Source organism: Notoacmeibacter marinus (assembly GCF_002238045.1).
Lineage (GTDB): Bacteria > Pseudomonadota > Alphaproteobacteria > Rhizobiales > Rhizobiaceae > Notoacmeibacter > Notoacmeibacter marinus.
Genome location: NZ_NBYO01000002.1, coordinates 1 through 114,684, shown reverse-complemented (window position 1 = coordinate 114,684; position 114,684 = coordinate 1). Strand labels below are relative to the sequence as shown.

At 61.2% G+C, this 114,684-nt stretch carries 102 protein-coding genes, 5 tRNA genes and 2 pseudogenes; 69 read left to right on the top strand and 40 right to left on the bottom strand.

From position 1 onward, the window contains the following. Positions 1-101: 101 nt before the first annotated feature. Positions 102-176 (bottom strand) — tRNA-Asn (locus B7H23_RS08685). 127 nt (positions 177-303) lie between these two features. Between B7H23_RS08685 and B7H23_RS08680 the strand changes: the two genes are divergently transcribed. Then, on the top strand, positions 304-591 hold the full coding sequence (locus B7H23_RS08680; protein ID WP_094077060.1) for a PGPGW domain-containing protein: 288 nt from the start codon (positions 304-306) through the stop codon (positions 589-591). 105 nt (positions 592-696) lie between these two features. On the opposite strand, the gene B7H23_RS08675 is transcribed toward B7H23_RS08680, so the two are convergent. Further along, positions 697-770, bottom strand: a tRNA-Cys gene (locus B7H23_RS08675). A gap of 254 nt (positions 771-1,024) precedes the next feature. Here B7H23_RS08675 and B7H23_RS08670 point away from each other — a divergent pair. From B7H23_RS08670 to B7H23_RS08655, 4 genes are all read left to right on the top strand, one after another. Then, positions 1,025-1,681, top strand: coding sequence for a protein-L-isoaspartate O-methyltransferase family protein (locus tag B7H23_RS08670; RefSeq protein WP_094077675.1), 657 nt, complete (start codon positions 1,025-1,027; stop codon positions 1,679-1,681). 117 nt (positions 1,682-1,798) lie between these two features. Further along, positions 1,799-3,208, top strand: a complete 1,410-nt coding sequence (locus tag B7H23_RS08665) for a TolC family outer membrane protein (RefSeq protein ID WP_094077059.1) — start codon at positions 1,799-1,801, stop codon at positions 3,206-3,208. Positions 3,209-3,344: 136 nt separating this feature from the next. Continuing rightward, complete coding sequence (locus B7H23_RS16230) at positions 3,345-4,397, top strand: PopZ family protein (protein WP_240535033.1); 1,053 nt, start codon at positions 3,345-3,347, stop codon at positions 4,395-4,397. A gap of 117 nt (positions 4,398-4,514) precedes the next feature. Then, positions 4,515-7,406 (top strand): valine--tRNA ligase, encoded by a 2,892-nt coding sequence (locus B7H23_RS08655; RefSeq protein WP_094077058.1) that lies wholly within the window; start codon positions 4,515-4,517, stop codon positions 7,404-7,406. 6 nt (positions 7,407-7,412) lie between these two features. Here B7H23_RS08655 and B7H23_RS08650 read toward each other — a convergent pair whose 3' ends face one another. Continuing rightward, on the bottom strand, positions 7,413-9,374 hold the full coding sequence (locus B7H23_RS08650; RefSeq protein ID WP_158215795.1) for a transglycosylase domain-containing protein: 1,962 nt from the start codon (positions 9,372-9,374) through the stop codon (positions 7,413-7,415). A gap of 256 nt (positions 9,375-9,630) precedes the next feature. On the opposite strand from B7H23_RS08650, the gene B7H23_RS08645 reads away from it, so the two are divergent. Then, the gene (locus B7H23_RS08645) at positions 9,631-10,428 is read left to right on the top strand and encodes a tetratricopeptide repeat protein (RefSeq protein WP_094077056.1); all 798 of its coding nucleotides are present in this window, start codon (positions 9,631-9,633) and stop codon (positions 10,426-10,428) included. Between the two features lie 12 nt (positions 10,429-10,440). Here B7H23_RS08645 and xth read toward each other — a convergent pair whose 3' ends face one another. Next, complete coding sequence (gene xth / locus B7H23_RS08640; RefSeq protein WP_094077055.1) at positions 10,441-11,241, bottom strand: exodeoxyribonuclease III; 801 nt, start codon at positions 11,239-11,241, stop codon at positions 10,441-10,443. A gap of 69 nt (positions 11,242-11,310) precedes the next feature. Further along, positions 11,311-11,658 carry an iron-sulfur cluster insertion protein ErpA gene (erpA, locus tag B7H23_RS08635; protein WP_094077054.1) on the bottom strand — a complete coding sequence of 116 codons (348 nt, stop codon included), beginning with the start codon at positions 11,656-11,658 and terminating at the stop codon, positions 11,311-11,313. A gap of 94 nt (positions 11,659-11,752) precedes the next feature. On the opposite strand from erpA, the gene B7H23_RS08630 reads away from it, so the two are divergent. The 12 genes from B7H23_RS08630 to B7H23_RS08575 all read left to right on the top strand — a co-directional run bounded on the left by B7H23_RS08630 (position 11,753) and on the right by B7H23_RS08575 (position 26,169). Next, on the top strand, positions 11,753-12,982 hold the full coding sequence (locus tag B7H23_RS08630) for a deoxyguanosinetriphosphate triphosphohydrolase (protein ID WP_094077673.1): 1,230 nt from the start codon (positions 11,753-11,755) through the stop codon (positions 12,980-12,982). A gap of 66 nt (positions 12,983-13,048) precedes the next feature. Continuing rightward, complete coding sequence (gene argS, locus B7H23_RS08625) at positions 13,049-14,800, top strand: arginine--tRNA ligase (protein WP_094077053.1); 1,752 nt, start codon at positions 13,049-13,051, stop codon at positions 14,798-14,800. Between the two features lie 117 nt (positions 14,801-14,917). After that, entirely contained in the window at positions 14,918-17,782 is a 2,865-nt protein-coding gene (locus tag B7H23_RS08620) for an SPOR domain-containing protein (protein ID WP_094077052.1), read from the top strand. A 160-nt stretch (positions 17,783-17,942) separates the two neighbouring features. Continuing rightward, positions 17,943-18,959, top strand: coding sequence for a beta-N-acetylhexosaminidase (nagZ, locus tag B7H23_RS08615; protein ID WP_094077672.1), 1,017 nt, complete (start codon positions 17,943-17,945; stop codon positions 18,957-18,959). 89 nt (positions 18,960-19,048) lie between these two features. Then, the gene (locus B7H23_RS08610; RefSeq protein WP_094077051.1) at positions 19,049-20,149 is read left to right on the top strand and encodes an ABC transporter ATP-binding protein; all 1,101 of its coding nucleotides are present in this window, start codon (positions 19,049-19,051) and stop codon (positions 20,147-20,149) included. A gap of 42 nt (positions 20,150-20,191) precedes the next feature. Beyond that, positions 20,192-20,419 carry a twin-arginine translocase TatA/TatE family subunit gene (locus tag B7H23_RS08605; protein ID WP_094077050.1) on the top strand — a complete coding sequence of 76 codons (228 nt, stop codon included), beginning with the start codon at positions 20,192-20,194 and terminating at the stop codon, positions 20,417-20,419. A gap of 44 nt (positions 20,420-20,463) precedes the next feature. Beyond that, entirely contained in the window at positions 20,464-20,955 is a 492-nt protein-coding gene (gene tatB / locus B7H23_RS08600; RefSeq protein ID WP_094077049.1) for a Sec-independent protein translocase protein TatB, read from the top strand. Next, positions 20,952-21,758 (top strand): twin-arginine translocase subunit TatC, encoded by an 807-nt coding sequence (gene tatC, locus B7H23_RS08595; RefSeq protein ID WP_240535032.1) that lies wholly within the window; start codon positions 20,952-20,954, stop codon positions 21,756-21,758. Before tatB ends, tatC begins: the two co-directional genes overlap by 4 nt. A 119-nt stretch (positions 21,759-21,877) precedes the next feature. Next, a complete protein-coding gene (gene serS / locus B7H23_RS08590) occupies positions 21,878-23,164 on the top strand; it encodes a serine--tRNA ligase (protein WP_094077048.1) in 1,287 nt (428 codons plus the stop codon). A gap of 72 nt (positions 23,165-23,236) precedes the next feature. After that, positions 23,237-23,998, top strand: a complete 762-nt coding sequence (gene surE / locus B7H23_RS08585; protein WP_094077047.1) for a 5'/3'-nucleotidase SurE — start codon at positions 23,237-23,239, stop codon at positions 23,996-23,998. After that, a complete protein-coding gene (locus B7H23_RS08580; RefSeq protein ID WP_094077046.1) occupies positions 23,998-24,639 on the top strand; it encodes a class I SAM-dependent methyltransferase in 642 nt (213 codons plus the stop codon). Before surE ends, B7H23_RS08580 begins: the two co-directional genes overlap by 1 nt. A gap of 126 nt (positions 24,640-24,765) precedes the next feature. Further along, a complete protein-coding gene (locus B7H23_RS08575; protein WP_158215794.1) occupies positions 24,766-26,169 on the top strand; it encodes a peptidoglycan DD-metalloendopeptidase family protein in 1,404 nt (467 codons plus the stop codon). A gap of 54 nt (positions 26,170-26,223) precedes the next feature. On the opposite strand, the gene B7H23_RS08570 is transcribed toward B7H23_RS08575, so the two are convergent. Further along, the gene (locus B7H23_RS08570; RefSeq protein WP_094077044.1) at positions 26,224-27,099 is read right to left on the bottom strand and encodes an ATP-binding protein; all 876 of its coding nucleotides are present in this window, start codon (positions 27,097-27,099) and stop codon (positions 26,224-26,226) included. Positions 27,100-27,261: 162 nt separating this feature from the next. Between B7H23_RS08570 and yajC the strand changes: the two genes are divergently transcribed. The 5 genes from yajC (at position 27,262) to B7H23_RS08545 (ending at position 33,244) form a co-directional block, all read left to right on the top strand. Then, on the top strand, positions 27,262-27,597 hold the full coding sequence (yajC, locus tag B7H23_RS08565) for a preprotein translocase subunit YajC (protein WP_094077043.1): 336 nt from the start codon (positions 27,262-27,264) through the stop codon (positions 27,595-27,597). A gap of 98 nt (positions 27,598-27,695) precedes the next feature. After that, positions 27,696-30,254, top strand: a complete 2,559-nt coding sequence (secDF, locus tag B7H23_RS08560; protein WP_094077042.1) for a protein translocase subunit SecDF — start codon at positions 27,696-27,698, stop codon at positions 30,252-30,254. 5 nt (positions 30,255-30,259) lie between these two features. Then, positions 30,260-30,664, top strand: a complete 405-nt coding sequence (locus tag B7H23_RS08555) for an Mth938-like domain-containing protein (protein ID WP_094077041.1) — start codon at positions 30,260-30,262, stop codon at positions 30,662-30,664. Positions 30,665-30,669: 5 nt separating this feature from the next. Next, the gene (locus tag B7H23_RS08550; RefSeq protein ID WP_094077040.1) at positions 30,670-31,503 is read left to right on the top strand and encodes a phytoene/squalene synthase family protein; all 834 of its coding nucleotides are present in this window, start codon (positions 30,670-30,672) and stop codon (positions 31,501-31,503) included. A gap of 13 nt (positions 31,504-31,516) precedes the next feature. Further along, on the top strand, positions 31,517-33,244 hold the full coding sequence (locus B7H23_RS08545; protein WP_094077039.1) for a DUF4153 domain-containing protein: 1,728 nt from the start codon (positions 31,517-31,519) through the stop codon (positions 33,242-33,244). A 3-nt stretch (positions 33,245-33,247) separates the two neighbouring features. Here the strand turns inward: B7H23_RS08545 and trmFO are convergent, their stop codons facing one another. After that, positions 33,248-34,669 (bottom strand): methylenetetrahydrofolate--tRNA-(uracil(54)-C(5))-methyltransferase (FADH(2)-oxidizing) TrmFO, encoded by a 1,422-nt coding sequence (gene trmFO / locus B7H23_RS08540; RefSeq protein WP_094077038.1) that lies wholly within the window; start codon positions 34,667-34,669, stop codon positions 33,248-33,250. A 463-nt stretch (positions 34,670-35,132) separates the two neighbouring features. Beyond that, positions 35,133-35,273 (bottom strand): DUF1127 domain-containing protein, encoded by a 141-nt coding sequence (locus tag B7H23_RS08535; protein ID WP_094077037.1) that lies wholly within the window; start codon positions 35,271-35,273, stop codon positions 35,133-35,135. A 297-nt stretch (positions 35,274-35,570) separates the two neighbouring features. Here B7H23_RS08535 and B7H23_RS08530 point away from each other — a divergent pair. Both B7H23_RS08530 and tig read left to right on the top strand, forming a co-directional pair. Then, positions 35,571-35,652: transfer RNA gene (locus B7H23_RS08530), tRNA-Leu, on the top strand. Between the two features lie 96 nt (positions 35,653-35,748). After that, positions 35,749-37,128: a trigger factor gene (tig, locus tag B7H23_RS08525; RefSeq protein ID WP_094077036.1), complete on the top strand. Its 1,380-nt coding sequence runs from the start codon at positions 35,749-35,751 to the stop codon at positions 37,126-37,128. 79 nt (positions 37,129-37,207) lie between these two features. On the opposite strand, the gene B7H23_RS08520 is transcribed toward tig, so the two are convergent. The 6 genes from B7H23_RS08520 to B7H23_RS08495 form a co-directional block, all read right to left on the bottom strand. After that, positions 37,208-38,020: a class I SAM-dependent methyltransferase gene (locus tag B7H23_RS08520; RefSeq protein ID WP_193791513.1), complete on the bottom strand. Its 813-nt coding sequence runs from the start codon at positions 38,018-38,020 to the stop codon at positions 37,208-37,210. A 162-nt stretch (positions 38,021-38,182) separates the two neighbouring features. Beyond that, positions 38,183-38,980 carry a RadC family protein gene (radC, locus tag B7H23_RS08515; protein WP_094077035.1) on the bottom strand — a complete coding sequence of 266 codons (798 nt, stop codon included), beginning with the start codon at positions 38,978-38,980 and terminating at the stop codon, positions 38,183-38,185. Between the two features lie 35 nt (positions 38,981-39,015). Continuing rightward, positions 39,016-39,849, bottom strand: coding sequence for a type I methionyl aminopeptidase (gene map / locus B7H23_RS08510; RefSeq protein ID WP_094077034.1), 834 nt, complete (start codon positions 39,847-39,849; stop codon positions 39,016-39,018). A 107-nt stretch (positions 39,850-39,956) separates the two neighbouring features. Continuing rightward, positions 39,957-40,032 (bottom strand) — tRNA-Glu (locus B7H23_RS08505). Positions 40,033-40,166: 134 nt separating this feature from the next. Beyond that, a complete protein-coding gene (locus B7H23_RS08500) occupies positions 40,167-41,321 on the bottom strand; it encodes a YcbK family protein (RefSeq protein ID WP_240535031.1) in 1,155 nt (384 codons plus the stop codon). Between the two features lie 196 nt (positions 41,322-41,517). Beyond that, positions 41,518-43,368 carry a PHA/PHB synthase family protein gene (locus B7H23_RS08495; RefSeq protein WP_094077032.1) on the bottom strand — a complete coding sequence of 617 codons (1,851 nt, stop codon included), beginning with the start codon at positions 43,366-43,368 and terminating at the stop codon, positions 41,518-41,520. Between the two features lie 148 nt (positions 43,369-43,516). Between B7H23_RS08495 and B7H23_RS08490 the strand changes: the two genes are divergently transcribed. From B7H23_RS08490 to recJ, 5 genes are all read left to right on the top strand, one after another. Beyond that, entirely contained in the window at positions 43,517-43,831 is a 315-nt protein-coding gene (locus B7H23_RS08490) for a hypothetical protein (protein ID WP_094077031.1), read from the top strand. Between the two features lie 134 nt (positions 43,832-43,965). Then, positions 43,966-45,183 (top strand): LL-diaminopimelate aminotransferase, encoded by a 1,218-nt coding sequence (locus B7H23_RS08485; protein WP_094077030.1) that lies wholly within the window; start codon positions 43,966-43,968, stop codon positions 45,181-45,183. A gap of 20 nt (positions 45,184-45,203) precedes the next feature. Further along, positions 45,204-46,523, top strand: coding sequence for a homoserine dehydrogenase (locus B7H23_RS08480; protein ID WP_094077670.1), 1,320 nt, complete (start codon positions 45,204-45,206; stop codon positions 46,521-46,523). Positions 46,524-46,731: 208 nt separating this feature from the next. Further along, on the top strand, positions 46,732-47,712 hold the full coding sequence (gene glpX / locus B7H23_RS08475) for a class II fructose-bisphosphatase (RefSeq protein ID WP_094077029.1): 981 nt from the start codon (positions 46,732-46,734) through the stop codon (positions 47,710-47,712). Positions 47,713-47,765: 53 nt separating this feature from the next. Beyond that, positions 47,766-49,547: a single-stranded-DNA-specific exonuclease RecJ gene (gene recJ / locus B7H23_RS08470; protein ID WP_094077028.1), complete on the top strand. Its 1,782-nt coding sequence runs from the start codon at positions 47,766-47,768 to the stop codon at positions 49,545-49,547. Between the two features lie 60 nt (positions 49,548-49,607). Here recJ and B7H23_RS08465 read toward each other — a convergent pair whose 3' ends face one another. From B7H23_RS08465 to folE, 3 genes are read right to left on the bottom strand one after another with little or no spacing between them, the layout of a single operon-like run. After that, on the bottom strand, positions 49,608-50,498 hold the full coding sequence (locus B7H23_RS08465) for a patatin-like phospholipase family protein (protein ID WP_094077027.1): 891 nt from the start codon (positions 50,496-50,498) through the stop codon (positions 49,608-49,610). A gap of 37 nt (positions 50,499-50,535) precedes the next feature. Beyond that, positions 50,536-51,018, bottom strand: a complete 483-nt coding sequence (hisI, locus tag B7H23_RS08460; RefSeq protein WP_240535030.1) for a phosphoribosyl-AMP cyclohydrolase — start codon at positions 51,016-51,018, stop codon at positions 50,536-50,538. A gap of 2 nt (positions 51,019-51,020) precedes the next feature. Then, positions 51,021-51,644 (bottom strand): GTP cyclohydrolase I FolE, encoded by a 624-nt coding sequence (folE, locus tag B7H23_RS08455; protein WP_094077026.1) that lies wholly within the window; start codon positions 51,642-51,644, stop codon positions 51,021-51,023. Positions 51,645-51,822: 178 nt separating this feature from the next. Between folE and B7H23_RS08450 the strand changes: the two genes are divergently transcribed. The 3 genes from B7H23_RS08450 to thrS all read left to right on the top strand — a co-directional run bounded on the left by B7H23_RS08450 (position 51,823) and on the right by thrS (position 54,645). Then, positions 51,823-52,269, top strand: a complete 447-nt coding sequence (locus tag B7H23_RS08450) for an iron-sulfur cluster assembly scaffold protein (RefSeq protein ID WP_094077668.1) — start codon at positions 51,823-51,825, stop codon at positions 52,267-52,269. A 4-nt stretch (positions 52,270-52,273) separates the two neighbouring features. After that, a complete protein-coding gene (gene yidD / locus B7H23_RS08445; protein ID WP_094077025.1) occupies positions 52,274-52,531 on the top strand; it encodes a membrane protein insertion efficiency factor YidD in 258 nt (85 codons plus the stop codon). A 134-nt stretch (positions 52,532-52,665) separates the two neighbouring features. After that, positions 52,666-54,645, top strand: coding sequence for a threonine--tRNA ligase (gene thrS / locus B7H23_RS08440; RefSeq protein ID WP_094077024.1), 1,980 nt, complete (start codon positions 52,666-52,668; stop codon positions 54,643-54,645). Between the two features lie 97 nt (positions 54,646-54,742). Here the strand turns inward: thrS and B7H23_RS08435 are convergent, their stop codons facing one another. Together B7H23_RS08435 and B7H23_RS08430 are read right to left on the bottom strand one after the other, a co-directional pair. Continuing rightward, positions 54,743-55,540 (bottom strand): ion channel, encoded by a 798-nt coding sequence (locus tag B7H23_RS08435; protein ID WP_094077023.1) that lies wholly within the window; start codon positions 55,538-55,540, stop codon positions 54,743-54,745. A 67-nt stretch (positions 55,541-55,607) separates the two neighbouring features. Beyond that, positions 55,608-56,711 (bottom strand): hypothetical protein, encoded by a 1,104-nt coding sequence (locus B7H23_RS08430; RefSeq protein ID WP_143534744.1) that lies wholly within the window; start codon positions 56,709-56,711, stop codon positions 55,608-55,610. Between the two features lie 97 nt (positions 56,712-56,808). On the opposite strand from B7H23_RS08430, the gene B7H23_RS08425 reads away from it, so the two are divergent. From B7H23_RS08425 to B7H23_RS08410, 4 genes are all read left to right on the top strand, one after another. Then, a complete protein-coding gene (locus B7H23_RS08425) occupies positions 56,809-57,399 on the top strand; it encodes a nitroreductase family protein (protein ID WP_094077021.1) in 591 nt (196 codons plus the stop codon). A gap of 5 nt (positions 57,400-57,404) precedes the next feature. Beyond that, positions 57,405-58,016 (top strand): flavin reductase family protein, encoded by a 612-nt coding sequence (locus B7H23_RS08420; RefSeq protein ID WP_094077020.1) that lies wholly within the window; start codon positions 57,405-57,407, stop codon positions 58,014-58,016. 102 nt (positions 58,017-58,118) lie between these two features. Continuing rightward, positions 58,119-59,261 (top strand): DUF2336 domain-containing protein, encoded by a 1,143-nt coding sequence (locus tag B7H23_RS08415; RefSeq protein ID WP_094077019.1) that lies wholly within the window; start codon positions 58,119-58,121, stop codon positions 59,259-59,261. 128 nt (positions 59,262-59,389) lie between these two features. Then, positions 59,390-60,085, top strand: coding sequence for an Ntn hydrolase family protein (locus B7H23_RS08410; protein WP_094077018.1), 696 nt, complete (start codon positions 59,390-59,392; stop codon positions 60,083-60,085). A gap of 47 nt (positions 60,086-60,132) precedes the next feature. Here B7H23_RS08410 and B7H23_RS08405 read toward each other — a convergent pair whose 3' ends face one another. Beyond that, the gene (locus B7H23_RS08405; RefSeq protein WP_094077017.1) at positions 60,133-60,936 is read right to left on the bottom strand and encodes an alpha/beta fold hydrolase; all 804 of its coding nucleotides are present in this window, start codon (positions 60,934-60,936) and stop codon (positions 60,133-60,135) included. Between the two features lie 215 nt (positions 60,937-61,151). On the opposite strand from B7H23_RS08405, the gene rpsB reads away from it, so the two are divergent. The 13 genes from rpsB to lpxB all read left to right on the top strand — a co-directional run bounded on the left by rpsB (position 61,152) and on the right by lpxB (position 74,392). After that, the gene (rpsB, locus tag B7H23_RS08400) at positions 61,152-62,021 is read left to right on the top strand and encodes a 30S ribosomal protein S2 (RefSeq protein ID WP_094077016.1); all 870 of its coding nucleotides are present in this window, start codon (positions 61,152-61,154) and stop codon (positions 62,019-62,021) included. A 194-nt stretch (positions 62,022-62,215) separates the two neighbouring features. Further along, positions 62,216-63,133, top strand: coding sequence for a translation elongation factor Ts (gene tsf / locus B7H23_RS08395; RefSeq protein ID WP_094077667.1), 918 nt, complete (start codon positions 62,216-62,218; stop codon positions 63,131-63,133). A gap of 105 nt (positions 63,134-63,238) precedes the next feature. Continuing rightward, complete coding sequence (gene pyrH / locus B7H23_RS08390; protein ID WP_094077015.1) at positions 63,239-63,961, top strand: UMP kinase; 723 nt, start codon at positions 63,239-63,241, stop codon at positions 63,959-63,961. 46 nt (positions 63,962-64,007) lie between these two features. After that, positions 64,008-64,568 (top strand): ribosome recycling factor, encoded by a 561-nt coding sequence (frr, locus tag B7H23_RS08385; protein WP_094077014.1) that lies wholly within the window; start codon positions 64,008-64,010, stop codon positions 64,566-64,568. Between the two features lie 43 nt (positions 64,569-64,611). Then, entirely contained in the window at positions 64,612-65,334 is a 723-nt protein-coding gene (locus tag B7H23_RS08380) for an isoprenyl transferase (RefSeq protein ID WP_094077013.1), read from the top strand. A 3-nt stretch (positions 65,335-65,337) separates the two neighbouring features. Then, a complete protein-coding gene (locus B7H23_RS08375) occupies positions 65,338-66,177 on the top strand; it encodes a phosphatidate cytidylyltransferase (protein WP_094077012.1) in 840 nt (279 codons plus the stop codon). Between the two features lie 42 nt (positions 66,178-66,219). Continuing rightward, complete coding sequence (gene rseP / locus B7H23_RS08370; protein WP_094077011.1) at positions 66,220-67,359, top strand: RIP metalloprotease RseP; 1,140 nt, start codon at positions 66,220-66,222, stop codon at positions 67,357-67,359. A gap of 217 nt (positions 67,360-67,576) precedes the next feature. Further along, positions 67,577-69,922 (top strand): outer membrane protein assembly factor BamA, encoded by a 2,346-nt coding sequence (bamA, locus tag B7H23_RS08365; protein ID WP_094077010.1) that lies wholly within the window; start codon positions 67,577-67,579, stop codon positions 69,920-69,922. 77 nt (positions 69,923-69,999) lie between these two features. After that, positions 70,000-71,052, top strand: a complete 1,053-nt coding sequence (gene lpxD, locus B7H23_RS08360) for a UDP-3-O-(3-hydroxymyristoyl)glucosamine N-acyltransferase (protein ID WP_094077009.1) — start codon at positions 70,000-70,002, stop codon at positions 71,050-71,052. After that, on the top strand, positions 71,049-71,519 hold the full coding sequence (fabZ, locus tag B7H23_RS08355) for a 3-hydroxyacyl-ACP dehydratase FabZ (RefSeq protein ID WP_094077008.1): 471 nt from the start codon (positions 71,049-71,051) through the stop codon (positions 71,517-71,519). The genes lpxD and fabZ overlap by 4 nt, the downstream gene beginning before the upstream one ends. Beyond that, a complete protein-coding gene (gene lpxA, locus B7H23_RS08350; RefSeq protein WP_094077007.1) occupies positions 71,519-72,352 on the top strand; it encodes an acyl-ACP--UDP-N-acetylglucosamine O-acyltransferase in 834 nt (277 codons plus the stop codon). Before fabZ ends, lpxA begins: the two co-directional genes overlap by 1 nt. Position 72,353: 1 nt before the next feature. Beyond that, the gene (locus B7H23_RS08345; protein WP_094077006.1) at positions 72,354-73,208 is read left to right on the top strand and encodes an LpxI family protein; all 855 of its coding nucleotides are present in this window, start codon (positions 72,354-72,356) and stop codon (positions 73,206-73,208) included. Then, positions 73,205-74,392, top strand: a complete 1,188-nt coding sequence (gene lpxB, locus B7H23_RS08340; protein ID WP_094077005.1) for a lipid-A-disaccharide synthase — start codon at positions 73,205-73,207, stop codon at positions 74,390-74,392. The genes B7H23_RS08345 and lpxB overlap by 4 nt, the downstream gene beginning before the upstream one ends. Positions 74,393-74,452: 60 nt before the next feature. Here the strand turns inward: lpxB and gltA are convergent, their stop codons facing one another. Beyond that, complete coding sequence (gene gltA, locus B7H23_RS08335) at positions 74,453-75,742, bottom strand: citrate synthase (RefSeq protein ID WP_094077004.1); 1,290 nt, start codon at positions 75,740-75,742, stop codon at positions 74,453-74,455. A gap of 146 nt (positions 75,743-75,888) precedes the next feature. Then, entirely contained in the window at positions 75,889-77,316 is a 1,428-nt protein-coding gene (gene gltX / locus B7H23_RS08330) for a glutamate--tRNA ligase (protein WP_094077003.1), read from the bottom strand. Between the two features lie 127 nt (positions 77,317-77,443). On the opposite strand from gltX, the gene B7H23_RS08325 reads away from it, so the two are divergent. Further along, positions 77,444-79,855 (top strand): ComEC/Rec2 family competence protein, encoded by a 2,412-nt coding sequence (locus B7H23_RS08325; protein ID WP_094077002.1) that lies wholly within the window; start codon positions 77,444-77,446, stop codon positions 79,853-79,855. A 38-nt stretch (positions 79,856-79,893) separates the two neighbouring features. Here the strand turns inward: B7H23_RS08325 and lexA are convergent, their stop codons facing one another. The 6 genes from lexA to B7H23_RS08295 form a co-directional block, all read right to left on the bottom strand. Further along, complete coding sequence (lexA, locus tag B7H23_RS08320) at positions 79,894-80,601, bottom strand: transcriptional repressor LexA (protein WP_094077001.1); 708 nt, start codon at positions 80,599-80,601, stop codon at positions 79,894-79,896. 76 nt (positions 80,602-80,677) lie between these two features. After that, on the bottom strand, positions 80,678-81,898 hold the full coding sequence (locus B7H23_RS08315; RefSeq protein WP_094077000.1) for a molybdopterin molybdotransferase MoeA: 1,221 nt from the start codon (positions 81,896-81,898) through the stop codon (positions 80,678-80,680). Between the two features lie 4 nt (positions 81,899-81,902). Next, the gene (gene moaC / locus B7H23_RS08310) at positions 81,903-82,397 is read right to left on the bottom strand and encodes a cyclic pyranopterin monophosphate synthase MoaC (protein WP_094076999.1); all 495 of its coding nucleotides are present in this window, start codon (positions 82,395-82,397) and stop codon (positions 81,903-81,905) included. Then, positions 82,394-83,209: an indole-3-glycerol phosphate synthase TrpC gene (gene trpC, locus B7H23_RS08305; protein WP_094076998.1), complete on the bottom strand. Its 816-nt coding sequence runs from the start codon at positions 83,207-83,209 to the stop codon at positions 82,394-82,396. Before trpC ends, moaC begins: the two co-directional genes overlap by 4 nt. Continuing rightward, entirely contained in the window at positions 83,206-84,234 is a 1,029-nt protein-coding gene (gene trpD, locus B7H23_RS08300) for an anthranilate phosphoribosyltransferase (RefSeq protein WP_094076997.1), read from the bottom strand. The genes trpC and trpD overlap by 4 nt, the downstream gene beginning before the upstream one ends. An 8-nt stretch (positions 84,235-84,242) precedes the next feature. Continuing rightward, a complete protein-coding gene (locus tag B7H23_RS08295) occupies positions 84,243-86,129 on the bottom strand; it encodes a SurA N-terminal domain-containing protein (RefSeq protein ID WP_094076996.1) in 1,887 nt (628 codons plus the stop codon). A gap of 176 nt (positions 86,130-86,305) precedes the next feature. Between B7H23_RS08295 and tpiA the strand changes: the two genes are divergently transcribed. From tpiA to B7H23_RS08255, 8 genes are all read left to right on the top strand, one after another. Next, positions 86,306-87,067 carry a triose-phosphate isomerase gene (gene tpiA, locus B7H23_RS08290; RefSeq protein WP_094076995.1) on the top strand — a complete coding sequence of 254 codons (762 nt, stop codon included), beginning with the start codon at positions 86,306-86,308 and terminating at the stop codon, positions 87,065-87,067. Between the two features lie 88 nt (positions 87,068-87,155). Continuing rightward, positions 87,156-87,614: a preprotein translocase subunit SecG gene (gene secG / locus B7H23_RS08285; RefSeq protein ID WP_094076994.1), complete on the top strand. Its 459-nt coding sequence runs from the start codon at positions 87,156-87,158 to the stop codon at positions 87,612-87,614. Positions 87,615-87,809: 195 nt separating this feature from the next. Then, complete coding sequence (locus B7H23_RS08280) at positions 87,810-89,438, top strand: CTP synthase (RefSeq protein WP_094076993.1); 1,629 nt, start codon at positions 87,810-87,812, stop codon at positions 89,436-89,438. Between the two features lie 111 nt (positions 89,439-89,549). Then, a complete protein-coding gene (locus B7H23_RS08275; RefSeq protein ID WP_094076992.1) occupies positions 89,550-90,119 on the top strand; it encodes a LemA family protein in 570 nt (189 codons plus the stop codon). A gap of 10 nt (positions 90,120-90,129) precedes the next feature. Next, positions 90,130-92,079, top strand: coding sequence for a DUF2207 domain-containing protein (locus B7H23_RS08270; RefSeq protein ID WP_094076991.1), 1,950 nt, complete (start codon positions 90,130-90,132; stop codon positions 92,077-92,079). Between the two features lie 49 nt (positions 92,080-92,128). Beyond that, complete coding sequence (gene queA, locus B7H23_RS08265; protein WP_094077666.1) at positions 92,129-93,217, top strand: tRNA preQ1(34) S-adenosylmethionine ribosyltransferase-isomerase QueA; 1,089 nt, start codon at positions 92,129-92,131, stop codon at positions 93,215-93,217. After that, positions 93,214-94,371: a tRNA guanosine(34) transglycosylase Tgt gene (gene tgt, locus B7H23_RS08260; RefSeq protein WP_094076990.1), complete on the top strand. Its 1,158-nt coding sequence runs from the start codon at positions 93,214-93,216 to the stop codon at positions 94,369-94,371. Before queA ends, tgt begins: the two co-directional genes overlap by 4 nt. A 65-nt stretch (positions 94,372-94,436) precedes the next feature. Next, positions 94,437-94,850 (top strand): DUF2177 family protein, encoded by a 414-nt coding sequence (locus tag B7H23_RS08255; protein WP_094076989.1) that lies wholly within the window; start codon positions 94,437-94,439, stop codon positions 94,848-94,850. A 36-nt stretch (positions 94,851-94,886) separates the two neighbouring features. On the opposite strand, the gene B7H23_RS08250 is transcribed toward B7H23_RS08255, so the two are convergent. Continuing rightward, the gene (locus B7H23_RS08250; protein ID WP_094076988.1) at positions 94,887-95,306 is read right to left on the bottom strand and encodes a DUF4864 domain-containing protein; all 420 of its coding nucleotides are present in this window, start codon (positions 95,304-95,306) and stop codon (positions 94,887-94,889) included. Positions 95,307-95,452: 146 nt separating this feature from the next. Here B7H23_RS08250 and mgtE point away from each other — a divergent pair, with 146 nt between their 5' ends. Together mgtE and B7H23_RS08240 are read left to right on the top strand one after the other, a co-directional pair. Then, a complete protein-coding gene (gene mgtE / locus B7H23_RS08245) occupies positions 95,453-96,856 on the top strand; it encodes a magnesium transporter (RefSeq protein ID WP_094076987.1) in 1,404 nt (467 codons plus the stop codon). 98 nt (positions 96,857-96,954) lie between these two features. After that, positions 96,955-97,341: a MerR family transcriptional regulator gene (locus B7H23_RS08240; protein ID WP_094076986.1), complete on the top strand. Its 387-nt coding sequence runs from the start codon at positions 96,955-96,957 to the stop codon at positions 97,339-97,341. Between the two features lie 28 nt (positions 97,342-97,369). Here B7H23_RS08240 and B7H23_RS08235 read toward each other — a convergent pair whose 3' ends face one another. Together B7H23_RS08235 and B7H23_RS08230 are read right to left on the bottom strand one after the other, a co-directional pair. After that, on the bottom strand, positions 97,370-97,912 hold the full coding sequence (locus B7H23_RS08235; protein WP_094076985.1) for a methyltransferase family protein: 543 nt from the start codon (positions 97,910-97,912) through the stop codon (positions 97,370-97,372). Next, positions 97,909-98,931: a heparan-alpha-glucosaminide N-acetyltransferase gene (locus B7H23_RS08230; RefSeq protein WP_094076984.1), complete on the bottom strand. Its 1,023-nt coding sequence runs from the start codon at positions 98,929-98,931 to the stop codon at positions 97,909-97,911. The genes B7H23_RS08235 and B7H23_RS08230 overlap by 4 nt, the downstream gene beginning before the upstream one ends. Before the next feature lie 521 nt (positions 98,932-99,452). On the opposite strand from B7H23_RS08230, the gene B7H23_RS08225 reads away from it, so the two are divergent. Both B7H23_RS08225 and B7H23_RS08220 read left to right on the top strand, forming a co-directional pair. Then, positions 99,453-99,878, top strand: a complete 426-nt coding sequence (locus tag B7H23_RS08225; protein ID WP_094076983.1) for a DUF1489 family protein — start codon at positions 99,453-99,455, stop codon at positions 99,876-99,878. 92 nt (positions 99,879-99,970) lie between these two features. After that, positions 99,971-100,906: a division plane positioning ATPase MipZ gene (locus tag B7H23_RS08220; protein WP_094076982.1), complete on the top strand. Its 936-nt coding sequence runs from the start codon at positions 99,971-99,973 to the stop codon at positions 100,904-100,906. Positions 100,907-100,982: 76 nt separating this feature from the next. Here B7H23_RS08220 and B7H23_RS16020 read toward each other — a convergent pair whose 3' ends face one another. Then, a complete protein-coding gene (locus B7H23_RS16020) occupies positions 100,983-101,255 on the bottom strand; it encodes a hypothetical protein (protein ID WP_094076981.1) in 273 nt (90 codons plus the stop codon). Between the two features lie 68 nt (positions 101,256-101,323). After that, positions 101,324-102,733, bottom strand: coding sequence for a D-alanyl-D-alanine carboxypeptidase (locus tag B7H23_RS08210; protein ID WP_094076980.1), 1,410 nt, complete (start codon positions 102,731-102,733; stop codon positions 101,324-101,326). A 250-nt stretch (positions 102,734-102,983) separates the two neighbouring features. Between B7H23_RS08210 and B7H23_RS08205 the strand changes: the two genes are divergently transcribed. From B7H23_RS08205 to clpA, 3 genes and pseudogenes are all read left to right on the top strand, one after another. Beyond that, entirely contained in the window at positions 102,984-103,313 is a 330-nt protein-coding gene (locus tag B7H23_RS08205) for a phasin family protein (RefSeq protein WP_094076979.1), read from the top strand. A gap of 223 nt (positions 103,314-103,536) precedes the next feature. Beyond that, positions 103,537-103,911: an ATP-dependent Clp protease adapter ClpS gene (gene clpS, locus B7H23_RS08200; protein WP_094076978.1), complete on the top strand. Its 375-nt coding sequence runs from the start codon at positions 103,537-103,539 to the stop codon at positions 103,909-103,911. An 8-nt stretch (positions 103,912-103,919) separates the two neighbouring features. Then, positions 103,920-106,259: pseudogene (gene clpA / locus B7H23_RS08195) on the top strand (ATP-dependent Clp protease ATP-binding subunit ClpA); the annotation flags it as partial. A 104-nt stretch (positions 106,260-106,363) separates the two neighbouring features. Here clpA and B7H23_RS08190 read toward each other — a convergent pair. From B7H23_RS08190 to B7H23_RS08175, 4 genes are read right to left on the bottom strand one after another with little or no spacing between them, the layout of a single operon-like run. Further along, the gene (locus B7H23_RS08190; RefSeq protein ID WP_094076976.1) at positions 106,364-106,804 is read right to left on the bottom strand and encodes an HIT family protein; all 441 of its coding nucleotides are present in this window, start codon (positions 106,802-106,804) and stop codon (positions 106,364-106,366) included. 50 nt (positions 106,805-106,854) lie between these two features. Then, a complete protein-coding gene (locus B7H23_RS08185; RefSeq protein ID WP_094076975.1) occupies positions 106,855-108,078 on the bottom strand; it encodes a GNAT family N-acetyltransferase in 1,224 nt (407 codons plus the stop codon). Between the two features lie 31 nt (positions 108,079-108,109). After that, entirely contained in the window at positions 108,110-108,817 is a 708-nt protein-coding gene (locus B7H23_RS08180; protein ID WP_094076974.1) for a glycerophosphodiester phosphodiesterase family protein, read from the bottom strand. A gap of 3 nt (positions 108,818-108,820) precedes the next feature. Further along, on the bottom strand, positions 108,821-109,297 hold the full coding sequence (locus B7H23_RS08175; RefSeq protein WP_094076973.1) for a RidA family protein: 477 nt from the start codon (positions 109,295-109,297) through the stop codon (positions 108,821-108,823). A gap of 65 nt (positions 109,298-109,362) precedes the next feature. Here B7H23_RS08175 and B7H23_RS08170 point away from each other — a divergent pair, with 65 nt between their 5' ends. Beyond that, positions 109,363-110,184: a cell envelope integrity EipB family protein gene (locus B7H23_RS08170; protein ID WP_094076972.1), complete on the top strand. Its 822-nt coding sequence runs from the start codon at positions 109,363-109,365 to the stop codon at positions 110,182-110,184. 42 nt (positions 110,185-110,226) lie between these two features. Here B7H23_RS08170 and parE read toward each other — a convergent pair. The 3 genes and pseudogenes from parE to lipB all read right to left on the bottom strand — a co-directional run. Then, positions 110,227-112,194, bottom strand: a pseudogene (parE, locus tag B7H23_RS08165) (DNA topoisomerase IV subunit B); the annotation flags it as partial. Positions 112,195-112,457: 263 nt separating this feature from the next. Next, positions 112,458-112,916 (bottom strand): YaiI/YqxD family protein, encoded by a 459-nt coding sequence (locus B7H23_RS08160; RefSeq protein WP_094076971.1) that lies wholly within the window; start codon positions 112,914-112,916, stop codon positions 112,458-112,460. Then, positions 112,913-113,677: a lipoyl(octanoyl) transferase LipB gene (gene lipB, locus B7H23_RS08155; RefSeq protein WP_094076970.1), complete on the bottom strand. Its 765-nt coding sequence runs from the start codon at positions 113,675-113,677 to the stop codon at positions 112,913-112,915. The genes B7H23_RS08160 and lipB overlap by 4 nt, the downstream gene beginning before the upstream one ends. A 138-nt stretch (positions 113,678-113,815) precedes the next feature. Here lipB and B7H23_RS08150 point away from each other — a divergent pair. Beyond that, a tRNA-Leu gene (locus B7H23_RS08150) sits at positions 113,816-113,900 on the top strand. 146 nt (positions 113,901-114,046) lie between these two features. Next, positions 114,047-114,538 (top strand): DUF2867 domain-containing protein, encoded by a 492-nt coding sequence (locus B7H23_RS08145; RefSeq protein ID WP_094076969.1) that lies wholly within the window; start codon positions 114,047-114,049, stop codon positions 114,536-114,538. The last annotated feature ends 146 nt before the right edge of the window (positions 114,539-114,684 follow it).

Sequence of the window (114,684 nt, the reverse complement as noted above, 5' to 3'; positions counted from 1 at the left end):
TTCTCGCAAGCTGGAGGTGAGCGCCGTGCGACCTGCGGACGCGGATGGACGCCGCGCGAATGGCGGTATCGGCGGTCCCAGAACGGATAATGAAAGGAAAGTGGCTCCCCGGGCCGGATTCGAACCAGCGACCAACCGGTTAACAGCCGGTTGCTCTACCACTGAGCTACCGGGGAACAGCGGCTCAAGCGAAGCGGCCTATAGCAGAGCCGTTTCCAGCTTGCCAAGCCGCCCTGATAAAAAATCTCCGCGTAACCTATATGGTTTTAAACCTTATCGCCCTCGATCTGCGGCCGCGACGCCATGAAAGACGCATCAAAAACAACGCCTCGGCCATTGTTTTCCCTGTTCGGCCGAAGCTTTTCGACTCCGCGCTCGAAGCCCGGGCGACTGGTTTTAGGCTGGGCGTTAATCGCCGCCGGCACGGTCGGTTTTCTCCCCGTGGTCGGATTCTGGATGATCCCGCTCGGGTTGGGGGTTCTTTCGATCGATATTCCGCTGGCCAGGCGCTGGCGCCGGCGTTTCATATCCTGGGTAGGACGACGCTGGCCGAACGCGATCGGAAGCGGCTCGTCTTCCGGAAAGGATTGAGGGCGAGCGGCTTCGCCTCAAGGCTATGGAAGGCGCGATCGGCCCAAGCTACGCGCACGCGGCTTGATGGCCGTTCGGTTTACGTCGCCATGTCTCGGAAACGAATGGAGGCCTCGCCCGGAATCGAACCGGGGTGCAAGGATTTGCAGTCCTCTGCGTAACCACTCCGCCACGAGGCCGATAACGTGAGAAAGATCGCGCTATCCCAAAGACTTGGCCCCTCAAAATGTTGAGCGATAGCCCTCGTCTTCAGCGCGCTCTCAATATCCGTTGCGGTTCGATCCCGTCAAGCCCTCATTCCATCCGGCATCGGAGGTTCCGGTGCGGTGGCCCCCGTCCATCATTCGACGGGCGCATGCCTTGCAGCCCGGGACCCTAATTGCTATCGACCGGATCGACTATCGGCCGACCTGCCGACGCAATGGGGATGACGATGAGCCAGGTTTTTTCCGACCTTCGCCGCAAGATGGTTGACGGACAGTTGAGAACGACCGACGTGACGGCGCTGCCGGTCCTGGAAGCGTTCCTGTCCGTGCCGCGAGAAGAGTTCGTGCCGACGCGCCTGCGCGATCTGTCCTATATTGACGAGGATCTCGAAGTGGCGCCGTCGCGCTATCTCATCGAGCCGGGGCCGCTGGCAAAGATGGTCCAGCTGGCGGAAGTTCGGCCCGGCGATGTGGCCCTCGACCTCTGCTGCGCGACCGGCTACTCCACCGCCATTCTAGCGTCTATCGCGTCCAGCGTCATTGCCATCGAGTCGGACGAGGAACTGGCCGAATCGGCAACCGAACGGCTTTCCGCCCTCGGCCATGACAATGTCGCCGTACTGCACGGCAATCCGGAAAATGGCTGCGAGGATGAAGCGCCCTTCGACGTGATCCTCATTGGCGGGTCGGTGGATTACGTGCCGGAAACGCTTCTCCAGCAGCTCAAGCCGGGAGGCCGTTTGGTAACGGTGGAAGGTCACGGTAATGCCGCGAACGCGGTGCTCTATGTCGGCGGTCGCGGCGTTGGCGGCGGCCGCACCGCTTTTAATTGCGCCGTCAAACCAGTGCCGGGTTTTCGTCGCCAACCAGGCTTTGTCTTTTAGGACACACCGAAAAAGGGATCGGCATGTCGGCGCTTCCACTCGAACCTTCGTCGCTGGACGCCGACAAGTCATGACCTTTACCAAGACGTAAAAGACCGCCTCGAACGGAATGAGTCCGTGTTGAACAACACTGTCCGAATCTTCAGCCTATCCTGCATTCTGGCCCTGTCCGCAGCTCCCGCTAGCGCGGAGACCATTCTCGGCGCCATGGCGACGGCCTATGGCTACAATGCCGATCTCAACAGCGCACGAGCCGGGGTGCGCGTCGCCGACGAAAACGTTCCCATTGCCAAGGGCGGAATGCGGCCGCGGATTTCAGCGACGAGCACCGCCGCGGGCACGTCGGTTCGACGCGACTTCGATAATGATCTCGGCGTCAGTACACGGACGGATACCGGTTCTCTGTCGATCGATTTCGGCGTGAAGATCGATCAGACGCTTTTCGATGGCTTTCAGACACGCAATAATGTCGCGGCCGCCAAATCGAACGTCTTTGCCAGTCAGGCCAGCCTGACGAACACCGAACAGAATACGCTCTTCAACGCCGGCACCGTTTATATGGACGTGCTGCGCGACCGCCAGCTCGTAACGCTTCGCTCGCGTAATCTTCAGTTCCTGCAGGAGCAGGTGCGCAGTGCGCGGGCTCGCTTCGATGTCGGTGAATCAACGCGGACCGATGTGTCCCAGGCGCAGGCTTCTCTTTCTCAGGCCCAGGCCGCGCTTTATCTCGCGCGATCCAATCTGGCGGTCAGCGAAGCCACTTACCGGCAGATCGTCGGGCGGACCCCTGGCGAGTTGAAGCCGACGGCTCCGCTGACACGAAAGCTGCCGGGCTCGTTGAGCACAGCCATCGCCATCGCGCTCAACAACCATCCGGCAATCAAGGCCAATCGGCATCTCGTCGACTCGGCAAGCTTTACCGTCAAGGCGCGTGAGGGCGCCTTCCTGCCGCAGGTCGGTGCTTCGGCCTCGCTGACGCAGGAGTTTGCCAACATCGATGTGCAGAATGCGCCGGGAAGCTCCGGCGATCGCGATACGCTGACCGGCACGATCGGTGCGACGGTGACGGTACCCATTTATCAAGGTGGCGTGGCGTCCGCGCAAACGCGTCAGGCCAAGGAGCAGTTGGGCCAGGCGCGCATCAATGTCGATGTGACGATCGATCAGGTTCGAGCCAATGCCATCGCGGCTTGGAATCAGTATGTCGCTGCGCGCGAAGCCATATCCGCCGGGCTCGACCTTATCTCTGCACAGACCCTGGCGCTGAACGGCGTCGTCGAGGAGCGCAATGTCGGGCAACGCACAACGCTCGACGTGTTGGACGCGCAATCGGCGCTTATTACCGCGCAGGTCACGCAGGTCAGCGCCGAACGGGATGCGGTTGTCGCGTCGCTCGGCATTCTGTCGGCGACCGGCCAGCTGACCGCCGAAGGGCTCGGCCTTGGGGTCAAGCGGCACGATCCGGACGAGCATCTGAACGCCGTCAAGGACGCCTGGTACGGATTGCGGACGCCGGACGGCCGCTAACGCCGCCACGCCGATAGCTGTGAATCCCGGACCGCAAAGCGGTCGAGGGGATTCTCATCCAACCGACCCTCGGCTAGGCTCCATGCGATTCGTATTGCCGACAGACCGGATGATTATCCGGGGAGAGGGCGGAGTGATGTCGCAGGCGAGCGGTGCCGCACGAGAGACGTCGATGGACGAAATTCTGGCGTCCATCCGAAAAATTATCGAAGAATCGGATGCTGCGGCTTCGGCGGCCGAGGCCGAAGGTGCGCATCCTTCGAGGCCATCCGGATCAATCGATCTTGCCTTCGATCCATCCGATCTGGATGAGGACGACGCGGATGATGCGATCGCCGGCTTTCCGACGGTTCTGGATGCCGACGATCAGATCGACGATGAAATCGTCGCTGCCGGTGAAGCGGAGCTCAATGCGTTTCGCGAGGCGATCAGCGACCGAGGGCCGGCAGGGGCGTCCGGTCGGTCCAATGGCGGTGCCGAGACCGCCGCACCCGCGAGCGCGGCGCCCCGCAAACCTTCGACGGCGAACAGTCGCGGGCCGCTAAGCCTCGCCGACATTCAGGCGAAGCTGTCTTCGCAAGCAGACGATCTCGATGCCGGCACCATTGCCGTACAATCGTCAGAGAACGGTTTCGGCCCTGATGAAGAAGTCGCCGACGATCCTGACGAAGAAGTCGCCGACGATAAGGTGACGGTCGACACAATGGACGAAACCCCGCCCGTAGAGCCTTTGGCCGATGTCGACGCCGTTGGCGAGACCGCTCCGCCGGAAGCCGAAGAGCCTGCCTTACAAGCTCCGCGGAGCGAAGCACCAGCAACCGCCGCTTCTCACTCAATGCCTTCGGAAGACAGGTTTCGCGCTGTTGCGGAGAAACTGGAACGCCGCCCGCTTGGCGCACAACCTCCGGCGGCATCGCTAGTGTCCACCGAAGACGACGCAGCCGATCCCGTTTCGTCGAGCAACGCATCCGGTCTTGCGCCGATCGTTTCACGCGAGGCCGGCAAAGCCGTCGCCGATTCGTTCGGTCAGTTGAAGGACGCGTTTTTCGCCAGCCGCCAGCGCGATTTCGATCAGATGGCCGAGGAGATGCTGCGCCCCATGCTGCAGGACTGGCTTGACAACAATCTTCCCACCCTGGTCGAACGTCTCGTCAAAGAAGAGATCGAACGAATCGCCCAGGGCGGCTGAACGCCGGGCGGCTATATGTCCGCCTCGGTCATGAGCCGGGAGAGCGCTGTGTCGTCCGGTTGACTTCCCCGCGCGCGGTCGCGATATGCATGGGCTCCCTCAACGGACCCCAAGACCATGCTGGACAAGACCTACGACGCTGCCGCCATCGAACCGAAAATCGCCGCCCGCTGGGACGAAGCCGAGGCCTTCGCGGCCGGTGCAGGCGCAAAGGGCGGCGCGGACCCCTATTGCATTGTCATTCCGCCACCGAATGTGACGGGCTCGCTGCATATGGGCCACGCACTCAACAACACGCTGCAGGACGTTCTGGTCCGCTGGCGGCGCATGCTGGGCGACAATGTGCTCTGGCAGCCGGGCATGGACCATGCAGGTATCGCCACGCAGATGGTCGTGGAGCGACAGCTGGCCGAGCGGGGCGAGCCCGGTCGCCGTGAAATGGGTCGCGACGCTTTCATTGAGCGTGTCTGGCAGTGGAAGGACGAATCCGGCGGCGCGATTTTCAACCAGCTGAAACGCCTGGGCGCGTCCTGCGACTGGAGCCGCGAACGGTTCACCATGGACGAGGGGCTGTCCGAGGCCGTGCTGGAGGTCTTCGTGCGGCTTTACGATGACGGGCTGATCTATCGCGGCAAGCGGCTGGTCAATTGGGATCCGACCTTCGAAACGGCTATCTCCGACCTCGAGGTCGAGAATCGCGAAGTCGACGGCCATATGTGGCACTTCAAATACCCGCTCGCGGACGGTGCGACTTACGAATATGTGGAGAAGGACGAGGACGGCAACGAGACCCTTCGCGAGACCCGCGACTATATCTCGATTGCGACGACCCGGCCGGAAACGATGCTGGGCGACGGCGCGGTTGCTGTTCATCCATCGGATGAGCGTTATGCCTCAATTGTTGGCAAGTTATGCGAAATCCCTGTCGGCCCGAAAGAGCATCGCCGGCTGATCCCGATCATTACGGATGATTATCCCGATCCGAAATTCGGCTCCGGCGCGGTCAAGATCACGGGTGCGCACGATTTCAACGATTACGGTGTCGCGCAGCGAAATGGAATCCCCCTTTATCGCCTGATGGACGAAAAGGCGCAGATGCGCGCCGATGGCGAACCCTATGCCGAGGAAGCGGCCAAGGCGATGGCGATCGTCAAGTCCGATGAAACGCCCGATGTTGTAATAGTAGACGCCATCAACCTCGTGCCGGACGAACTGCGCGGTCTGGACCGTTACGAGGCGCGCCGGCGGGTTGTGGAGGCGATCAACGCGGACGGTCTGGCCGTCATGACGCTGGACGAGGACGGCAACGCGCACCCCTTCGTCGAAAGCAAGAAAATCATGCAGCCCTTCGGCGACCGGTCAGGCGACGTTATCGAACCGATGCTGACGGACCAGTGGTTCGCCGACGCAAAGACGCTTGCCGAGCCGGCTATCGCGTCCGTCCGCGAAGGGCGCACAAATTTTGTGCCGAAGAACTGGGAAAACACCTATTTCGCCTGGATGGAGAATATCGAGCCCTGGTGCATTTCGCGCCAGCTCTGGTGGGGGCATCGCATTCCAGCCTGGTACGGACCGGACGGGCAGGTCTTCGTGCGCAAGACCGAAGAAGAAGCGCTCGGCGCTGCTGTTCAGCATTACCTTGCCCATGAAGGGCCGTGGAAAGCGTTCGTCGAAGAGAAGCTGGAAAATATGGAGCCGGGCGATCTTCTGACGCGCGATCCGGACGTTCTGGACACTTGGTTTTCCTCCGCGCTCTGGCCCTTCTCGACGCTGGGCTGGCCTGAAAACACCGAAGCGCTCAAGACCTGGTATCCGACCAATGCGCTGGTCACCGGCTTCGATATCATCTTCTTCTGGGTTGCCCGGATGATGATGATGGGCATCCATTTTATGGACGAAGAGCCGTTCGAGACGGTCTATGTCCATGCGCTGGTTCGCGACAAGCGCGGCCAGAAGATGAGCAAGTCCAAAGGCAACGTCATTGATCCGCTTAAGCTGATCGACGAGTATGGCGCCGATGCGCTGCGCTTCACGCTGGCGATCATGGCGGCGCAGGGCCGCGATGTGAAGCTCGACGAGCAGCGCATTGCCGGCTACCGCAATTTCGGCACCAAGCTCTGGAATGCGGTGCGCTTTGCCGGCATGAACGGCGCCGTGCATGGCGGCGTTTTCGATCCTTCTTCGGCCGGCCATCAACTCAATCGCTGGATTCTGACCGAACTGTCGCGGACCATCGATGAGGTGAATGCGGCGTTGCGGGACTACCGCTTCAATGAGGCGGCCGGCGCTCTCTATCGCTTTGTCTGGAACCAGCTCTGCGACTGGTATCTCGAACTGCTGAAACCGATCTTCAATGGCGAGGACGAAGGGGCGAAAGCCGAAGCGCGATCATGTCTCGGCTACGTTCTGGACCAGTCTTTCGCGATGCTGCATCCCTTCATGCCGTTCCTGACCGAGGAGCTTTGGGCCGGTACGGCAGAGCGCGACGCCATGCTGTGCCATACGGCCTGGCCGACGGCTGACGTGAAAGATCGAACGGCGGCGGCCGAAATCAACTGGCTGATCGACACGATCACCGCCATTCGCTCGCTGCGGGCAGAGATGAACGTTCCGGCGGCGGCGAAGGCACCGCTCGTCCTGGTTGGGGGTTCCGACGAAACGCATGAGCGCATCGCCCGCCATCGCGCGGCCGTGCAGCGACTGGCCCGCATCGAGAACATCACTCATGCAGACACGGCGCCACCACAATCGGCGCAGGTCATTGTAGGCGATTCCACCTTGTGCCTGCCGCTCGGCGATCTGATCGACGTCGATGCCGAAACGGCCCGGTTGGAGAAATCGCTGAAGGGGGTTCAAGGCGATCTTAGCCGCAGCGAGAAGAAGCTGGGCAATGAGAAGTTCATCGCCAAAGCCGACCCGGAAGTGGTCGAGGCCGAACGCGAAAAGGCCATGGAACTTTCCCAGCAGGTGAGCCGTCTCGAAATGGCGCTCGCCAATCTTCGTGGCTGATCTGGCTCAGCCCGGGGCCGCGGCCTCAGCGTCTGTCCCGTTGCGGGCTGGCTGATCGCATGGCAGGGGCAGGGGCGTTTTGCCCTGGTGAAGCGTCGCCATCATATTGGCGAAGATAAGCGCTGGCAGGCCGCCACCCGTGATTGCCTGGCGCGGCGCGCTTTTTTCTGCGCCAAGCCAGACGACCGCGACATATCGCCCCGTATAACCGGCAAACCAGGCATCGCGGCCGTTCTGGCTGGTGCCGGTCTTGCCGGCCATGGGATGGGCGAAAGCGGCGCGCCGACCGCTTCCGCCGACCGACACGACATCTTTCAACCCTTTTTCCAAAGTGCAACGCGCATTGCGATCGGCAAGCACCGACGGAGCCGCCGAAGGCCCCAGATCGTGGTGAAAGATCGTCCGGCCGTCCATGCTGCGCGCATACCATATCGCATAGGGATCGACCGTATGACCCCCATTGGCGAGCGCGGCGTACCAGCGTGCGATGTCGAGGGGCGAAACCGAGCCCGTTCCAAGAACGGCGCTGGGCTGGTCCGGCAGATGTCCGCTGACGCCCAACTGCGTCATCGTTTCCTTGAAGCAGTCCGCATAGTCGAACCAAAGCGCCACAGCCGGCGGGTTGCGCGACAGAGCCAATGCGCGCGCCATGGTGATCCCACCGAGATAGCGGCCGTCATTGTTGCGTGGCGTCCAGCCATTGCGAAATTCCCGCGCCGTGTCGGCCACCTGGGTGTTCAGTGTCTTCCCGTCAGCAAAGGCACACAGGTAGATGAAAGGTTTGATGGTGGAGCCGGGCGAGCGGCGCCCCTCTGACAACACGTTGAAGCCACCGCTGTCGCCATAGGATTGTGCAGCGGACATGGCGGCGATCGCGCCATCGGGCCGCAGAATGACCACGGCAGCATCGTCATAGGCGCGATCGGTGCGGCGGGCGCGCTCCAGCAGGCGCGCAACAGCCCGCTCTGCATAAAGCTGCGCCTCCGGCTCGATGGTCGTGGAGACGACCATCGGTTTCTGGCGTTGCTGCAATGAAGTCGGCAGGCCGAGGCCGAGTGCGAAATCGCGCGCTCGCGACATGTGCATGGACCAGCTGAGCTGGCCGCGCCTCCGGTCGAGCTGTAGCGCGGCGTTCGTCGCTTCCGAAGCGGTAAGAAAGCCGCGTTCCCGCATTGCGGCAATCAGATCGCGGGCTTCCGCTTCCAGCCTTTTGCGACCGCGACCCGGATTGGCGCGTGAGGGCGCACGCACGCTCAATGCCAGTAGAGCCGTTTCGCCCGTATTGATCGTACCGCTCTGCCGGGGCCAGACCGTACTACGCCCGAAATAGGTACGCGCGGCCGCTTCGATGCCATAGGCGCCCTGTCCGAAGAAGATATTGTTCAGATACATCGCAAGGATCTCGTCCTTGCTGAACATCGTTTCCAGCCGCAGCGCGATGAGAAGCTCGCGGAACTTGCGCAGATAGTCGCGATCATTGGTCAAAATGAGGTTCTTCACCAGTTGTTGCGTGATGGTGGAACCGCCCCCGCCATTCTCGCCAGAACCGAAAGCCACCCGCGTTTCCTGTGCGATTGCGCGAGCAAGAGCGAGCGGATTGAAACCGGGATGAACCTCGAACCACCTGTCCTCCGCCGTCAGAAACGCCTCGCGCACGGTTTCGGAAATCTGCTGGGGTTGAAGGTGAAGCGGTGCGACGAGCTGGACATCCTGTGCACGGATCCCCTCAGAGCCGGGCCTGACATAAGCCCAGGACGAATAGGCGCGATGATGCAGGGATGCCCGGTCGTAATCGCCGGCCACGCTCATGGAAGCCAGCCAGACACCGGCGCAGGCAACAAGCGCCGTACCCAGAAGAAACAGCCCGGCCAGCCCATCGCCTATTCGTGACAGGAAACGACGAATGGTGCCTGCTCCTTCGCTCGGTTCGCCCGGACCGCGATCGTCCGGCTCGCATAGCGCCCACATTGAGGTTCGCCATGATGGCGTCAAGATGTCCGTCGCCGTTCCGGCCGGCTCGCCCGGCTGTGTGAAATGTGCAACAGATGCAACCCCGCGCATGCCCGGCGGGTAGCCAGGCGGACAAAGTGCCCGGAAGCCGCCACAAACCCGTTACAGATGAGAAGGACCACCGACGCGAGGGCGCGGTATCGGTGTCTTTAAGACAATGGCGACCGGTTCGTGAGACGATCCGGTCGGACGAAGGGGCAAGGAAGAGGGCGCGATGAGACGTTTGGCACGCTCATCATCATGGTGCATTCGTTTGGCGCTGCTGAGTGCGGCGGCCGGCGCAATGTCCACGACCGGCGTATCGGCCGTGGACCTGGCCCAGCGCAGCCCGGATCCGTGGTCTCAGTTTCGCAGCGGGTATCAGCTTTACAGCGACGGCGACAAGGATGGCGCGCTTGCGGCCTATGCAAAGGCAGCCGAGGACGGACATGCCGGCGCCCGCTGGAAGGTCGCCCGCATGTACGCCGATGGCGACGGTATAGCCCGGGACGACTACCGCGCCTTCAAGATGTTTCAGAAGATCGTGGAACACGGCGTCACGCCTGGTTCCCAGGAAGAAATCTTCGTTTCCGATGCGCTGGTCGCGCTCGCCCGCTACTATCGCACCGGCATCGCCGAAACGGATGTGCGCGCCAATTCCGATGCGGCCATGGACCTCTATGTCCGTGCCGCTTCCGTTTACGGCAACACGCAGGCGCAGTTCGAGATCGGACACATGCTTCTCGACGAGCACCGCAATCTGCGCCGCGCCGCGCGCTGGCTGCAGCTCGCTTCGGGCAAGGGCCATGTCGGGGCGCAGGCCCTGCTGGGGGACCTGCTTTTCCAAAAGGGCCGCACCGTCGAAGGCCTGGCTCTGCTGACGACTGCGCTCGACCGGGCGAGTGAAGGAGATCGGGGCTGGATTCGACAGCGACAGGAGCAGGCGTTCGGCCTGGCGTCGGAAGCAGAAAGGCGGCTAGCTTACGAAATGAGCCGTCACCAGCTCGGTGAAGTGGTTGTCAGCGCACAGTAAAACGCTCGCGGCCTAGGATTCGACCCTGAGATTGACCGCGGCCGGTACGTGGTCGGATGGCTTTTCCCACCCACGGACATGTTTTTCGATATCGGCGGATAACAGACGATCCGCCGCTTCCGGCGAAAGAAGGAGATGGTCGATGCGGATGCCATTGTTCTTCGGCCATGCGCCGGCCTGATAATCCCAGAATGTAAAAAGCCCTTCCGATCCATCGCAGGCCCGGATCGCATCGGTGAGGCCCAGCGCTAGCAACCGGCGGAAGGCGGCGCGGCTTTCCGGTTGGAAAAGCGCGTCGCCTGCCCAGTTTTCGGGGTGGCAGGCATCGCGCGGCTCCGGAATGACATTGTAGTCGCCCGCAAGAACCAGCATTTCTTCCAGCGCCAGCCGCTCCTGCGACCAACGATGCAGGCGCTCCATCCAGCGCAGCTTGTAGCCCCATTTTCGGTCTTCGCCGACAGGATTGCCGTTCGGCAGATAGAGTGAGACGACCCGCAGCGGCCCGGCGTCGGTTTCCCAAACCCCTTCGATGAAGCGCGCCTGCTCGTCGGGCTCGCCCTTTTCTTCGCCCGGTAGGCCGCGATTGACCTCCGACGGCGGTATCTTCGAAATCAGCGCAACTCCGTTGAAGCCCTTCTGACCGTGGGTCTCGACGTGCCAGCCCTTCTCCTCGAAGGCGGCGCGGGGAAAGGGTTCGTCCTGGCTCTTGATCTCCTGAAGACCGACAATGTCCGGCTGGCTTTCATCAAGCCAGGCGAGCAGTACCTCAATGCGCGCCTTGATGCCGTTGATATTGAAGGTTGCGATCTTCATGCCGTTCCGTCCCCGCATCCGATGCCAAGGAGGTAACGGGGCGCAGCGACGAGGTAAAGCGAAAGCGTATCAGATCGAGAAGGACGTGCCGCAGCCGCAGGAAGCGACCGCATTGGGGTTGTCGATCTGAAAGGCCTGGCCGATCAGATCGTCGACGAAGTCGATCTTCGAGCCGGCCATGTAAACCATGGACAGATCGTCAATAAACACCTTGGCGCCGTCGCGTTCGAAGACCTTGTCATCGTCCTGCTGCGAATCGGTCAGATCGATCGTGTAGGAGAAACCGGAACAGCCGCCACCCTCGACCGTGACGCGCAGGCCGATCTTGTCGTCGGAACCGGCCACGACCTTGCTGATCCGCTTGGCCGCGCTCTCGGTAATTGTAATGGTTTTGTCGGGACGGTCGATCGCGTTCATGCCGAACTCGCCTTTGTCTGATTTCCTGACAGAGGTAAGAAGCAATCAGGCGAACGTCAACGCATGGGCGGCGGGTGCGCCGGAAAGAGCGGATATGGAAACGGATCAATCACCGGCGCTGTCCGGTATCGGTTTCGGCTACAGGCCGCGTGCGCCATGGGCTTGCGATCCCGGGAAGAGTCGGGGTCGACTGATCGAAGAGCCTGCCAGCGCGACGCGTACGCCATTTCAGCGCGACCGCGACCGAATCATTCATTCCACGGCCTTTCGGCGGCTCAAGCTGAAGACGCAGGTCTTCATTAGCGACGATGGCGATCATTACCGGACGCGGCTGACCCATACGATCGAGGTTGCGCAGATCGCGCGGGCCATCGCCCGGGCACTCGAGGCGGATGAGGATCTCGCCGAAGCGGTCGCGCTTTGTCACGATTTCGGCCACACGCCGTTCGGCCATGCCGGTGAAGATGCGCTCGACCGTCTGATGCAGCCATTCGGGGGCTTCGACCACAACGCGCAGTCTCTGCGGGTCGTGACCAAGCTGGAGCGTCGCTATGCCGGTTTCGATGGGCTGAACCTCAGCTGGGAAACGCTGGACGGGCTGGTCAAGCACAATGGCCCGCTGACAGGCTCTGGCGCGGAGGCGTCGGGTGAGGTTCCGGCCTATTTTCTGGAGTTCGATGCGCTGTTTCCCCTCGAATTGTCGCAATGGTGCGGTATCGAGGGGCAGGCGGCCGCCATCGCCGACGACGTGGCTTACAACACACATGATATCGATGACGGCATCCGGGCCGGGCTGTTCACGCTGGATGAGCTTGCGGAAGCTGTGCCCTTCGTTGCGCAGACACTGGCCGAAGTGCGCGGGCGCTGGCCAGATCTGAAATTTTCGCGCCTCACCCATGAATTCCAACGCCGTCAGATCACGGCGATGGTCGAAGACGTCATCGGTGGCGCTCGCCGAATTCTGGAGCGCGAACAGCCGAAAAGCGCCACTGCGATCCGAGAACGAGGGGCGCAGACCGTCGGCTTTTCACCGGCGATGAAGGAAACCGACCTGCATTTGAAGGCGTTCCTGTTCGATCGCATGTATCGATCACCGGCGATCATGGCCTTTCGCGAGATGGCCGACCGGACGGTCACGCAGCTTTTCGAACGCTATCTGACCGATCCGGCGTCCTTGCCGTCCGAATGGCGACGCAAGGCGGTCATGGGCGGGAACGAAGCGCGCGCAGCCCGCATTGTCGCCGATTTCATCGCAGGCATGACGGACAGCTATGCCCGCAAAGAATGCGCCCGCCTGTTTGACGGGTCCGAACCGATCGGCTAGGCGGCGGGCCGATGGGCAAGGTTCGGGATCGCTGGCCGGACGCCCTTTTGACAATGAGATGAATCCATGAATCTATTCGCCGACTTCGCAAAGCGAATCCGTTCGGTCGTGCAAGTCATTGACCTGAAAGACAAAAACGGCAATGCGCCAGACCTTTCGCGCATGACGGTCGAGCCGCCGCGCGATCCCTCGCATGGCGATCTCGCCACCAATGTGGCCATGGTGCTGGCCAAGCCGCTCGGCATGAAGCCGCGCGATCTGGCGCAGTCCATCGCAGATGAACTGGCGAAGGATGACGATGTGGCTTCGGTCGATGTGGCGGGCCCCGGCTTCATCAATCTGCGGCTGGCGGATGGCTTCTGGCACGACCAGCTCCGTACCATGCTCGACGCTGGCGACACTTATGGACAGTCGACGCTCGGGGCCGGGCGCGCGACCAATGTGGAATATGTCTCGGCCAATCCGACCGGCCCGTTGCATGTCGGCCATTGCCGGGGGGCGGTCGTCGGCGATGCGCTGGCGCAGCTTCTGGCGTTTGCCGGCTACGACGTCACGCGCGAATATTACGTCAACGACGCCGGCGGGCAGGTCGACGTTCTGGGCCGCTCGGTTCTTCTGCGCTATCGCGAGGCGCTCGGCGAGACCATTGAGATTCCCGAAGGGCTCTATCCGGGCGATTATCTCGTTCCAGTTGGTAAGTCGCTTGCCGAGGAACATGGCGACGCATTGCTAAAAATGAGCGAACGGGAAGCCCTGTCGATCGCCAAGGACAAGGCCGTCGTCATGATGATGGACATCATCCGCGACGATCTGGCGGCGTTGAACATTGGCCATGACGTCTTCTTTTCCGAACGCACCCTACATGGCAGCAATGGCGGCAGGATCCGCGCGGCGGTGGACGATCTGCGGGAAAAGGGGTTCGTCTACACCGGCACGTTGCCGCCCCCAAAGGGCCAACTGCCGGACGACTGGGAGGATCGCGAGCAGGTCTTGTTCCGCTCGACCGAAGTAGGCGACGATATCGACCGGCCGCTGGTCAAGAGCGACGGATCCTATACCTATTTCGCGGCCGACGTCGCCTATATGGGCGACAAGTTCGAGCGCGGATTCGAGAAACTCATCTTCGTCCTCGGCGCCGATCACGGCGGCTATGTCAAGCGGATGGAAGCGTTGGCGCGCGCGGTTTCGGACAAGATCGACATCGACGTTCTTCTCTGTCAGCTCGTCAAACTCTATCGCGACGGCGAGCCGGTACGCATGGGCAAGCGGACGGGCAATTTCGTCACCCTTCGCGAGGTGGTCAACGAGGTGGGCGTCGACGCCGTGCGCTTCATGATGCTCTATCGCAAGGCCGATGCGCCGCTCGATTTCGATTTTGCCAAGGTGACCGAGCAGAGCAAGGACAATCCGGTCTTCTACGTGCAGTACGCTTCGGCGCGCGCCCATTCGATTATCCGGCAGGCCATCGAGGCGTTCGGCCCTGAAGTGGCGATGGTGGATGGAATCGGCGAGGGTGCCGATGCGCTGGACGACGAGGGCGAACTGGCTCTCATTCGCAAGCTGGCCGAATGGCCGCGCCTCGTCGAATCGGCTGCCAGCGCGATGGAGCCGCACCGGGTCGCTTTTTACCTCTACGATCTGGCGAGCGCCTTTCACGGCCATTACAATCGCGGCACGGACCATGCACAGTTACGGTTCGTTAAGCATGATGATGCAGTGTTGACGCGAGCCAGATTGGGTCTGGTGATGGCTGTACGGAACGTTCTTTCGGCAGGTCTTGCGATCATCGGGGCTTCGGCGCCGGAGGAAATGCGCTAGCTCTGTCAAGGCGGCTGTGCCGATCTGTCACCATTTGCCCACATTGCGTTGCTATCCGGCCACAGTGGGGCCGGATGCCTGCAGCGCTCCGAGCAAGTATGGTGTGCGGAGAACAATATGTCAGCCAATTCGCAGAAGAAGCCCGTCGGTCGCGACTTCTCAATCTCGGATGACGATCCGCTCGCCGAGCTTACTCGCATAATCGGACTGGACGCCTCGCCCCAACAGGGCGAGCCGGAAGCCGAATCGCTCGACGCCAGTCTCGCCGACATGCTCGATCCGTCCTTGGGTGACGATCTGGATACGGTGCCGCACGCCGAAAGCGATGCCGCGCCCGAACCATGGGAAGCCGGGCCGATCCATCAGCCCGACGAAACGACCGCCGATTTTTCAGCGGACACACCATCCGACGATCTTTCCATCGATTTGACTGAGCTCGATACTCTCGATCTGGACCATTCCCTTGATGAGATGCGGGCAGACGAGGTTCCGGCCGTCGACGAGGTCGTGTCGGTCGATGGCGCTGCTGCGATGGATGTCGATTATCCGGTTGAGGCTGCCCAAACGGAACCGGTCGATGCCGATTCCGAGGACGTCTTCATCAGATCGCTCGACCAGGATTTTCTGAAGCACAGCGAGCCGGCTGATGCTGCGCCGGCTGCCGATACGCTTTTCGACGATGCCGAATTGGCCGCTATCATGGGGAGTGACGGCTCCACCGCCGAGCCTCCGATCGCGGCTGAAGAGACCGCCGATGGGGCCGGCCTTTCGGCTGACGATCTGGTTGCCGATGAGGGGCTTGCCGCGTTTGGCCTGGCGGAAGAAGGCGGTTCGACCACCGACCCGGATGAACTGGATATCGAACTCGATGCGTCGGATCTCGCAATGGCCGAATTCGACGAAGACAGCTTTTTCGAGACCGTCCAGGCGAGGGAAGAGCCAGTGCAACCTGCGCCGGAAGCGTCTGCCGATCTGGATGAAGACAGCTTTGTCGACGCATTCGATGCCGCGTTGATGGAGGATTTCCGCACCGATGATGGCTTACCTGCCGAGACGGTGGAAGCTGATCGCGATGCCGTGATCGAAACCGGGTCTGTCGATGACGCCATTATTCTGCGGGAACCAGTCGCTGAGGCGGCGGACGACGTGCCGCTGTCGGCGGACGAAGCGGATCTTCTGCAAGAAGAGGCGGCGCTACTCGATGAAACCGGCGAGCTGACAGACATTCTGGACGGCGCCGATGAGGCGCGCATCCCCGATTTTGCCGACGCCGCGCCGGTCGAAGCGCCGACCGAGCCTTTCGAAGCGGCGGCGTCACCGTCTGAGGGCGAAACGTTTGCCGATCCGTCCGTCGTGGCTGCTGCTGTTCCCGCCGCGCCGGAATGGTCGGGCGGCTATGAGACCGCCCCCGACTTGTCCGACGATCTGGCGGTAGAGCCCGAGGTGGATTTTGCGCATGCCGGCGACCCCGATGTCCCTGATATTGAAACTCGCGTCTATGATGAGATGACCGTTCCGATGACCGATGCTCTCGACATTCCCGACATCTCCGACAGCGATACCGATGGGGCAAGCGGCTATCAGGAAGACGCCCTGGCCGATGAATTCGCCGATATTCTCAGGGCCGAAGGCATGTCCGCACACGCTCCGCAGCCCGATTCGGCGGTTGCCGCGTCCTATGGTGGTGATGCGGTAGCGGATGATGCGTGGGAGGACCCGTCCTTCGGCACTGCTGGGGAACCGGATTACATGTCCGATCCATCCTTCGATGTGAGCCAGTTGTCTCCCGCCGAACCCCCGGCGGATTTTGGCGCCGATACCGACAGGGACGATGTCCGGGTCGGCTTTCTTCCGCCCGAACGCGGATCATCCTTGTCGCGCTACGCACTCTATGGCGGCGCCGCGCTCTTGGCGCTGCTTGTCGCGGGCGGTGGTTATGTCTTCTTCTCCGGCGATGGGGGCGACGGTGAAGTGGCGATCATTCGTGCCGATTCCGAACCGTTGAAAGTTCGACCCGCCGATACGCAGTCCGCGGCGGCCGGACCGAAGGAGAACGAGGTTTACGAAACGGTCGAAGGCCGGACCGGCAACCAGCCGCAACAGAACGAACTGGTCGATACGACGGAAAAACCCCTCGAAATCGCCGGCAAGGACGAAACGCGCATCGCCGCGAACGATACCGACTCGGAAACACCGGTTCGCCGCGATGTGGTGTCGATCGAGCCGCGCAAGGTTCGCACCTTCATCGTCAAGCCGGACGGCTCGATCGTTCCCCGGGGTTCGTCGGATAGCACGGCTGCCGTTGCCGCCACCGGGACGACCATAGCATCCGCCGACGGAGCCGGCGCAACGCAACCGGCGAATGCCTCGACGGAGGCGCTTCGTCCCGGTCGGGTCGATCCGGCCGCAGCGACGCCGATCGGCGGAGCCGGCAATGCCGATGCCACCGGCGTGGACCCGAACGATCTGGCTTTGGCGCCGGCAAGTGGCGATCCCGCAACTGCCGCCCTTGCGGCCAGCGCAACGGAAGCCGCAGCTACCGCAGCTGTTGAGAGCGATCCGGAGACCGCTTCCATAGCCGAGCAGATCGTTGATATTCCGCTGCCGCTGTCGCGTCCCAATGTCGGTCGCGTGGCTCCGCAGCAGACAGCTGTTGCTCCCGTCACGGCAACGACCGCCGCGCCGGCGACGCCGACGCCGACGCCAAGCGGTGCTTCAACCACCGCGACCGCAGCGACTCCACCGGCGTGGGTTCAGATCTCCTCACATCCGACGCGCGAGGCGGCGCAGGTGAGCTACCGGGCCATGAGTCAGCGCTACAACTCGCTTCTGGCGGGGCGTGGCGTGAACATCGTGCCGGCCGAAATTTCCGGAAGGGGCACCTTTTACCGCGTCAACATCTCCGCATCGAGCTTTGCCGACGCCACCGCGCTTTGCGGCCAAATCAAGAGCGCCGGCGGCGATTGCCTGGCGCGGCGGTAAGCCGTCTCGTGACTAGGCCGTGACGCAGAAGCTGGGACGACGTGCAGCGCTTGGCATGATCGCCTCGGGCGCCGGAACCGGGTTCGCCGCGATGCACTTTCTCCGTGCAAAACGAGACAAGGCTCTTTCCGACGGCCGAGAACGGGCGCAACCATCTCTCATGACCGAATCGAAAGCCATGATCGTCGGTGCTGCCGGGCTCGCGCTGAGTGACGATGAGATCGCCTTCTTCCGCGATGAGCGGCCATGGGGTTTCATCGTCTTCTCGCGCAATATCGGCGGGGCGGACCAGTTGACCGACCTTGTGGCTTCGGTTCGAGATTGCGTCGGCCAAGCGGACATGCCGGTCTTCATCGATCAGGAAGGCGGACGCGTTCAGCGCCTGAGACCGCCGCTCGCACCCGATTATCCAACGGGCGCCGCGATTGGCGAAGTGTATGCGCGGAATCGTGACGAGGGCTTACGCGCCGCCTGGCTCCTGGCGCGGCTTCATGCTTTCGACCTCAAGCGATACGGCATCAACGCCGATTGCCTACCGATCCTCGATGTGCCGGTGGCCGGTGCTCACGACATTATCGGCGACCGCGCCTATGGAAGGCGGCCCGAACAGGTCGAGGCCATCGGCCGTGCGGTCATGCAGGGCCTGCTGGATGGCGGCGTTCTACCTGTCGTCAAGCATATTCCCGGCCATGGGCGCGCTGGCGCGGACAGCCATGTCGAACTACCGGTCGTCCAAGCCTCCCGAGACGAACTCGAACAGGACTTCGCGCCGTTTCGAGGCCTGAACGAAGCTGTCATGGGGATGACGGCGCATGTGATCTACAAAGCGCTGGACGCCGACCGCCCGGCAACGACATCGCCCTTCGTCGTCAATGAAATCATCCGTGGCGAAATCGGCTTTGACGGTCTTCTGATGAGCGACGACCTTTGCATGGATGCCATGAGCGGCACCTATGCCGAAAGAGCCGAAGCCGTTTTCGCCGCCGGGTGCGATATGGCGCTTCACTGCAACGGAAACATGCGTGAGATGCGGGAACTTGCCAGTCGAACGCCAGCCGTGACGGGTCAGATTGCCGAGAGAGCGGAACGGGCCCTGAAACTGCTTGCCCGGGACGACCGTGCCGACGAGATGGCCTGCCGCAAACAGTTTTCCGAACTGATGGGCGTTTTCGCCTGATCGGAACGGAGTTTTGGCCGCGCCGCTGTTGACGGCCCAGCGGCCCGATGCTTCACGGGTGGCCCACAGCATCAGAAACCCGGGACCCCATGTCCTTGCCGCGAAAAAACAGAGACGATCCGCGTACATCGGTCGGCGTCAGCTTTGCGGCGCGGCTGGCGTTCGAGCATATCGATCACGCCTATGACGACAAAGCGGTTCTGGACGATGTGAGCCTGGTTGCCGAAGCCGGCGAAGTCCTCTGCCTTTTGGGGCCGTCCGGTTCAGGAAAATCGACCCTGTTGCGGATTGCGGCCGGCATCGAGCCGCAGCAGGCCGGCCGTGTTCTCCTGAACGATCGGGAAATTGCCGGGCCGTCGGTTTTCCTGCCGCCGGAAAAGCGCTCTATCGGTCTTGTCTTCCAGGATTTCGCGCTCTTCCCGCATCTCACGCTTCTGGACAATACGCGCTTCGGCCTGACGGAGCTCAGCCGCAAGGACGGTATTGCGGAAGCCAAAAACGCACTTTCGCGCGTTGGGCTTGGCGACAAGATGGATGCTTATCCGCACGAACTGTCCGGCGGGCAGCAGCAACGGGTGGCGCTGGCCCGCGCGCTCGCGCCCCGCCCCGCCGTTCTCCTCATGGATGAGCCGTTCTCCGGGCTGGATTCCCGCCTCAAGGATGCGGTGCGGGCCGAAACGCTCGCTATCCTGCGACAGAGCCGCACCACGGCGATCATCGTGACGCATGATGCCGAAGAGGCCATGCGGATCGCCGATCGCATTGCCCTTCTGAAGGATGGGCGGGTGGTGCAGGTCGGCACGGCCCAGCAACTCTATCATCAGCCGGTCGATCTATTCACCGCGCGTTTCTTCAGCGAAGTCAATATCTTCCGCGGAACGGTCGAGGATGGTGCGGTCGAAACCACGCTTGGCCGCATTGCTGCCCCGGGCTTTGCGCCCGGCGCCCGCGTCAAGGTTGCGATCCGTCTCGTGGGAATCGGGGTTTCGTCAGAACATGGTGAGATCGAAGCGCGCGTGGTCCGCCGGCGATTTCTGGGAGTGACGGAGGTGCTGGAACTGGCGATTTCCGGCGCAGAGCAGACGGTGCGGGCCACCATTCGCGAGGGGCATCTCGAAGCGGGCGTAAAAAATGTTCGCCTGTCGGTTCGTCTTTCTGACGTTCTTGTGTTTGCATCGCCGTCGGACTAGGCCTACATCCAAACAAGAACGCCGGGGATTGAGGAAGAGATCATGGGTACGTTTTCGATCTGGCATTGGCTTATTGTTCTGGCTGTCGTTCTGCTGCTATTCGGCCGCGGCAAGATCCCGGAACTGATGGGCGATGTCGCCAAAGGCATAAAGAACTTCAAAAAGGGCATGAGCGACGATGAGAGCGAAAAAGCCTCCGTCGAGCATCGCCGCGATGCGACCGGAACGACAATCGACAACGAACCGACTTCGGAAGACCGCAAGGCCTGATTTCCGGCGTGTCTGCCAGGCGGCCTTCGGAGTGCTGAAGTCTGATGCTTGATATTGGCTGGCCAGAACTGCTGGTCGTTACGGTCGTCCTGATCGTTGTGGTCGGACCCAAGGATCTGCCGCGCATGCTGCGCACCTTCGGGCGCACCACCTCGAAGGTACGCTCCATGGCCGGCGATTTCCGCAAGCAGTTCGACGAGGCGTTGAAGGAAGCCGAGCTCGACGACGTCAAGGACCTCGTCGACACCGCCCGCTCGCTCAATCCTAAAAACGCCATTCGCCGCGAACTGTCTTCGCTCGACAAGATCGGCCGCAAGATGGAGACCGATCTCAAAGGCGCGGCCAACGCGAAGGATTCTTCGAAGGCGGCGAAACCAGCTTCCGATCAGGTGGAGCCGGCCGCACCTGTAAAGGGAGCGGGTTCTGGCGACGACGATACGCCCGCGCCGGAATCGACTGCGCCGATAGCGCCGCCGGAAGGCGCCAGTGCCGCCGGCAAAGCCAAGCCGAAGACGGCTGAAGAGGGCCAGTCGTGAGCACGTTCAAAGAGGACGACGAGGTCGAATCGTCCAGCGCTCCGCTGATCGAGCATCTGATCGAATTGCGCCAGCGACTCATGTGGGCGGTCGGTGGCTTCTTCATCGCCTTTCTGATCAGTTTCTATTTCGCCAAGCCGTTGTTCAATTTTCTGGTCCAGCCCTTCCGCTGGGCTGTGGAGTGGGCCGGGCTCGACAACCGCCAGATCGAACTGATCTATACCGCGCCGCAGGAGTTCTTCTTCACGCAGTTGAAGATCGCCATGTTCGGCGGCTTCGTGCTGGCGTTTCCGCTCATAGCCGCGCAGATATGGAAGTTCGTGGCTCCAGGTCTCTACAAGAACGAGCGTTCGGCCTTCCTTCCGTTTCTGATGGCCTCACCGGTCCTGTTTCTTTGCGGCGCGGCGCTGGTCTATTTCTTCACCATGCCCATGGTGATGTGGTTTTTCCTGAGCCAGGAGCAGATGGGCACCGCCGCACAGGTGGAGATTTCGCTTCTTCCCAAAGTGTCGGAATATCTCAGCCTCTGCATGACGCTGATCTTCGCATTCGGGCTGGTCTTCCAGCTTCCCGTGGCGACCACATTGATGGCGCGCGTCGGGATGGTGACGTCCCAAGGCCTGAAGGATAAGCGCAAATATGCGATCGTGCTGGCCTTCGTCGCCGCCGCCATTCTGACGCCGCCCGATCCCATCAGCCAGATCGGCCTCGCCCTGCCAACCATCCTTCTCTACGAGATCGCGATCTTCATGGCGCGTCGGGTGGAGCGTCCGCCAGCACAGAGCGAAGAAGCCGAAGGCTGAGCGGTTTTTGTCCGGGCAAGAGGCTGCCAAATGCCCGGTTTTCTTTCTCGCGAAGCCATGGCAAGAGACACGCTGACTATTTCAGCAATCGACTCCACCACTTTTCGAGAGCCGTTTTCATGCTCGACATCAAATGGATTCGCCAGAATCCCGACGAACTTGACCAGGCGCTGAAGGCCCGTGGCGCAGAGCCAAAAGCGCTCGAAATCCTGGACCTCGACGCCGATCGCCGCGCTCATCAGACGAGGCTGAACGAGATGCAGGAGCGGCGCAATGCGGCTTCCAAGCAGATCGGCCAGGCGATGGGGCAGGGCGATACGGAGAAGGCCGAGGCGCTGAAGACTGAAGTCTCGACGCTCAAGAGCGATCTGCAGGCCGGCGAAGCCCGAGCGCGCGAACTCGATGCCGAGTTGAACGATCTTCTGGCCACACTACCCAATGTGCCGCTGCCGGATGTGCCGGTCGGCGCCGACGAAAGCGACAATGTCGAAATTCGCAAGGTCGGCGAGAAGCACGACTACCCTTTCACGCCAAAGGAGCATTTCGAACTCGGCGAAGCGCTGGGCATGATGGATGCCGAAACGGCGGCGAAGATGAGCGGGGCGCGCTTCACTTTGCTCTCCGGCCCGCTGGCGCGGCTGGAACGGGCGCTCGGCCAGTTCTTCCTCGATACGCATACGGGCGAGCATAGCTATACCGAAGTGCAGCCACCGCTTCTGGTTCGTGACGAGGCGCTCTACGGTACCGGGCAATTACCGAAATTCGCCGAGGATTCCTTTCGTACGACCGACGATCGCTGGCTTATTCCGACGGCCGAGGTTTCGCTGACCAACATCGTCAGCGGTGCGATCGTCGATCATGACTATCTGCCGCGTCGCTATACGGCGTTGACTGCCTGTTTCCGTTCCGAGGCCGGATCGGCAGGGCGTGATACGCGCGGTTATCTGCGTCAGCACCAGTTCTACAAGGTCGAGATGGTTTCCGTGACCGATGCGGACAGCAGCGAGGCAGAGCTGGAGCGCATGACGAAATGCGCCGAAACGGTGCTGGAACGGCTCGGGCTGCATTTCCGTACCGTGGTGCTGTGCACGGGCGATATGGGATTTGGCGCGCGCAAGACCTACGATATCGAGGTGTGGCTGCCGGGCCAGGGCGCCTATCGCGAAATCTCTTCCTGCTCGCTCTGCGGTGATTTTCAGGGTCGGCGTATGAATGCGCGCTATCGCGCGGCCGGCGAGAAGCAGACACAGTTCGTCCATACGCTGAACGGTTCCGGCGTTGCGGTCGGGCGGGCGCTGATCGCGGTAATGGAGACCTATCAGAACGAAGACGGCTCGATCACCGTGCCCGAGGCGCTGAAACCCTATATGGGAGGGATCGACCGGATAGAGAAACCTGAAGGTTAAGTATCGCCAACGGTCTGAGAGGAAAATTTCAGGCTGAGGTTTAACGAGCCTGCCGTGAATAATGAGGACACGATGCGCATTCTTCTGACCAATGATGACGGCATTCATTCCGAAGGACTGACAGCTCTCGAACGGATTGCGGCTGCCCTGTCCGACGATGTGTGGACGGTCGCGCCGGAGACCGATCAGTCCGGCCTTTCGCACTCTTTCACCCTGTCGCATCCTCTGCGCATGCGTCAGATCGCGGACAAGCGCTTCGCCGTGCAGGGCACGCCGACCGACTGCGTGATCATGGCCGTGAAGCACATTCTGGACCGCCCGCCCGATCTCATCCTTTCCGGCATCAATTCGGGGGTCAACATCGCCGATGACGTGACCTATTCCGGTACCGTCGCCGGGGCGATCGAAGGCACGCTGATGGGGATTCGGTCGATTGCGCTCAGCCAGGCCTATAATTGGGATGGCGAAAAGCAGCGCACCGTTTCCTATGAGCCGGCGGAAGAGCATGGGCCGGGCGTGTTGCGCAAGCTGGTCGATATGGAACTTCCCGACGGCACGCTCATCAACATCAATTTTCCGAAATGCCCGGCGCGCGAGGTCGAAGGCGTGGAGGTCACGCGCCAGGGTCGCATGATGCACTCCACCGGTATCGAGGAACGGGCGGATGGGCGTGGCTTTCCCTATTACTGGATCCGCTTCGGGCGAGAGAAGGCCGAGCAGCAGCAGGGGACCGATATTCAGGCGCTGCGTGAGAACCGCATCTCAGTCTCGGCCTTGAAGTTGAACCTCACCGATGACGAAACGCTCCATGCGCTGAGAGATCGTCTCGGCTGATGATGAGCGAGGGGTTTGCGGCGTTCGCGCTGAGAGCGCGTGAAAACGGCATTACCGATCCCGATCTCGTCTCCGCCTTCGAGCGAGCGGGCCGCCCGCACTTCGTCGATGCGGCTCACCGCGACGCCGTCTGGTCGCCGCGCTCTATTCCCATCGAATGTGGACAGACGCTGGAGAGTCCGGATCTTCAGATCGCTCTTCTGTCCGCGCTGGACCTCAAGCCGGGACAGCGCCTGCTGGAGATCGGTACGGGCAGCGGCTTCAGCGCCGCGGTGCTCGCCGCCCAGGCGGACAGGATGCTGTCGATCGAGCGATACCGCACTTTGGCGGCGTCCGCTTCCGAACAGATGAAACGGCTCGGTTTCGACCATGCAATTATCCGCCACGGCAACGCGTTCGACGCGTTGGAGCCGGAAGAAGGGCCGTTCGACCGTATTGTCGTCTGGGCGGCGTTCGACCGGTTGCCGGGCCATCTGGCCGGTTGGCTCTGCGGCGGTGGCGTTGCTATCGTTACCATCGGCCTGCCGGACGAGCCGCAGAGCGTCGTCAAGCTGGAGAAAATCGGCAGTCGGTTCGAACGCACCGATTTTGCCGAGGCCAGAATGCAACCTCTGGCAGAACAGAAGGCCTTCTATCTTTAGCATTTAACGGGCCAGTAAGATTAATAGGTTCTAATGCCTGCAGTACGCGTTTGAGTATAAGGCAGGTGTTTCATGCGGAGTGACGTTTCAACAACGCGGCGCAACCATCCCGGACACGGGAGACGCGTGGCGCTTCTTCTCGTTGCGGGTCTTCTGGCCGGCTGCAGCACCGATGCGCTCCGTTTCGGTCAGGATGGCTTCTACAACAGCGCCGTTCCGCAAGCCTCCAATGTCGATACGATCAGCACCGGCTCCATTGGCGGGCAGGGCGCGGGTGTGGGCCGTGCCGTCCGGCCGCAGCAGGATGTCGGCGCTTCCGGTGCGCCAAACTACGCCGTGGCCGCGCCCTCGGCCTCAGCCTATCCGCGCAGCGGCGCAGCGCCTGTCTATGATCGCCGCCAGTTGAACAGTGGCAATGCTGCCGTCTCCGGGGGCGCTCCGCTTCTGGCGCCCCCCAGCAACGCCGCCGATCGGGTCACGACCGGATCGGTCCGCCCAGCCGTCATCAGCGCGCCCCTTCCGCCGGCATCGTCTTCTCGAAGCAGTGCTGCGCCAGCCCGGCAGCCCATGCCGCAACGCGCCAAGACCGACTGGAATGGCGAGGGCACCCGTGTCACGCTCGGCCATGGCGAGACCGTCTACAGCATTTCCCGGCGCTATGGCGTGCCGGTGGAAGCCATTGAGAAAGCCAATGGAATTAGCGACGCATCGGCCGTTCGTGCCGGGCAGACGCTCATCATTCCGCGCTTCGGCCAGTCTGTCGCCACTTCGACCAATGCCACGTCGCCAACACCAGCAGCGCAGCAGGCAAAGCCAGCCGCTACGACTGGCGAAGGCGTGTACAAGGTTGTGGCGGGCGACACGCTCGCCGGTATCGCACGACGTGCCGGAACCAGCGTTTCGGCCCTGAAGGCCGCCAACCGCATGTCCAGCGATACGATTCGCATCGGCCAGACCCTGCGTCTTCCCGGCCGGGAAGTCGCATCTGCCGGATCGGCCATCGCTGCGCGTTCAGTCGATCCGATCGCAACCGGCCCGGTGACGGCCAAGCATGGTGACAAGAAGTCCTCTACACAGACGTTGCCGAGTTATCAGAAGCCGAAGGCCGACAAGGCGAAGACACTGGCCAAAGCCGCTGAGAAAACCAAGGATGCGCCCAAAGCCACCGGTGTTTCCAAACTGCGTTGGCCGGCCAAGGGTCGGGTCATCCGTGGGTTCGGCAACGGCAGTTCAGGTATCGACATCGCAGTGCCGATGGGAACGCCGGTCAAGGCTGCTGAAAACGGCGTCGTCGTCTATGCCGGCAGCGGGTTGAAGGATCTTGGCAACACGGTATTGATTCAGCATGCCGATGGCACCACCACCGTTTACGGCAATGCGTCCGAACTGTCGGTCAAGAAAGGCGACAAGGTCGCCCGCGGCCAGCAGATCGCACGCGCCGGCACCACCGGCAACGCTAGTGCGCCGCAAGTCCATTTCGAAGTGCGCAAGAAGTCCAACCCGGTCGATCCGAAGAAATGGCTGGAATAACGCATTACGCTCGATGACGAAAACAGGGAGGCCGGCTTTGTCGCCGGCCTTTTCCTATATGTCCAGCCGGTGTCCAAGCTCTCCGGCGATGTCCTGAATGAATTGCCAGGCAGTGCGGCCCGAGCGGCTTCCGCGTTCCGCCGCCCATTGCAGTGCCCGCTTTCGCAGGTCTTCGGCACCCAGCGGCAGGGCGAAATGCGCCGCATAGCCGCGGACCATTTCCAGATAGTCGTCCTGGCTGGATTTGTGGAAGCCGAGCCAAAGGCCGAAGCGATCCGATAGTGATACCTTCTCCTCGATGGCCTCACCCGGATTGATGGCGGTTGCGCGCTCATTGTCGATCATGTCGCGCGGCAGAAGGTGTCGGCGGTTCGATGTGGCATAGAAAAGCACATTCTCCGGCCGACCCTCGATACCGCCATCGAGCGCGGCCTTGAGCGATTTGTAGGAAGTGTCGTCCCGGTCGAACGACAGATCGTCGCAGAACAGGATGAATCGCGCCGGGGCCTTCTTCAGCGTTGCCAGAAGGCGAGGCAGCGTCTCGATATCGTCGCGATTGATCTCGACCAGTTTCAACGGCGCGTCCATGCCGGGCTGGTCCGCACATTCGGCATGGACGGCCTTGACCAGCGACGATTTTCCCATGCCGCGCGCACCCCATAACAACGCATTGTTGGCGGGAAGACCGGTGGCGAAACGCCTCGTATTATCGAGAAGGCGATCGCGGCTCGCGTCGACCCCCCGGATCAGGCCGATCGGCACGCGAGCCACCTGGCCCACCGGTTCCAGCCAGCCGGGAAACGGGTCGGGCTGCCAGACGAAGGCCGGCGCAGCCGCGACATCGAACGTCATGGGCGGGGCGGGCGCGAGCCGTTCCAGAGCCTCGCGGATGGCGCTCATCTCTCTGGCCAATGCCGAATTATCGCTCATCGATGCTTGCTCTCCGGCTCTGGAAAAGGCATTGGACCCTTTCACCAACGCCGTCGTCATGTGCCACGGTTGCGCCGAAGGCGCAAAGTCCTATATTTCGCGCGCGTTTCGAAAGGCGGATTGGCCGCCTCCTCAACCCGAATCTTCCGCAGGAGCTCTTTTATGTTCGTAACCCCCGCCTTTGCCCAGGGGACCGGCGCGGCCGGTACCGGAGACGCCTTTTTGCAGTTCCTGCCTTTCATACTCATCTTCGTGGTGATGTACTTCCTCATCATCCGTCCACAGCGCACCGCAGCCAAGCGGCGCGATGAGATGCTCTCGGCGGTTCGGCGCGGCGATACGGTGGTGACCGGCGGCGGCATTATCGGTAAGGTCATCAAGGCGGACGAGACCGAGCTTGAAGTGGAAATCGCAGCCGATACACGCGTCAAGGTTCTGCGTTCCAGCGTTCTTGACGTCCGCGTGAAGGGCGAGCCGGTTCCCGCGAATACGAAATAGCGCGCTGGCCGGGCGGCATATGCCGCCCATTCGCCCAATCCCTGCCGCCTTGCACCGCCAGAACGGCGGGCAAGTCAAAACAAGACGCCGGACCCGCCATGCTGCATTTCGCCCGTTGGAAGACGATTCTGATCTGGTTGACCGTTCTGGTCGGCGTCATCATTGCCCTGCCCAACCTCTTTTCGCGCTCGACGCTTGATGCGCTGCCGGACTTCATGCCGACCCGTCAGATGACGCTCGGCCTCGACCTGCAGGGCGGCTCACATATCCTGCTGCAGATCGACACGAATGAAATTCGTGAAAACCGGTTGAAGGCCATCCGCGACGAAGCGCGTAGTGCGCTGCGCGGCGAGCGGATCGGCTATACGGGTCTGGCGTTGAATGGCAACGCGGTCCAGCTTCGCCTGCGCGATTCTTCGCAGATGGATGCGGCACGCGAAGCGCTTTCGGACACGCTGGCGCCGATCTCCGCCGGCCTGTTTTCCGGCGGGCAGTTGACCGAAGTGGAGATGGAGGAAGGCCAGAACGGCCTGATCCGCCTTTCGCTGACCGATCAGGGGCTGACCTACCGCGTCTCTTCGGCGCTGACCCAATCGGTGGAAGTGGTCGGCCGCCGCGTCAACGAGCTTGGCACGACCGAGCCGATCATCCAGCGTCAGGGCGATGACCGTATTCTGGTTCAGGTGCCGGGCCTCGGCGATCCGGAGCGTCTCAAGAACCTCCTCGGACAGACGGCACAGCTGACCTTCCAGATGGTGGATAATTCGACGCCGGTACAGGAAGCGATCGACGGGCGTCCGCCAGCCGGCACGACGATCATGTATTCAACGGACGATCCGCCCATTCCCTACCTGATCGAGGATCGCGTTATCGTCTCGGGTGAAAACCTCGTCGATGCGCAGCCGACCTTCGACCAGCGGACGGGCGAAGCCGTGGTTTCCTTCCGCTTCGACAATCGCGGCGCGGTTCGTTTCGGTCAGGCAACGCAGCAAAATGTTGGGCGCCCGTTTGCCATCGTTCTCGATGAGGCTGTGATCTCCGCCCCGGTCATCCGCGAGCCGATCACCGGCGGCTCCGGGCAAATCTCCGGCAGTTTCACAACCGATTCGGCCAAGGACCTGGCCGTACTGCTGCGGGCGGGTGCGCTGCCGGCCACACTCAGCATTGTGGAAGAACGGACGGTCGGGCCCGGCCTCGGTCAGGACTCCATCGATGCAGGCGTGACCGCTTCGATTATCGGTTCCATTCTCGTGATCGGCTTCATGTTCTTGGCCTATGGCACGCTCGGACTGATCGCCAATATCGCGCTGACCGCCAATATCGTTCTGCTGATTGCGATCCTGACCTTCCTTGGCGCTACGCTGACGCTGCCGGGCATTGCCGGCATCGTGTTGACGGTCGGCATGGCGGTCGATTCCAACGTTCTGATCTATGAGCGAATCCGTGAGGAACGCCGTAGCGGACGTAAACTGCTCAACGCCATCGAGACGGGCTTCGACCGCGCACTCAATACGATCGTGGACGCCAACCTGACCACGCTGATCGCCGCCGTCATCCTGTTCTATCTGGGAACCGGTCCGGTTCGCGGATTTGCGGTAACACTCGCCATCGGTATCATTACCACCGTCTTCACGGCCTTTACGCTGACCCGTTGGATGGTCGGTTTCTGGTACAAGCGGACACGGGCCAAGGAACTGCCCCGCGCGCCCGTTCGACTGGTGCCGGACGGCACGAGGGCGCCCTTCATGTGGCTGCGGCGGATCACCTTCACCGCGTCGGCGCTGGTCTCGATCATCGCGTTGACCGGCTTTCTTGCTATCGGCATGAATCTCGGCATCGATTTCAAGGGCGGCACCCTGATTGAGGTTCAATCCAAGGAGCAGCAGGCCGATATCGGCGATATTCGCAGCCGCCTTTCCGATCTCAATCTCGGCGACGTGCAGGTCCAGTCCTTCGGCTCGGAGCGCGAAGTGCTGATCCGGGTCGGTGCGCAGGATGCAGGCGACAATGCCGAACAGAGCGCCGCGACCAAAGTGCAGGACGAATTGCGGGACGACTACGATTTCCGCCGCACGGAGGTGGTTGGCCCGACCATCAGTTCCGAGCTGGCGCGAGCCGGCACGATCGGCGTCGCCGTGTCGCTCCTGGCGATCCTGCTCTACATCTGGTTCCGTTTCGAATGGCAGTTCGCCGTCGGCGCTATCATCGCGACGATGCACGATGTCATCATGACGATCGGGTTCTTCGTTCTGACTGGAATCGAGTTCAACGTCTCCTCGATCGCCGCCATCCTGACCATTGTCGGTTACTCATTGAACGATACGGTGGTGGTCTATGACCGTATTCGCGAGAATCTGCGAAAATACCGGAAGATGCCATTGCCGGAGCTGCTCGACCTTTCGATCAACGAAATGCTGCCGCGCACGGTGCTGACCTCGGTCACGACGCTTCTGGCCCTGGGCGCGCTCTTCATGTTCGGTGGCGAAGTGATCCGCTCCTTCACGGCGGCGATGATCGTCGGCGTCTTCATCGGTACCTATTCGTCGATCTTTATCGCATCGCCGCTACTGATCCTCTTCAAGCTGCGCGGGACCCGTGTCGCCGAGGGTGAGGGAGAGGGCGGCGATGAGAATGCGCCGGCCGGCGCTCAGGTCTGATCGGGATGGATGATGGGCGCCAAAGCGGTCCTTTCTCGTTGCGGCCCGCCCACTTCCCGGGCCGGCCGCCGATCGACGCCTATGGCAATGGTGGGTTCCGTTTCGCCGATATGAGCCATCGCGGCTCCCTGCTGCTGCTGCCATCGGGCGTTCGCGATTGGAACCCGGTCGATCCCGAGCAACTCACGGCGGACGATTTCAAGGCCGCACTGCAGGAGGCGGGCGAGATCGAAATCCTCCTGGTCGGTACTGGCATCCATCTGAAGCCGTTGCCGCGCGACGTGCGGCCCACTCTCCGCGAAGCCGGGATATCCGCCGATCCGATGAGCACGGGCGCTGCCGTTCGCACCTACAATGTGCTTCTCGCGGAAGAGCGCGCGGTTGCGGCGATGCTGATCGCGGTGGACTGACAGCGATGGCGGATTTCAACCCGCTCGACACTCTTCGGCAAGCCGATCCGGAACGTTACGCCGCACTCCTCTATATGGCCGAGCCGTTCCGGCGTCCACTTGCGACGCTTCATCTTTTCGATCTCGAACTGGCCCGCATTCCACGTCTCGTCAGCGAGCCGATGGCCGGAGAAATCCGCCTGCAATGGTGGCGGGAAGTCCTGTCCGGAGAGCGCGCGGGTGAGGGACGCAGTAACCCGCTGGCGTCGGCCCTGGTCGAGGTGATCTCGGCTCATAATCTGCCGATGAGTGGATTTGGCATGATGCTCGATGGACGCATTGCCGATCTCTATGCGGATCGATTCGATACCCGAACCGATCTGGAAGCCTATTGCGGACAGACGCGCAGTGCGTTGTTCCAACTTCTTCTGCAAATCGTCGATCCCGCAACCATGGTGATCTCGGCCGATGCGCCCGGCCATGCGGGCTGCGCGCTGGGGATCGCGCAGATCCTGAGCCGCGCTGCGATGGATCGAGGAGCCGGAAAAGTGCGACTTCCGAACGATCTGCTAGAAAGCGCCGGCGGCTCGGCGGAGGACTGGTTACGCGCCGATGACGATGCCTTTCTCGGTCGCGCGGTCCAGGCCCTGACGGCTCTTGGCGCCGATCATCTGGTAAAGGCCGACCGGGCCATCCTGTCGCTCGGAGCGGACGCCCGTCCGGTTTATCTGCCACTCGCCAGCGCTCAACTGCTTTTGCGCCAGGCCGAACGGCAGGGTGCAAAAGTGGTGCGGACCCCGCTTCAACTATCGCCGTTCCGCCATCATTGGGCGCTACTTCGCCGGCGCATACGCTTCTAACCAGAGGATCGATATGGCGGGATGGCTACGACAGGGCTTCCATTCGCTTGCCGGTCTGCGCGGTCTGGCAGCCGATGGAATGCGGCGCGCACTGGAGCGCTTTCCCGTGACAATCGCCGCGCTTTTCGGGCTGGCGCTGTCGGTGTCGCTGAACGAAGCGAACCTGCTTGACGACACACTCACAGAGAAAGGCGCGACATTTTTCGTCGTGGCGGCCCTCACAAGTCTGGCTCTGAGGCTGGCTGCCGAGGCCGGGCCCTTCGCCCGTGCGCGTTTGATAGAGGCAGGCGGCGCTCTGGCGTTGGGTGCGATCGCGTCGGTTCAGTCATCGGCCGATTATATTCCGGCGATGATTGTCGGCGCGCTTCTTCTGCTGATCCCCGCAGCGGCGTCCCGGTCGGATCGGAATGATTTACCGGTCGTGCTCGGCGGCCTCGGCTTTGCCGCGGCGCTCGGTGTTTTGACGCTGCTCATTTTCGCCGGCGGACTGTCGGGCACGCTTGCCAGTCTGCGCTACCTGTTCGGCCTGCCGGTGCCCGACCGCATGTTCGCACAAACATGGATATGGACCGGACTGTTTCTTGCGCCGCTCTTCGCGCTCGGGCGCATTCCAGAGCGGGGCGAGGTGAATCTCGGCGGGCGCATCCTGCTCGACCGCGCAGCGCTGGCCCTTTTCGATTTCGGCGCATTTCCGCTTCTGATCGTCTATACGCTGGTGCTGCACGCTTATGCGGCAAAGATCGCCATCGCCGGCGAATTGCCGCGGGGCCAGATTGGCTGGATGGTGCTGGCCTATCTGCTGACGCTGTTCGGCACGCTGATCGTGACAGCCGGCCATGAACGCGAGGAGCGCCCGGCGACGAGCCGGTTCGTCATGCGATACTGGCCGGCGCTCGTTGTTGGGCCGATGGGCCTTTTGTTCGTTTCGCTTTATGAACGAGTCGCGGCCTATGGCGTGACCGAAGAGCGCTATCTTCTCGGTTTGGCGGGACTGGTCGTGCTGGTCTGGGCGGTGATGCAGCTTTCGGCCCGCTTTCGAAACGATCACCGCCTACTGCTGCTGTTCGGGTGCACCGCCCTTATTATGGCAAGTTTCGGCCCGTGGAGCGCGCAGTCGGTTTCGGTCAGCAGCCAGTTGTCGCGGTTCGAAGCATCGCTCGCCGCATTCCGGGAAGGGCGCGAGGAGGCCGAGCAACAGGCGCTCGGCGCGCTGACCTACCTGACCAGAGCCGACGCGGTGGAACGAACGGTGGGCGAACCGCTCGCCGTGGCGGAAAGCGCGGACACTCTACAGGTTTACACACGCCATTTTGGCCTCGACCCGGACAGTCGGCGAATCAGCCGGTTCGAGGGATTTCACCGTCACGACAGTCAGATGATGGACCTCGCCGGCTATGACATCATGGTTCGTGATGTCATCGTCTCCGACGCTGACCAGCGCATCGGCGGATCGGTTACGAGTGATCCACCTCCGATTGTCTTGGCGGCGCGCGAAGGCGGTATCGTGGTGACGGTCGGTGCGCAAAGCGCCACCTTCGCGCTGGAGGCGGATGGTCAAGCGATAGGAATCGGCGAGCCGTTTCCACCCATACTCGACATGCAGGCGGGCGGGCGGCGTATCCGCCTGATCGTGGAACACTGGAGCTGGTCGGATCCGGAACGCGATGGCAGCGATGCACTGCGCCGCCTTCACGGCAGCCTGCTCATTCGCAGGGCCGACTGGCGGGCGTTGCGGCGCTGAGACTTATTCCGCGGCCTCGACGGCTTGGCCATTCAGCCATCCTTCGCAATCGGACAAGGCCCGGGCGGAGAGGGCGCGCTTCTTCGCCGCCGCCTTGTCCTTGCCGCGAAATCGCCCTTCCCAGCCATCCGGTTTCAGCTTTGTGCCTGGCTCTAGGGGCGGGAACAGGCCGAAATTGACGTTCATGGGCTGGAAGGAGCGTTTGCCGGGCTCTTCGTCGGTGGAAAGATGGCCACCCGTAATGTGATTGAGAAGCGCGCCGAATGCGGTAGTAAGCGGCGGCAGTTCGGGCCGGTAGCCTAGTTGCTCCGCCGCGGCGAAGCGCCCGGCCAGAAGCCCGACCGCCGCCGATTCCACATAGCCCTCACAGCCGGTGATCTGCCCGGCGAAGCGCAGGCCCGGTCGCCCTTTCAGGGTCAGGGAGCTATCGAGAAGGCGCGGCGAGTCGAGATAGGTGTTGCGATGAATGCCGCCGAGCCTTGCGAATTCGGCATTTTGCAGGCCGGGGATCATGCGGAAGATCTCGGCCTGCGCACCATATTTCAACTTCGTCTGGAAGCCGACCATATTGTAAAGCGTACCGAGTGCATTGTCCTGGCGCAGTTGGACCACCGCATAGGCCTTCACGGACGGGTTGTGCGCATTGGTCAGACCCATTGGCTTCATCGGACCATGGCGAAGCGTTTCACGGCCCCGTTCCGCCATCACCTCGATAGGCAGGCAGCCGTCGAAATAGGGTGTGCCCTCCCATTCGCGGAATTCGGTCTTGTCGCCCTCGATCAGCGCGTCGACGAACGCGTTGTATTGCGCTTCGTCCAGCGGGCAGTTGATGTAGTCCTTGCCGGTTCCGCCGGGACCGACCTTATCGTAGCGGCTCTGGAACCAGGCGGTGTCGAGATCGATGGAATCGAAATGAACGATCGGCGCGATCGCATCGAAAAAAGCAAGCGCGTCCGCGCCGGTGGCTTCGGCGATCGAATCGGCCAGAGCGGAAGCCGTCAATGGGCCGGTGGCGACAATGGCCTGATCCCATTCGGCGGGCGGAAGGCCCTCGACCTCCTCACGAACGATCGTCACCAGTGGCTCATCGGTCAGCGCTTTCGTCACGGCCTCGGAAAAGCCCACGCGGTCGACGGCGAGAGCTGAGCCGGCGGGCACCTGATTGGCGTCGGCGCAACGCATGATGAGCGAGCCGGCCATGCGCATTTCGGCATGAATGACGCCCACCGCATTGGCCTGCGCATCGTCGGAGCGAAAAGAATTCGAGCAGACCAGTTCGGCCAGCCCGTCCGTATGGTGGGCCGCCGTTCCGCGGACGCCGCGCATTTCATGGAGGATCACCGGTATGCTGGCGCGGGCGATCTGCCAGGCGGCTTCAGAACCGGCAAGTCCGCCGCCGACGATGTGGACGGGTCGATCTGTCATGAGGCGGTCTCCCGGTAAAACGGCTGGTCCGGCAATAGGATTTCGAACGGCTTCACACAAGACGGTTCGAAGCCGAAGCGGATAAGGCAGCGCCAAAACGCAAAACGCTCGTCGGGGGAGGAGGATCCGACGAGCGTCTTTTGCGTTCGAACCGGTCTGGGAGGAGGATGACCGGCTCTCGCGTTCCGTCGAAGCCATGGGAGGAGGAGTTGGCTTCGGCGAATATGTTCCGGAGGAGACATTGGGAGGAGGAGTTGTCTGCCCCGGTCGAAGAAATATTTAGGCGATCATTGCCAGTCTCGCCAGCGTCCATGTTGCATAGCAGCATTGCACGGGGCGGGTATCTCGATTTTCCGGTCATCGGAACGGTATAAGCGTTCTGCAAAAGCTAAGGGCCGCCTGGTTCGAAGCGGCCCTTATACGAAATATTCAGTTGTGACGTTTGCCGTCAACGCCGGGCCCATCAAAGGCTACGCCGTGCCGCCTGATGGATCGAAGAGCGGTTCAGGCCGATGTCGTGAAGCTGTGCGTCGGACAGGTGTGAGAGCTGGTCGACGGTCTTGCGATACATGCGCCAGCGGCGGTAGTTTTCGAGGATATGCATTTTCAATTCCTGTTGCGTTGCAGCGTCTGCTCTAGCGATTGGCAGGTTGCTGATTTCTTTTTATGCATTTGCCTCTTTAGGAGTCGGATTACCAGTGATGGGTTTGCAATGGTGAGGTGCAATGCATGCAGGGCTCCCACCATACTTTCTTCATGATTGTTCGTGCGAATAGGGAAGGGTGGCCATTGCCGAATCCCTTTTACGAATTCCGCTAATTCAAGCCGATTTTCCCTTTGAAGCGGCAAGCGCCCGTGATAAGAGGGCCGCGCTTTTGCGGGTGGCTTGCCACCGGCATGAGCGGGTGTGGTGAAATTGGTAGACACGCCAGATTTAGGTTCTGGTGCCGCAAGGCGTGGGGGTTCAAGTCCCTCCACCCGCAGGGCCAGCCCCCGCGAGACCGAAATTTCGCAGGAGTTACGAGCCCGGTATCGATCAAAGCCGGCCGATCTCCCGCATGCGACAGAAGAGAGTGAATATGCAGGTAACCGAAACGCTCAACGAGGGCCTGAAGCGCGAAATCAAGGTCGTCGTCCCGGCCGCCGACATGGAATCGCGACTGATGGAGCGGATCAACGATTCCAAGGACAAGGTCCGACTGAAGGGGTTCCGTCCCGGCAAGGTGCCGACGGCCCATCTGAAGCGGATGTATGGCAAGTCTTTCATGGCGGAAATCGTCAATGAGATCGTGACACATTCGACTCGCAACGTGATCGCAGAGCGTGACGAGAAGGCTGCCATGCAGCCTGAGGTCGTCATGACGGAGGATCAGGACGAAGCGGAGAAGATCCTGGCCGGCGAGCAGGATTTTGCCTTTGAGCTGAAATACGAGATCGTTCCGCAGTTCGAACTCCAGGATGTCTCTGACATCACCATCGAGCGCCCGGTCGTCGAGGTCGCCGATGAGGAGATCGAGGATCAGATCAAGCAGATCGCGCAGTCCGCTCGTTCCTATGAGACCAAAGACGGCGCTGCCGAAGACGGCGACCGGGTTACGCTCGACTATCTTGGCAAGGTCGATGGCGAACCATTCGATGGCGGTAAGGCCGAAGGCGCCAATCTGGTTCTCGGCTCGGGTAACTTCATCCCCGGCTTTGAAGAACAGCTGATCGGGCTGAAGAAGGATGATGAGAAGACCATCACCGTGACTTTCCCGGAAGAATACGGTGCGGAGCATCTTGCCGGTAAGGAAGCCACGTTCGACGTGACGATCCACGAGGTCGCAGCCCCGCAGGATCAGGAACTGGACGACGAACTGGCCAAAAAGCTCGGCCTCGAAAGCATGGACAAGCTGCGCGAGATCGTTCGCGATCAGGTGCAGGGCCAGTATGGCCAGATGACCCGCCAGAAGGTGAAGCGGTCGCTGCTGGATGCACTGGACGAGCGCTATCAGTTCGAGACGCCCGAGAAACTGACCGAAGCCGAGTTCAACAATATCTGGAACCAGGTGACGGCCGATCTGGAGCGCAATGGCAAGAGCTTCGAGGACGAAGAAACGACCGAAGAGGAAGCTCGCGCGGACTATCAGAAGCTTGCGGCGCGCCGCGTTCGCCTCGGCCTTGTCCTTTCGGCGGTCGGTGAGAAAGCCGGCATCACCGTGACCGATGAAGAACTGCAGAAGGCGCTTGGCGAACAGCTTCGCCGTTATCCCGGCCAGGAGCAGCAGGTGATGGAGTTCTACCGCAATACGCCAGATGCGGTGAACGCCCTTCGTGCGCCGATTTTCGAAGAGAAGGTGATCGATCACCTTATGGAAGAGGTCAGCGTCAACGACAAGACTGTCAGCAAGGACGAGCTGATGGCGGATGACGACGAAGAGTTCGGCAGCAGCACTGCGACGGGCGGCGACGACGCCTGATCGCAAACGCGCTCGACCGAAATGAGAAAAGGCCGCGTCGTCGACGCGGCTTTTTTGCTAGGTTCTGCCTTTCCGGATGTTAGGCCGTCTGGCGGATTACGCCCGCATGTTTCGGCAGATCGTCGGGCGCAATGCTCGGAGGCTGAATATCCCGGCGCACTGGCGCGCGACGCATTGCCAGTATCGATTTTCGAAGTCCGTAGACCCACTCATATTCGAAGTTGGCATCCGGAAACAGCGTGCGCACCTGGCGCATGGATAAAAGTCGGTGGTGCTCGATCACGGCCCTGGCGTCGTCGTAATCGGGTAGGGGCCTGAAAAAGCCTAGCTTCATGCGTTGCAACATGGCGACGCGAACGGCTTGCGGCAGATATTGAAAACACGGAACGCGAAAATGCGGTTCCAGGGGAAACCAGTAATTGGGCGTCTGCATGTAATAACGTTGACCCAGTCGCGCCATATTGGCCGCAAAGCGCTCCATGTCCGGCATCTGGCCAACGTGTTCGATCACGGAATTGGAATGGGCGAGGTCGAACGTCTCGTCTTCCATCAGCTTGGCATCGGTGGCGTCACCCTTCATGGAGGCGAACAATGATTCGTCCCTGATCGGGAACACTTCGGGATTGACCAGGGTAATGTGGATGCGGGGGCGGTACGCATCGAGAAAATCGCGCCCGATATCCCAATATTGTTCAGTTCCGCCCAGATCGATGATCCGGGCCTGCCGTCGCTCTCGGAGAATCGCTTCGATCATCTGCTGGATATGGCGGAAGCGCGCCCGACGGAACCGGTATTCCAGGCTCGTAGGGTCGCGATAGGGATCACGAGGTCCGGTTGGCTGCGCCACGCACCGTGCCCGGGCCTTTGGGATCAGCTTCGATTTCGGTCTCATCGGCTCAGCCTGTCTCAATATGAAACATCGATACCTAGACGAAGATCCGAACCGGGTAACCGTTCGCTAACCCTGTTTGTTTACTCGTGGTTAACCGTAAATTTCGCTTCAAATACGAGCGATGGGACGGCTGATCGGTCCGGCAGAGCGACCCCACCGGTCTCAGATGTAACCCTGGCCGCGCAGGCTGGTTTCACCCGACCTGGCAATGATGACATGATCGTGAACAGTTATACCGAGCGGGGCCGCGACCTCAATAATCGTCTTGGTCATTGCGATGTCGGCGCGGGACGGGGAGGGATCGCCCGAGGGATGGTTGTGGACCAGAATGACTGCCGTCGCCGACAGTTCCAAGGCGCGTTTGACGACTTCGCGCGGATAGACCGGCGTATGGTCGACCGTGCCGACCTGCTGCACCTCGTCGGCAATCAGCGCGTTCTTTTTGTCGAGAAACAGAATGCGAAACTGCTCGCGGGATTCGTGCTGCATCGCCGCCCTGCAGTAATCGATCAGGGCTGCCCATGAAGAGAGGACTTCGCGATGCTGGATGTCGCGCTTGAGGCATCGGCGATGAATTGCGGCGGCAATGGCGAGGTCCTGGGCTACCGCTTCGCCAACCCTCGGCACTTCCTGCAGAAGATGACGGGGAGCCGACAGAACGGCCGACAGGCTGCCGAATCGGCCAAGAAGTGCCTTGGCGATGCTTTTCGTGTCGGCTCGGGGAACAGCGCGAAAGAGATAGAGCTCCAGCAATTCATCGTCGCGGAAATTGCCATCGCCGTGCGAATCGAAACGTTCGCGAAGCCGTTCCCTGTGACCGTGATAATGTGGCCTGGCGGCGCTGGCGGCTTTGCCCTTTCCGGGGGCAGACATATTCACAGTCTCGGCCTTTCGTGAGCCGGTTCCAGCATCGCCCTTACCGAAGCGCTCGAAGAAGCCGCGTTCGTCCGCCTCGCTCATCCGTCCCCCAGCATGCTCCGTTCAGCGTTGAAGCGTCAGCTTGGGTCGTCCAGCCCGGGACGGTCAAGCCCGGCGGGACTGCGGGTGAAGATTTCGCATCCATTTTTCGTCACGCCGACCGTGTGTTCATATTGTGCGGTGAGCTTGCGATCCGCCGTGATAGCGGTCCAGCCGTCGCCCAGAACGCGCACATGGGGGCGTCCCATGTTGATCATCGGCTCGATGGTAAAGATCATTCCTTCACGCATCTCGATGCCTTCGCTGTCGCGCCCATAGTGCAGAATGTTTGGGGCGTCGTGGAATAGCTGCCCGACGCCATGGCCGCAAAAGTCGCGGACAACCGAATAGCGATGCGCTTCCGCATGAGTCTGGATCGCCTGGCCGATTGCTCCAGTCTTGACGCCTGGCCGGACGACCTCAATCCCTTTCATCAGGCAATCCTGCGTGACCTCCAGCAATTTGCGTGCGAAGGGCTTGATGCGCCCGACGGGATACATGCGCGACGAATCGCCATGCCAGCCGTCCAGAACATAGGTCACATCGATATTGACGATGTCGCCCTCGCGGAGCGGTTTGCGGTCGGGAATACCGTGGCAAACCACCTCGTTCTTCGAAGTGCAGCAACTCTTGCGATAGCCACGATAGTTGAGCGTGGCCGGCATGGCGCCGTGATCGAGGCCGAATTCCAGAACGAAATCGTCGATCTTCTCGGTGGGCGTACCGGGCTTCACCATCGTCACGAGCTCATCGAGGCATCGCGCCGTCAATTGGGATGCTTTCCGCATCCCCTCGAAAGCCTCCGGGCCGTATAGACGGATCTGGCCGGTGTTCCGCTGCACCTGCTCTTCGGCCTGGATGTAGATGGTCATCAACTCGTTCTCCGGCAGAGCGGCGGCTATCGCGCCGTGCACATATGACAGCGACATGGCAAGGCCATGACCCAAATGCAAGTGCTGTCAGAATGAGGAGAAGGAAGTGGTACGCCCTACGGGACTCGAACCCGTGTTTCCGCCGTGAAAGGGCGGCGTCCTAGACCGCTAGACGAAGGGCGCGGATAAGGTGTGAGCCGTATAGTCGGAAGGTCCCCGCAAACGCAAGTGCGGATTGTGATGAAATTTCGAAAAATCGCGATTGGGGACAAGTCTCTACGGCTGGGCAGCCAACTCTCACCCGAGGCACCGGACGATCAGCGGCGGCGACGCCGTTTGCAGCGCCAGTTCCAGTCGCGTTCCGGGCCGACATCGATATGCACCGATTTGGTGTGGCAATAGGTTCCGACGCCGCCACGACCATCCATGCTGCGCAGATATTCCGCCAGCGTCCATTTGCTGACGCCTTCGACCTGGATGTCGGCTGCCGCGCAGAACATGTGCAGCGATCGTTTGGCGCCCCTGGCGCGCGCATTGCGCTGGCGCGAGCGGAAACCGGACGTAACGATCACGGGGCGTCCGAACTTTTTCTCGACCTGATTCAGCACCCGCACGAGCGCCGGCTTCAGACATTTGACGTCCACACCTTCGTGCTGGGTCTTCAGCCCGTTCGGCGCCAGCCGTGCCAGGCCGGAAAGAGAGGCCAGCCGAATCGGCTGGTCGGCTTCATCCAGATCGATATCGCTATTGTCCGTTCGACCGTCCTTACGCTCGATCTCGAACAGACGATCCTTGTCAACGCCGGGCAATACGGGATTGCCGACGCCAACGACCTGCTGGGTGGTCGGAGGGCGTGACGTAACAGGCTGGGGCAGGGGCTGCATGCTGGCGGAAACAGGACGCTCAAGGCGAATCGGAGAAGGCGGTGCGGCGAGGGCAAGAGCGACTTCGCCCTGGCCTTTTGCGCGCGGAATGTCGTTTTGCGGTAGGCGAATCGGTTGCGGTATTCCAGCCGGTGGCTCAACCGGCGCCATGGCTGTCGCAGCCAATTCCCGCGCGTCGGGTTCGGCCGTTTCCCGCGCATCTTTTCGATCGGCCAGCCTTATGGGCGCCGGCGCAGCCGCACTTGCGACAGAAGGCGGCGCCAACCGGGCAGCCGGCGATGTCGGTGACGGCTGATTGCCCACCTCGTTCATCGCGACACGCATGGCGGTCGCTTCACTTCCACCGCCATCACCCTGTTCGACTGTTGCAAGATCGGTTTCAGATGGAGAAGAAGCGGTTTGGCCAACCATGTCCGTCTGCCGGGACTGGGCAGTATTGGGCTGGCTTTCAGCGACATCGGCCAAAGAGAGACCCAGAGGCGGAACCGGAGTGCCGGACGTACACCCGGCGACTGAAAACGCCGATGCGGACACCAGCAGCAGAGCAGCCAGACGAATGCCATGGCGTCTGTTTGTCGGCTCCGGCAAACGGTATTCCCCTCTTGGCGGTCGAGAACGTCTCAACAAGCGCCCTCAAATTCACTCAGGCCCACATAAAGCGAGCTGGCTTAAACTTCGGTTAGCGCATCCCGACGCAAACCGTAACTGCCATGACAATTCTGTGAGGTGAATAGGGCACAATTGCGATGGACGCCTCAACTTTTCCCGTCGCGGTTCGCAGAGATCAGATCCGCATCTGAACGTAGGAACCTGGCGCATCGCCCAGCAGTTCGCCGCCCAGCCCGGTAACCTCCCGCGCATCGACCTTCTTGTCCGACATATCCTCGATCCAAGCCTGCCAGTGCGGCCACCACGAACCCGAGTGCTCTTCGGCTCCAGACAGCCATTCATCGTAGCTTTCGGAGAAATCGGCGGTTTCGTTTGTCCAGTACTGGTATTTCTTCGATGCCGGCGGATTGACCACGCCGGCGATATGGCCAGAACCGGAAACGACAAGCTGAACCGGTCCGCCGAACAGGCGGCAGCCCTTGTGCACCGATTTGGCCGGCGCAATGTGGTCTTCCCTGGTGGCCAGATTGTAGATCGGAACCTTGATGTCAGACAGGCTGATCGTCCTGCCATCGACGTTCATGCGTCCGGCGGACAGATTGTTCTCCAGATAGCAGTTTCGCAGGTAGAAACTGTGATTGGCAGCCGTCATGCGGGTCTGGTCGCCGTTCCAGTAGAGCAGATCGAACGCCATCGGGTCTTGGCCGCGCATGTAGTTGTTGACCAGATAGGGCCAGATCAGCTCTTTCGAACGAAGAAGATTAAACGCGTTCGCCATCCTGTCGCCGGCCAGGTAGCCCTTGCGGTCCAGTTCCTGTTCGATCTCGCAAACCTGCCGTTCGGTCGCGAACACCTTCAGGTCACCGGCATATTCGAAATCGACCTGGGTGGTGAAAAGGGTGGCCGAGGCTGGCCGCTTGTCACCTTCCTGCGCCAAAAGGGCGAGTGTTGAGGACAAAAGCGTGCCGCCGACACAATAGCCGACCATGTTCATCCGGTCCTCGCCGGTAATCTCTTCCACCGTGTCCAAGGCGAAGCCGATACCGTCGCGAGCGTAATTGCCCCAACTTTCGTTGCGGTGGCGCTCATCCGGGTTCACCCAGGAGATCACGAATACCGTATGGCCCTGGGAAACGGCCCAGGAGATGAAGCTCTTCTTCTTGTTGAGATCGAGAATGTAGAATTTGTTGATCCAGGGCGGGACGATGACGAGGGGCCGCTTCAGGACATTTTTCGTCGTCGGCTCGTATTGCAGGATTTCGCAGAGCCGGTTGCGGGCGACCACCTTGCCGGGCGTCACAGCGATGTTGTCGCCGACCTTGAACGGTCTTGCATCGACCTGGCGCAGCCGGATCTCACCGCCGCCACGCTCGACATCCTCGGCCAGCATCTTCATGCCACGCGCCAGGTTCTCACCGTTCGATTCCACCATTTCCCGCATGACGGTCGGATTGGTCAGCGGAAAATTGCTGGGCGACAGGGCGTTCATCACCTGACCGAGAAAGAACTCCGCCCTCTGCTTTTCGGTCGCATCCATCTCTTCCATGTCCTCGACGAGGGACCTGGTCCACTGGTCGAGCGCGAAGTAACTGTCGCGCAGAAAGGCGTAGAACGGGTTGTTCGACCAGTCTTCGCCGGCGAACCGTTTGTCTCGCTGAATTTCCGGTTCCGGCTCGATGTTCTGCCCGGCCAGGCGGCTGACATTCCTGCTCCACACATCCAGCATGCTGGACATCAGACGGGTCTGCATATCGACTGCGCGCACCGGATCGGACAGGAAGTGCTGTCGCACGCTCATAATCGTATTGACCGTCTCCTTGACGATCTCCGGCGTCTCGCCGACATAGTTTTCCGGATGCTCCTCGCGCGGTCGCAACCAGGCTGCCGCGGCCTTGCCGGCATTTTCCATCGCAAGCGCGATATTTCTCGCAAATGCCTCGGGATCCTGCACGGATACCGACTTCATTTCGTCGGTCGCGTTCTTTTCCCTCGCCGTGTTCTTTTTGTTGTCCTCACGCTTACTCATCGAACCACCTCCCAGGGCCCTTTTTCAACTGCGCCGTACCCGATGCAGGTGACATGTTTTCAACACTATGGCACAGAAGGCGAATTCCAACTGAACAAAATGGCTAAGCCATTAGAATAACGGTTCGGCGGTTTAGCGAGGACGCGCGATGTATGAGCTTATCCGACTTGCCGGCCTCTCCGCCGTTCTGCTCCTTTGCGCCTCGTGCGGTTCGGATGAGATTAATTTTGACGACCCCCGCATTGCCAATGACGGGACGTTCCCCAACCTCAACCGAGTGCCGGTTCCCGCTGCCGCGCCATTCGATTCGCAAGAAGCGCAAGTCAAGATCCAGGTCATCGATGCCGCCCGGCCGCAATCTCGCACCGTGCCGACTTCGGAGGCGGAAACCGCGCGCCTCCGCCGGCTCGGGCAGACCCATGCACAAGATGCGCTGCGACAGATCGAATCTTCGGGCAATTGATCTGCAGACACGTTGATGGCGGTGCGGACCTTCTCGCATCAAAGTGAAGCGTGTATAGGCCAGCCTCGGTCCAGCGGTCAGCGGCGCTTCGGTTCGCGCCGCCCCACGCCACGAAACCCGAAGAGATTGAATTGATGGAAGAGTTCCACAAAGTTCGCAGATTGCCGCCTTATGTGTTCGAGCAGGTCAACCGGCTCAAGGCGGCAGCGCGAGCGGACGGCGCCGACATCATCGATCTGGGAATGGGCAATCCCGATCTGCCAACGCCCAAGGCCGTGGTCGACAAGCTGGTCGAAGTCATCCGAGACCCACGCACGCATCGCTATTCGACATCGCGCGGCATTCCGGGTCTACGGCGTGCGCAGGCGGCCTATTATAAGCGGCGCTTCGGTGTGACGCTCGATCCGGACACGCAGATCGTCGCGACGCTGGGATCGAAGGAAGGGTTCGCCAATATGGCGCAGGCGATCACCGCGCCAGGCGACATCGTGCTGTGCCCCAATCCGACCTACCCGATCCACGCCTTCGGCTTCATCATGAGCGGGGGCGTGATCCGTTCGATGCCGGTGGTGCCGGACGATCAGTTTGTGCCAGCACTCGAACGGGCCATGCAGCATTCGATTCCCAAGCCGCTGGCATTGATTCTCAACTACCCATCCAATCCGACCGCGGAAGTCGCTACGCTGGATTTCTACAAGGACGTCATCGCCTTTGCCCGGAAGAACGAGCTGATCGTCCTGTCGGATCTGGCTTATTCGGAAATCTATTTCGACGACACGCCGCCGCCATCGGTTCTCGAGGTCGATGGCGCGATGGATGTGGCCGTGGAGTTCACCTCCATGAGCAAGACGTTCTCGATGCCGGGCTGGCGCATGGGATTCGCCGTCGGCAATGAACGGCTGATTTCAGCGTTGGCGCGGGTGAAATCCTATCTGGATTACGGTGCTTTCACGCCAATCCAGGTGGCCGCCGCAGCAGCGCTGAATGGCGACGGATCGGATATTGAAGAGGTCCGGCAGATCTATCACAAGCGTCGCGACGTGATGGTGGAGAGTTTCGGGCGGGCCGGTTTCGAGGTGCCGCCACCACCGGCGACCATGTTCGCGTGGGCGCCGATTCCCGAGCGGTTCCGCGATATGGGTTCGCTGGAATTCTCCAAGATGCTGGTCGAAAAGGCGCATGTCGCCGTCGCGCCCGGCATCGGCTTCGGCGAGCATGGCGACGGCCATGTCCGCCTGGCCCTTGTCGAGAACGAGCACCGCATCCGCCAGGCGGCGCGCAACATCAAGCGCTTTCTGTCCGGCAACGCACCGGAGATTGCCGATCCCGAACCGGATTCATCCTCGAAATGAACAGTCAAAAGGATATCGTCATGACCACCGAGCCCCTTCGAATCGGCCTGGCTGGTCTCGGCACGGTCGGTGCGGCGGTGGTGCGTCTTCTGGATCAAAAGCGTGCGCTTTTGACCCGGCAATGCGGCCGACCGATCGAAGTCGTCGCCGCGACCGCTCGCGACCGCACCCGCGATCGCGGGATCGACCTTTCCGGTGTGCAATGGCTGGACGATCCGGTCGCCGTGGCGCAGGCCGACAATGTCGACGTGTTCGTGGAACTGATCGGCGGCGATGGCGAACCGGCGCTTTCCGCCGTCAAGGCGGCGTTTTCGGCCGGCAAACATGTCGTCACCGCCAACAAGGCGCTGATCGCCGCACATGGCGTGGAACTGGCGGCGATGGCCGAAGAGCAAGGTGTGCTTCTCAACTTCGAAGCGGCGGTGGCCGGCGGCATTCCGGTGATCAAGACCATGCGCGAAGCGATGGCCGGCAACACCATTTCGCGGCTCTACGGTATTCTGAACGGCACCTGCAATTACATCCTGACGCGGATGGAGGACGAGGAGATCGGGTTCGAGGAGGTGCTAGCCGAAGCGCAAAGCCTCGGTTACGCCGAAGCCGATCCGACCTTCGACATCGAGGGTAACGATACCGCCCATAAGTTGGCCATCATGACCTCCATCGCCTTCGGCACGAGGATCGCCGCTGACGACATCTATCTGGAAGGCATTTCGAATATCACACTGGCGGATATTCGGGCGGCACGCGATCTGGGCTATCGGATCAAGCTTCTCGGTGTTGCCCAAAAGACGGATCGTGGCATCGAACAGCGCGTTCACCCGACGATGGTGCCGATCGAATCGCAGATCGCGCAGGTTGACGACGTCACCAATGCGGTGGTGCTGGAGACCGATCTTCTGGGCGCGCTCCTGATGAGCGGGCCTGGCGCCGGCGGCGAAGCCACGGCCTCGGCGGTCATCGGCGACGTGGCCGACATCGCAAAAAGCCGGCCCGGCCGACAGCACGGACCCGCACTCGGTACGCCGGCCAAGGAACTTGCGCCTTACGAGAAGGCGCGCATGCGAAGCCATGAGGGCGGCTATTTCATCCGGTTCCTCGTCCGCGACGAGGTGGGTGTCTTCGCCGCCATCGCGCAGCGTATGGCATCGGCCGGCATTTCGCTTCAATCCATCGTTCAGCGCGACGATCCCGACAGTCCCGATCACGCCAGCAAGGCGATCATTCTGACCACGCACGCCACGATGGAAACGTCGATCCGGGAGGCTATCGCGGCCATCGAATCCGACGGGCATCTGCGCGGCGCGGCTCAGGTGATCCGGATGGAGCCGGCCGGTTGAAGTAACGCCTAGTCCGAAGGCATCGGCGCCGAAAAGGTTCAATCGTTTCGATCCGTGCAATCGATGCGCGCATGGTTTTGTCGGCAGTTCGCGAAGCCGTTCGCGCCGCGCGGAGCCTTCTTGCCAGTGTCATGCCCATCTGACACAAGCCCTTTGGCCCACGGGCTTTGCGTAAGTCTGATCGCAAGAATTGGGAGAGGGTGCCGATATGACCGAGACAGGACGGCTGGACCGGATCTTGGCGCTTGAAATCGCACGCGTAACGGAAGCCGCTGCTGTGGCCGCCGCGCGCATTCGCGGGCGGGGTGACGAGTGGGAGGCCGATCAGGCTGCCGTTGACGCCATGCGGACCGAACTGAACCGACTGCCGATCGATGGCCGCATCGTGATTGGCGAGGGCGAGCGGGACGACGCGCCTATGCTGTTCATCGGCGAGGAGGTCGGTACGAAGAAGGGCGGGGTCGTCGACATCGCGCTCGACCCGCTGGAGGGCACGACGCTCTGCGTGAAGAACCTGCCCAACTCTCTAGCGGTGATCGCGTTTGCCGAGCGCGGAAGTCTGCTCAACGCTCCAGACGTCTATATGGACAAGATCGCCATTGGCCCCGACTTCGAACCCGGTCTGGTCGGTCTGGACCGAAGCCCCGCCGACAATATCGAAGCGCTGGCCCAGGCCAAAGGCGTCACACCAGACCGCATCAGCGCGTGTATCCTGGACCGGCCGCGCCATGCGAAACTCATCGCGGAGGTACGGGAAACCGGTGCCGCCATCCAATTGATCGGCGATGGCGATGTCGCCGGCGTCATCCACACCACCAACCCGCACGAAACCGGCGTCGACATCTATCTGGGCGTCGGCGGCGCACCTGAGGGTGTTCTGGCCGCCGCGGCTTTGCGTTGCATCGGCGGGCAGATGGAAGGCAGACTGGTTCTCGATACGCCAGAGAAGATCGACCGAGCGAAACGGATGAGCATTTCCGATCCACAGGAGATCTACAAACTGGACGATCTGGCCAAGGGCGACGTCATTTTCGCGGCGACGGGCGTGACGAGCGGCAACATGCTCGACGGGGTGAAATTCAGCCCCGGACGGATCGACACCCATACGGTCGTCATGCGCTCATCCAGCGGTACGATCCGCGAAATCCGCGCCCGCCACACCGACCTCGCCAAGTTCGAAAGACCGTAAAACGGTTCGTTGCAGACGGTGCACCGACTCGTCTCTGTGATATGAGGTGAGCCATGGAATCGCGATATTTTCTGAACGTCAAAAGTAGCGCAGCCGGCTTTGCCTGGCATCATCGGTTGACCGAGATGCAGGAGCAGACCGCGCTGGCCATCGCGCAGCAAAGCGGGATCGACGAGATCGTGGCACGCATTCTGGCGGGCCGGCAGGTTGGCCAAACGGATGCGCCAAGCTTTCTGCAGCCGACGCTTCGTCATCTTCTGCCCGATCCCAAGACGTTGACGGACATGACCGCCGCCGCCGACCGATTGGCATGGGCAGCGCGCAACGGCGAGAAGGTCGCGATCTTCGGGGATTACGATGTCGACGGCGCGGCCTCGTCGGCTTTACTGGCGCGATGGTTGCGCTTCTTCGGCATCGAAGCGACGATCCACATTCCCGACCGCATCTTCGAAGGCTATGGCCCGAACCCCACCGCCATGGAGAAACTGGCGGGCGATGCCTCTTTGATCGTCACCGTCGATTGCGGCACCAACAGCGCCGAGGCCATTACAGCGGCGAAGCAGGCTGGCGCGGATATCGTCGTTCTCGACCATCACCAACCTTCCGGCCCGATGCCGCCGGACGCGCTCGCGGTGGTCAATCCGAACCGTGAGGACGATTTGTCGGGCCAGGGCCATCTCTGTGCGGGAGGGGTCACCTTTCTCGCAATGGTTGCTGCCAATGCCGCGCTGCGGCAGGGCAATGAAGGCACTCCCGATCTGCGCGGGTTTCTCGATCTTGTTGGACTGGCAACCGTATGCGACGTCGTGCCGCTGATCGGGGTCAACCGCGCCTTCGTGGTCCGTGGCCTGGAAGTGGCGCGCCACCACGGCAACCCCGGAATCGCGGCTTTGGCGGCAGTTGCAAGGCTGGGCGAGCCGATACGGCCCTTTCATTTCGGTTACATTCTCGGGCCGCGCATCAATGCCGGTGGGCGGATCGGCGATGCGTCGCTCGGTGCGCGCCTTCTGACGACGGACGACCCGACCGATGCCGAAACCCTGGCGGCACGACTCGATGCTCTGAATGGTGAGCGACAGGCGATGGAAGCCGATATGCTGGCAATGGCGCGCGCGCAAGCCGATGCCGAAACGGCAAAGGGGGAGGGACCGGCGGTTCTGATTGCCGAGAGCCGGAAATTTCACCCCGGCGTTGTCGGCATTCTGGCTTCGCGGCTAAAGGACGGGTTCGGGCGTCCATCTTTTGCGATCGCCTTCGATCCGAACGGAAAAGGCACCGGGTCCGGACGCTCCATTGCCGGGGTCGATCTCGGTCGCATCGTGCGCGATGCCGTCGAACGCGGCCTTCTCGTCAAAGGTGGCGGCCACGCCATGGCGGCGGGAATTACCATCATGCGCGATCAGCTCGGCCCGTTCCGGGCCTTTCTGGAGGAGAAGCTGTCGCGTACCGTTACCCGGTTAAGGCAGTCCGCCATGCGGAAAATCGACGGCTCCCTGACGGCGGAAGCGCTAACGCTCGATCTGTGCGAGCGGATCGACGCAGCCGGTCCTTACGGAGCGGGCCACCCGAGCCCGTTCTTCGTCCTTGCGCGGCACAGAATCGAGAATCTCGATACGATGGGACGCGATGGCAGCCATCTGCGGCTCGCTTTGCGCTCACAAAGCGGCGGGCGGCTGCAGGCCGTGGCTTTTCGTTGTACCGACACCGATCTCGGACGCTTCCTTATCAAACGGCGAGGCGAGACCTTGCATTTTGCAGGCACGCTCAGCGTCAATCACTGGAATGGGCAAAAGCGGGTGCAGTTCAAGATCGAGGATGCCGCCGAGATCGTCTGACAGGCACTTCGGCTCTCACAAAATGAATCGATATTTTCTTTCAAGCCATTGGTCAGAAAGCTATTTCGCGGCGGCGTAAGCGCGCAGTTCGTCCCTGTGCGCCATAGTCGTCTCATAACCGATTGCGATGGATTCGTCCGCCCGGTGAAAGTCGAGCAACCCGATCGATTCGGTTGGCGGCGCCAAAAGCATGTCTGGCGGCGAACTGACCATCATGGAGTGAACGATCTGATCCTGCAGGACGGCGAAGGATCGCAAGATGACGCCACCGAAACCGAGTTGCCCACCCCCAGCCTCCACGCCGGACGCTTCGTATGCACGGGCTGGATCCGGATCGACGGCGGCCTCTTCGATCACCACTTCCTTGAAGCCCGGATCGCCCGAAAGCGTGACGCCGACGACCGGGCAGGGACTGTGCATCCGACACGCCTTGACGGGCAGTGGCGCAGTCAGCGCGCCATCAACCAGTGTACGATGTCCCCAACTGACCGGCTCGAATATGCCCGGCACGGCGTAGGATGCGCGCATCGCCAGAACCAGGCTGCCGGCGGTGATCCAGACTTCCTCGCCGCCGGGAAGGCTCGTTGCCGTTGCAATGAACGGCCGGTCGAGATCGCCGATCTGCATATTGCCGAGGGATGCGCGCAAAAGGCGGTCGATCTTGGCGCCGGTAACAAGGCCCTGGCCGCCCCAGCGCAGGTCGAACAGGCCGAACATGCGGCGCCAAGTCGCGGCGCGGGCAAAGGCTTCCAGTTCGTCCAGCTTGCCCGCCAGATAGGCGCCTGCCACGATTGCGCCGATCGATGTGCCGGCGATCGTATGAATCGGAATCCGGCACTCGTCCAAGGCGCGTAGCACGCCGATATGCACCCAGCCGCGACCGATGCCGCCGCCAAGCGCGACAGCAATGCCTTCGGGATGATGTTTCGGGTCGCTGCTGCGCTGATCCATGGTGCTCCGGGACTAACGGAAGAAGCTCGTTCGCCGCCTACTTGCCATAGACCTTCTTCGTTTCGAAGAGCGGTTTGGTTTCATCGTGCCGCAGTTCCGCCGAACCATTCCGCATGGCGACTATGCGATAAAAACAGGACCGCCGGCCCGTATGGCATGTTGCCGCAAGGCCTTCGACCCGAACTCTGAGTTCGACCGCGTCCTGATCGCAGTCCGTCCTCATCTCGACAACGCGTTGCCGATTGCCCGATGTCTCACCCTTCTGCCAGAGCGATTGGCGGGAGCGCGACCAGTAGTGTGCGATCCCGGTAGTCAGCGTCTTGGACAGAGCTTCCGCATTCATATGCGCGACCATGAGAAGCTTTCCATCGCCAGCATCGTTTACGACGGCCGTAATAAGGCCATCGGCATCGAATCGCGGCGAGAAAACCGATCCTTCTTCCAGCGCAGCCTTGTCATTTGCCGGTGTCGGAAACGCAATGACGGCGTCTTCGTCGCCCCTGATTGTCTCGTCGGTCACATTCAACGTCCGCTGCCCGTCCGGATCAGATCGAAAAACCGCGCGCGCTCGGCTACTTCATCGGAGAAGGTGCCGGTAAAGGCCGTCGTCACCGTGTCCGAGCCTTCGCGGCGAATGCCACGCATGACCATGCACATATGTTCGGCCTCGATCATCACGGCGACGCCCTGCGGCTTGAGCACACCTTGGATCTGGTCGGCGATCTGCGCCGTCATCGATTCCTGGGTTTGCAACCGGTGCGCGAACGCATCGACTAGCCGGGCGATCTTGGACAGCCCCAGAACCTTGCCGTCCGGCAGATAGGCAATGTGCGCCCTGCCGTGGATCGGCACCATGTGGTGCTCGCAATGAGAATGAAAAACGATGTCCCGGATCAGGACCATGTCTCTATAGCCGGAAACGTCTTCGAAGGTGCGACCGAGAATCTGTTCGGGGTCCTGGTCGTAGCCCGCGAACATCTCGTCATAGGCCTTGACGACGCGGGCGGGGGTATCGACCAGACCCTCGCGCATTTCGTCCTCGCCAATGTAGCGAAGAAGGGTTCGCACCGCGTCCTCGGCTTCGGTGCGGCTGGGCCGGTCCTCGCGACCGGAGGCGTCGCGAAATTTATGGATAGTAGCGTCCATGATGAGTATCTCCCGTAGTCCCGCTCGATGGCGCGACGAGTTGAACGGTCGAAACAGCTAGCGTTCGGGGATGACCGATCCCGATCCGGCCGGCACGTTCCATGACGTTTGCCTTATCTTGCCGGCCCGCGGCTTCGGCCCCTATATAGAGACAAGAGCCGGTGAACGGAAGGCGCTGATGATCGACGACGTTTACAATGAGAAAATTCTCGGTTTCGCGGGCAATATTTCGCGAACGGGCCGTCTGGATTCGCCGGACGCGACCGCGACCGCCCATTCCAAGCTCTGTGGCTCGAAGGTCACCGTCGATCTGAAGCTGCAGGACGGCGTCGTCGGCGATTTCGCCCATGAGGTGAAGGCGTGCGCGCTCGGCCAGGCGTCCTCTTCGATCATGGCGCAGAATGTTGTCGGCGCGAGGCCGGATGAAATTCGGCAGGCCGGTGAGGCGCTGCGCGCGATGCTGAAAGAGAACGGCGCGCCGCCGGAAGGGCGTTTTGCCGATCTGAAATATCTGCAGCCCGTGCGCGACTACAAGGCGCGTCATGCCTCGACCATGCTGACCTTCGATGCGGTGATCGACTGCCTCGACCAGATCGAGAAGAAGCGCGCCGAAGAAGCGGCGTAAGCGTTTGGCGAGCCGTAACTATTCCGGTCCCTGGCACAGGACTCCTGCACGCCTGCTTGGCACAGGCCTGGTGCGGCTCTATCAGTTGACGCTCTCCGGCTTTGTCGGTCATGGCTGCCGCCATCAACCGACATGTTCCGAATACGCCTATGAAGCGATCGCACGCCATGGCCTGTTTCGTGGTGGATGGCTCGGCGTCAGGCGAGTCCTGAAGTGTCGCCCCGGAGGCACCCATGGTTACGATCCCGTTCCGGATAAATGACCATACCGGCTCTTCCCTTCCTGCTGGCGGGTTGCTAGATCGCGCTCGACCAGAGGCAGTTTTCGGTTCATCGAACTTGCCTCATCCATGCCACCCGCATTCGTAGGCGGGACTGGAAAAGGAGAATCGATTCCATGGCTTCTTCCGTTTCTTTGACGTTTCCCGACGGCTCCGTCCGCGATTATCCCGCTGGCACGACCGGTAAGGATGTCGCCGATTCCATCTCCAAATCGCTATCGAAAAAATCGGTTGCCATCGCGCTCGATGGCGAATTGCGAGACATTGCCGATCCGGTTTCGAATGGCGCAATCGAGATTGTGACCCGCGACGATCCGCGCGCGCTCGAACTGATCCGCCACGATGCCGCCCATGTCATGGCCGAAGCGGTGCAGGAACTGTGGCCGGGCACGCAGGTCACCATCGGTCCGGTGATCGAAAACGGCTTCTATTACGATTTCGCGCGGGACGAGCCGTTCACGCCGGACGATCTGCCCAAGATCGAGAAGAAGATGCGCGAGATCATCGCGCGGAACCGCCCGTTCACCAAGGAAGTCTGGGATCGCGAGAGGGCCAGACAAATCTTCGCCGACAAGGGCGAGGACTACAAGATCGAGCTGATCGATGCCATTCCCGACGATCAGGACCTGAAGATCTACTTTCAGGGCGACTGGTTCGATCTGTGCCGCGGTCCGCACATGGATTCGACGGGGCGGATCGGCGATGCCTTCAAGCTGATGCGCGTGGCCGGCGCCTATTGGCGCGGCGACGCCAATAATCCGATGCTGACCCGTATCTACGGGACGGCCTGGGCCGACAAGAAGCAGCTCGATGCCTATCTCCATATGCTCGAAGAAGCCGAGAAGCGCGACCATCGCCGGCTCGGCCGTGAGATGAATCTCTTCCATTTCCAGGAAGAGGGACCGGGCGTCGTCTTCTGGCACTCCAAGGGCTGGCGCATGTTCCAGTCGCTGATTTCCTATATGCGTCGCCGTCTCGACAATGAGGGCTATGAGGAGGTCAATGCGCCTCAGATCCTCGACAAGTCGCTTTGGGAGACATCCGGCCATTGGGGCTGGTATCAGGATAATATGTTCGCGGTGAAAAGCGCCGAAGCGTTGACCCATCCGGACAAGGAGGATGTCGATCACCGGGTCTTCGCCATCAAGCCGATGAACTGTCCGGGCCACGTCCAGATCTTCAAGTATGGCCTGAAATCCTATCGCGATTTGCCGATCCGCATGGCGGAGTTCGGCAATGTGCATCGCTACGAGCCCTCCGGCGCGCTGCATGGCCTGATGCGCGTGCGCGGCTTCACCCAGGACGATGCGCATATCTTCTGCACCGAGGAGCAGCTCGCCGACGAGTGTATGAAAATCAACGATCTGATCCTGTCGACCTACAAGGATTTCGGTTTCGAGGAGATCACGGTTCTGCTGTCGACCCGCCCCGAAAAGCGTGTCGGAGACGATGCCAGCTGGGATCACGCAGAGGCGGTGATGGAAAGCGTTCTGGAACGGATCGCCCAGTCCAGCGATCGCATCAGGACCGGCATCAATCCGGGCGAGGGCGCATTTTACGGGCCGAAATTCGAATATGTGCTGAAAGACGCGATCGGGCGGTCCTGGCAGTGTGGCACGACGCAGGTCGATTTTAACCTGCCGGAACGGTTCGGCGCCTTCTATATCGACAGCGATGGCGAGAAGAAGCAGCCGGTGATGATTCATCGGGCGATCTGCGGATCGATGGAACGGTTCCTTGGCATTCTGATCGAAAACTATGCCGGTCATATGCCGCTGTGGTTCGCGCCCGTCCAGGTGGTGGTGACGACGATCACCAGCGAGGCTGACGACTACGCTGAAAAGGTTGCCGCGAAGCTGAAGGCGGCCGGTCTTCAGGTCGAGACCGATCTGCGCAACGAAAAGATCAATTACAAGGTGCGCGAACACAGCCTTGCGAAGGTGCCGGTCATCCTGGTCTGCGGCAAGCGTGAGGCGGAAGAGGGCACCGTCAATATCCGCCGGCTCGGAACACGGGATCAGACGTCCATGTCTCTGGATGAGGCGGTGGCGCAATTGTCCAGCGAAGCAGCCGCGCCGGATGGAACGCCAAACTGACGGAGAAGCTGGCTCGTGGCTGCTGGCCAGGACCGTTCTTGTTTCCCGACGCTGGCCTTAGCCATCGGGAGGCGTGCTGAAAGACATCCCTCCTTTTTCAGGTGCTACCATCCGTCTCGATGTGGATGACGTGCCCGCAATGCTTGCAATGGCTCGCATCGTGATCGTGGACCCGCAATCCGCATTGGGGGCAGGGTGCGTTGGCCTTGGCCGGTCGGTAGATGGCCTGAAGCAGGTTGAGAAAGAACCCGACCCCGAAGATCATGATGAAGACGGTGATAACCCGGCCGAGCCGATCCGACAGGACGATGTCGCCATAGCCGGTCGTCGTCAACGTGGTGATGGTGAAGTAAAGCGCGTCCCAGTAATTATCGAGCGCGGGATTGCGTTCATGCTCCAGCACCCAAACAAGTGTGGTCACGACAAAGATGAAGGCCGCCAGATTGGTGGCCGCTACGACGACGCGCGTATTGACGGGCATGTCGCCGGTGACGCGCTGAAGCTCCTTCGCGAGGCGGAACGACCGCAGGATACGCAGCGCCCGCAGGATGCGCAGGAAGACGAAGTTCGGCCCGACCAGCAGCGGCGCAAGCAATGACAGCAGCACGATGATGTCGGCCCATGTGACCGGTGAAAGCAAAAATTTCCACAAAGGTCGTGCGATCGTCAGTCGTGCGACGAAATCGAGTAACAGAACGATCCCGATCAGCGTATCGACGACGATCAGGCTGGAACTCATCGGCCCGAACGCGGTAACGATGAAATAGCCGATCGTCAGAATATCGAAGGCAAGCAGCGACCAGCGAAACGTTCTGGCCTGGCGGTTCTGCGCGTTATAAAGGCGGAACAGCTGAGCGCGAATTCGCTGCGTACGGGAGGGCGTCGAAGCAGTCATGGCGAGTGGAAGCCGTGGCTATTGCAGAACCCAAGCGCAGTTAAAGCATCGCACGCGCCAAGTCGATCTAATCGGGCAGAAACTCGCTGCTTTCGGCCCTGTTGGTCTGATTTGCGACGACTTCGACTTCGTCGGAACGGCCTGCCGCGACGCTGATCTGCTGCGTATAGAACTGATCGCGATTGCGCGCGATGATGTTGTACTCGCCCTCCGCCAGCACCAGGGTCGTGAAAGCGCCGATCCGCTCCGCCAGCTTCTCGCCGCTATCGGACTGGATGACCCAGGACGTATCGGCAATGGCCTCGCCCCCGGCGTTGCGCACCAGTTTCAGCGTGACTTCCGATGCCGCAATTTCCACCGAGGCGTCGGTGAGCTTGCCAGCATCGACGCGGATGTCGACACCGGTCGAGGCGTTCACCTTGCCGTAGCGTGAAACGATATGATAATCGCCCGCCGGCAGCCGAATGACGGAACCGGGGCTGACATCGGGCAGCACGAGCGGCCCGCGTTCATCCGGCACGCCGGACAGCTTTTCATAGATCGTGAACCGCACCTTGCTGTCGCTGATCGGTACGTCTTCGGGCAGCCGGGCAGACAATTTCAGCCCGCCGGCATCGAGGATCAGCGTTTCGGCGCTCTTGCGATCTGGCACGATATTGATCCGCCGCGTGGCGCCGGCACGTCCGAAACTGGCGTGAACGAGATAGGGCCCCGCCTGCAGCTTGAGCCTTGCCGTTCCGCCCGACGCTGTCGCGACGAGGGGCAGCTTTCCCTCCGGCCCCGTTTCGGGCTCGAAGACCCGGAAGACCAGCCCCGACGGAATCACGTCGCCATTCTCGACAAGCCGGGCCGACAAAACCAGTTCGCCTTCGCCCTGCGGTCGCGCACGGGGAATTTCACCTGTGCCGGCACCGGCGCCGCTTCCACGCCGAATCCTGATACGCGGCATGTCGGGCAAGACCAGTGGCGTCGGCTTGACGTCGGGCTGACCGGACCAGGGGTTATCGGATCGCGGAGCTTTGCGGTCGGGTGGCGGCAATGGCATCGGTGGAATCACATCGCCAGGGCCGGCGCCGGGCCGACTCTGCGCATGAAGCGGAGCCGGGACGGCCAGCGCCAGCACCATCGCGACAGCGAACGTCCTTTTGGCAACAAGGATAGGGAACGGCATTCTTTTCATGGTCGTCATCAAACCCGTGCGGGTGGCAATTTCAAGACCGTCATGCCATGGGATCGATCGAATATCCCGTCGGCTATGAGGGTCTTCCATGACGAACGATGCCTTGCTGGAGCATCTGGCCACGCGGCGCTCGCCGCCCATCGCTTCTCTCGGCGGGGACGTTTCTGACGAGGCGATTCGAACCATGCTCACCCTTGCGGCGCGTGTGCCCGATCACGGTATGCTGACGCCGTTCCGCTTCATCCTCTATCGCGGGGAGCAGCGGTTCCAAGCGGGAACGTTGCTGGCCCGCCGTCTGGAAGAGCGCGACGGCCCGCTCAGCGCCGCTGCCCGGCAGAAGGAGGAAGAGCGCTTTTCCCGCGCGCCGCTCGTGGTCGGCGTCGTCTTCACGGCGAGGGATAACGGGCCGAAGCCGATCCCCGAATGGGAGCAGTTCCTGTGCGCCGGCGCGGTCTGCATGAACCTCCTCCATGCGGCCGCGGCGCTCGGCTATCGCGGCAACTGGATCACCAACTGGTATTCGGACGACGCCAAGGCGCGCGCCATTCTCGGCATCGGCGAAGAGGAGCGCGTGGCCGGCTTCGTGCATATCGGCAAAACGGCGATGACCGTGGCCGATCGGGCGCGTCCAGACATTGACGATCTCATCACCGAATTTTCCAGTGCAAACGGAGACTAGTTTCTGTGTTCTATCGCGTCGAAGACGGCCATGGCCTGCCGCACGACCCATTCAAGGCGCTGGTTTCGCCGCGCCCCATCGGCTGGATATCCACCCGCGATGCGGTCGGTCGGGACAATCTGGCGCCCTATTCCTTTTTCATGGCGATCTCTTCGGAGCCGCCCATCGTGGTGTTCTCCTCGGTCGGGATCAAGGACGCAGCCCGCGCCGCCGGAGAGAGCGGCGCGTTCGTCGTCAATATCGCCTCGCGCGACCTGGCCGAGGCGGTCAATCTGTCGTCCGCCCCGGCGCCAAGCGACGTTTCGGAGTTCGATCTGACCGGCCTGACGCGAGCCGATAGCGAAATGGTGGCGGCACCGCGCGTCGCCGAGGCGGTCGCGTCGCTGGAATGCAAGGTCATCGAGGTGCGGCACGTCACCGATCTCGATGGCAAGGCGACGCACAACCATCTGGTCACGGGGCAGGTGGTCGGCGTCCACATTGCCGAGCGGGCCCTTCGCGAGGGGCGCTTCGACGTGACCGCGGCGCGGCTTCTCGCCCGGCTCGGCTATATGGACTATCTGTCGACCGACGAGGTCTTCACGATGGACCGGCCGCAATGGCCGATTACCGATTGAGGCCACATGGTTAGCGAGAAGCTGACGATCATGGTGAACCGAACGTAAACCTTTTGCCTGCCATGGTGGGCCGAGAGTTTCTCATCGTTCAGGTTCGTCAGTATGATCGTCCAGCACTTTCTCAAATGGCTCGAAACGGCAAAGGTCGATCAGCGCGCGAATGCGGCCAATGCACTGGCCCGGGCCTGGCTGCAATCCGATCTCGACTTTGAGGAGCGGGCCAATGCGGAAGCGGCGCTGACGCTGCTCCTGGACGATCCGAGCCCGAAAGTGCGCCAGAAGCTGGCCGATGTCTTCTGCGCGGTGCGCGGCGCGCCGCCCCAGATCGTCGCGGCGCTGGCAGCCGATCAGCCGGATGTGGCGGGCAATGTGCTGTTGCGCTCACCGCTTCTGTCCGACGCCGACCTGGTGGAACGGGTGAGGGACGGCGACAAGCGCACACAGGCGATTATCGCGCGTCGTGCGCCGATCGCATCCGTGGTGTGCGCGGCGCTCGCCGAACTCGGCGACCGGCACGCCTGCCAGTCCTTGGCCGAGAACCCGGCCGCGAAACTCGCCGCTCACTCCCTTCGCCGCATCGCCGAACGGTTCGGCCAGAGCGGCGCCATCCGCACGGCTTTGTTCGCGCGTTCCGATCTGCCGGGCGATGTGCGGCATTTGCTCATGGTCAAGGTCGGCGAGGTGCTGACCGAAGCGCCGCTTCTGAAGCGTCTCATGGGTCCGATGCGCTCCACCCGCGTTCTGCGCGAAGCGTGCCATCGCGCATCCGTCGAACTGGTCAGCAAGACGCCGGCGGCCGACTATCCCGCGCTGGCCGAACATTTCCGCCTTCGCGGCGATCTCACCGAGCATTTCGTCATCAGGCTGGCCGCGCATGGCCGGCTGGGCTTCCTGTCGGCGGTCCTCAAGAATCTTCTCGACGACGACAAGATCCGCACCGACGCCATTCTGGCGCGCGGTCGTCGCAATGCGCTGACCGCCGTTCTGAAAAAAGCGGGCCTCTCCGAATCCGGCGGCAATGTCGTTGTCAACGCCATCCGCCTGTGGCGGGAAGTCGCCGATGGCCGTACCACGATGGGCGTTCAGGAAGTCTGCTACCGTATGATGAAGGCCGTGGAATCCGAGCGCGACGGCCTGCCGAAGCCGGGCAATGACGATATTTTGACCCTGCTCCGCGCCATGCATCTGGATGAACTGCGCCGCAACGCGAAAACCCACGCGCTGTCGATCACCAAGGCGGCATAAGCCGAGACACTGTTGCCCGGGCGGAGGGCCGCGCGGTTGCGGACGGCCCATCCCTTTCTATTGTTTGCCGGAGCGACGTGATCGACGGACCGATCCGTCAAGAGACCTGACCGCGAGAGGATCGCCCCATGACCGTCGTGCTGGCCACCGTGTGCAAAGATGGAGTCGTGCTGGGCTCGGACTCCCAGATCACGGACAAGGGGCGGGGCATGACCTATCCCGCCGAAAAGCTGCATCCGCTCGGCGATCTAGCGGCATGGGGCGGCAGCGGCGCGCGATCCGTGCTGACCGATGTCGAGCGCTGTTTCAATGAAAACAGCGCCGCGATCCTGGAAGCGCCGGACATCGGAAGGGCGCTGCAGGAACAGGTCCTGCCGATCATGCGTCACCATTACGACACCTTCATTACCGACGTGCCGGGCGAAGAGGGCGGCGGCACGCCGTCGGCCTATGTGATGGCCGCCGGATGGCGGGACGGCGAGCCGTGGATCATCGAGATCACGCCCTCCGGCATGATCGGGCATTATGCCGATATCGGCTTCCACGCCATCGGCAGCGGCGCGCCCATGGCCCAGCAGGCCGGCTCGCTCCTCTCTCACTTTCACCTGACCGAGCGGTCGCTGCGCTTCGGCTGCGCGGCGGTACTGCGGGTTCTGCGCGCGCTCGACCTGACGTCGCCCAGTGTCGGAGAGCCGTTCAGCCTCTGCCGCATCGACGCCGACGGCGCCCATCACCTCAGCGACAAGGAGATCGAGGCGGTCAGCAAGGATGTGCGCCGCTGGGAGGATGCCGAACAGGCCGCCATTGGCGAGATCTTCGATTGAGGAGAGGTGGGAGCGGGTATTTCCATACGGGGCCGCGCGAAGCATCATCAATTTTCAACCGCAGCCCGAATTGCACTGAGAATGCTCCCGGGATCATCCAGCGGAATCATGTGACCGCTGCTGGAAGCGGTGATGAGTCGAGAAGCAGGGTTCAGCGATAGAAGATGCTGCTGGGCTGCGGCCCAGTTTGGCGAAACATCCTGATCGCGGGAAATCACCGTCACGGGCACTCCAAGGGCAGGCTGCATGACAGCCTCGAATGCGCGCACATCGATCGACTCGGAACCGGTGGGAACGGCATCCCAGCGCGATACGCCCGTGGCCAACGGCAATCCGAGCGACTCGCTGATGGAATCGATCAAGACGAGCTCTCGCACGCGCTCCGGCCATGTCTGGGCCATCACGCGTGCCGGGTACCCGCCAAAGGAATGCCCAACTGCGACGATCTGCTTGCGCGCGCCGACTCTATCGAGAATGCCGCCAAGCCTTTGCACATAAATGTCAGGGCCGTATGGCGCGCTGGCGGGGCTCGTCCCCGCGCCAGGACGATGATAGCGGCAAACATGAGCAAAGCTGCCGACTTCGTCCATGATGGATGTCCAGACGGAGGCATCGGCGCGCGATCCGATGCCATGTTCGAGCCAGACGGTGACGTCCGCGTCATCCGATCCGGTACACTGAATATCGATATTCCAGTCATCGACGGTGATCCGACGAAAATCATCCTGCGCCGAACAGGATGCCGTCAAAAGGGAGAATGCGGCGAGAAAAGCGAGAGGTGCGAACTTTCTATGGCTCGCTATTGAAGTGAGCATCTTGCCACCGCAAACAATGAGGTTGTTCTGCAGCATATTGCCTTTTGCAGAAAAGACAGTCTTAAGCGCAATGTAGCGGCTTGGATTGACCGATCTACCATCCACACTTGCGCTCTCTCCCGTTTTCGCCTATCTGCGCGACCATTCCACACGTGAGCTTCGGGCTTTGCGGGGAGACATCCCGTTCCAGTCCACCGGTGGCAGTGTTCCTGCCTTTGGCTCGCGGAGGTTCAACCGGGAAAGGATATGAGATGGCCCTGCCTGACTTCTCCATGCGTCAGCTTCTCGAAGCTGGTGCGCATTTCGGACACCAGACACACCGCTGGAACCCGAAAATGGCGCCCTATATTTTCGGCGCCCGCAACAATATTCACATCATCGATCTGTCGCAGACCGTGCCGCTGCTGCACCAGGCGCTGAAGGTCGTGTCCGACACCGTGGCCGGTGGCGGCCGCGTGCTGTTCGTCGGCACCAAGCGCCAGGCGTCCGAACTGGTCGCCGACGCCGCCAAGCGTTCGGCGCAGTACTACGTCAATTCGCGCTGGCTCGGCGGCATGATGACGAACTGGAAGACGATCTCCAATTCGATCAATCGCCTGCGCAAGCTGGAAGACCTTCTGGAAGGCGACGATCAGGGCTACACCAAGAAGGAGCGCCTGAACCTGGAGCGCGAGCGCGACAAGCTCGACCGCGCCCTCGGCGGCATCAAGGATATGGGCTCGGTGCCGGACCTGATGTTCGTGGTGGATACCAACAAGGAAGCCATCGCCATTCAGGAAGCCAAGCGGCTTGGCATTCCGGTGGTCGCGCTGGTCGATTCCAACTGCGATCCGGCAGTCGTCGATTATCCGATCCCGGCCAATGACGATGCGGCGCGCGCCGTCGCGCTCTTTGCTGATCTCATCGCCAAGGCCGCTCTGGACGGCATCGCCCGTCAGCAGGGTTCGATGGGCATCGATGTCGGTGAATCCGCCGAACCGGCTGTCGAAGAGACGCTGGAAGCACCGGCCGCCGGTGGCGAAGCTGCCGAAAACGTCAGCACCGCGGCGCCGGGTCTCGACAGCGATGTCGCCGGCAAGAGCGCGCCGCTCGATACCGACGCGCTCAAGGGCGACGCCTGATCGCCGAGCGAACAACGCGGCGGGCCGATCGTGTCCGCCGCCATTTCTGAAACAGCTGGATGAACGCGCCCCTTCCAGCGATGCTCGGGGTGGCCGGTCTCCGGCTTCTTCGTTTCAGAATGTTTCATTTCTGGCGTAGCGCCTTTCCATGGCGCTTCGACCGCCAGACAACTCTGACTTACGGGAACAAGATTATGAGCTTTACAGCTGCTGACGTGAAAGCGCTGCGTGAGAAGACCGGCGCCGGCATGATGGACTGCAAGAAGGCGCTGCAGGAAAACGATGGCGACATCGACGCCGCCGTGGACTGGCTGCGCGCCAAGGGCATCGCAAAGGCCGACAAGAAAGCTGGCCGGACAGCCGCCGAAGGCCTTATCGGCGTCGCTTCGGATGCCAACAGCGCCGTCGTGGTCGAAGTCAATTGCGAGACCGATTTCGCTGCGCGCAATGACGCCTTCCAGACCATCGTCCGCCATGTCGCGCAGAGCGCGCTCGGCACGGACGGCTTGGTCGAGGCCGTTGCAAATGCCGCCTATCCGGGTGGCGAGAAGAACGTCAAGGACACGATTTCCGAGGCTGTCGGTACGATCGGCGAGAACATGACCCTTCGCCGCTCGCAGAAGCTGTCGCAGCCGGAAGGCGTTGTCGCGCACTACATCCACAATGCTGTTGCCGACAATCTCGGCAAGCTCGGCGTGCTGGTCGCGCTCAAGACGTCTGGCGACAAGGAGAAGGCCTCAGCTTTTGCCCGTCAGGTCGCCATGCATGTCGCAGCGGTCAACCCCGTCGCCCTGACGCCGGACGACATTCCGGCCGATGTCGCCGAGCGTGAAAAGGCGATCTTCGTGGAGCAGGCCCGCGAATCCGGCAAGCCGGAGAACATCATCGAAAAGATGGTGGAAGGCCGTATGCGCAAATTCTATCAGGAATCGGCGCTGGTGAAGCAGGCTTTCGTGATGAACCCGGATGTCACCGTTGAGCAGGCGCTCAAGGATGCGGGCATCGGCGACGATGCGGAGCTGACCGGCTTCGTCCGCTTCCTCGTCGGCGAGGGCATCGAGAAGGAAGAGGACGATTTCGCTGCCGAAGTGGCTGCCGCCGCTGGCAAATAAGCAAAGCGATCTCTGTTCAAATCACCGGGGGCGCGGCGTGACATCGCCGCGCCCTTCGTGTATCGGGCGGAGACATATTGCATACCCAAAGACGAGTTGTTTTCCATGGCCGACGCGCCCCAGTACAAACGCATTCTCCTCAAGGCATCGGGCGAAGCGTTGATGGGGGATCGGGCTTTCGGTATCGACCAGAAGATTTGCGACCGTCTGGCGGCCGATGTGCGCACCGTCTGGGAAAAGGGTGTGTCCGTCGGCATCGTCATCGGCGGTGGTAACATTTTTCGCGGCGTGCAGATCGCCGATACGGGCGGCGACCGGGTGACGGGCGACCATATGGGTATGCTCGCCACCGTAATGAACGCGCTGGCGCTGCGCACCGCACTCCGCCAGGCTGGTGTCGACTGCGTGGTTCTGTCGGCGCTCGCCATGGACGAAATCTGCGACAGCTTCACCCAGCGATCGGCCATGGCGCATCTGTCCGAGGGCAGGGTGGTCATCTTTGCGGCGGGAACGGGCAATCCGTTCTTCACGACCGATACGGCCGCAGCGCTCCGCGCGGCCGAGATTGGCGCGGACGTGCTGCTGAAGGCGACGCAGGTCGACGGTATCTACGCCGCCGATCCGCAGAAAAATCCGGATGCCGAGCGCTTCGACACCATTTCGCACGAGGACATGCTGGCCCGTGGACTTCGCGTCATGGACACCGCCGCCGTCGCCGTTGCGCGTGACTCGCAAATTCCGATCATCGTCTATTCGCTGTTGCAGGAAGGGGGGCTTGCCGCCGTCCTTTCGGGTGAGGGACGCCACACGCTGGTGCCGGCCCATTAGGAGCCAATGCTTCGCAGGCCGGTTACCAAAGAGACAGGAGTAACCTATGGCAGACGCCATCGATCTTTCCGACTTCCAGCGCCGCATGGATGGCGCGATCACCGCCTTCAAAAGCGATCTGGCCTCGCTGCGAACCGGCCGGGCCTCGGCCAACCTGCTCGATCCGATCACCGTTGAAGCCTATGGATCGCAGATGCCACTCAACCAGGTGGCCAATGTGACCGTGCCGGAGGCGCGCATGATTGCCGTGAATGTCTGGGACAAGACGATGGTCGGCAAGGTCGACAAGGCGATTCGCGAAAGCAATCTCGGCTTCAACCCGATCGTCGATGGCCAGACCTTGCGCATCCCGTTGCCGGAGTTGAACGAACAGCGCCGCAAGGAACTGGTGAAGATTGCCCATGATTATGCCGAAAAGGCGCGTGTTGCGGTACGCCATGTCCGGCGCGATGGAATGGATGCCGTTAAAAAAGCGGAAAAGGCCAGCGAGATCAGCCAGGATGACGGGCGTACGCTTTCGGAGCGCGTGCAGAAGATGACCGATGATACGATCGGCCGGATCGATGAACTCGTTGCGGAAAAAGAGCAGGAGATCATGCAGGTCTGACGATCGTATTTCGCAAAACAGTGATGGGAGAGGAACCGCGCTGATGGCAGCCGCGCGCCACGTGGCGATTATCATGGACGGCAACGGTCGCTGGGCGGCCGCGCGTGGTCTGCCGCGCTCGGCGGGACATCGGGCCGGCGTGGAGGCTCTGCGCCGCACGGTGCGCGCCGCCGGCGATCTGGGTATCGAGGTTCTGACCGTCTATGCATTCTCTTCGGAAAACTGGTCGCGGCCCAAGGCGGAAGTCTCCGATCTGCTAGGCCTGTTCCGTCTTTTTGTCGACCGGGATCTGAAGAAGCTTCACGAAAACGGCGTGCGGGTCAGGATGATCGGTAATCGCGACACGCTGTCGGACGATTTGCTCGACCTGATCCGCAAGGCGGAAATGTTGACCGTGGACAATCGACGGCTGCATCTCAATATCGCATTCAACTATGGCTCGCGAGACGAGATTGCCCGCGTGATGCGGGACCTTGCCCTGGAGGCGGCGGCGGGAAACCTGGATGCGAGCGAAATATCGGAAGATCTGATCTCGTCGCGTCTCGATACGGCGGGCGATCCGCCCCTCGACCTGCTGATCCGAACCGGCGGCGACACACGGCTGTCCAATTTTCTGATGTGGCAGCTTTCCTACGCCGAACTTCTGTTCGTCGAGACGCATTGGCCGGATTTCGGCCTCGACGATCTGGCTTCGGCTATCTCTGAATTCTCCGGTCGGGAACGCCGCTATGGCGGGCTCGGCGCCGCCGAGACGGCGACGGCCTAGCTGATGGCGTCCAGCAATTTCGTTACCCGCGTTATTTCAGCGCTGATTCTTGCACCGGTCGCATTGGGACTGACCTGGGCCGGTGGCGTGCCGTTCCGGTTGCTGGCCATCGTGACGAGCGCCGCCATTCTCTATGAATGGTTCACCATGTTCGGGCGACAGGCCCCCGCCTTCTGGAAGGCTTGCATTGCTTCCGCGCTTGGTTTGACCAGTTTAGCGCTGCTTTTCGGACTGACCGGAACCGCCGCCCTCGCCATGATCCTCGGGCTCTATGTCGTTCTTGCGGTGATTGCATCGGTCACGGCGAAACGGGAAGACTCGCTGTCGCACACGCTGGCCTTCGGGTTCCTCTACGCCAGCCTTCCGGCCCTTGCGATGATCGCCATTCGCGGTTCGGGCGCCGGAGGCCTGGCGGCACTCCTTTTTCTTTTCGCGGTGGTGTGGGGCACCGACATCTTCGCCTATTTTTCCGGCAAGGCGATCGGCGGCCCGAAACTGGCGCCATCCATTTCCCCTGGAAAAACGTGGTCGGGGGCGATAGGCGGTGCTCTTCTGGCGTCTCTCTGCGGCTTTGCCGTCATCAGCCTGCATGCCGGCCATTCGGTCTGGGCCGTTCTGCCCATCGCCCTTCTTCTCTCGATTGCCGCGCAGCTTGGCGATCTTTTCGAATCCGGCGCCAAACGGCGCGCGGGCGTCAAGGATTCCAGCCATCTTATTCCCGGACATGGCGGTGTTCTGGATCGGGTGGACGGTCTTGTCGTCGCCGCCGTTTGTCTTTACGCCATCGGCCTGTCGCTGGGCGGTTTCGATGTCTTCGGCGAAACGGTGCTTCTGCAACGCTGACACAGTGTGGCGTGAACGATCTGACGGGGAGCCGGTAGGCACGTGAACGATCTGATTTCGGCAATTTTTTCAACGGACGGTCTGCTGATCGGAACGATCCTACCGTTTCTGTTCGTTATTCTGGTCGTCGTGTTCGTTCACGAGATGGGGCACTATCTCGTTGGCCGCTGGTGCGGCATCGGCGCGACGACGTTTTCGCTCGGCTTCGGGCCGGAAATCGCCGGCTTTACCGATCGCGGCGGCACGCGCTGGAAGCTGTCGGCCATTCCTCTCGGCGGGTACGTGAAATTCGTCGGCGATATGACGGTGACCAGTTCGCCATCGCCGGAGGCGGCCAATCTGGCGGAAGACGAAAGGCGCCGCGCCTTTCACCTGGCGCCCGTCTGGAAACGCTTCCTGACCGTTCTGGCCGGTCCCGTTGCGAACTTCATTCTTACTATCGTCGTCTTCACCATCTTTCTCAGCCTTTACGGACGCACGGTCATCGAGCCGGTGGTCAATGAGGTGCGGCCGGAATCGCCGGCGGCAGCTGCCGGGTTCGCACCGGGCGATCGTGTCGTGGCCGTCGACGGCCGACGGATCAGTGAGTTCTCCGATATTCAGAAATATGTTTCGGGCCGCACTGGCGACCGCATCACCTTCCTGGTCGAGCGCAATGGTCGCAATATGGAACTGGAAGCGTCGCCACGCTACATCGAGCAGACCGATTCCGCCGGCAACACCGTGCGCATCGGCATTGTCGGTATCACGTCCATGGGCCGCGACAGCGAGGCTGTGCGTCATGAGACCATGAGCCTGCCTGCCGCCTTCGTCCGCTCGATTGAAGAGACCGGCTCCATTCTGGAGCGGACCTTCAACTTCATGCGGCGCTTTGCGATGGGACGGGAGGATAAATGCCAATTGGGCGGGCCGGTGAAAATTGCCGATCTGGCTGGCCAGGCCGCATCGCAAGGGTTCGAGCGACTGGTCGAACTCATGGCGCTGTTGTCGGTCGGCATCGGTTTTCTCAATCTTCTGCCGATCCCTCCGCTCGATGGCGGCCATCTGGTCTTCTATACGGTGGAAGCCGCGATGCGCCGGCCGGTCTCCGAACGGCTGATGGAAATCGGTTATCGTGTCGGATTTGTCGCGGTTCTCATCTTCATGGGATTCGTACTGTTCAACGACATTTTTGGCTGCTAGACCACCGGGCGGGGGTATGGATGTAAGCGATTCCTGATGTTTAGGAACTCTTTACCATCCGTGCAGAATGGGCGTGTCCAGAATGCAACGACGGCAGATTTAGTAAACGAGGATTAACCCCGGACCTTGTTACGTGGGCCGAACCCGGCCATACGGTCTGGGGTACGTGTGCGGGACATACGGCCCGGATGATACGACACAGAGGTAAGCAGGCCCTATGATGGCACCTTCCAAATTCACCCGTGCGGTTTCGGCTGCAGCGTTGACCGTCGGCCTGGTCGGCCCCGTCACTGGCGCAGCCTTTCTTTTCAGCGCGGACGCGGCGTTTGCTGCGACTGCCAGCCGGATAGACGTGCGCGGCAATCAGCGTGTCGACGATCAGACGATCATCAATTACACCGGCATTCGGCCGGGCCAGAACTACGGCCCGGCGGATGTCGATGAGGCCGTCAAGTCGCTTTACGGTACGGGGCTGTTCTCCGATGTCAGCGTGACGCAGCGTGGCGGTACGCTGGTTGTCGAAGTGTCCGAATATGCGACAGTCAACGCCGTCATCTTCCGCGGCAACAAAAAGGCAAAGGACCAACAGCTTGCCGCTGCGGTCCAGCTTCAACCGCGTGGGACCTTCAGCCAGGCCGGACTCGATCAGGACGTCGAGGCGATCCGTGACGTCTATTCGCGCATCGGTCGTTCGGATGTATCGGTGACGCCGCAGGTGAGCGAAGTCGGTAACGGCCGTATCAACATCATTTACGACATTCAGGAAGGCGATCGCACGAAGATCGACCGTATCGAATTTGTCGGCAATAACGCATATTCCGATCGCCGTCTGCGCGATGTGATCTCGACCAAGCGTTCCAATATTCTGTCCTTCCTGTTCCGTAACGATGTTTACGACCAGGCCCGGCTGCGTGCCGATGAGGAAGCGCTTCGCCGCTTTTACTACAATCGCGGTTATGCGGACTTTCAGATCATCTCTTCGGATGGCGTGCTGAACGACGCTGAAAACGAGTATTTGGTCACCTTCACCATTTCCGAAGGCGAGCGTTACCGCTTCGGCGACATTTCGATCGACTCCACAATTCCTGATGTCAACGGCGCCGACCTGCTTCGGGAAGTCGATACGGAGCAGGGCGACTACTACTCCGCCCTCGAGGTTGAAAACTCCATTCTGGCGCTTTCGGAATCTGTCGCCGGGCAGGGTTACGTGTTCGCCCAAGTCAACCCGCGCGGTGATCGCGATATCGCGAACCGCACGATCTCGGTGGTCTATACGATCGATGAAGGACCGCGCACCTATGTCGAGCGGATTGAGATTCGCGGCAATGATCGCACGCGCGATTACGTCATCCGCCGTGAATTCGATCTGGCGGAAGGCGATGCCTTCAACCAGGTTCTCGTTCAGCGCGGCAAGCGCCGGCTCGAAGCCCTGAAATTCTTCGAATCCGTCAATGTATCCACCACCCAGGGTTCGCAGCCCGACCAGGTGGTCATGGTCGTCGATGTGGTCGAGAAGAGCACCGGCGAGTTCACCATCGGCGGTGGATACTCGACTGGCGGCGCCAATTCGGGGCCGAGTGTCGAACTGTCCGTGACCGAACGCAACTTCCTCGGCCGCGGCCAGTTCATCCGGCTGGCCGGTGGTGGTGGCAAGAAGTCGCGCAACTACCGTATTTCGTTCACCGAGCCTTATTTTCTCGGTCGGCGTATCTCGGCTGGCTTCGACCTCTTCCGTTCGACGACGGACCAGAAGAAGTACGATACGGCAACGACGGGTGGTACGGTTCGTTTCGGCCTGCCCATCACCGAAGCGCTGTCCGCACAGATCGGCTACACCTACAAGGTTGACGATTACGATCTGGACGATTGCACGATCACCAATTCCTCGACCGGCGCGAATACGTGCGGTCTGTCCAACTTCATCGCGCGCGATGTGTCGAAGGGCGACTGGCACACTTCGGCGGTTACGCTCGGCCTGACCTTCAACACGGTGGACAGCCTGTCCAAGCCGCGGGAAGGCCTCTACGGCAAGACCGAATTGGAACTGGCCGGTCTCGGTGGGGACGCTAGCTACTACAAGCTGACCGCGCGGGGCCAGTACTACGCGCTGCTCAATCAGGAATACGATCTGGCGTTCGTCGGAACGGTCGGCGGCGGTTATGTCGACTCCTGGGGCGGCGAAGATCTGCGCACATTCGATCTGTTCCGCAACAGCAACAAAATCATACGCGGCTTCGAACATAACGGCATCGGTCCGATCGATTCCGGCGATCATCTGGGTTTCCAGGCCTATGCTCACGCTTCGGCGGAAGTGACGTTCCCGATGCCGGTTCTGCCCGAAAGCCTCGGTTTCCGTGGCGCGGTGTTTTCCGACGTGGCAACGGTGGGCGGCACGCCGTTCAGTGGCGTGGACGAGTCCGACGGGCTGCGAGCGTCCATCGGCGTCGGCATTCAGTGGGATTCGCCTTTCGGCCCGCTGCAAGTCAATTACGCCGAGCCGCTCGTCAAGAAGGACGAGGACGAAGTGCAGCGCTTCAGCTTCGGTATCGGCTCGAAGTTCTAGACCGACTCGCCACTGCAATTATATGAAAGGCCCGCTGCAATCCTTCCGGATTGGCGGGCCTTTGATTTGAGGGATGCATGTTCTTTTCGCCCAGCACACCCATGACCTTGGACGAGGTCGCTGAACTGACCGGCGCCAAGCTCGACCCAAACGGCGCAGATCCATCGCAGCGCATCGAAGGCCTGTCTTCCCTGGCCTCGTCGCGCGCCGGTTATCTAACGCTTGTTACCGCTCCGCGTTATGCGGATCAACTGATGGACCTTCATGCAGCAGCCGTCCTGCTACCTGCCGAACTGGCCGACAAAGTGCCCTCTGGCATCGCGACGCTGACGCACGATCAGCCGCAGGCGGCTTTTGCAGCAATCGCCGCGCGTCTTTATCCCCAGGCTGTCGTCCCATCGCCCGTGACCGGCGCCGAAGGTCTTTCCGATAAGGCTTCCGTCGATCCTGAATCGGCTATGGAGGACGGTGTCGTCGTCGAGCCTTTCGCGGTTATCGGCCCCGGCGCTCGGATCGGGGCGCGCACCGTGATCGCTCCGCATGCGATCATTGGCCAGAATGTCACGATCGGTCGAGGCTGTTTCATCGGGCCGGGCGTCACGGTTCAATGCGCGCATCTTGGCGATGGCGTGGTCGTTCATGCGGGCAGCCGGATCGGTCAGGACGGTTTCGGGTACGTGCCCGGGCCGCGTGGGCTGCAGAAGGTACCGCAGATCGGCAGGGTTATCATTCAGGACGGTGTGGAGATTGGCGCCAACGTCACCATCGATCGCGGTGCGCTCGACGATACGGTCATCGGCGCTGGCACGAAGATCGATAATCAGGTGCAGATCGCCCATAATGTTCAGATCGGACAAGCTTGTGCGATCGCCGCACAGACCGGTCTTAGTGGTTCGGTCACCATCGGCGACGGCGTTCTTATCGGTGGACAGGTCGGTTTTGCCGACCATTTGAAGGTCGGCTCCCGGGCCCAGATCGCCGCGAAGGCCGGCGTCATGAACGATATTCCCGCCGGAGAGCGTTGGGCGGGAGCGCCCGCCATGCCGGCACGCCAGTTTTTCCGCCTTACGGCCGCCATTCAACGCCTGGCGCGCCCCGGCGAACGCAAGAAGGGTGAAGACAGGACATGATCGAATTGGATGAAACGCGGCCGAGCCTTTCCGTCAAGGAAGTGATGGACCTTCTGCCGCATCGCTATCCGTTTCTCATGGTGGACCGCATCGTCAGCATTCAGGACGATGAGGAAGCCATCGGGATCAAGAACGTGACCGCCAACGAGCCGCAGTTCATGGGGCATTTTCCGGGCCAGCCGGTCTTCCCGGGCGTTCTTATCATCGAGGCGATGGCGCAGACGGCTGGCGCAATTTGTGCGCGCCATACCGGTGGCGGCGGCAAGAGCGTGGTTTATTTCATGACCATCGACAATGCGAAATTCCGCAAACCCGTCGGCCCCGGCGATGTGCTCGAACTTCATGTGAAGAAAGAAAAACAGCGCCGCAACATCTGGCGGTTTGCCTGTGTCGCCATCGTATCGGGACAAAAGGTCGCCGAAGCAACTGTTTCGGCCATGCTGGGCGATTCCGAGACGACCGGCTGATGGCTGCCACCATTCATCCAAGCGCCATCGTCGAGGATGGCGCCGAACTTGGCGCCGATGTCCGGATCGGTCCCTTTTGCCATGTCCAGTCCGACGCCGTGCTGGGCGAGGGCGTACAGCTTCTCAGCCATGTCAGCGTAAGCGGCAGGACGACGTTGGGCGAAGGATGCATCGTTCACCCCTTTGCCGTTTTGGGCGGCCAGCCGCAGAACTTCCGTCATGAAGGTGCAAATACAACGCTGACCATTGGCAAGGGTACCATCATTCGGGAGGGTGCGACAGTTCATGTCGGCTCCAGCAACAGCACGGGAAAGACCCTGATCGGCGAACAATGCCATCTCTTCGCCCAGTGCCATGTCGCCCATGATTGTCATATCGGCGATCATGTGATCATCGGCGGCGCAAGCGCTCTGGCCGGGCATGTCGAGATCGCCGATCATGCCAGCATCGGTGGGTTCACCGCCGTTCTTCAGTTCGTGCGAATCGGCCACCATGCCTTCGTCGGCGGCGCTTCCGCCGTCGGCCACGACGTCATCCCCTTCGGCCTTGCCGCCCGCGATCCAGCCGTTCTACACGGCTTCAACCTGATCGGCATGCGTCGGGCCGGTATGAAGCGCTCGGATATCGATACGATGCGCTCCGCCTATGCGATCATCTACGCCGATAGCGGCAACATTGCTGCCAATCTGGACAAGGCGCGGGATCGATATGGCGACCATCCGATCGTCGCCGAGATCGTTGATTTTCTGGAGAGGCGCGGCAAGCGGCCCGTCATGCGACCTCGCCGCGAGGTCGGCGAGGCCGGTTCGCAAGACGATGCGCCCTTGATGTAATATGGCAAGCGATGACGACGGCAGGATCGGAGTGCTGGCGGGCAGCGGCGACCTGCCGCTCCTGCTTGCCAAACATCTCGTAAAAGCCGGGCGCGATGTCGTCATCCTCGCAATCGACGGGGAGGCGGATCGCGATTTCGGTGCCATTCCCGTTTTCCGCGCGCCGATCGAGGATCTGCGGGCGCTGGCAGCGATCCTGCGGCGGGAAGGCGTTAAACAGATCGTCATGGGCGGAGGTGTTGTTCGCCGCCCGCGATGGCAGGCCATTCGTTTGCCGCTTCGCCTGTTGCCCGTTCTACCGCGGGCTGTGCGTTCACTGGTTGCTGGTGACGACGCGCTCCTGCGAACGGCCCACCACGCCCTTGAGCAACTGGGTGTCGAACTCCTGCCCATTCAGGCCGTTATGCCGGAACTGATCACGCCATCCGGCCCAATATCGGCGCTTGCGCCAAACAAAGCTGACAAGGCCGCTATTGTTGCGGGATACCGTGCGGCCAAGGAACTTGGACACCTGGATATCGGACAGGCCGTCGTGGTGTTCGGCACACGCGCAGTCGCCGTCGAAGGCATAGAGGGTACCGAGGGGCTTTTGGACCGAGTCGCGGCTCTTCGCGATCATGGACGGATAGCCGGATCGCGGCGCGGCGTATTGGTAAAGTGCGCCAAGCCTGGCCAGGACGAACGCAGCGATCTGCCGACCATCGGCCCGGAAACCGTTCGGCAGGCTGTGGCGGCTGGCCTGTCCGGTATCGCTGTCGAGGCAGGGCGTTCGCTGATTTTGGATTTGAATGGGACTATCACCGCAGCCGACACGGCTGGACTGTATCTCTGGGGAATCGACGGAGGCGAAGAATGAGTGATGCACTCAAAATCGCCGTGGTGGCCGGCGAGGAATCCGGCGACGTCCTGGCAGCCGATCTCATCAGGCATCTCGGCGAGATCGCCGGACGCGATGTCGAACTGATCGGAACCGGAGGCGAACACCTTGGCGCGCTGGGTCAGGCTTCGCTCATCGACCCGGAAAACATTTCGATCAAAGGCATATCGGCGGTGCTGACCAGCCTGCCGAAGCTGCTCGGCCATATTCGCAACGTCTCCGCAGAGATCATTCGCGCCCGACCCGATGCTTTGCTGATCGTCGACAATCCCGATTTTACCCATCGTGTCGCAAGGAAAGTGCGAGCAGCCCTGCCGGACCTTCCCATCGTCAATCTGGTCTGCCCGCAGGTGTGGGCTTGGCGGCACTGGCGCGCCAGGGAAATGCGGTCCTATATCGACCACGTTTTGTGCCTTCTGCCGTTCGAGCCGGAGGCGCTGAAGCGGCTCGGCGGGCCGGAGGCCACTTATGTCGGCCATCGGCTAGCCGGTCTCGACAGCCTTCGCAGAAGTTACGACTCGCATTGCGGCCGGGCAGTTCGACCGGACCAGACGCTGTTGCTTCTTCCGGGATCGCGTAGCCGCGACGCCAAGGTGCTTCTGCCGCGCTACCGCAAGGCTATCGATATTCTCGATGAGCTCGGGCACCGGCCGAGGCTGGTCCTGCCGACAGTTTCGCGAATCGAACATTTCGTTCGGGAAAGCGTCGCCGACTGGCCGCGCGATGTGGAAGTTATGGTCGGTGAAGAAGCGCGTCACGCGGCTTTCCAAAGCGCAGATGTGGCCGTTGCCGCGTCAGGCACGGTTACCCTCGAACTGGCCCTGGCCGGTCTGCCTTTCGTATCGACCTACCGGATCGACCGGATCGCCTGGTGGGCGCACCAATATATTCCCGTCTGGTCCACCTCTCTGCCCAATCTCGTCGCTGACCGTCCCGTCATTCCGGAACTCCACGATTTCGATGGACGCGCGTCCAATGTGGCGCGTGAAATTGCCCGTCTGCTCGAAAGCGAGCCGGCGCGGGCGGCGCAAAAGGACGGGTTTGCGGAGATACGCCGACGGATGGAGGTTTCGACCCATTCCGGTCTTGCAGGCGCGGCCGTCCTACTGGATCAGATTGATCGGGGGCGACCGGACGTCGACAATCAGGCCTCGGTCCAATAAAAAACCGCCGCGAAGAACGCGGCGGTTTTTTTGTTTCGAACGCCTAATCGAGCGTGCGGTTCAGCGATTGTCCATCGGCACATAGTCCCGCTGCGGCGCACCGGTGTAGAGCTGCCGGGGGCGGCCGATCTTCTGGCGCGGATCTTCGATCATTTCCTTCCACTGGGCGATCCAGCCGACGGTCCGCGCGAGCGCGAACAGCACGGTGAACATGGTGGTCGGGAAGCCGAGCGCCTTCAGCGTGATCCCGGAATAGAAGTCGATATTGGGATAGAGCTTCTTCTCGACGAAATACTCGTCGGTCAGGGCGATCTTCTCCAGTTCCAACGCGACGTCGAGCAACGGATCGTCCTTGATCCCCAGTTCAGCAAGCACCTCATGGCAGGTTTTCTGCATGATTTTGGCGCGCGGATCGTAGTTCTTGTAGACGCGGTGGCCGAAGCCCATCAGGCGGAACGGATCGTTCTTGTCCTTGGCGCGGTCGATATATTCGGGAATCTGATCGACCGATCCGATTTCCGACAGCATGTTGAGCGCCGCCTCGTTGGCGCCGCCATGGGCCGGACCCCACAGGCAGGCGATACCGGCTGCGATGCAGGCGAAGGGATTGGCGCCGGAGGAACCGGCCAGGCGGACGGTCGATGTGGAAGCGTTCTGCTCATGATCGGCATGCAGGATGAAGATCCGGTCCATCGCCTTGGCGAGAACCGGGTTCACCTCGTATTCATCGCAGGGCACCGCAAAGCACATGCGCAGGAAGTTGGCCGAGTAGGACAAATCGTTCTTCGGATACACGAAGGGCTGCCCGACGTGGTATTTGTAGGCCATGGCGGCAATTGTCGGCATTTTCGCAATCATCCGCAGCGATGCAATCATGCGCTGGCGTGGATCGGAAATGTCGGTGGAGTCATGGTAGAATGCGCTCATCGCGCCGATGACGCCGCACATGATCGCCATGGGATGCGCATCGCGGCGAAAGCCTGTGAAGAACCGGTTCATCTGCTCGTGCACCATGGTGTGGTGCGTGACGCGATGTTCGAAATCGTCCATCTGGCTCTTGTTGGGCAGTTCGCCATAGAGCAGCAGATAGCAGGTTTCCAGGAAGGAGCCCTTTTCGGCCAGCTGGTCGATCGGATAGCCCCGGTGCAGCAGCACGCCTTTTTCGCCGTCGATGAAGGTGATGTCGGATTCGCAGCTGGCGGTAGAGGTAAAGCCGGGATCGTAGGTGAAGACGCCGGTGGAGGCGTAAAGAGAAGAAATATCGATGACATCAGGACCCAGCGTGCCGGAATGAACATCGAACTCGTAGCTTTCGCCACCGAGTGCCAGTTTCGCCTTGGTGTCACTCATATTTTCGTCCTCGCGTTGATACACTTCCCCCAGAACCCCGCGCTTGCTGCAGCGCAGCACTGGCGGGACGTGGCTCTGACTAACCTATTTAGACCACCATGCCAAGCAACCGCAGGGGAAGCTTGCTTGCGCTGCAACATTCACCTTCAATCAGCGCCGGTCTGGTCGGAAAGACGGGCTAGCGTCTCCTCCTGACCGAGTACCAGCATCACGTCGAAGACGCCCGGCGAGACGGCCCGGCCGGTCAGAGCCGCGCGAAGGGGTTGCGCCACTTTGCCGAGTTTGACCTCATTCTCTTCGGCGAAACCGCGCACGGCCTGTTCGAGCGTCGATGCGTTCCAATCGTTCACAGCCTCCAGCTTCGGCTGGAGATCGGAAAGGAGATTTCTGGCCATGTCGTCCAGAAGCTGGTCGGCCTTTTCGTCCAGCGGTAAAGGCCGCTTCGCAACGATAAATTCCGCTGCATCGACCAGTTCGACGAGCGTTTTGGCGCGTTCCTTCAACCCTGGCATCGCTGCACGTAGCTGTCCGGTCTTCTGTTCGTCCAGGCGTTCTGCAAGCTCCGGGCCGCCGGGGAGATGCGGCAGCGTCCGCAGAAGCGCCCCCGTCAGTTCGTCAGAATCGGTTGCTCGCATATACTGGCCGTTCAGCGCCTCCAACTTCTTGAAATCGAACCGTGCGGCGCCCTTGTTGATGTCTTCCAGAGCAAACCATTCGATCATCTGATCGAGGCTCATCATCTCGTCGTCGCCATGGCTCCAGCCAAGCCTCACCAGATAATTGCGAAGCGCCTGCGGCAAATAGCCCATGGCGCGATACGCCTCCACACCAAGTGCGCCATGGCGCTTGGACAGTTTCGCACCGTCCGGGCCGTGGATGAGCGGGATATGGGCCATGACCGGAACATCCCATTCCATCGCCTGGTAGATCAGGGACTGCCGTGCTGCATTGGTGAGGTGATCGTCGCCGCGCACGATATGGGTGACGCCCATATCGTGATCGTCCACGACCACCGCGAGCATGTAGGTCGGATTGCCGTCCGACCGCAGAATGATGAAATCGTCCAGATCCTTGTTCGGAAATCGGACATCGCCCTGAACCTTGTCGCGCACAATGGTCTCGCCTTCCTGGGGCGCCTTCAGACGTATCGCAAACGGGCGGCCTTCCGGGGCTTCGGACGGGTCGCGATCGCGCCAGCGTCCGTCATAGCGCGGTGGACGCTTTTCGGCCTTCGCTTTCTCCCGCATTTCCGCCAGTTCGTCGGGCGTTGCGTAACAGCGATAGGCCGCGCCGGAGGCGAGCAGTTCCTCGGCGACCTCGCGATGGCGGGCCGCACGCTCATATTGCGAGACCGGATCGCCTTCCCACCCGAGTTCGAGCCAAGACAACCCATCCAGAATGGCGGCAGTGGCCTCGTCGGTCGAGCGGGCGCGATCGGTATCCTCGATCCGCAGCAGCATCGTGCCGCCGTGCTTCTTCGCAAACAGCCAGTTGAAAAGAGCGGTGCGCGCGCCGCCAATGTGCAGAAAGCCGGTTGGCGAGGGCGCAAAGCGCGTGACGGGTCGGTCGGTCATTGGGCTCGGATCGTTCGGTGAGAGGTTTGGATTGCAGCCTTTGCCAGGCCGTGCCCGCTCCGTGTAGCATAGGGAACGGCCTGCGCAAGCGGGGCAGGGGTGGAACACACGACATGACGTATCGCCAGTGACGCAACGGTGGGAGATCGACGAACGTGCGCTGCTGAAGAACAGCACGGCGTTGCGGACCGCTGCCGAAAGCGCCACTCCGGTTTCGCCTGTCGGACCAGCTTCTGAAGAAGAGAGTTCGAATAGAGAAGCGCGTGACCGCAAGAGCGTTCGTCGACACGCTTCCGATCCATTCCGCACGGTACACCGTTGGTTCCGATCGCTTCTGCATGAAGAGGCGGAGCGCGGCAGCCTGTTTGTGGCGACGGCGCTGCTATTCGCCGCTGGCGCCTTTTCCTATTTCGCCCTGCGCGGCACGTTTCATCCTCTTCAGCTTGCGGTTATAAGCCTGCCAGCTCTGTTTGCGGCGTTCAGCTACCGCGGTCGGTTTGCCGGCACCTTCGGCGCGGTGCTTTTCGCCTTCATCTGCGGGGCAGCCGTTTCGGCGGCGCATGTCGCCATGCGCGACCACCAGACCCTTGGCTCGCCGGTAGCAACCGAACTGACCGGCCGCATCCAGTCCAGCGAGAGGCTGGAGGATGGAAGGCGGCGCTTTGTCCTCGATGTGCTGGAAACGGCAAGGCCGCCTCTGCGCTATGCGCCCCAGACGGTGCGCGTCACCGTTCGCAGTGTTTCCGACGATATGCGTGCCGGCAACGTTGTCAAAGTGAGAATGCGACTTCTACCACCGTCAGGCCCGGTGCGTCCGGGCGGGTTCGACTTCTCGTTTCGTGCATGGTTCGACGGCCTGGGTGCGACCGGTTTCGCTCTTGGCCAAATGGAACGCATAGCCGGCGGCCCGGCCCCATCCTTGCTTCATCGGGCGCGCGCTACCATCAACGATCTGCGCGAAGGGGTGGACGAACGCATCGTCTCGGTTCTCGATGGACCGAAAGCGGCCATCGCCTCCGCGTTGACCGTCGGCTACGGCGCCGCCATTCCGGACGAGGAGCGCGAAGCCCTGCGAGCGAGCGGGCTGGCGCATGTGCTGGCCATTTCCGGGTTACATATGGCGCTGGCAGCCGGAACCGTCATCGGATCGATCCGTCTGCTCCTGGCGCTGTTTCCCGTGGTGGCAGCGCGCTGGCCCATTCGCAAATGGGCCGCCGGCGGAGGACTTGCGGCGGCAGCCGTCTATCTGCTGTTGAGCGGTGGCGCGATCGCCACCCAGCGCAGTTTCATCATGCTTGCCATCATGTTATCGGCCCTGCTGTTCGACCGAACGGCTTTGACCATGCGCAATCTGGCGCTCGCGATGTTTCTGGTCGTGCTGATCGCGCCCCACGAAGTCGCGGGGCCGAGTTTTCAGATGTCGTTTGCGGCGACCGCGGCTTTGATAGCAGCCTATCGGGCGCACAATAACTGGCAATGGCGCCGCCGTGCCGCCGGCAGCGACCAGATTTCCAGCGGGCCCGTTCGGCTTGTTGGCAAGTTCGCTGCCGGTGTTCTGGCAACGACCCTCATTGCAGGGGCGGCGACGACCATTTTCGCGCTCTGGCACTTTCAAAGACTGGCGCCCCTAGCGCCTCTCGGCAATCTACTCGCCGCGCCGATTATCTCGCTGTTGGTCATGCCGATGGCGGTGCTTTCTCTGCTTCTGATGCCACTCGGCCTGGACGCGCCATTTCTGAAGCTGATGGGGGAGGGGATCGATGCCATGCTCTGGATCGCCGCCTTTGTCGCGGAGCTTTCGCCGGAAGACGGAGCCGGTCTTATTTCCGGACCGGCGGTTCTCCTCCTCGCTGCCGCGCTCGGACTGTTCGCCATTTTGCAGACAGGTCTACGCTGGATCGCTTTGCCGCTTGCCATTGCCGGCGTCGCTCTACTGGGAAGCGGTGAGCGGCCGGTCGGCTTTATCCTGGAGAACGGCCGAGCCGTCGGCCTGTCGACCGGCAGGGGTGCACTTGCCTCGAACCGGTCGCGGTTGTCCGATTTCGTTGGCGACCAGTGGATGCGAGCCTTGGGCACCGACCGTATGGCCAAGCCGGTGAAGGTCGAGAATGCGACATCGGCGATCGGATCGGAACCAGGAGGACCGGAAGCAAGCGGGCCATCCTTTAAGTGTGATGACCGTCTATGTGTTTACGAACCGGATGGCAGTCGGCCTATTGTCTGGCTGAAACACGCAGTGGATCGAGCGTATTGGTGCGGCAAGGCCGCGATCATCATTGTTGGCGACACGAAGACGCCGAAAGGCGGCCGGTGCCCAGCCTCTTCGGAAAGCCTCGTCATCGACCGAATGACGCTGGCGCGGCAAGGCTCCGCTGCGTTATGGCGAACAAATGACGGCGGATGGCGCATCACTTACGCGATTGCCGATCTCTCCATGCCCTGGCACGCGGCTCGACAATGGAGCCGACCGGCACGTGGGCTACCTGACTGGGAACCGCGAAAAAGAAAGACGAAAGACGCGGCGACACCGCAGTCCTGAATAAGCTCACATATCCCATTCTTACCCATCGAAACGAGTCAGTACCGGCGCAGCAGACCGACAAGCCGTCCCTGCACCTTGACGCGATCGGGCGGAAAGATGCGTGTCTCATAGGATGGATTGGCCGCCTCAAGAGCGATCGATCCCCCTTTGCGGCGGAATCGTTTCAAGGTCGCTTCCTCATCATCGACGAGCGCAACCACAATGTCGCCAGGATCGGCAACGGTACCGTCCTTGATGATGACGGTATCGCCGTCCAGAATGCCTGCCTCGACCATCGAATCGCCGCGTACTTCCAGTGCATAGTGAACACCGCCCGCGATCATGGATGGCGGAACGGCAATGGTGTCGGTCTGATTCTGGATGGCGGAAATTGGAACACCGGCGGCGATTCGTCCCATGACCGGTACGCTGAGGCCACCCTCATTGGCAGCTTCGGTTGCCGGAGGCGCACTTTGCGGTTCCGGCTTTCGACCCAGGCTGCCCTCGATGACGGAAGGCCGAAATCCTGTCGCTCCGCCCGGCGCGCCACCGCTTGGCAGTCGGATAATCTCAAGCGCCCGCGCCCGATTGGGAAGACGACGTATGAAACCGCGCTCCTCCAGCGCTGTGATAAGACGATGGATACCGCTCTTGGAGGCAAGATCCAGTGCGTCCTTCATCTCGTCGAAGGACGGGGGAATACCGGTCTCTTTCAACCGCTGGTCGATATAGAGAAGAAGTTCACGCTGCTTCTTGGTCAACATGTTCGGCGCCCCACAGAATCAAAGCGATACATAGAATGAACAGACACTATCTGTTCTTATCCTGTTCCGCAAGCTGTTACCTGGCGAAAGGCCGGCGCCAAAAGTCGATGGAAACGGTGGTTCCGGCATCCGCCGCCGGCGCTCCGGGTGGGCATACGATCAACGCATTGGACGAGGCCATGACGCCGATCAGGGACGAATCCTGCGAATGCGCAGGCTCCACCTTCCATGCGCCATCCTGCCGCCAGGCCGTCGCCCTCATGTAATGCTGGCGGTTGCCATTGGCGGGTAAAGGGGCGACGAGTTGTGCTTCTTCCAGAGCAGTTTGGTGTTCCGCGCCCTGGAGACGAGCCATCAAAGGGCGCAGAAACAGATGCGCGCATACCATCGACGAGACGGGATTACCCGGCAGGCCCAGAACATGGATGTCATCCAGGCGTCCGACCATGAGCGGCTTGCCGGGACGCATCGCGATTTTCCAGAAGTCCAGTTCCATTCCCGCGTCGATCATCGCCTGCTGCACCAGGTCGTGATCGCCAACGGAAGCGCCGCCAAGCGTGACGACGATCTCAACGCCGGCTGTTCGGGCCTTCTCGATCGCAGCGGCAAGCGCTTCGGGATCGTCCGGTACGATGCCGAGATCGACTGGAATGCCGCCCATATCCGTCACGAGAGCGGCAAGGCCGAAGCTGTTCGATGCGATGATCTGACCCGGCGCCAATGCCTCGCCAGGCAATTTCAGTTCGTCGCCTGTCGCCAGGATCGCCACCTTCGGCTGCCGGTAAACCCGCAGGTCGGGGTAAGAGGCGGCCGCCGCAAGCGACAGGGCCGCGAAATCCAGACGCGTTCCGCTTTCAAGAACCGGATCGCCTTCTGCGAAATCATTGCCCGCCAGACGGACATTGCGCCCTTCCTCCTCGGTCTGGGTCGGGCGAAGCGCGTCGCCGCCGACGCGTTCGGCATTCTCCTGAATAAGGACGGTGTCGGCCCCGCCCGGCATGGGCGCTCCGGTGAAGATGCGGACGGCCTGGCCGGCAGAAAGCTCGCCATCGAAGGGATGGCCGGCGGCGGATTCACCGATAATGCGCAGCGGCGAGCCTTCGGGATCGAGATCGGCGGCGCGCACGGCATAGCCGTCCATGGCCGAGGCATCGAAAGGCGGTTGCGTGCGACGTGCGGTCAGGGGGACAGCCAAAATTCTGTCGATGGCTCTTTCTAGTGGCACGGTTTCAGCAGGCAGTATGGCGACCTTCGCCAATAGGCGTGAGAGAGCCTCTTCAACTGCCAGCATCGCCATGAACCTACTCCGCCCCTTTTCGCCAGGTGCCTGATTTGCCGCCGGTCTTCTCGATCAGCGCGACATCGCCGATGCGCATACCCTTATCGACAGCCTTGGCCATATCGTAGATCGTCAGTGCGGCCACCGAGGCCGCCGTCAGCGCCTCCATCTCCACACCCGTCTTGCCAGTGAGGCGTGCGGTCGCGCGGATGCGCAATCCAGGCAGCAATTCATCGGCCTCGATTTCGATCGCCACCTTCGTCAACAGAAGCGGGTGGCAGAGCGGTATCAGTTCATGGGTCCGCTTGGCAGCCATGATGCCAGCAATCCGAGCCGTACCGATCACGTCGCCCTTCTTGGCGTCACCCGTCAGGATGGTCTGAAGCGTTTGCGGCTGCATCGTGACCGTTGCGCCGGCAATAGCGGTGCGGACGGTCTCCGCCTTCTCGGACACATCCACCATATTGGCTTCGCCGGATGCCGCCAGATGGGTGAGCCTGCTGGGGTCGTCGCTCATATGTGGGTCTCGCTTTTCGGGGCGGAGATCAACGCCGTTGTAGCGGCGGCAACATCGTGTTGCCGCATCAGACTTTCGCCGACCAGGAAGCAGCGAATGCCGTGCCGTGAGAGACGTTCGCAGTCACCGGCCGTCGCAATGCCGCTTTCCGCAACGATCAGGCGATCGTCCGGCACCATCGTGGCAAGGCGTTCCGATGTTTCCAGCGCAACTTCGAAGGTTCTCAGATTGCGGTTGTTGATCCCGATCATCGGAGAGGAGAGGCAGCGCAGGGCGCGCTCCATTTCCGGCTCATCGTGAACCTCGATCAGCGCCGCCATGCCGAGATCGTGCGCGGTTTCTTCCAGCGCGATCGCGTCGGCATCGGAGAGGCTCGCCATGATGATCAATATCGCGTCGGCGTTCCAACTGCGCGCTTCATGAACCTGATAGGGCTCGAACATGAAATCCTTGCGCAGAGCGGGCAGGGCGCAAGCCGATCGCGCATGCGTCAGAAAATGCGGCGCTCCCTGAAACGAGGGCTCATCGGTCAGGACCGACAGGCATGTCGCGCCACCGTCGGCATAAGCTCTGGCCAATGCGGGCGGGTCGAAATCGGAGCGGATCAAGCCTTTGGATGGGCTCGCCTTCTTGATCTCGGCGATCAGACCGTGACGGCCATCGTCGACGGAGCGTCTCAGGGCGGCGACAAAGTCGCGTACCGGATCGGCATCACGGGCGCGCGCCTGGATTTCAGCCAGCGGCAACGCCGCTTTGGCCGCAGCGATCTCCTGGCGCTTATACGCTTCGATCTTTCGCAGAATGTCGGTCATCGGTCTGCCGCCACACTATTGGAAATCTCGATCAGTTGCGCCAGCCTCTCAGCGGCATGGCCGCCATCGATGGAACGCGCGGCCTGCTCGGCGCCGTCGCGCAGATCGCCAGCCTTTCCCGCAACGATCAGAGCCGCCGCGCTGTTGAGGATCGCAATGTCGCGATAGGCGCTTTTCTTTCCATCCAGAACTTCTCGAAGCGCTTTGGCATTGTGGGCTGCGTCGCCACCTTTCAGATCGGCCATGTCGCCGCGTGGCAGGCCTGCCTCTTCCGGGGTGACGGTCCGCGTTGAGATTTCGCCCTTTTCAAGAATCACGATGTCGGTTTTACCGACCGTCGTCAATTCGTCGAGGCCGCTGCCATGGACGATCCAGAGCTTTTCGGAACCGAGCTCGCGTAGCGCGCGCGCCATCGGCTCCAGCCATTCGCGAGAGAAGACGCCGATCAGTTGCCGCTTGACGCCAGCCGGGTTGGACATCGGGCCAAGAAGATTGAAAATCGTGCGTGTTCCGAGCGCAACGCGGGTTGGGCCGACATGGCGCATGGCGGCATGATGGCTCGGTGCGAACATGAAGCCGATACCGGCCTTATCAATACACCTCGAAATCATCTCCGGGTCGATTTCGATATTAACGCCGAGAGCGGACAAGGTATCGGCCGCACCGGATTTGCTGGAGAGGTTGCGGTTACCGTGCTTTGCGATCGGCACGCCGCATCCGGCAACGATGAACGAGGCTGCCGTCGAGACATTGTAGGAGCCGGAGTTGTCGCCGCCGGTGCCGACAATATCGATGGCGTCGGCCGGGGCCACGACCCCGGTCATCCGCTCGCGCATGGCGCCGACAGCGCCCTCGATCTCCTCGACAGTTTCGCCGCGCAGCCGAAGCGCCATGAGAAATGCGCCCATCTGGGCCGGCTCGGCCTCACCATCCATCATGAGGGAAAAGGCCTGCCGCGCCTCTTTGCGGTCCAACTGCTGGCCGTCGGCCAGCTTGGCGATCAGCGCCTTCATCGCGTCCTTCATGGTCGATCCTAGTAGCTCAAGGCGCGCTGGGCTGCGCCCTGGTCGATCTGCGGCCTGTAGATCGCTTCCAATCGGTCGACGAGCTGGCGTAGCAGGTCGTCCGCGACGGCCCGGTCGAACGCTTCCCGCTCATTTGCAGGTACCGCTTCCGCACTGCTGGCGAGCGGCCTCGTGACATTCGTTACCCTGAAGACGATGTGCGATTGGCCGTTGGCGGTCTGCACCTGCCCGGCAGCATCGGCCGGGATGGAGAAGATCGCCTCTATGGCATTGGCGTCGAGCGCTCCGTTTTCCGCTTCGCGCTTCAGATCGGTCGCGGTCTGCGTGGCCAGGCCCAACTCATCGGCCAGCGCCGCAAGTGTTTCGCCTTCCTGCAGACGTTGCTGCATGGCGTTGGCCAAATCGGCAACGGCGGTTTGGGCCTTTTCGGACTGATAGGCGGCCACCGCATCGTCGCGTACTTCCTCAAGCGGGCGAGGGCGCGTCGGCGTGATCGCGTTGATTTCATAGAATACGAAACCGTCGCCCTTGAGATTTTCGGCCGGGTTTTCCAGGGCTTCCTCCGCCGTGAAGATGCTGGAAACCAAATTGGGCGCATCGGGCAAATCGGCGATCGGCTGGCCGTCCCTGCCATTTCCTTCCGAATCAATGGCGTCGATCCGTCGCAGCGGTACGCCGATCTTCGCGGCGGCTTCGGCCATGGTGTCGCCGGCAGCGCGTGCGTCCTCGTAGGCATCGTAACGGTCGAGCAACTCGTTTCGGGCCCGAACGAAGGCCATCTCCCCGCGAATTTCGTCGGCGACCTCCTCGTAAGGTTTCACGGAAGCCGGCGTGACCTCGGTGACACGAAGAATGGCTGGGCCGAACTTGCCTTCCACAATACCGGTCGTGCCGATGCCGTTCAGCGCGAAGGCCGCTTCGGCGATGGCGGGATCGCTAATATCAGCCTTGGCGACGCTGCCAAGGCTGGCCTGCGACGCGGTGCGGCCGGCATCGGCAAGCAGGGTATCGAAATCGCCATCGCCCTGCAGTTTTGCAAAGGCTGCCTCGGCGGCCGATCGGTCGGAATACAATATCTGCTGCACGGTCCGCTTTTCCGACTGACCATAGCGCTCTTTCGTCCGTTCATATTCAGCCGCCACTTCATCGTCGCTGATCGCATCGGGTTCGGCGATGGCCTCGGCATCGAGCACCAATAGAGAGACGTCGCGATATTCGGGCGCATCGAAGCGGGTGCTGTTTTCTTCGTACCACTTGGCCAGTTCGTCGTCAGATGGCGCAGCCGGCTCAGGCAAAGCGTCCGGGGTAAGGATCAGATAGTCCGCATTGCGGCGTTCCGAGCGATAGAGCGCGACGGCGGAAAAGAAGGCGTCCGGGACATCCGCTCCGTCGGCCAGGGCGGAAACGATCTGCTGGCGCACGGCAACCTGCGCCTGGCTACGCAGATAGTCCTCCGGACGCATGCCGACCTCGCGCAGGACTGCGTTGAACGTGTTGCGGTCGAAGCGGCCATCGGGTCCGCGGAATGTCGGATCGGAGCCTGCGATCTGCGCCAGACGCTGTCTCGAAAGGCCGAGGCCCAGATCATTCGCCTGCGCATCGAGCAGCGTGCCGGAAACCAGTTCGGCGAGGGCCTGATTGTCAAGCCCGAGCGAGCGGGCCTGCTCGCGTGTCAGTCGTTGGCCGAACTGGCGCGAAAGTGCCAGGAGCTGGCGATCATAGGCGAGCCGATAATCGACCGCCGACGCCGATGCGTCGCCCGCCACGACCACCTTTTCGCCAAGGCCGCTGGAAACCTGTCCGGAAATTCCCCAGACGGCGAAGCTGGCCACCAGAAGCAGCAGAAGCAGCTTGGCAACCCAGGTTCCGGCTGCCTGACGTAGCATTTGAAGCATGAAAACCGTCTTATCTGGTCGTTTCGGTAAAGGTCGGTTTACGGGCTCGGCTTTTCAGGATCAAGGCGTCAGATGCGTTCGTGTCAATCGCGAACGGCAGAGTTGCGATTGCAAGCATGGATCATTTGCGCAATGAGAGGCGAACACATCGATTTCATGCGAAAAGGACCTGTCCCATGAGCCCTTCGATCCGCCCGCTTGTTGCAGGAAACTGGAAGATGAACGGCCTTTCAGCCGATCTGGAAGAGTTGAAGGCGATGGCGACCGGTTTCGAAGAGGCGTGCGGCGGAGCGGTCGACGGGCTGATCTGCACGCCAGCAACCCTGATCGAACGGGCGGCCCGCACGGTCGAAGGTCAGGGCCTATCCGTTGGCGGCGAAGATTGTCACGCCAAGGAGAGCGGCGCGCATACCGGTGACGTATCCGCAGAAATGATCGCCGATTGCGGCGCATCTCATATTATCGTCGGTCACTCCGAACGGCGTACCGATCACGGCGAATCCAGTCAGACCGTCGCCGAAAAGGCGAAGGCGGTCTGGCGTGGCGGACTCGTCGCCATTATCTGCGTGGGCGAAACGGAAGCGCAGCGGAAGGCTGGCGAAACGCTGGAGGTTCTGGACGAGCAGATCGCCGGTTCGGTGCCCGGCAATGCGACCGCCGACAACATGGTCGTGGCCTACGAACCTGTCTGGGCGATCGGCACGGGCCTGACGCCCACGGTGGACGATGTGGCAGAGGCTCATGCCCATATCCGCGCCCGGCTGGTCGAGCGGCTCGGTGAACACGGGGAGGCGGTCCGCATCCTCTACGGCGGTTCGGTCAAACCTTCCAACGCCGCGGAACTGATGGCAGTCGACAATGTGAACGGCGCGCTTATCGGCGGCGCCAGTCTGAAGGCGCAGGATTTTCTCGGCATTGCCGCGACCTATCGCGGCTGACCGATCCGGGGTTGGAACTGGAAGAAATAGACGTTAGAAGCGCGGCGCGCAGGCGCGGGTCTGCGTCAACATCATTAGTGGAATATCCATGGCTACGGTCCTCATCGTCATCCATCTCATCATTGTCATCGCGCTGTGCGGAATCGTATTGATTCAGCGCTCGGAAGGCGGCGGACTCGGCATTGGCGGCGGATCGGGCTTCATGAGCGCGCGCGGTACGGCCAACACTTTGACGCGCACCACGGCGATTCTGGCGGTGCTCTTCTTCGCCACTTCGCTCGGCCTGTCGCTGTTCGCCCGCTATGGCGAGCGCCCGACCGACATTCTGGACCAGATCCCGCAGAGCGGCCCGACGCAAGATGGCGGCAATCTTCTCGATCAGTTGGGCGGCGGTCTTTCCGGTGAGACGGACAATTCGTCCGAACCCGCGACGCAGAACGAGGCTCCGGGCGGAGAAGGCGGTTCGACCACCGGTCAAGCGGAGACTGTACCGACAGAGCCGGCCGCACCGGCACCGAGCGAACCGGCGGTTCCGTCCGGCGGCTGATTGGCCGCCGCGCCCCCCTTCCGCTCAACCTGCCGTCAGGCCTCTCGTCGCTGTCAGTCGAACGCGCCGCACGAATGGGGCAGACAAGGCCGCACTCCTTTTTTAACCGTGCGGTGGTCATCCCCAGCGAAAGATATGTGGAGGGGCGATTGGCCTCTTTCGGAATCGAAATGAACGGGTTAGACCCATAAACCCATGGCGCGGTATATTTTCATCACTGGCGGCGTGGTCTCATCGCTTGGCAAAGGTATTGCAGCGGCCGCTTTGGCGGCGCTTCTCCAGGCGCGTGGCTACAGGGTCCGCATTCGCAAACTCGACCCCTATCTGAATGTCGATCCGGGCACGATGAGCCCGTATCAGCATGGCGAGGTGTTTGTCACCGATGATGGGGCGGAGACCGATCTCGATCTCGGCCACTATGAACGGTTCACTGGACGCTCTGCGACCCAGGATGACAACATCACGACGGGGCGCATCTATAAGAACATCATCGACAAGGAACGGCGCGGCGACTATCTCGGCGCAACCGTCCAGGTCATTCCGCACGTCACCAACGAAATCAAGGATTTCGTTCTCTCCGGCAATGAGGACTACGACTTCGTTCTGTGCGAGATCGGCGGCACGGTGGGCGACATCGAGGCCATGCCGTTTCTGGAAGCGATCCGCCAGCTTGGCAACGATCTGCCGCGCGGCAATGCGATCTACGTCCATCTGACGCTGATGCCCTGGATTCCGGCGGCGGGCGAGCTGAAAACCAAACCGACCCAACATTCGGTCAAGGAACTGCGATCCATCGGCATTGCGCCGGACATTCTGCTGGTGCGTGCCGACCGATCCATTCCGTCCGAAGAGCGCCGCAAATTGTCGCTGTTCTGCAATGTGCGCGAGAGCGCGGTGATCCAGGCGCTGGACGTCGCCAATATTTACGACGTGCCGATGGCCTATCACGAAGAAGGGCTGGATGGCGAGGTTCTGGCTGCTTTCGGAATCGATCCCGCGCCCAAGCCGAGAATGGACCGCTGGGAGAAAGTCACCCAACGTATCCACAATCCGGAAGGCGAGGTCACCATCGCCGTCGTCGGCAAATATACCGGTTTGAAGGATGCTTATAAGTCCTTGATCGAAGCGCTGAACCATGGCGGCATGGCCAATCGGGTTCGGGTCCATCTGGACTGGATCGAGTCGGAAATTTTCGAGAGCGAGGACGCCGCGCCCTATCTGGAAAAGGTCAATGGCATCATCGTTCCGGGCGCTTTCGGGGAGCGCGGCGCGGAGGGCAAGATCGCCGCGGCCCGCTTCGCGCGCGAGCGTAAGGTGCCCTATTTCGGCATCTGCTTCGGCATGCAGATGGCCTGCATCGAGGCAGCGCGCAATCTTGCCGGTATCGCGGATGCATCCTCCACGGAATTTGGCGAAACGGACGAGCCCGTCGTCGGTCTTATGACCGAATGGCTGAAGGGCAATATGCTTGAGAAGCGCAAGGCAAGCGGCGATCTCGGTGGCACGATGCGTCTTGGCGCCTATCAATCCGCGCTTCGCGACGGCTCGCGCATTGCCGAAATATACGGCTCCGAGACCATCAGTGAACGGCATCGCCATCGATATGAGGTCAATGTCGACTATCGGGAACGGCTGGAAAAGGCAGGGCTTCTGTTCGCAGGCATGAGCCCCGATGGTGTCTTGCCGGAAACGGTGGAATATGCCGACCATCCATGGTTCATCGGCGTTCAATATCATCCGGAACTCAAAAGCCGGCCCTTCGAACCGCATCCTCTCTTTGCCAGTTTCATCGAAGCGGCCGTGGAAAACAGCCGGCTGGTCTAAGCGAACTTCTTGTTACTCTAAGAATCTATTGAGCATTCCAAGAACGGCCAGCCTTGCTCGGCCAACGCTTTAATCTATGTTGTCATGGGGGGTGCGCTGGGAGACTGAAAAATGGTCACGCTGATCGTCCTGGCCGCCATTGGTGCGGCCGTCCTTTACGGCATCCTCATCTATAACGGGCTCGTGAAAGCACGGCAGATGGTCAAGGAGGCGTGGAGCGGGATCGACGTCCAACTGAAGCGCAGGGCCGATCTAATTCCCAATCTTGTCGATACGGTCCAAGGGTATGCTGTGCACGAACGGCAGACCCTGGAACAGGTCACCGAACTGCGTAACAGGGCGGTCAACGTGCCAACGGACGACGTTCAGCAGCGTGCCGCCGTGGAATCCCTGCTCAGCACTGCCGTCGGTCGTCTTCTTGCTGTCGCGGAGGCGTACCCGGATCTCAAGGCCAATGAGAATTTCCTGCAACTGCAGACAGCCCTGCAGGACGTTGAAGCTGAAATCCAGATGTCGCGCCGGTATTACAACGGCGCTACGCGCGATCTGAACGTCCGCGTGGAGAGCTTTCCGTCGAATCTCGTTGCGGGCCCTTTCGGTTTCGAGCAGGCTGATTACTTCGAAGTGGAATCCGCCGCAGACCGGCAGGTTCCGAAAGTCGAATTCGGTTCAGCCGGTTGACCTCGTGAACATGTTCCGCCCGCCCCGCGCCGGGCTCACCTATCTTGCTGCACTGTTTATGCTGTTTGCCTCCGCATCTGCGGAGGCGCTCGCGGACGAACGCATAAAGAGTTTCGATAGCGATATTCAGATCGCGCCCGATGGCGAGCTGACCGTTCGCGAGACGATTGTCGTCACAGTCGAAGGGCAGACGATAAAACGCGGAATTCTGCGTGATTTTCCGAAGTTTCAGACTGGACCGGACGGCCGTCGGCAGGAGGTGTCCTTCGAAGTCGTGGCCGTGCGGCGAAACGGAGCTGACGAACCGTATAAAAGTGAAAGCATTGCGGGCGGAAGCCGGCTGCGCATCGGCGAGGCGAACCGTTTTCTGGACCACGGTCAGCAGGAATACGAGATTGTCTACCGGACGGATCGCCAGATCCGGTTTTTCGACGATCACGATGAGTTGCTATGGAACGTGACCGGCACGAGGTGGGCGTTTCCGATCGATAAGGTTCGCGCGACTATCTCTTTGCCGGCCGGGCAGATCGACGACATGGTGGCTTATACTGGGCGCCATGGGGCGTCCGGCAACACGGCAAGGATGACCAAAACCGACGATGGCCAAACAGCGCTCTTCACCACGACCGAAAGCCTGCCGGTCGGCGCCGGGCTGACGGCGGGAATCGCGTTCGAAAAGGGTATCGTTGCGCCTCCAGACGCCTCGCAGGCTGCCAGCTGGTTCCTTCGCGATCATCTGGGCGCTCTGATCCTGTTTGGCGGCACGGTGCTGGTCGCGATCTACTATCTCCTCATGTGGCTGCGGATCGGCAGGGACCCGGCGGGGGGAACGGTGGTGCCGCGCTGGAACGTGCCGTCCGATCTGTCGCCCGGTCTGGTCGCCTATATCGAGGAGCGCTCCAGCCAGAGCAGCCGCATGATAGGCGCGGCGCTGCTGTCGCTTGCCGTCAAAGGTATGGTTCGCATTGTCGACGTCGATGACGATATGAAGATCGAACCCACCGGTAAATTGCATGCGCAGGCCGAAACGGCACTGCCTGTCGGCGAACGCGTCCTGGCGCAGACGATCCTCGTATCGGAAGTCAACGGTGTGACGTTGGCCAAGTCCAATGGCAAAGCGGTGAAACGTCTTGTCGACCACTTCCGGACATCGATGCTGCAAGAGCATCGCAACACCTTTTATCGAAGCAATACCGGCTGGATCATTCTCGGTATTGTGATGAGCGTAACCGTTCTTTTGCTCACGCTCGTGACCGATGGCCTCCCAGTGGATATTCTGTCTGTGGGGCTGCCCCTCATCATCGGGGCGGTGGTCATTTCCGTCTTCGTGGCTCGGACGTTCCGTTCCAGCGTCGGGGGTATCGGCAAGCGGATCTTCAACGTCCTGTTCGCAGCGTTCTTCGTCTTCGCCTTCCTTTCCGGCGTTGTCGGCGCGGCAAAGGAACTCATCGCCGATACGAAACTGGATTGGTCGATCGTTGCACTGGGCGCTCTGGTGTTGGTCAATATCCTGTTTGTCATGATCATGGGCGCACCGACACCGCTCGGCCGCCGGAAGATGGATGAGATCGAGGGGTTGCGAACCTATATCGAGTTGGCCGAAGCCGATCGCATGAATCTACAGGGCGCGCCTTCCATGTCTCCCAGCCACTACGAAACGCTGCTGCCCTACGCGGTCGCGCTCGACCTGGAAAAGCCATGGACGAAGACGTTTCATTCCTGGCTTGCCGCAGGTGCACTGGCTGGCGGCGCCTATTCGGTAAGCCAATGGACGCCCGGCTGGTATCAAGGGCCGGGAGACCGGTCTGGATGGGTCGACAGTGTGGGTGGCATCGGCAATCGTATGAGCCGCGCCGTCACATCGGTTCTGCCGACGCCATCGACGTCATCGTCCGGGTTTTCGGGCGGAGGCGGTTTCTCTGGCGGCGGTGGCGGCGGCGGTGGAGGAGGCGGATGGTAAGCGCCTCTCGGTGCTTTCCAAGTCATCCACATCCCGTTATGGCCGCGCCATGAAAACCGATCTCTTCGATTTCGACCTGCCTGAAAGCGCGATCGCGCTGCGCCCCGCCGAACCGCGTGAGGCAGCGCGACTGCTATTGGTTCGCCCGGAAGCGGCCGCGCCCTTTACCGACCGGACGATTGCGGACCTGCCCGATCTTCTTCAACCTGGCGATGCCTTGGTCTTCAACGACACAAAGGTCATTCCGGCGCAGCTGGAAGGTGTGCGCCAGCGCGAAGGCGCGCCGGATGCGCGTATCGGTGCCACGCTTCATATGCGGCTCGATGCCTCGCGCTGGAACGCATTCGTGCGCGGCGCCCGGAAACTGCAGCCCGGCGACCGCATCCGGTTCGGCCATCGAAACACGTCGTGCCTTCTGGGCGCGCTTGACGCGACGGTGGAGCAGAAAGCGCAGAGCGGGGAGGTCACCTTGGCCTTCGACCTGTCTGGCGCCGCTCTGGATGAAGCGCTTCATGCTGGCGGTCGGATACCACTGCCGCCCTATATCTCCGGCAAGCGAGCCGTCGATGAGCAGGATCGATCCGACTATCAGACCATCTATGCGCGGGAGGACGGTGCGGTTGCGGCGCCGACCGCCGGCCTGCATTTTACGCCCGAACTGATGGCGCGGCTCGAAGCGGCGGGCATCGAACGCCATTTCGTCACGCTTCATGTCGGCGCAGGAACATTTCTGCCGGTCAAAGCAGATGAAACGTCCGAGCATGTCATGCATTCGGAACGCGGCACGCTCACCGCGCAGACGGCAGACGCGCTCAACGCTGTACGCGAAAGGGGCGGGCGGATCGTCGCCGTGGGCACGACATCGCTGCGGCTCTTGGAGAGCGCGGCAGGCGAAGACGGCAGGCTGGCGGCATGGTCGGGCGCGACCGACATCTTCATCACGCCAGGCTATCGCTTTCGCGTCATCGATGCGCTGATGACCAATTTTCATCTACCGCGCTCGACGCTCTTCATGCTGGTCAGCGCTTTCAGCGGGCTGGATAGAATGCAGGCCGCATACCACCACGCCATCGAGAGCGGCTACCGCTTCTACTCCTATGGCGATTCCAGCCTCCTCTTCCGGAACGACGATCCATGAGCGACGAGCGCGAACAGCACCCCTCCGAGACATTCACGTTTACGCAGCTGGCGCAGGACGGCGCGGCGCGGCGCGGGCGGATCGACATGCCTCGCGGCTCCATCCGCACGCCCGCCTTTATGCCGGTGGGTACGGCCGGAACCGTCAAGGCGATGTATCTGGATCAGGTCCGCGATCTCGGTGCCGACATCATTCTGGGCAACACATACCATCTGATGCTGCGGCCCGGCGCGGAGCGCGTTGCGAAGCTTGGCGGGCTGCACGAGTTCGCCCGCTGGCCGCATCCCATTCTGACCGATAGCGGCGGCTTTCAGGTGATGAGCCTGTCGGGCCTGCGCAAGATCACCGAAGAGGGCGTGACTTTCCAGAGCCATGTCGACGGTGCGAAGCATTTCATGAGCCCGGAGCGGTCCATCGAAATTCAGGGGCTGCTGGGTTCGGATATTCAGATGCAGCTCGACGAGTGTATCGCCCTGCCGGCCGGCGAAAAGGAAATCGCGCGAGCGATGGAGCTGTCGCTTCGCTGGGCCGAGCGCTGCAAGGCGGCCTTCGGCGACCAGCCTGGCAAAGCGATGTTCGGCATCGTTCAGGGTGGCGACCACAAAGAGCTGCGCGTCCAATCGGCCAAGGCTTTGGCTGCGATGGATCTGAAAGGCTATGCGATCGGGGGCCTGGCTGTGGGCGAGCCGCAGGACGTGATGTTCGACATGATCGAAACTGTCATGCCGTTTCTGCCGCAAACCAAGCCGCGCTACCTGATGGGCGTCGGCACGCCGGACGACATTCTCGGATCGGTGCAGCGCGGCGTCGATATGTTCGACTGTGTGATGCCGACGCGGGCCGGGCGTCATGGCCTGGCCTTCACACGCCACGGCAGGATCAATCTGAAGAATGCCCGTCATGCCGAAGACCATCGGCCGCTCGACGCTACCAGCGATTGCCCCGCCACGCGCGATTACAGCCGCGCCTATCTGCACCATCTGGTGCGGGCCGGCGAGCCGCTGGCCGGCATGCTGCTGACCTGGAACAATCTGGCCTATTACCAGCAGTTGATGGCAGGCATCAGGGACGCGATCACTGGCGGACGTCTTGCTGCATTCGCGGCAGAAACACGCGCCGAATGGGTGAAGGGTGACTTGCCGCCTATCGGTTGAGCTCCAGATTTGTCCTCAACCGGCATGGGCCGGAGCTGTTCAGATTCCGCAAGCGGGGAGCGCGCATGAGACTGGTCTATCTCTATCTGATCGCCTTGGTGATCTTCTTCGTCATCGATTTCATCTGGCTGGGATATGTTGCCAGAAACTTCTATGCCGAGCGGATGGGCGCGATCATGCGCGACAGCCCCAAACTCGGAGTCGCCGCGCTTTTCTACGCCGTCTATGTGATTGGCGTGATCTATTTCGCCGTCTGGCCGGCCTATAATGGCGGCGGGTGGACCGAGGCGGCGCTGAACGGGGCGCTGTTCGGCTTCTTTGCCTATCTCACATATGACGCGACGAGCTATTCGGTGCTCGAGGGTTTCGATCCGGTCGTGGCGGTCGTCGATACGGTCTGGGGGACGATCATCACCGGTTTTACGGCAGCGGCGACGATCTGGGTGGCCGGTCTGATATGGGGAACGGCTTCTAGCTGACGGCAGCGCGGCTCTATCGTCGATCCTCGTAAGGGATCAGACGCCGAAGCTCTTGAGGCCCTGAAGCGAGACGCCGCTTATCTGCCAGTTCCCGTCAGCCTGCTGCTGGAGTGTGTAGAGCGCTTTCCATACTTTGCCGGTTGGGCCGACGATGATGACCTCCTGGGCGATGAGATCGTCCGAAAGAGGCGTGGCGGGTCCCATTGTCCAGCTTTTCGGCTTTCTGACCTGCGGATAGCCGCCTTCGACCATCGACATGAAGCGTTCGAGGGTGGGAAACATGCGGCGGATGTTCGGGGCTGCGTGAGAATAGGCCCGCGCGCCATTATCGGACTGGAAGGATTGCAACTGATCGTCGATGGGTCCCTGCCAGGGTGCTGTGTCTTGCGACAATGCGCCAATGGTCGAGGACAACACGAAGGAAAGGGCGAACAATCCTAGTGCGTAAGGTTTCATCGCAGCCTCCGTTTCTCATCGTTTTTTAAAGACGTATGCGAAGCCAAAAGAGTTGCACGAAACGCCGTTCGCTCCTTTGCCTCTGTCACGAAACCCCGTTAGGAAAGCGCAGCGTCGCATACTCCGATCCAGAAGGATGATCCTGCATGGCCGAGGATGAACTGGTCGTCGATGACGAGCAGCATGGTTCGATCTACACCGAGACGGGCGCGGTGCGGCAGGACTTGCTGGCTGGTATCGAAGCCGCCATCGCCGCCAGCGATCACGACTGGCTGCGGCAGGAGCTGATCCGCCTCCACAGTTCCGAACTGGGCGATGTGATCGAGGCGCTGCCGCCGGACCAACGCCTCGCGCTCGTGACGCTCCTGAAGGGCGATTTCGACTTTGCCGCACTGACCGAGGTGGACGAAGCCATCCGGCTTGAAATCGTCGACCAACTGCCGAATGACCAGATCGCGTTGGCCGTTCAGGAACTGGATTCAGACGACGCGGTCTACATTCTGGAAGATCTGGAGGAAGAGGATCAGGAAGAAATCCTCCGCCAGCTTCCTTTCACGGAACGGGTTCGTCTTCGCCGCTCGCTCGATTTTCCCGAAGAGACGGCCGGTCGGCGCATGGCCACCGAGTTCGTGGCGGTGCCGCCGTTCTGGACGGTGGGCCAGACCATCGACTACATGCGGGAGGACAAGGACCTTCCGGAGACGTTCAGCCAGATTTTCGTGATCGATCCGGGTTTTCGGCTGTTGGGCGCTGTCGATCTGGACCGCATTCTCAGGACGCAGCGCGCCGAGAAGATCGAAAGCGTGATGCACGAAACGCGTCACGCCATTCCGGTCGAGATGGATCAGGAAGAAGCCGCGCAGCGCTTCGAACGCTACGATCTGCTTTCGGCTGCCGTGGTCGACGAGAACGATCGGCTGGTCGGCGTTCTGACTATCGATGACGTGGTGGACGTCATTCAGGAAGAGGCCGAAGAGGACATCAAGGCGCTCGGCGGCGTCGGCGATGAGGAACTGTCGGACACGACGCTGGAGATTGCGCGCTCGCGTTTTATCTGGCTGTTGATGAATCTCGGCACGGCTGTGCTGGCCTCCATGGTGATCGGCCTCTTCGACGCCACCATCGAGCAAATGGTGGCGCTGGCGATCCTCATGCCGATCGTCGCGTCGATGGGCGGCAATGCCGCGACGCAGACCATGACGGTGGCGGTGCGAGCGCTGGCGACCCGTGATATCGACATCTACAATGCTGCCCGCATCATTCGTCGCGAGACGCTCGTCGGGCTCCTGAACGGCGTGATGTTCGCCGTGTTGATCGGTATCCTGGCGGCGTTGTGGTTCGACAATGTTTCGCTCGGCGGCGTTATCGCCGCGGCAATGGTCATCAACATGCTCGCGGCCGCTCTGGCAGGCATTCTCATCCCGCTCATTCTGGACAAGATCGGAGCCGATCCCGCGATCGCCTCAGGTGTGTTCGTGACCACAGTCACTGATATTGTAGGATTTTTTGCCTTTCTCGGGCTGGCGGCATGGTGGTTCGCGCTTCTCTGAATGACGCTGGGGAAGGGCTTATACCGAAAATTGACTTTTACGTAACTTTGGCAGACTTTCGCCGACTGATGAAACAGCGGACCAACCGGAATTTATGAATGCGCGAATTCTATACGATCACCGAGCTGACCCGAGAATTCGGCATTTCGACCCGTACCTTACGTTTCTACGAGGATGAGGGACTGATCTCGCCGGTTCGCCGGGGACGGACACGGCTGTTCCGGCCTGCAGACCGCCATCTGGTCAAACAGATTCTCCGGGGCAAGCGCCTTGGGTTTTCGATCGCCGAGATTCGCGACATCGTGCAGATGTATCGCGACCCACCTGGCGAGGTCGGTCAACTGAAACAGATCATCAACAAGATCGAGGAAAAGCGCGAGGAACTGCGCCAGAAGCGCCGCGATATTGAGGAGACCATCGCGGAACTGAACGCCAGCGAGGAAGGCTGCGTGGAGCGACTCGCCGAACTGGGCGTGAAGGGTTAGAGCTGTAGCGCCTTCCGCCTCAAATCGATCAGAACCAGCGCGAAACCCGCTTGCTGTATTGCCGCCAGGCCCTGCCGAAACGGCTGGCCAGATGGCGCTCTTCCGGCTCGATCTGCAGTTTCGTGACGGCGAAGGCCGCGACGATCGCCAGGATCGGGAACCAGAAATTGTTCAACGCGAAGCCAAGGCCGATCAAGATCAGCGTATTGCCGAGATAGATGGGGTTGCGGCTGATGGCGTAAGGGCCGTTCGTTACCAGCTTGGCGGATCCGTGAATGGGGGAGACAGTCGTGCCGCCACGGCGCAAGGTCATCAGGGCGAAGACATCCAGACCAAGACCGCCGACCACCAGAAGCCAGCCGAATGCGGAAAGCACCGGCGCGTAGGCGGATGGCAACAGCGAAAGAGGCGTGACCCAGTCCCCGAGAAGATAGGCGGCAATTCCGGCCGTCAGTAAAATGACTGGAGGCCACGGGAAGCGGGTCGGTCCTGCATGGACGGCACTGGCGCCCGCGTTGTTACTCTCTGTAAGCTGCTCGACCGGCTGATGGGTTTTGCGACGGCGGCTCATCGGGCACTTTCCTTATCGATCGGTCGTTCGGAGCGGTTCGGCGGTTCCATCCTCTCAGAATCGACCTCACTGACGCAACGTGTGCGCTGCTCGTCCACGAACTGCAGTTGCTGATCCGTGAGCGAACCCTGACCGGCGCTGCGATAAAGGAGGCCTTCCCTCTGCATCGCCCCGAGTATGCAACCGCAATACTTCGTGCAGAAGGTTGCGTCGCCGGCCTGCGCCAAACAGCTTCTCTCGCAAGGCGCACGCACATCGTCCAGGGTTATGGCAGGCGGCGCGATCGTCGCTGCGAGCCAGACAAGCCCAAGAAGGATGGGCTGGTGAACCAGATAGACGATGAGCGAATGCCGACCGGGAAATGCCAGCCAACCCGGCAGGGCAGCATCGAACCGGGTGGCGGCCAGACGTTTGAACCAGTGCCGTTCGCGCCCGATCCGCGCAAAAGCCATTCCAAAGAGGAATATGCCGAACCATGGGAAGAGAGGCACGTAGTCATTCGACCTGGGCGGAGCGTCGGCCAGGCCGAGCCATAAGAGAGGGCCGGCATTGAATGCTTCTGACCGGAACATCTGAGGTAGAGCGACGAACAGTGCGCCGATCGCGATCATCGTCAACCATCGAAATCGCAGGAAGAGAAGGCCGAGCAGCGAGGCGGCCGCGATAAGGTGGAGAATCCCGAAAAAGATGTAAGTTTCTGGAAATGCGAAGAAAGTGGCAATAGTCACGGCGAGCGCGGCGAGGGCGATCTGAAGCAGGCGTTTCCAGAAGGCCGGCCACCGAATGTCGCCATCGTGAGCCAGAATGAGGGAAACGCCAGCCAGAAAGATGAAGCTGCCGGCAATGCATCTGGCGAAGATGATCATGCCCGGCTGTTGCGGAAGATCGGCCTCCGCATAGCCGAAGATGGCCAAATCCCAGGAAAAGTGATAGATCGCCATCGCAATCAGCGCGACCGTGCGGGCAACGTCGATCGTGTTGACGCGGGGTATCCGTTTGGCGATGGAGCCCGAATCCATGGAGCCTCCTGATTACTGCATGTGAGGCAGACCATGGTAGGTCCGTCGAGGTCAAGCGTCGGCTCATCGGTTGATCGAACATGCGATGCGGCAGACGGCTGGCAGCCATGCCTAGATCGCGCAGGTGTTGAAATTCAAGCGCTTAGCGGTTAGCTTCCGGCGCTTCCCTGGCGTTTTCATGACGGAATTAAGACAGCCCGCTTGCGTTCACGATTTCGTTACCATAATATCGATCCTCCGGTTGGGGGCGCATTCGCGACGGGATGCGTGAACCGGGATAGGGAACATTACGGGGTTTCATTTCTGAATGGATGAACAGGTCCAGAAAAGCTGCTGGAGCGTAACCGCTTGGGCAGTGGCCGCCTTCGCAACGGTCGTATTCGTTGCGTGGCTTGTCGGTGGTGCGGAAGCGACGATTCTCGCTGCCAGCTGATCGCAGCCGGGTTGCCAGATGAAATTACGGGAACGCCGGCATCGCGCCGGCGTTTTCTTTCGGTCAGAGGTCCAACGGGACGGGCATAGTGACGCTCCACCTCATCAAGCTTTGCGTCGGTGTCGAGAATATCGCCGATCTGCAACGCAGCATCGACCGACGAATAGCGAGCGGCAAAGGCGGTGCGCACGACTATATCCACGCCACCCGAATGATGCCGAAACGCGCCGAGGAAATCCTGGACGGCGGATCCCTTTATTGGGTCATCAAGGGCTCGATCCAGGTGCGTCAGCGCATTCTGGAACTCCGGTCTTTGTCAGGCGCGGACGGCCTCAAGCGATGCGGGATCGTCCTTGAACCATTGCTCCATCCTGTTCGGCCCGTGCCACGACGTGTGTTTCAAGGCTGGCGTTACCTGCTTGCCGACGATGCGCCGCCCGATTTGTCAGGCGATCAGGCCGAAGACGTTCCCGCGGAATTGATGGCGCAACTCGTCAGTCTGGGCCTAGCCTGAGCCGAAGAGCCGCGCATCTCGATTATCTCGCGGTAACCTTTCATTATCCATCTTTGTCTAACTTCCGTTTACCATTTAAAACGGGGGAGAGGATGCTCGGACGACGATCCGAAAAGGTGGTTCGACGCGAAGATCCTGCCCATCTGCTTGTTTGCGGCAATGAGAAGGGCGGGTCTGGCAAGTCCACACTCGGCCTGCATATTGCAACCGCTCTTCTGAATAAGGGCCTTCGGGTCGGCGTCATCGATCTGGATATTCGCCAGCAGACAATGGCCCGCTTCTTCGCCTACCGGGCGCAGACCGCATCCATCAAATCCCTCGACCTTGCCCACCCGCGGGTCGAGACCTTGGCGCCAGTCCGACGGGACCGGGTCAGCGACGTCACGCATGAAGAACGCTGTGCCCTGTTTCGCCTGCTTCTGGACATGCGCAATGATTGCGACGTCGTGATCGTGGACACGCCCGGCGCGTCGACCAACCTGTCCGATATCGCTCACAGTCAGGCAGATACGCTGATTACGCCGATGAATGACAGCTTCGTCGATTTCGATGTTCTGGGACGCATCGATCCGGTTGACGGAACGCTGAAGAACACCTCGCAATATGCCCATACCGTCAGGCAAGCGAGGCGGGAGCGACGCCGGCTGAAGGGAACGGTGCTGGACTGGGTTGTGGTTCGCAATCGTCAGTCGGCATTCAGTTCGCGCAATGAGCGCAAGGTCGATGACGGTCTGCGGCGGGTCTCCATGCAGCTTGGCTTCCGACTGGTCGATGGAATCGCGGAACGTGTGGTTTATCGCGAACTGTTTCCGCTCGGCCTAACCGTCATGGATGCCGAGGCGCTTTATGCCCTGGATGTCTGCCAGCGCAGCAGCCCCTCCCATAAGGCAGCGTGTCGCGAGATCGATCGCCTGGTCAGAATGCTGCGCCTTCCCATCGACGATGAGGGACGACAACGTGCGCAGGCGCGGCAGAGGCTTTCGCAGAGAATGGCAGCCGGTCTGCGCATGCCTGAATTCCTCGCCTGACCGGTCCGTTCGGCCAAACAAAAAGCCCGGCGCGGTTCGCCGGGCTGTTCGTCGTCCTTCATAGTGGTCGGACGGATCAGACGCGCAGTCCTATGGCAGATCGGCCCATCGGACCGTGCACCCTCAGCCTTATGGACGTTGCCGGCAGAGCGACACGGCGCGAGCGGGCCGCATGTGTCATGAGCACGCCAACAATCTCGCGGGTGCGACTCTTGCCTGCGCCCACCTCGGCCAAGTGGCGCGCGGCGCGGCGAAGCGGATGAATCGCCCCGGTCTTCTGGGGCAAAGTATCGCTTGCGCCGTCCGATGCCGGTGCGGAACGATTGCTTTGTGCATGCTGCATCTTCATCGATGCGATCTCCTTCGACTGAATACCAAACCGGGAGGGCTGCGCCCTGCTTAAACTCTCGTTCGTCCTTACTGCTGGACCGCGTAACATGCGATCTTCTGACGCTTCAGCCCCTTGCAGACCGACCAGGCGTCCGACTTTCCAGAGAAACCGGCAAAGCGCACGCGATGATATTCGGTGCCATCCTTGACGAAGGGGACCGTGAAGCCCTGACGCCGACCGAGCAGGGAAGACGCCTTTTGCTGCATCTCGTCGATCATGCTGGTCGCCTGCTGTGGGCTGCCGACGGAAGCGACCTGCACGACCCACTGGCCGGGACTTGCGACAGTGGATGAGGTCTTGATCGTATCGATCTTCGCGACGGGCTGCGGCGGCGTATGCGAAGCGATGATTTTCTGCGGCCGCGGCGCGGCAACCGGAGCGTAGGCCGAAACGGGCGCTGGGGGCAGCTTCGGTGCAGCGGCGACAGCAACCACTGCGTTGGACTGGGTAATGGTCTGCGGTTGGCGGAAGGCGGGGCTGGGCATCGGCAGCGGCAAGTCCGAGGGGTCGATCGACGCGATGGTCATGCCATATTGAACGCCAGCCGGCGCCGCGCGTGCGATCAGATTACCCGCTCCACGGCGTGAGGCCTTGGGCAGGTACTCCGCGATCAGTTTCTTCATCTGTGCGTTGCGCGATGCGCCGGTGCGTCCGCCCATCACGACAGCGACGATGGATCGGCCATCGGTCCTGACGCTGGAAACCAGATTGAAGCCCGAGGCACGTGTGTAACCGGTCTTGATGCCATCGACACCGCGCACGCGACCGAGCAGCTTGTTGTGGTTGCCGTAGCGGGTTTTACGGTAGGAGAAGCTGCGTGCGGAAAAATAGTCGTAATATTCAGGAAAGTGCTCGCGCAGCGCGATGCCGAGCCGCGCCATATCCCGAGCCGTCGTCACCTGCTTGCCATCCGGCAGCCCGTGCGGATTGCGGAAGACCGTCTTCGACATGCCGAGGCCACGCGCCTTGGCTGTCATGACCTTACCGAAGCGTGTTTCACTGCCCGAGAAATATTCGGCAATGGCGCAGGATACGTCGTTCGCGCTCTTGGTGACGAGCGAAAGAATGGCCGGCTCCACCTTGATCGAGCGGCCGGGGCGAATGCCGATCTTCGTCGGCGGACGACGCGAGCAATGCGCGCTCATCGGGATTTCGCTGTTCTTGTCGATCTTACCCGACCGCATCGCCTCGAAGGTGATGTAGAGCGTCATCATCTTCGTTAGCGAAGCCGGATAGCGCAACGAATCCGCCTGGTGCGAATAGAGGGTCTTGCCGGTTTTCGCATCCATGACGATGCCGGCATATTTAGCGGCGTGGGCGGTCGCTGTTCCAGAAAGAAACGAAGCGGCCAGAGCACCGGTCAACAATGATAGACGAACAGAAAGGGGGCGGTTGGGGGACGGAAAACGCAAGACTACACCTGTACAACATACCATAGGGCGACGGCCAACACGACGGGGAACGGGGACAGGCCATCCTTTGTCATCCTATGTTGATAGGCGCGGTGTCCTTTCGAAAACGTTTAAGCAAAACCTCAAAATGTCGAAGCTGTCCCAATCGGGGACACTGACCCTGCGTAAAATTTTGTGCGTCGCACTTGACATTTTGTGCACTGCACAATAAATTGTTTTGCAAGTGATCGGGGACGGGGTCGTCCAGACACGATGAACGAAAATGAGGAACACCATGTACCAGAATATCGAACAGCTCAACGCCGCTTCCAAAGACGTTATGGACAGCCAGCTTGCCACCGTTTCGGCCATGTCGAAGTCCATGCAGACCATCGCCACCGAAACGGCTGACTATGCCAAGAAGTCGATGGAAATGAACGCTTCCTTCTTCGAGAAGCTGATGGGGCAGAAGTCCGTCGAAGGCGCCGTCGAAGTGCAGACCGAATATGCCAAGGCCGCTTACGAGAACTTCATTGCCGAGAGCAAGAAGTTCGGCGCGCTTTATCAGGATCTGGCCAAGGAGCTGGTCAAGCCGGTCGAAACAGCCGTCGCCAAGGCTCGCTAATTCTTCACCGGCATTATCCGCCCGCGTCATGCGGGCAAGAGCAGATCGAACACCCGCCAGTCATCTGGCGGGTGTTTTTTCGTTTGCCCATCGGAATTCAGAGCCGGTGCGAAGCGATCTTTGCCGCAAGGGCGCTTGAATGGTGCGAGCGAGGGCTTAAACTGAGCGTCGAAAAACCTATCTGATTTGCCATGGCAAACAGCGACAGGGATTACCATCTGGCATGACGCAAGGGCTTCTCATCGGCAGTCCGCTTCATCTGGGCCCAGAGGACAACTCCGATAAGGGCGACGATGATGCTGGCCGTGGTACGGCGGTCATCACACGCACCAAACCCAAGACCAAACGGCCCAGCCTATACCGCGTCCTTCTTCTGAATGACGATTACACCCCCATGGAATTCGTGATCCACGTGCTGGAGCGATTCTTCCAGATGGACCGGGAGATGGCGACGCGTGTGATGTTACACGTCCACACACAGGGTGTGGGCGAGTGCGGCATCTTCACCTTCGAGGTGGCCGAGACAAAGGTCACGCAGGTGATGGATTTCGCTCATCAAAACCAACATCCGCTGCAATGCGTGATGGAGAAAAAGTGAGGAATTAGATGCCGGCATTTTCTGACAGCCTCGAAAAGGCCATTCACGATGCGCTCACTTACGCCAATGAGCGCGAGCACGAATATGCGACACTGGAACACCTTCTATTGGCGTTGATCGACGATCAGGACGCCGCAGCCGTCATGCGCGCCTGCGGTGTCGATATCGAGGATCTTCGCAAGACGGTCATCGAATATGTCGACAACGAGCTGGACAATCTCATCACCGGCTATGACGAAGATTCAAAACCGACCACCGGTTTCCAGCGGGTCATCCAGCGCGCTGTGATTCACGTCCAGTCGTCCGGGCGTGACGAGGTATCAGGTGCCAATGTGCTCGTCGCTATTTTCGCCGAGCGGGAAAGCCATGCGGCTTATTTCCTGCAGGAGCAACAGATGACGCGCTATGACGCGGTCAATTTCATCAGCCATGGCATTGCCAAGAAGCCGGGCGCATCGGGTGGCCGCGTCATCAAGGGCGCCAGCGAGGATGCCGCCGAGATCGATGGCGAAGACGATAGCGCTGCCAAAAAGGGCCAGGACGCGCTGACGGCCTATTGCGTCAACCTCAACGAGAAGGCGAAGGACGGCAAGATCGACCCGCTGATCGGGCGGACATCGGAAATCGACCGGACCATTCAGGTGCTTTGCCGGCGGTCCAAGAACAATCCGCTCTATGTGGGTGATCCTGGCGTTGGCAAGACGGCCATTGCTGAAGGGCTCGCCAAGCGGATCGTCGAAGGCGACGTGCCGGAGGTTCTTGCCGACGACACGGTGTTCTCGCTCGACATGGGCACGCTGCTGGCCGGAACACGCTATCGCGGCGACTTCGAGGAGCGCCTCAAGCAGGTGGTCAAAGAACTGGAAGAGTTCCCGGGCGCTATCCTCTTCATCGACGAGATCCATACGGTGATCGGCGCCGGCGCGACGAGCGGTGGAGCGATGGATGCGTCCAACCTTTTGAAGCCGGCGCTGTCGTCCGGTGCGATCCGTTGTATCGGCTCGACGACCTACAAGGAATATCGCCAGTTTTTCGAGAAGGACCGGGCGCTGGTTCGCCGCTTCCAGAAGATCGATGTGGTGGAACCGACGCTGGATGACGCCATCGCCATCATGCGGGGCCTCAAACCCTATTTCGAGGATTTCCATCAGGTCGCCTACACGGACGAGGCGATCAAGGCGTCGGTCGAATTGTCCAGCCGCTACATCACCGACCGCAAGCTGCCGGACAAGGCCATCGACGTCATCGACGAATCCGGCGCCGCGCAGAAATTGCTGGCCAAGGACGACCGCGCCAAGACGATCGATGTCGATCAGATCGAAGCGACGATCGCGACCATGGCCCGCATTCCGCCGAAGACGGTCTCCGCCGACGACGAAGCGGTTTTGGCCAATCTCGAAAAGGAATTGAAGACCGTCGTCTACGGTCAGGATCTGGCAATCGAGTCGCTGGCAAGCTCCATCAAGCTGGCCCGCGCCGGTCTGCGTGAGCCGGACAAGCCGATCGGCTCCTACCTGTTCTCCGGTCCGACCGGCGTCGGCAAGACGGAAGTCGCCAAGCAACTCGCATCGTCACTCGGCGTGGAACTGCTGCGCTTCGACATGAGCGAATATATGGAGCGGCATACGATCAGCCGCCTCATCGGCGCTCCTCCCGGCTATGTCGGGTTCGACCAGGGCGGCCTTCTGACTGACGGCGTGGATCAGCATCCGCACTGTGTGCTGCTGCTCGACGAGATCGAGAAGGCGCATCCGGACCTGTTCAACATTCTGCTGCAGGTCATGGATCACGGCTCGCTCACCGATCATAACGGCAAGAAGATCGATTTCCGGAATGTCGTTCTCATCATGACAACGAATGCCGGCGCCTCGGAAATGAGCAAGGCCGCCATCGGCTTTGGATCGTCGCGGCGCACGGGCGAGGATGAAGAAGCCATTACGCGCCTCTTCACGCCCGAGTTCCGCAACCGTCTGGATGCAATTATTCCGTTCGGTCCGCTGCCGGTCCCGGTCATCCATCGCGTGGTGGAGAAGTTCGTCATGCAACTCGAGGCGCAGCTGACCGAGCGCGGCGTGACCTTCGAACTGACGCCGGACGCCATCGAATGGCTGGCCGACAAGGGTTACGACCAGAAAATGGGCGCGCGCCCGCTCGGCCGGGTCATTCAGGAGCATATCAAGAAGCCGTTGGCCGAAGAGGTGCTGTTCGGCAAGCTGAAGCATGGCGGTACGGTGAAGGTCTCCATCGAGACCAAAACGGACGGAAAGAAGGGGCTGACCCTCGAGAGCATCCCGGACGATACGCCCGTGAAGCCGAAGAAGAATGCCGATGACAGCCCGGCGGAAGAAACCGCTTCGGATTCGGACGTATAATCGCTTTGTTCGAAAAGGTGGCGCCAACAAGAAAAGCCCGGCAGCAATGCCGGGCTTTTTCTTTCGAAGACCGGTCTCGGTCAGTTGTGGTCCAGCGCGCTGCGGAGGCGCTCTGCATGGCTCCCCAGTAGCTCATCATCGGCCATTTCACCGGCGTGGCGGCGCAAGGATTCGCCTTCCTTCATCGGGATCACGTGGATGTGCAGATGCATCACCGTCTGCCCGGCCGCTTCCTCGTTGAACTGCGATATGCGGACGCCATCGGCATCGAACGCCGTTTTTACAGCGCGCGCCATTTTCTGCACGACGCCGATCAGATGCGCCAGAACCGATGGGTCCGCATCGAGCAGGTTACGTGCCGGTTCTTTCGGCACGACCAGGCAATGGCCGTCGGCGCTTGGCATCACATCCATGATGACGATGCAGCGTTCGTCCTCGTAAACTCGATGGGCTGGCAGTTCGCCGCGCAGAATCCGTGCGAAGATGTTGCTGTCATCATAGGCGTGGGTGGTATCGGGCACGGCGGACTTCCTTCATTCTGTAAAGCGTTTATCTAACGCGATACGCGTCTTTATAGATCTGGCGCAAGCCGGCCCGGTGCCGCATCTTCTCTATAAGGGGAATGCTGCGCCAATAACGCGGCGATCGCCGCTTCGTCCTGCCGTTCGGCCTCCAGAAAACCGGCGACGGCCTGGCGCAGACCCTCATGCCGCAGATAATGCGCTGAGCGGGTAAGGACGGGCATGTAGCCGCGCTGCAATTTGTGTTCGCCCTGTGCACCCGCCTCCACGGTCTTCAGGCCATGTTGAATCGCGTAATCGATGGCCTGGTGGTAGCAGAGTTCGAAATGCAGGAAGGGGTGATCTTCCACGCAGCCCCAGTGACGGCCGAACAGCGTGTCAGAACCGATGAAATTGATCGCGCCGGCGATTCGCCTGCCGTCCCGCCGCGCGACGACAAGCAGTATATCATCGCTCATCCGCTCGCCGATCAGCGACCAGAAGGCGCGGTTCAGATAGGGCTGGCCCCATTTGCGACTGCCGGTATCCATATAGAAAGCGTGAAAATCGTCCCAGACCTCTTCCGTCAGATCGGTGCCGGTCAACCATTCGATCTCTATGCCGTTCGCTAGCGCCTCGCGCCGTTCGCGGCGCAGCGCCTTGCGCTTGCGCGAGACCAGTGTCGCCAGAAAGTCATCGTAGGTCTCATAGCCGCGATTGGGAAAATGAAACTGGATATCCTCCCGTTCGAGAAATCCCGCTTCCACAAGCTGAGCCTGATCGCCAGCCTCCAGAAACGTGACATGCGCCGAGGACAAGCCGATTTGATCGCAGGCGGAACGCAGTCCCTGCGCGAGAAGCGGTCGAATTTCAGGCGTCGTTCGCTTCGTCAGCAGACGAGGGCCGGTTGCGGGCGTGAATGGATAGCAGCTTTGAAGCTTGGGATAATAACGGCCGCCGGCGCGTTCCAAAGCATCGGCCCATCCATGGTCGAAGACATATTCGCCTTGGCTGTGACCTTTCACATAGGTCGGCACCGCGCCGAGCAGAGCGCCATCGGCGGTCTCCAGCCGAAGATGACGTGGCAGCCATCCCGTGTTGCCGTTGACGCAGCCGCTATCTTCCAGCGACGATAGAAAGGCGTGAGAAGAGAAGGGGTTGTAGTCCGATTCGCCCCGGCGGGTGCCGGTGAGGTTGGCCCATTCCCCCTCGGTGAAGGCTGCCATGCCTTCGACCAGCCGGAGCGTGGCCGCACCAGTCTCCTCCTTCTTCTTTGTCGGTGGATTGTCCCTCATGCCGCAAATATGGGGTCATGGTCCGGGATCGTCAGGGGTGGAACCCTTCAAAAGTGATCTGATCGCACTGGCGATAGGCCCGTTCGGCCTGTTCGGGCGATCGAACCGTCCAGCAGATCAGCGGAAGTTCTCGCTCGCGCGTTTCGGCGCAGAAGGCATTGTCGAGTTCATCGACATTAAATGAAACGAAATCGACGATATCGATCATCTGCCGGTGCTCGTCCAGGTCTCTGGGTGCGCATCCGGTCGCGACCAAACCGACGGGACGATCTGGTAGAAGCTTTCGCAACTGACCAATCTGCCGGTGCGAAAAGCTCATCACGGCGATGTTCAGCGCAGAAGCATCCAAGACCTTCGCAACGGCTAGCGCTAGATGGTCCGCGCCGCCGCCATCGCCTTTCAGTTCGATCACAAGCGGAACCTTCCCGTCGATAAGGGCGATGAAATCGACCAGAGTCGGAATCCGTTCGTCCGAATCATGGACTGATAGCGCATGCGCTTCGCGCATGGCGAGGTTGGCAAAATCCCCGACCTGCCCGGTCAAACGCTCCAGCTTTTCGTCGTGGAAGACCATGGCTTCGCCATCGGCCGATAACCGCACATCGCACTCGATCGCGTAACCCGCGTCGAGCGCAGCCTTCGCTGCGCCGAGCGTATTTTCCGGTCGTCCGGCTTCGCGATCGTGCAGACCACGATGAGCGATGGGCCGCTCAACAATGAACTCAGAGCGCGGCGGCACCGATCAGCGATCGTTCTTGAGCGCGAAAATGGCATCGATCTCGACGGCGGCGCCAAGGGGCAGGGCCGGTACGCCGACCGCCGCGCGGGCATGTTTGCCGATTGTTTCGCCGAGCATCTCGACAAGAAAGTCCGACGCGCCGTTCGCCACCAGATGCTGGCTGGTGAAATCGGGCGACGAGGCAACGAACACGCCGATCTTCAAAAGACGTTCGATCTCGTCGAACCCTCCAAGCGCCGCTTTGGCCTGGGCTAGAATGTTGACAGCACAATAGCGCGCGGCGCGCTTGCCGCGCTCGACATCGCCATCGCCGGTCAGCAGACCTGTCTCCGCAACCTTGCCGTCCTGCATGGGTAGCTGACCGGAGATGTAAAGCGTATCGCCCGTACGAACGGCAGCAAGATAATTGGCGACCGGAGCACCGGGTACGGGAAGTTCGACCCCGGCGTCAGCCAGGCGTGATTCGATCTGGTTGGTCATGGTTCCTCAATTTCGGTTCAAAGCGAGCCTAGGGCCAGCTATAGGGTAGAAAAGGACCGCCGACCATGATTCTCAACCGCGCCATCGCTCTTGCCCTCGTGGGATCGATCGCACCGGTCATATCGGATGCGGCGGAACTGGCCTCTCACAGGGCCGTCTACGACATGGAACTGCTCGAAGCGAGCGAGCGCTCCGGCCTGACGGGAGTGGATGGCCGCATGGTCTACGAGTTCCTCGGTAATGATTGCAAAGGTTATGCCGTCCGCTTCCGCTCGGTCGCCTCGTTTCGTAGCGAGGCCGGTCAGCAGGTCATAGACCAGCGCGTCACGACTTTGGAAAAGACTGAGAGCGGCAGTTTCTCGTTCGCCACGCAGTCCTTTACCGACAATCGGCTCGACAAGGAGGTGAAGGGGGAGGCGGAATATCACTCGAATGGCGAAATGTTGGAAGTGATCCTTTCTCTGCCCGATCGCAAAACCATCGAACTGCCGGATGCGCTTTTTCCGGTCGCCCATTTGCAGGATCTATTGCGGCGGGCGGCCGATGGCGAGCGCATCTACGCAACCAAGGTCTTCGACGGCACGGAGAATGGCGACAAGGTCCTTCTGACCAATGTCGTAATCGGCGAGCCTGAAAAAGCAGGCGAGGAAAACGACTCCGCCACCCCCCTTGGGGAGTTGGCGAACCGGCCCTACTGGCCGGTTTCGATGTCTTATTACGATGTTGCCGTGCCGACTGGGGGCGAGGACGAGCCGGTTTTTCGCCTGTCTTTCGATCTCTACGACAACGGTATCACCCGCGATTTCCGCATGGATTACGGTGATTTCACCATCCATCAGAAACTGGTGGAACTGGAGCCGCTTACAGCTCCGCCCTGCGAAAAGTGACGACCATCCGATCGGGGGCGGACCGCAAGACTTCGACTGCCGTCAAACGTCCAGCATTTCTTCGGACGCGAAGGCAGCGTTGTCCTGAATGAACCGGAACCGCGCCTCTGGTTTCGTTCCCATCAGCGCATCGACGGTGGAACGGGTGGCGTCCGCTTCCGACTCGATCGCGACACGCAGCAATGTCCGCGTCGCCGGGTTCATCGTCGTTTCCTTCAACTGATTGGGCATCATTTCGCCAAGACCCTTGAAGCGGCCGACGTCAATCTTGCCGCGACCTTTGAAGACCGTCTCCATCAGTTCGGCCCGATGCGCATCGTCGCGGGCATAGAAGGTCTTGCTGCCTTGGCTCAGGCGATAGAGCGGCGGTACTGCGAGGTAAAGATGTCCGTTGCGGATGAGGTCGGGCATTTCCTGATAGAAGAAGGTGATCAGAAGCGATGCAATATGCGCGCCATCGACATCCGCGTCGGTCATGATGATGATCCGTTCGTAGCGTAGATCGTCATCGCGGTATTTTGCACCTGTACCGCAGCCCAGCGCCAGAATCAGATCCTGAATGAGCTGGCTGTTCGTGGTCTTGTCGCGTCCGGCGGAGGCGACGTTCAAGATTTTACCCCGCAAGGGCAAAATTGCCTGGTTGGTGCGGTTACGGGCTTGCTTGGCGGAGCCGCCGGCGCTGTCGCCCTCGACGATGAAGAGTTCCGCGCCCGCCGCCGCGTTCTGCGAACAATCGGCGAGTTTTCCGGGCAGGCGCAACTTACGCACCGCGCTCTTGCGGCTGACTTCCCGCTCTTTCTTCCGCCGTAGCCGCTCTTCGGCGCGGTCGATCACCCATTCGAGCAGGCGGTCGGCCTGTGCCGGCGATGCCGTGAGCCAATGATCGAAAGCGTCACGAACCGCGTTTTCCACGATTCGGCTGGCTTCGACGGTCGACAGGCGATCCTTTGTCTGGCCGACGAACTCCGGTTCACGGATAAAGACGGATAACATGCCGGCAGCGCTCAGCATCACGTCGTCATTGGTGACGATGGCCGCCCGCTTGTTGCCGGTCAGTTCCGCATAGGCGCGAAGACCTTTGGACAAAGCCGCGCGCATGCCCGCTTCGTGCGTGCCGCCTTCGGCTGTCGGAACAGTGTTGCAGTAGGATTGCAAAAAGCCATCGCCGCCGTGCCATGTCACGGCCCATTCGACACGTCCATGGCCGCTCTTCTTTTCGCTCAGACCGGCGAAGATTTCGGTCGTGATCTGCCGGTCCTTGCCAATCGATGCGGCTAGGTAATCCTTCAATCCATTCGGAAAATGAAAACTCTCCGCTTCACTTGCGAGGCTCTTCTCATCCAGAAGTTCAGGATCGCACTTCCAGCGAATCTCCACGCCGCCGAACAGATAGGCCTTGGAGCGCGCCATGCGGTACAGCCGATCGGGATCGAAGCGGGCGGTCTTGCCGAAGATTTCCGGATCGGGGTGAAAGCGCTGCCTCGTACCCCTCCGGTTTTGAACCGGACCGAGATCCTCTATTCCGCCTTGCGGCAGACCCTTGGAGTAGTGCTGGCGGTAAAGGCGGCGTCCCCGTGCGATCTCGACGGTCAAATCGTCGGAAAGAGCGTTCACTACGCTGATACCGACGCCATGGAGCCCGCCGGACGTCTCGTAGACCTTGCTGTCGAACTTGCCGCCCGCATGTAGCGTCGTCATGATGACTTCGAGGGCGCTCTTATCCGGGAATTTTGGATGCGGATCCACCGGAATGCCGCGACCATTGTCGGTCACGTTCAGGTGGCCCGACGTTTCCAGTTCCACTTCGATCCAACTGGCGTGGCCGGCAACGGCCTCGTCCATGGAGTTGTCGATGACTTCTGCGAAGAGATGATGGAGGGCTTTTGCGTCCGTGCCGCCAATATACATGCCGGGACGGCGGCGAACCGGCTCCAGGCCTTCCAATACATCGATATCGGCGGCGGAATAGCCCTCGACTCCATCGGACGGAACGATCGGCGCCTTTGCCGGTTTCTGGGGCGCGTTGTCCTGCTTCGGAACCCGGATCGCCTGCGACCGGCGTTCCTGGGCGCTGGCGCTCCCACCGCTGAAAAGGTCTTTAGCGCCTTCCATGGCTTGTTTCCGTTCCGACATGGTCCTCGAATCACCAAAAGTCTCGCATTCCGATTCGTCCGATGCGAGCGCGTTCCGTCATTGTTCACGGCTTATACACGGAAAACCGCACAATACCGGGATTTTCTGCATTTGGCCCGTAGATCGTTCGTAGCGCGTCCTTACGATGACGACTGGAGCCGTCGTATCGCGCGGTCCAGCACCTGCAGAAATCGCGACCGGTCGGCCTTGCCGAACGGGGCATTGTATGTCTGGGCCTGATTGGCCTCGCGAAGGTGCTGACCAAGGTTGCGCGCCGCCAGCGCGCCGCCCACATTTGCCGCATCAAGCAGGCGGCCTTTCGGTGTCAGAGCCAGAGCATCGCGCTCCACGCATCGCGCCGCGAGTGGCATGTCCGCCGTGATGCAAAGATCGTTGGCCGCAATATGTTCGGCAATGTGATCGTCGGCCTCGTCGAACCCGCCGCCGACCAGCTTGATCGACGCAAATTCGTAGCGCGACGGTCGAAGGCCCGAAGCCGCCACATAGATCACCCTCAGCGCATAACGCTCCGCAACCCGTTCGATCTCGCCGCGGACCGGACACGCATCGGCATCGACCCAGATCGTCGGCGTTGTCATGCGTCCACGTTCCGGTCTCTCTGCATCCCTTCTTCGACAGGGCAGGGCGCTACATGCGTTATCGGTCCGAACAGTTCACCACAGGTTGCTTCAAGTGCCCGATCGAGATCGGGCATTGTGACCGGCAGGCCCAGATCGACCAGGCTGGTGACGCCGTGCTCCTGGATGCCGCAAGGGTTGATCCCCGCATAATGTGTCAGGTCCGGTTCGACATTGATGGCAATGCCATGAAACGAGACCCATTTCCGCAGGCGAATTCCAATGGCGGCGATTTTGTCTTCCGCCGGTGCGCCGGCAGCCATAGGCGGCTTATCCGGCCGCACGATCCACACGCCGACCCGGTCGTCCCGTCGCTCACCCCGAAGGCCGAACTCGGCCAGGGTCGCGATTATCCACTGCTCCAGCGCTGCAACGAAAGCGCGAACGTCCGCGCGCCGGCGTTTCAGGTCGAGCATGACATAGGCAACGCGCTGTCCCGGTCCATGATAGGTGTACTGGCCGCCGCGCGCAGATGGATAGACCGGAAAACGGTCGGCCCAGATCAGGTCCTCGTTTCTGGCGCTCGTTCCGGCGGTGAACAGAGGCGGGTGTTCGACAAGCCAGATTTCCTCGGCGGCCCGGCCTTCGGCAATGTCGGAGGCGAGTGCCTCCATTCGGGCGACGGCGACGTCATAGTCGGTCAGCCCGGGCTGGGTGCGCCAGGCTATGGGGTCGGCAGATTGCCGGGGCCGGAAATCGACCGTGATCTCGTCGCGTCTCATATCGTTGTCCGGCAAAGTATAAGATGTTGATCTTCTGCAAACCGAAGCCCGCGAAAAAGCGCGTCCGACAGGCTTGTGTGGTCGATATGAGTTTGCTACATCGCCGCCTGCCGGGCCGCAAGGGTTGGTCGGGCAAGTGCGGTCGTGGCGGAATTGGTAGACGCGCAGCGTTGAGGTCGCTGTGGGGCAACCCGTGGAAGTTCGAGTCTTCTCGACCGCACCACTTCTTCTCCTTCTCATCTCCTTGGTTCCGGCTGGCCTGCATGCGCGCTCGTTCGCGCTAAATGCCGAATGACGCGTCATCGGGTTGCGGTTTTCTTTTCAGCGCGCTTTTCTGTCGATACCGCAACGACACCCGGTCCCGCCGTAATGAGCCACTCGAGAATATCTCGCACGCAACTTCCCGAGGCCGCTCACATACAACCGCGTCTGAAAAGCACCGACTTCATCGACGCCTATCGCGTTCGTTCGCAACTCAGTGTTCGGCAGGCTGCCGCTATCGGCTTTGCGGTTCCGGCATGGGCGAGGGCGCTTCTCCATCTTCGCAATGCGCTCGTCAGGCCATTCGGTCTGAAGACGGATATCGAGCACGGCAACCCGGCGGACCGCTTCGGCATGTTCCCGGTGCGTTATGAGCGGGACAATGAACTGGTCCTCGGCTTCGACGATCGGCATCTCGATTTCCGGATCACCTTCTACCGAGAAGGCACGGACATGCTGATGTCCACCTGGGTTCGCCCCCATAACGTCCTCGGGCGAGCGTATCTGGCAGCGGTCATGCCGTTTCATGTGCTGATTACACGCGGCGCCGTTCGCCGCATCGGCGAAGCGTCGGAAATAGAGGCCGGTTACAGCCTCTGAGCGAGCGGCTCTGCTTTCCGCAACGGAAAAAGCGACGAAAATCCAGCGATTTACGATTTTTTCCACCTCATCCATTTTTCTTTGATTTTGGTGTTGACGGTTTGGTGGGGTGGTGCGTATAAGCCGCTCATCGCTGGCGAGGCCGC

Coding starts and splice junctions, on each gene's coding strand:
- B7H23_RS08680 (WP_094077060.1), top strand. CDS start 304: ATGAAAGACGCATCAAAAACAACGCCTCGGCCATTGTTTTCCCTGTTC.
- B7H23_RS08670 (WP_094077675.1), top strand. CDS start 1,025: ATGAGCCAGGTTTTTTCCGACCTTCGCCGCAAGATGGTTGACGGACAG.
- B7H23_RS16230 (WP_240535033.1), top strand. CDS start 3,345: ATGTCGCAGGCGAGCGGTGCCGCACGAGAGACGTCGATGGACGAAATT.
- B7H23_RS08655 (WP_094077058.1), top strand. CDS start 4,515: ATGCTGGACAAGACCTACGACGCTGCCGCCATCGAACCGAAAATCGCC.
- B7H23_RS08650 (WP_158215795.1), bottom strand. CDS start 9,374: ATGTGGGCGCTATGCGAGCCGGACGATCGCGGTCCGGGCGAACCGAGC.
- B7H23_RS08645 (WP_094077056.1), top strand. CDS start 9,631: ATGAGACGTTTGGCACGCTCATCATCATGGTGCATTCGTTTGGCGCTG.
- xth (WP_094077055.1), bottom strand. CDS start 11,241: ATGAAGATCGCAACCTTCAATATCAACGGCATCAAGGCGCGCATTGAG.
- erpA (WP_094077054.1), bottom strand. CDS start 11,658: ATGAACGCGATCGACCGTCCCGACAAAACCATTACAATTACCGAGAGC.
- B7H23_RS08630 (WP_094077673.1), top strand. CDS start 11,753: ATGGAAACGGATCAATCACCGGCGCTGTCCGGTATCGGTTTCGGCTAC.
- argS (WP_094077053.1), top strand. CDS start 13,049: ATGAATCTATTCGCCGACTTCGCAAAGCGAATCCGTTCGGTCGTGCAA.
- B7H23_RS08620 (WP_094077052.1), top strand. CDS start 14,918: ATGTCAGCCAATTCGCAGAAGAAGCCCGTCGGTCGCGACTTCTCAATC.
- nagZ (WP_094077672.1), top strand. CDS start 17,943: ATGACCGAATCGAAAGCCATGATCGTCGGTGCTGCCGGGCTCGCGCTG.
- B7H23_RS08610 (WP_094077051.1), top strand. CDS start 19,049: ATGTCCTTGCCGCGAAAAAACAGAGACGATCCGCGTACATCGGTCGGC.
- B7H23_RS08605 (WP_094077050.1), top strand. CDS start 20,192: ATGGGTACGTTTTCGATCTGGCATTGGCTTATTGTTCTGGCTGTCGTT.
- tatB (WP_094077049.1), top strand. CDS start 20,464: ATGCTTGATATTGGCTGGCCAGAACTGCTGGTCGTTACGGTCGTCCTG.
- serS (WP_094077048.1), top strand. CDS start 21,878: ATGCTCGACATCAAATGGATTCGCCAGAATCCCGACGAACTTGACCAG.
- surE (WP_094077047.1), top strand. CDS start 23,237: ATGCGCATTCTTCTGACCAATGATGACGGCATTCATTCCGAAGGACTG.
- B7H23_RS08580 (WP_094077046.1), top strand. CDS start 23,998: ATGATGAGCGAGGGGTTTGCGGCGTTCGCGCTGAGAGCGCGTGAAAAC.
- B7H23_RS08570 (WP_094077044.1), bottom strand. CDS start 27,099: ATGAGCGATAATTCGGCATTGGCCAGAGAGATGAGCGCCATCCGCGAG.
- yajC (WP_094077043.1), top strand. CDS start 27,262: ATGTTCGTAACCCCCGCCTTTGCCCAGGGGACCGGCGCGGCCGGTACC.
- secDF (WP_094077042.1), top strand. CDS start 27,696: ATGCTGCATTTCGCCCGTTGGAAGACGATTCTGATCTGGTTGACCGTT.
- B7H23_RS08555 (WP_094077041.1), top strand. CDS start 30,260: ATGGATGATGGGCGCCAAAGCGGTCCTTTCTCGTTGCGGCCCGCCCAC.
- B7H23_RS08550 (WP_094077040.1), top strand. CDS start 30,670: ATGGCGGATTTCAACCCGCTCGACACTCTTCGGCAAGCCGATCCGGAA.
- B7H23_RS08545 (WP_094077039.1), top strand. CDS start 31,517: ATGGCGGGATGGCTACGACAGGGCTTCCATTCGCTTGCCGGTCTGCGC.
- trmFO (WP_094077038.1), bottom strand. CDS start 34,669: ATGACAGATCGACCCGTCCACATCGTCGGCGGCGGACTTGCCGGTTCT.
- B7H23_RS08535 (WP_094077037.1), bottom strand. CDS start 35,273: ATGCATATCCTCGAAAACTACCGCCGCTGGCGCATGTATCGCAAGACC.
- tig (WP_094077036.1), top strand. CDS start 35,749: ATGCAGGTAACCGAAACGCTCAACGAGGGCCTGAAGCGCGAAATCAAG.
- B7H23_RS08520 (WP_193791513.1), bottom strand. CDS start 38,020: ATGAGACCGAAATCGAAGCTGATCCCAAAGGCCCGGGCACGGTGCGTG.
- radC (WP_094077035.1), bottom strand. CDS start 38,980: ATGAGCGAGGCGGACGAACGCGGCTTCTTCGAGCGCTTCGGTAAGGGC.
- map (WP_094077034.1), bottom strand. CDS start 39,849: ATGACCATCTACATCCAGGCCGAAGAGCAGGTGCAGCGGAACACCGGC.
- B7H23_RS08495 (WP_094077032.1), bottom strand. CDS start 43,368: ATGAGTAAGCGTGAGGACAACAAAAAGAACACGGCGAGGGAAAAGAAC.
- B7H23_RS08490 (WP_094077031.1), top strand. CDS start 43,517: ATGTATGAGCTTATCCGACTTGCCGGCCTCTCCGCCGTTCTGCTCCTT.
- B7H23_RS08485 (WP_094077030.1), top strand. CDS start 43,966: ATGGAAGAGTTCCACAAAGTTCGCAGATTGCCGCCTTATGTGTTCGAG.
- B7H23_RS08480 (WP_094077670.1), top strand. CDS start 45,204: ATGACCACCGAGCCCCTTCGAATCGGCCTGGCTGGTCTCGGCACGGTC.
- glpX (WP_094077029.1), top strand. CDS start 46,732: ATGACCGAGACAGGACGGCTGGACCGGATCTTGGCGCTTGAAATCGCA.
- recJ (WP_094077028.1), top strand. CDS start 47,766: ATGGAATCGCGATATTTTCTGAACGTCAAAAGTAGCGCAGCCGGCTTT.
- B7H23_RS08465 (WP_094077027.1), bottom strand. CDS start 50,498: ATGGATCAGCGCAGCAGCGACCCGAAACATCATCCCGAAGGCATTGCT.
- folE (WP_094077026.1), bottom strand. CDS start 51,644: ATGGACGCTACTATCCATAAATTTCGCGACGCCTCCGGTCGCGAGGAC.
- B7H23_RS08450 (WP_094077668.1), top strand. CDS start 51,823: ATGATCGACGACGTTTACAATGAGAAAATTCTCGGTTTCGCGGGCAAT.
- thrS (WP_094077024.1), top strand. CDS start 52,666: ATGGCTTCTTCCGTTTCTTTGACGTTTCCCGACGGCTCCGTCCGCGAT.
- B7H23_RS08435 (WP_094077023.1), bottom strand. CDS start 55,540: ATGACTGCTTCGACGCCCTCCCGTACGCAGCGAATTCGCGCTCAGCTG.
- B7H23_RS08430 (WP_143534744.1), bottom strand. CDS start 56,711: ATGCCGTTCCCTATCCTTGTTGCCAAAAGGACGTTCGCTGTCGCGATG.
- B7H23_RS08425 (WP_094077021.1), top strand. CDS start 56,809: ATGACGAACGATGCCTTGCTGGAGCATCTGGCCACGCGGCGCTCGCCG.
- B7H23_RS08415 (WP_094077019.1), top strand. CDS start 58,119: ATGATCGTCCAGCACTTTCTCAAATGGCTCGAAACGGCAAAGGTCGAT.
- B7H23_RS08410 (WP_094077018.1), top strand. CDS start 59,390: ATGACCGTCGTGCTGGCCACCGTGTGCAAAGATGGAGTCGTGCTGGGC.
- B7H23_RS08405 (WP_094077017.1), bottom strand. CDS start 60,936: ATGCTGCAGAACAACCTCATTGTTTGCGGTGGCAAGATGCTCACTTCA.
- rpsB (WP_094077016.1), top strand. CDS start 61,152: ATGGCCCTGCCTGACTTCTCCATGCGTCAGCTTCTCGAAGCTGGTGCG.
- tsf (WP_094077667.1), top strand. CDS start 62,216: ATGAGCTTTACAGCTGCTGACGTGAAAGCGCTGCGTGAGAAGACCGGC.
- pyrH (WP_094077015.1), top strand. CDS start 63,239: ATGGCCGACGCGCCCCAGTACAAACGCATTCTCCTCAAGGCATCGGGC.
- frr (WP_094077014.1), top strand. CDS start 64,008: ATGGCAGACGCCATCGATCTTTCCGACTTCCAGCGCCGCATGGATGGC.
- B7H23_RS08380 (WP_094077013.1), top strand. CDS start 64,612: ATGGCAGCCGCGCGCCACGTGGCGATTATCATGGACGGCAACGGTCGC.
- B7H23_RS08375 (WP_094077012.1), top strand. CDS start 65,338: ATGGCGTCCAGCAATTTCGTTACCCGCGTTATTTCAGCGCTGATTCTT.
- bamA (WP_094077010.1), top strand. CDS start 67,577: ATGATGGCACCTTCCAAATTCACCCGTGCGGTTTCGGCTGCAGCGTTG.
- lpxD (WP_094077009.1), top strand. CDS start 70,000: ATGTTCTTTTCGCCCAGCACACCCATGACCTTGGACGAGGTCGCTGAA.
- fabZ (WP_094077008.1), top strand. CDS start 71,049: ATGATCGAATTGGATGAAACGCGGCCGAGCCTTTCCGTCAAGGAAGTG.
- lpxA (WP_094077007.1), top strand. CDS start 71,519: ATGGCTGCCACCATTCATCCAAGCGCCATCGTCGAGGATGGCGCCGAA.
- B7H23_RS08345 (WP_094077006.1), top strand. CDS start 72,354: ATGGCAAGCGATGACGACGGCAGGATCGGAGTGCTGGCGGGCAGCGGC.
- lpxB (WP_094077005.1), top strand. CDS start 73,205: ATGAGTGATGCACTCAAAATCGCCGTGGTGGCCGGCGAGGAATCCGGC.
- gltA (WP_094077004.1), bottom strand. CDS start 75,742: ATGAGTGACACCAAGGCGAAACTGGCACTCGGTGGCGAAAGCTACGAG.
- gltX (WP_094077003.1), bottom strand. CDS start 77,316: ATGACCGACCGACCCGTCACGCGCTTTGCGCCCTCGCCAACCGGCTTT.
- lexA (WP_094077001.1), bottom strand. CDS start 80,601: ATGTTGACCAAGAAGCAGCGTGAACTTCTTCTCTATATCGACCAGCGG.
- B7H23_RS08315 (WP_094077000.1), bottom strand. CDS start 81,898: ATGGCGATGCTGGCAGTTGAAGAGGCTCTCTCACGCCTATTGGCGAAG.
- moaC (WP_094076999.1), bottom strand. CDS start 82,397: ATGAGCGACGACCCCAGCAGGCTCACCCATCTGGCGGCATCCGGCGAA.
- trpC (WP_094076998.1), bottom strand. CDS start 83,209: ATGACCGACATTCTGCGAAAGATCGAAGCGTATAAGCGCCAGGAGATC.
- trpD (WP_094076997.1), bottom strand. CDS start 84,234: ATGAAGGACGCGATGAAGGCGCTGATCGCCAAGCTGGCCGACGGCCAG.
- B7H23_RS08295 (WP_094076996.1), bottom strand. CDS start 86,129: ATGCTTCAAATGCTACGTCAGGCAGCCGGAACCTGGGTTGCCAAGCTG.
- tpiA (WP_094076995.1), top strand. CDS start 86,306: ATGAGCCCTTCGATCCGCCCGCTTGTTGCAGGAAACTGGAAGATGAAC.
- secG (WP_094076994.1), top strand. CDS start 87,156: ATGGCTACGGTCCTCATCGTCATCCATCTCATCATTGTCATCGCGCTG.
- B7H23_RS08280 (WP_094076993.1), top strand. CDS start 87,810: ATGGCGCGGTATATTTTCATCACTGGCGGCGTGGTCTCATCGCTTGGC.
- B7H23_RS08275 (WP_094076992.1), top strand. CDS start 89,550: ATGGTCACGCTGATCGTCCTGGCCGCCATTGGTGCGGCCGTCCTTTAC.
- B7H23_RS08270 (WP_094076991.1), top strand. CDS start 90,130: ATGTTCCGCCCGCCCCGCGCCGGGCTCACCTATCTTGCTGCACTGTTT.
- queA (WP_094077666.1), top strand. CDS start 92,129: ATGAAAACCGATCTCTTCGATTTCGACCTGCCTGAAAGCGCGATCGCG.
- tgt (WP_094076990.1), top strand. CDS start 93,214: ATGAGCGACGAGCGCGAACAGCACCCCTCCGAGACATTCACGTTTACG.
- B7H23_RS08255 (WP_094076989.1), top strand. CDS start 94,437: ATGAGACTGGTCTATCTCTATCTGATCGCCTTGGTGATCTTCTTCGTC.
- B7H23_RS08250 (WP_094076988.1), bottom strand. CDS start 95,306: ATGAAACCTTACGCACTAGGATTGTTCGCCCTTTCCTTCGTGTTGTCC.
- mgtE (WP_094076987.1), top strand. CDS start 95,453: ATGGCCGAGGATGAACTGGTCGTCGATGACGAGCAGCATGGTTCGATC.
- B7H23_RS08240 (WP_094076986.1), top strand. CDS start 96,955: ATGCGCGAATTCTATACGATCACCGAGCTGACCCGAGAATTCGGCATT.
- B7H23_RS08235 (WP_094076985.1), bottom strand. CDS start 97,912: ATGAGCCGCCGTCGCAAAACCCATCAGCCGGTCGAGCAGCTTACAGAG.
- B7H23_RS08230 (WP_094076984.1), bottom strand. CDS start 98,931: ATGGATTCGGGCTCCATCGCCAAACGGATACCCCGCGTCAACACGATC.
- B7H23_RS08220 (WP_094076982.1), top strand. CDS start 99,971: ATGCTCGGACGACGATCCGAAAAGGTGGTTCGACGCGAAGATCCTGCC.
- B7H23_RS16020 (WP_094076981.1), bottom strand. CDS start 101,255: ATGAAGATGCAGCATGCACAAAGCAATCGTTCCGCACCGGCATCGGAC.
- B7H23_RS08210 (WP_094076980.1), bottom strand. CDS start 102,733: ATGGTATGTTGTACAGGTGTAGTCTTGCGTTTTCCGTCCCCCAACCGC.
- B7H23_RS08205 (WP_094076979.1), top strand. CDS start 102,984: ATGTACCAGAATATCGAACAGCTCAACGCCGCTTCCAAAGACGTTATG.
- clpS (WP_094076978.1), top strand. CDS start 103,537: ATGACGCAAGGGCTTCTCATCGGCAGTCCGCTTCATCTGGGCCCAGAG.
- B7H23_RS08185 (WP_094076975.1), bottom strand. CDS start 108,078: ATGAGGGACAATCCACCGACAAAGAAGAAGGAGGAGACTGGTGCGGCC.
- B7H23_RS08175 (WP_094076973.1), bottom strand. CDS start 109,297: ATGACCAACCAGATCGAATCACGCCTGGCTGACGCCGGGGTCGAACTT.
- B7H23_RS08170 (WP_094076972.1), top strand. CDS start 109,363: ATGATTCTCAACCGCGCCATCGCTCTTGCCCTCGTGGGATCGATCGCA.
- B7H23_RS08160 (WP_094076971.1), bottom strand. CDS start 112,916: ATGACAACGCCGACGATCTGGGTCGATGCCGATGCGTGTCCGGTCCGC.
- lipB (WP_094076970.1), bottom strand. CDS start 113,677: ATGAGACGCGACGAGATCACGGTCGATTTCCGGCCCCGGCAATCTGCC.
- B7H23_RS08145 (WP_094076969.1), top strand. CDS start 114,047: ATGAGCCACTCGAGAATATCTCGCACGCAACTTCCCGAGGCCGCTCAC.